This window comes from Flavobacterium sp. KS-LB2 (assembly GCF_036895565.1).
Classification (GTDB): Bacteria; Bacteroidota; Bacteroidia; order Flavobacteriales; family Flavobacteriaceae; genus Flavobacterium.
The window spans coordinates 576,714-692,056 of the sequence record NZ_CP145904.1 but is presented as its reverse complement, the minus strand read 5'-3'; the positions used below and the strand labels follow the sequence as shown (position 1 = coordinate 692,056).

General features: G+C 33.9%; 92 protein-coding genes and 3 tRNA genes (2 of these 95 cut by a window edge). 37 read left to right on the top strand and 58 right to left on the bottom strand.

Annotated features, from left to right (window positions below; genetic code table 11):
• The 7 genes from V5J73_RS03030 to V5J73_RS03000 form a co-directional block, all read right to left on the bottom strand.
• Positions 1–1,868 carry the 5' portion of a putative porin gene (locus V5J73_RS03030; protein ID WP_338647534.1) on the bottom strand. Its footprint begins 91 nt before the window's first position, so 1,868 of the gene's 1,959 nt are visible here — the first part of the coding sequence; its start codon is at positions 1,866–1,868; its stop codon lies off the left edge, out of view.
• 718 nt (positions 1,869–2,586) lie between these two features.
• On the bottom strand, positions 2,587–3,354 hold the full coding sequence (locus tag V5J73_RS03025; RefSeq protein ID WP_338647532.1) for a hypothetical protein: 768 nt from the start codon (positions 3,352–3,354) through the stop codon (positions 2,587–2,589).
• Positions 3,355–3,369: 15 nt separating this feature from the next.
• Entirely contained in the window at positions 3,370–4,854 is a 1,485-nt protein-coding gene (locus V5J73_RS03020; RefSeq protein WP_338647530.1) for a RagB/SusD family nutrient uptake outer membrane protein, read from the bottom strand.
• A 12-nt stretch (positions 4,855–4,866) separates the two neighbouring features.
• A complete protein-coding gene (locus tag V5J73_RS03015) occupies positions 4,867–7,923 on the bottom strand; it encodes a SusC/RagA family TonB-linked outer membrane protein (RefSeq protein WP_338647528.1) in 3,057 nt (1,018 codons plus the stop codon).
• A gap of 197 nt (positions 7,924–8,120) precedes the next feature.
• Entirely contained in the window at positions 8,121–10,070 is a 1,950-nt protein-coding gene (locus V5J73_RS03010) for a S8 family serine peptidase (RefSeq protein ID WP_338647526.1), read from the bottom strand.
• A 341-nt stretch (positions 10,071–10,411) separates the two neighbouring features.
• Positions 10,412–12,040 carry a RagB/SusD family nutrient uptake outer membrane protein gene (locus V5J73_RS03005; protein WP_338647524.1) on the bottom strand — a complete coding sequence of 543 codons (1,629 nt, stop codon included), beginning with the start codon at positions 12,038–12,040 and terminating at the stop codon, positions 10,412–10,414.
• Positions 12,041–12,056: 16 nt separating this feature from the next.
• Positions 12,057–15,143, bottom strand: coding sequence for a SusC/RagA family TonB-linked outer membrane protein (locus V5J73_RS03000; RefSeq protein WP_338647522.1), 3,087 nt, complete (start codon positions 15,141–15,143; stop codon positions 12,057–12,059).
• A gap of 201 nt (positions 15,144–15,344) precedes the next feature.
• On the opposite strand from V5J73_RS03000, the gene V5J73_RS02995 reads away from it, so the two are divergent.
• Positions 15,345–16,004 carry a ribonuclease HII gene (locus V5J73_RS02995; RefSeq protein ID WP_338647520.1) on the top strand — a complete coding sequence of 220 codons (660 nt, stop codon included), beginning with the start codon at positions 15,345–15,347 and terminating at the stop codon, positions 16,002–16,004.
• Between the two features lie 7 nt (positions 16,005–16,011).
• On the opposite strand, the gene lipB is transcribed toward V5J73_RS02995, so the two are convergent.
• Both lipB and V5J73_RS02985 read right to left on the bottom strand, forming a co-directional pair.
• Positions 16,012–16,731: a lipoyl(octanoyl) transferase LipB gene (lipB, locus tag V5J73_RS02990; protein ID WP_338647518.1), complete on the bottom strand. Its 720-nt coding sequence runs from the start codon at positions 16,729–16,731 to the stop codon at positions 16,012–16,014.
• A 107-nt stretch (positions 16,732–16,838) separates the two neighbouring features.
• Complete coding sequence (locus V5J73_RS02985) at positions 16,839–17,621, bottom strand: hypothetical protein (protein WP_338647516.1); 783 nt, start codon at positions 17,619–17,621, stop codon at positions 16,839–16,841.
• Between the two features lie 209 nt (positions 17,622–17,830).
• Between V5J73_RS02985 and lysS the strand changes: the two genes are divergently transcribed.
• Entirely contained in the window at positions 17,831–19,540 is a 1,710-nt protein-coding gene (lysS, locus tag V5J73_RS02980) for a lysine--tRNA ligase (protein ID WP_338647514.1), read from the top strand.
• Between the two features lie 144 nt (positions 19,541–19,684).
• Here lysS and V5J73_RS02975 read toward each other — a convergent pair whose 3' ends face one another.
• From V5J73_RS02975 to V5J73_RS02950, 6 genes are all read right to left on the bottom strand, one after another.
• On the bottom strand, positions 19,685–21,208 hold the full coding sequence (locus V5J73_RS02975; protein ID WP_338647511.1) for a DUF4394 domain-containing protein: 1,524 nt from the start codon (positions 21,206–21,208) through the stop codon (positions 19,685–19,687).
• Positions 21,209–21,409: 201 nt separating this feature from the next.
• The gene (locus V5J73_RS02970) at positions 21,410–22,369 is read right to left on the bottom strand and encodes a transporter (protein ID WP_338647509.1); all 960 of its coding nucleotides are present in this window, start codon (positions 22,367–22,369) and stop codon (positions 21,410–21,412) included.
• A 160-nt stretch (positions 22,370–22,529) separates the two neighbouring features.
• Complete coding sequence (locus V5J73_RS02965) at positions 22,530–23,570, bottom strand: cytochrome-c peroxidase (RefSeq protein WP_338647507.1); 1,041 nt, start codon at positions 23,568–23,570, stop codon at positions 22,530–22,532.
• Positions 23,571–23,632: 62 nt separating this feature from the next.
• A complete protein-coding gene (locus V5J73_RS02960; protein ID WP_338647505.1) occupies positions 23,633–24,415 on the bottom strand; it encodes an MbnP family protein in 783 nt (260 codons plus the stop codon).
• A gap of 134 nt (positions 24,416–24,549) precedes the next feature.
• A complete protein-coding gene (locus V5J73_RS02955) occupies positions 24,550–24,891 on the bottom strand; it encodes a hypothetical protein (protein WP_338647504.1) in 342 nt (113 codons plus the stop codon).
• Between the two features lie 130 nt (positions 24,892–25,021).
• Positions 25,022–26,836, bottom strand: a complete 1,815-nt coding sequence (locus V5J73_RS02950; protein WP_338647502.1) for a hypothetical protein — start codon at positions 26,834–26,836, stop codon at positions 25,022–25,024.
• Between the two features lie 233 nt (positions 26,837–27,069).
• On the opposite strand from V5J73_RS02950, the gene V5J73_RS02945 reads away from it, so the two are divergent.
• Positions 27,070–27,534 carry a hypothetical protein gene (locus tag V5J73_RS02945; protein ID WP_338647500.1) on the top strand — a complete coding sequence of 155 codons (465 nt, stop codon included), beginning with the start codon at positions 27,070–27,072 and terminating at the stop codon, positions 27,532–27,534.
• A gap of 64 nt (positions 27,535–27,598) precedes the next feature.
• Here V5J73_RS02945 and hemL read toward each other — a convergent pair whose 3' ends face one another.
• From hemL to V5J73_RS02925, 4 genes are all read right to left on the bottom strand, one after another.
• Positions 27,599–28,885, bottom strand: coding sequence for a glutamate-1-semialdehyde 2,1-aminomutase (hemL, locus tag V5J73_RS02940; protein WP_338647498.1), 1,287 nt, complete (start codon positions 28,883–28,885; stop codon positions 27,599–27,601).
• A 32-nt stretch (positions 28,886–28,917) separates the two neighbouring features.
• Complete coding sequence (locus V5J73_RS02935; protein ID WP_338647495.1) at positions 28,918–29,826, bottom strand: glucosaminidase domain-containing protein; 909 nt, start codon at positions 29,824–29,826, stop codon at positions 28,918–28,920.
• Entirely contained in the window at positions 29,819–30,715 is an 897-nt protein-coding gene (locus V5J73_RS02930) for a 1-aminocyclopropane-1-carboxylate deaminase/D-cysteine desulfhydrase (RefSeq protein WP_338647492.1), read from the bottom strand. The genes V5J73_RS02935 and V5J73_RS02930 overlap by 8 nt, the downstream gene beginning before the upstream one ends.
• A gap of 87 nt (positions 30,716–30,802) precedes the next feature.
• Positions 30,803–32,638: a T9SS type A sorting domain-containing protein gene (locus tag V5J73_RS02925; RefSeq protein WP_338647491.1), complete on the bottom strand. Its 1,836-nt coding sequence runs from the start codon at positions 32,636–32,638 to the stop codon at positions 30,803–30,805.
• Between the two features lie 915 nt (positions 32,639–33,553).
• On the opposite strand from V5J73_RS02925, the gene V5J73_RS02920 reads away from it, so the two are divergent.
• The 7 genes from V5J73_RS02920 (at position 33,554) to V5J73_RS02890 (ending at position 40,805) form a co-directional block, all read left to right on the top strand.
• Entirely contained in the window at positions 33,554–33,730 is a 177-nt protein-coding gene (locus V5J73_RS02920) for a DUF5522 domain-containing protein (protein ID WP_158634650.1), read from the top strand.
• A 175-nt stretch (positions 33,731–33,905) separates the two neighbouring features.
• Positions 33,906–35,888, top strand: a complete 1,983-nt coding sequence (locus V5J73_RS02915; protein ID WP_338647488.1) for a urocanate hydratase — start codon at positions 33,906–33,908, stop codon at positions 35,886–35,888.
• Positions 35,889–35,937: 49 nt separating this feature from the next.
• The gene (locus V5J73_RS02910; RefSeq protein WP_338647487.1) at positions 35,938–36,474 is read left to right on the top strand and encodes a DUF4136 domain-containing protein; all 537 of its coding nucleotides are present in this window, start codon (positions 35,938–35,940) and stop codon (positions 36,472–36,474) included.
• 60 nt (positions 36,475–36,534) lie between these two features.
• Positions 36,535–36,936: a group III truncated hemoglobin gene (locus V5J73_RS02905; RefSeq protein WP_338647485.1), complete on the top strand. Its 402-nt coding sequence runs from the start codon at positions 36,535–36,537 to the stop codon at positions 36,934–36,936.
• A gap of 62 nt (positions 36,937–36,998) precedes the next feature.
• Entirely contained in the window at positions 36,999–38,132 is a 1,134-nt protein-coding gene (locus V5J73_RS02900; RefSeq protein ID WP_338647484.1) for an esterase-like activity of phytase family protein, read from the top strand.
• 244 nt (positions 38,133–38,376) lie between these two features.
• Positions 38,377–38,721, top strand: coding sequence for a hypothetical protein (locus tag V5J73_RS02895; RefSeq protein ID WP_338647482.1), 345 nt, complete (start codon positions 38,377–38,379; stop codon positions 38,719–38,721).
• A gap of 326 nt (positions 38,722–39,047) precedes the next feature.
• Entirely contained in the window at positions 39,048–40,805 is a 1,758-nt protein-coding gene (locus V5J73_RS02890; RefSeq protein ID WP_338647480.1) for an aromatic amino acid hydroxylase, read from the top strand.
• A 73-nt stretch (positions 40,806–40,878) separates the two neighbouring features.
• Here the strand turns inward: V5J73_RS02890 and V5J73_RS02885 are convergent, their stop codons facing one another.
• The 4 genes from V5J73_RS02885 to alaS form a co-directional block, all read right to left on the bottom strand.
• The gene (locus V5J73_RS02885) at positions 40,879–41,499 is read right to left on the bottom strand and encodes a DUF4230 domain-containing protein (RefSeq protein WP_338647478.1); all 621 of its coding nucleotides are present in this window, start codon (positions 41,497–41,499) and stop codon (positions 40,879–40,881) included.
• Positions 41,500–41,501: 2 nt separating this feature from the next.
• The gene (locus V5J73_RS02880) at positions 41,502–42,452 is read right to left on the bottom strand and encodes a GSCFA domain-containing protein (protein ID WP_338647476.1); all 951 of its coding nucleotides are present in this window, start codon (positions 42,450–42,452) and stop codon (positions 41,502–41,504) included.
• Positions 42,453–42,599: 147 nt separating this feature from the next.
• Positions 42,600–43,379 (bottom strand): hypothetical protein, encoded by a 780-nt coding sequence (locus tag V5J73_RS02875; protein ID WP_338647474.1) that lies wholly within the window; start codon positions 43,377–43,379, stop codon positions 42,600–42,602.
• 238 nt (positions 43,380–43,617) lie between these two features.
• Entirely contained in the window at positions 43,618–46,254 is a 2,637-nt protein-coding gene (gene alaS / locus V5J73_RS02870) for an alanine--tRNA ligase (RefSeq protein ID WP_338647473.1), read from the bottom strand.
• Between the two features lie 366 nt (positions 46,255–46,620).
• On the opposite strand from alaS, the gene V5J73_RS02865 reads away from it, so the two are divergent.
• The 9 genes from V5J73_RS02865 to V5J73_RS02825 all read left to right on the top strand — a co-directional run bounded on the left by V5J73_RS02865 (position 46,621) and on the right by V5J73_RS02825 (position 54,515).
• Positions 46,621–47,598 carry a M23 family metallopeptidase gene (locus V5J73_RS02865; RefSeq protein ID WP_338647471.1) on the top strand — a complete coding sequence of 326 codons (978 nt, stop codon included), beginning with the start codon at positions 46,621–46,623 and terminating at the stop codon, positions 47,596–47,598.
• Positions 47,599–47,684: 86 nt separating this feature from the next.
• The gene (locus tag V5J73_RS02860) at positions 47,685–48,017 is read left to right on the top strand and encodes a MerR family transcriptional regulator (RefSeq protein WP_091165014.1); all 333 of its coding nucleotides are present in this window, start codon (positions 47,685–47,687) and stop codon (positions 48,015–48,017) included.
• 71 nt (positions 48,018–48,088) lie between these two features.
• Entirely contained in the window at positions 48,089–48,676 is a 588-nt protein-coding gene (locus V5J73_RS02855; protein ID WP_338647470.1) for a LemA family protein, read from the top strand.
• 11 nt (positions 48,677–48,687) lie between these two features.
• Complete coding sequence (locus tag V5J73_RS02850) at positions 48,688–49,125, top strand: TPM domain-containing protein (RefSeq protein WP_338647468.1); 438 nt, start codon at positions 48,688–48,690, stop codon at positions 49,123–49,125.
• Complete coding sequence (locus V5J73_RS02845) at positions 49,125–49,937, top strand: TPM domain-containing protein (RefSeq protein WP_338647466.1); 813 nt, start codon at positions 49,125–49,127, stop codon at positions 49,935–49,937. The genes V5J73_RS02850 and V5J73_RS02845 overlap by 1 nt, the downstream gene beginning before the upstream one ends.
• A 103-nt stretch (positions 49,938–50,040) precedes the next feature.
• Positions 50,041–50,454 (top strand): RrF2 family transcriptional regulator, encoded by a 414-nt coding sequence (locus V5J73_RS02840; protein WP_338647464.1) that lies wholly within the window; start codon positions 50,041–50,043, stop codon positions 50,452–50,454.
• A 222-nt stretch (positions 50,455–50,676) separates the two neighbouring features.
• A complete protein-coding gene (locus V5J73_RS02835) occupies positions 50,677–53,274 on the top strand; it encodes a TonB-dependent receptor (RefSeq protein ID WP_338647463.1) in 2,598 nt (865 codons plus the stop codon).
• A gap of 149 nt (positions 53,275–53,423) precedes the next feature.
• Positions 53,424–54,164 carry a DUF2490 domain-containing protein gene (locus tag V5J73_RS02830; RefSeq protein ID WP_338647462.1) on the top strand — a complete coding sequence of 247 codons (741 nt, stop codon included), beginning with the start codon at positions 53,424–53,426 and terminating at the stop codon, positions 54,162–54,164.
• Between the two features lie 114 nt (positions 54,165–54,278).
• Complete coding sequence (locus V5J73_RS02825; protein WP_338647461.1) at positions 54,279–54,515, top strand: hypothetical protein; 237 nt, start codon at positions 54,279–54,281, stop codon at positions 54,513–54,515.
• 55 nt (positions 54,516–54,570) lie between these two features.
• On the opposite strand, the gene der is transcribed toward V5J73_RS02825, so the two are convergent.
• From der to era, 4 genes are all read right to left on the bottom strand, one after another.
• The gene (gene der, locus V5J73_RS02820) at positions 54,571–55,881 is read right to left on the bottom strand and encodes a ribosome biogenesis GTPase Der (protein ID WP_338647459.1); all 1,311 of its coding nucleotides are present in this window, start codon (positions 55,879–55,881) and stop codon (positions 54,571–54,573) included.
• Positions 55,882–56,051: 170 nt separating this feature from the next.
• Complete coding sequence (locus V5J73_RS02815) at positions 56,052–56,261, bottom strand: helix-turn-helix domain-containing protein (RefSeq protein ID WP_086453359.1); 210 nt, start codon at positions 56,259–56,261, stop codon at positions 56,052–56,054.
• Positions 56,262–56,265: 4 nt separating this feature from the next.
• Positions 56,266–56,814, bottom strand: coding sequence for a DUF2975 domain-containing protein (locus V5J73_RS02810; protein ID WP_338647457.1), 549 nt, complete (start codon positions 56,812–56,814; stop codon positions 56,266–56,268).
• Between the two features lie 339 nt (positions 56,815–57,153).
• A complete protein-coding gene (gene era, locus V5J73_RS02805; protein WP_086453362.1) occupies positions 57,154–58,035 on the bottom strand; it encodes a GTPase Era in 882 nt (293 codons plus the stop codon).
• 117 nt (positions 58,036–58,152) lie between these two features.
• Between era and V5J73_RS02800 the strand changes: the two genes are divergently transcribed.
• Positions 58,153–58,225: transfer RNA gene (locus V5J73_RS02800), tRNA-Met, on the top strand.
• Positions 58,226–58,259: 34 nt separating this feature from the next.
• Positions 58,260–58,332 (top strand) — tRNA-Met (locus V5J73_RS02795).
• A 372-nt stretch (positions 58,333–58,704) separates the two neighbouring features.
• Here the strand turns inward: V5J73_RS02795 and V5J73_RS02790 are convergent.
• A complete protein-coding gene (locus V5J73_RS02790) occupies positions 58,705–59,559 on the bottom strand; it encodes a leucine-rich repeat domain-containing protein (RefSeq protein WP_338647455.1) in 855 nt (284 codons plus the stop codon).
• A gap of 182 nt (positions 59,560–59,741) precedes the next feature.
• On the opposite strand from V5J73_RS02790, the gene V5J73_RS02785 reads away from it, so the two are divergent.
• Entirely contained in the window at positions 59,742–60,224 is a 483-nt protein-coding gene (locus V5J73_RS02785) for a DUF1761 domain-containing protein (protein ID WP_338647453.1), read from the top strand.
• Positions 60,225–60,269: 45 nt separating this feature from the next.
• On the opposite strand, the gene V5J73_RS02780 is transcribed toward V5J73_RS02785, so the two are convergent.
• Positions 60,270–60,548 (bottom strand): 4a-hydroxytetrahydrobiopterin dehydratase, encoded by a 279-nt coding sequence (locus V5J73_RS02780; protein WP_338647451.1) that lies wholly within the window; start codon positions 60,546–60,548, stop codon positions 60,270–60,272.
• Between the two features lie 97 nt (positions 60,549–60,645).
• Here V5J73_RS02780 and V5J73_RS02775 point away from each other — a divergent pair, with 97 nt between their 5' ends.
• Entirely contained in the window at positions 60,646–61,794 is a 1,149-nt protein-coding gene (locus tag V5J73_RS02775; protein ID WP_338648652.1) for a GNAT family N-acetyltransferase, read from the top strand.
• Here V5J73_RS02775 and V5J73_RS02770 read toward each other — a convergent pair.
• Positions 61,787–62,677 (bottom strand): diacylglycerol/lipid kinase family protein, encoded by an 891-nt coding sequence (locus tag V5J73_RS02770; RefSeq protein ID WP_338647449.1) that lies wholly within the window; start codon positions 62,675–62,677, stop codon positions 61,787–61,789. The genes V5J73_RS02775 and V5J73_RS02770 overlap by 8 nt on opposite strands.
• A gap of 64 nt (positions 62,678–62,741) precedes the next feature.
• On the opposite strand from V5J73_RS02770, the gene V5J73_RS02765 reads away from it, so the two are divergent.
• On the top strand, positions 62,742–63,710 hold the full coding sequence (locus V5J73_RS02765; protein WP_338647447.1) for an App1 family protein: 969 nt from the start codon (positions 62,742–62,744) through the stop codon (positions 63,708–63,710).
• A gap of 32 nt (positions 63,711–63,742) precedes the next feature.
• Here the strand turns inward: V5J73_RS02765 and V5J73_RS02760 are convergent, their stop codons facing one another.
• A complete protein-coding gene (locus tag V5J73_RS02760) occupies positions 63,743–65,650 on the bottom strand; it encodes an ABC transporter ATP-binding protein (RefSeq protein ID WP_338647445.1) in 1,908 nt (635 codons plus the stop codon).
• An 86-nt stretch (positions 65,651–65,736) separates the two neighbouring features.
• Between V5J73_RS02760 and V5J73_RS02755 the strand changes: the two genes are divergently transcribed.
• Positions 65,737–66,114: a DUF983 domain-containing protein gene (locus V5J73_RS02755; protein ID WP_338647443.1), complete on the top strand. Its 378-nt coding sequence runs from the start codon at positions 65,737–65,739 to the stop codon at positions 66,112–66,114.
• 2 nt (positions 66,115–66,116) lie between these two features.
• On the opposite strand, the gene V5J73_RS02750 is transcribed toward V5J73_RS02755, so the two are convergent.
• From V5J73_RS02750 to topA, 7 genes are all read right to left on the bottom strand, one after another.
• Positions 66,117–67,169: an NAD(P)/FAD-dependent oxidoreductase gene (locus tag V5J73_RS02750; protein ID WP_338647442.1), complete on the bottom strand. Its 1,053-nt coding sequence runs from the start codon at positions 67,167–67,169 to the stop codon at positions 66,117–66,119.
• 101 nt (positions 67,170–67,270) lie between these two features.
• Complete coding sequence (gene porN / locus V5J73_RS02745; protein ID WP_338648650.1) at positions 67,271–68,161, bottom strand: type IX secretion system ring protein PorN/GldN; 891 nt, start codon at positions 68,159–68,161, stop codon at positions 67,271–67,273.
• Between the two features lie 52 nt (positions 68,162–68,213).
• Positions 68,214–69,755: a type IX secretion system motor protein PorM/GldM gene (gene porM, locus V5J73_RS02740; protein ID WP_338647440.1), complete on the bottom strand. Its 1,542-nt coding sequence runs from the start codon at positions 69,753–69,755 to the stop codon at positions 68,214–68,216.
• Between the two features lie 46 nt (positions 69,756–69,801).
• The gene (porL, locus tag V5J73_RS02735) at positions 69,802–70,449 is read right to left on the bottom strand and encodes a type IX secretion system motor protein PorL/GldL (RefSeq protein ID WP_338647438.1); all 648 of its coding nucleotides are present in this window, start codon (positions 70,447–70,449) and stop codon (positions 69,802–69,804) included.
• 54 nt (positions 70,450–70,503) lie between these two features.
• Complete coding sequence (gene porK / locus V5J73_RS02730) at positions 70,504–71,907, bottom strand: type IX secretion system lipoprotein PorK/GldK (RefSeq protein ID WP_338647437.1); 1,404 nt, start codon at positions 71,905–71,907, stop codon at positions 70,504–70,506.
• A 269-nt stretch (positions 71,908–72,176) separates the two neighbouring features.
• Positions 72,177–73,328: a formimidoylglutamase gene (locus V5J73_RS02725; protein ID WP_338647435.1), complete on the bottom strand. Its 1,152-nt coding sequence runs from the start codon at positions 73,326–73,328 to the stop codon at positions 72,177–72,179.
• A gap of 1 nt (position 73,329) precedes the next feature.
• Positions 73,330–75,846: a type I DNA topoisomerase gene (gene topA, locus V5J73_RS02720; RefSeq protein ID WP_338647434.1), complete on the bottom strand. Its 2,517-nt coding sequence runs from the start codon at positions 75,844–75,846 to the stop codon at positions 73,330–73,332.
• A 230-nt stretch (positions 75,847–76,076) separates the two neighbouring features.
• On the opposite strand from topA, the gene miaB reads away from it, so the two are divergent.
• The 7 genes from miaB (at position 76,077) to groL (ending at position 82,915) form a co-directional block, all read left to right on the top strand.
• Positions 76,077–77,522, top strand: coding sequence for a tRNA (N6-isopentenyl adenosine(37)-C2)-methylthiotransferase MiaB (miaB, locus tag V5J73_RS02715; protein ID WP_338647431.1), 1,446 nt, complete (start codon positions 76,077–76,079; stop codon positions 77,520–77,522).
• 81 nt (positions 77,523–77,603) lie between these two features.
• Positions 77,604–78,860 carry a sigma-54 interaction domain-containing protein gene (locus V5J73_RS02710; RefSeq protein WP_338647428.1) on the top strand — a complete coding sequence of 419 codons (1,257 nt, stop codon included), beginning with the start codon at positions 77,604–77,606 and terminating at the stop codon, positions 78,858–78,860.
• Between the two features lie 99 nt (positions 78,861–78,959).
• Entirely contained in the window at positions 78,960–79,463 is a 504-nt protein-coding gene (locus tag V5J73_RS02705) for an LptE family protein (protein WP_099714466.1), read from the top strand.
• A 102-nt stretch (positions 79,464–79,565) separates the two neighbouring features.
• Positions 79,566–80,417: a tetratricopeptide repeat protein gene (locus V5J73_RS02700; RefSeq protein WP_338647427.1), complete on the top strand. Its 852-nt coding sequence runs from the start codon at positions 79,566–79,568 to the stop codon at positions 80,415–80,417.
• 3 nt (positions 80,418–80,420) lie between these two features.
• Positions 80,421–80,765, top strand: a complete 345-nt coding sequence (gene secG, locus V5J73_RS02695) for a preprotein translocase subunit SecG (protein WP_099714465.1) — start codon at positions 80,421–80,423, stop codon at positions 80,763–80,765.
• Between the two features lie 139 nt (positions 80,766–80,904).
• On the top strand, positions 80,905–81,180 hold the full coding sequence (locus V5J73_RS02690) for a co-chaperone GroES (protein ID WP_007137725.1): 276 nt from the start codon (positions 80,905–80,907) through the stop codon (positions 81,178–81,180).
• Between the two features lie 106 nt (positions 81,181–81,286).
• Complete coding sequence (groL, locus tag V5J73_RS02685) at positions 81,287–82,915, top strand: chaperonin GroEL (protein WP_338647424.1); 1,629 nt, start codon at positions 81,287–81,289, stop codon at positions 82,913–82,915.
• Positions 82,916–82,987: 72 nt separating this feature from the next.
• Here the strand turns inward: groL and V5J73_RS02680 are convergent, their stop codons facing one another.
• The 8 genes from V5J73_RS02680 to xrtF form a co-directional block, all read right to left on the bottom strand.
• Positions 82,988–83,668: a DedA family protein gene (locus V5J73_RS02680; protein WP_338647422.1), complete on the bottom strand. Its 681-nt coding sequence runs from the start codon at positions 83,666–83,668 to the stop codon at positions 82,988–82,990.
• Positions 83,669–83,941: 273 nt separating this feature from the next.
• Complete coding sequence (locus tag V5J73_RS02675) at positions 83,942–84,286, bottom strand: heavy-metal-associated domain-containing protein (protein WP_338647421.1); 345 nt, start codon at positions 84,284–84,286, stop codon at positions 83,942–83,944.
• Positions 84,287–84,300: 14 nt separating this feature from the next.
• The gene (locus V5J73_RS02670; protein ID WP_338647419.1) at positions 84,301–86,313 is read right to left on the bottom strand and encodes a TonB-dependent receptor plug domain-containing protein; all 2,013 of its coding nucleotides are present in this window, start codon (positions 86,311–86,313) and stop codon (positions 84,301–84,303) included.
• A gap of 71 nt (positions 86,314–86,384) precedes the next feature.
• Positions 86,385–86,729: an HYC_CC_PP family protein gene (locus V5J73_RS02665; RefSeq protein ID WP_338647417.1), complete on the bottom strand. Its 345-nt coding sequence runs from the start codon at positions 86,727–86,729 to the stop codon at positions 86,385–86,387.
• A 108-nt stretch (positions 86,730–86,837) separates the two neighbouring features.
• Positions 86,838–88,193: an MBL fold metallo-hydrolase gene (locus tag V5J73_RS02660; RefSeq protein ID WP_338647415.1), complete on the bottom strand. Its 1,356-nt coding sequence runs from the start codon at positions 88,191–88,193 to the stop codon at positions 86,838–86,840.
• A gap of 37 nt (positions 88,194–88,230) precedes the next feature.
• Positions 88,231–89,061 carry an ATP cone domain-containing protein gene (locus V5J73_RS02655; RefSeq protein ID WP_338647413.1) on the bottom strand — a complete coding sequence of 277 codons (831 nt, stop codon included), beginning with the start codon at positions 89,059–89,061 and terminating at the stop codon, positions 88,231–88,233.
• Between the two features lie 58 nt (positions 89,062–89,119).
• Complete coding sequence (locus V5J73_RS02650) at positions 89,120–89,563, bottom strand: exosortase F system-associated membrane protein (RefSeq protein ID WP_445236408.1); 444 nt, start codon at positions 89,561–89,563, stop codon at positions 89,120–89,122.
• Positions 89,541–90,089: an exosortase family protein XrtF gene (gene xrtF / locus V5J73_RS02645; RefSeq protein WP_338647408.1), complete on the bottom strand. Its 549-nt coding sequence runs from the start codon at positions 90,087–90,089 to the stop codon at positions 89,541–89,543. The genes V5J73_RS02650 and xrtF overlap by 23 nt, the downstream gene beginning before the upstream one ends.
• Before the next feature lie 76 nt (positions 90,090–90,165).
• Between xrtF and V5J73_RS02640 the strand changes: the two genes are divergently transcribed.
• From V5J73_RS02640 to rpe, 5 genes are all read left to right on the top strand, one after another.
• On the top strand, positions 90,166–90,621 hold the full coding sequence (locus tag V5J73_RS02640) for a GAF domain-containing protein (RefSeq protein WP_338647406.1): 456 nt from the start codon (positions 90,166–90,168) through the stop codon (positions 90,619–90,621).
• Positions 90,622–90,733: 112 nt separating this feature from the next.
• Positions 90,734–91,000 carry a 30S ribosomal protein S15 gene (rpsO, locus tag V5J73_RS02635; RefSeq protein ID WP_144889279.1) on the top strand — a complete coding sequence of 89 codons (267 nt, stop codon included), beginning with the start codon at positions 90,734–90,736 and terminating at the stop codon, positions 90,998–91,000.
• 236 nt (positions 91,001–91,236) lie between these two features.
• Positions 91,237–93,378: a polyribonucleotide nucleotidyltransferase gene (locus tag V5J73_RS02630; RefSeq protein ID WP_338647404.1), complete on the top strand. Its 2,142-nt coding sequence runs from the start codon at positions 91,237–91,239 to the stop codon at positions 93,376–93,378.
• 167 nt (positions 93,379–93,545) lie between these two features.
• Entirely contained in the window at positions 93,546–94,409 is an 864-nt protein-coding gene (locus tag V5J73_RS02625) for a sigma-70 family RNA polymerase sigma factor (RefSeq protein WP_007137700.1), read from the top strand.
• 418 nt (positions 94,410–94,827) lie between these two features.
• Positions 94,828–95,490 (top strand): ribulose-phosphate 3-epimerase, encoded by a 663-nt coding sequence (gene rpe, locus V5J73_RS02620; protein WP_338647403.1) that lies wholly within the window; start codon positions 94,828–94,830, stop codon positions 95,488–95,490.
• Positions 95,491–95,549: 59 nt separating this feature from the next.
• Here the strand turns inward: rpe and V5J73_RS02615 are convergent, their stop codons facing one another.
• From V5J73_RS02615 to ftsA, 12 genes are all read right to left on the bottom strand, one after another.
• Positions 95,550–96,446, bottom strand: a complete 897-nt coding sequence (locus tag V5J73_RS02615) for a carbohydrate kinase family protein (protein ID WP_338647401.1) — start codon at positions 96,444–96,446, stop codon at positions 95,550–95,552.
• A 129-nt stretch (positions 96,447–96,575) separates the two neighbouring features.
• The gene (locus V5J73_RS02610; RefSeq protein ID WP_338647399.1) at positions 96,576–98,315 is read right to left on the bottom strand and encodes a RagB/SusD family nutrient uptake outer membrane protein; all 1,740 of its coding nucleotides are present in this window, start codon (positions 98,313–98,315) and stop codon (positions 96,576–96,578) included.
• 9 nt (positions 98,316–98,324) lie between these two features.
• Positions 98,325–101,474 (bottom strand): SusC/RagA family TonB-linked outer membrane protein, encoded by a 3,150-nt coding sequence (locus V5J73_RS02605; RefSeq protein WP_338647398.1) that lies wholly within the window; start codon positions 101,472–101,474, stop codon positions 98,325–98,327.
• A gap of 12 nt (positions 101,475–101,486) precedes the next feature.
• Positions 101,487–103,082 (bottom strand): glycoside hydrolase family 32 protein, encoded by a 1,596-nt coding sequence (locus tag V5J73_RS02600; protein ID WP_338647397.1) that lies wholly within the window; start codon positions 103,080–103,082, stop codon positions 101,487–101,489.
• A 4-nt stretch (positions 103,083–103,086) separates the two neighbouring features.
• Positions 103,087–104,406, bottom strand: a complete 1,320-nt coding sequence (locus tag V5J73_RS02595) for a sugar porter family MFS transporter (protein ID WP_338647396.1) — start codon at positions 104,404–104,406, stop codon at positions 103,087–103,089.
• A gap of 749 nt (positions 104,407–105,155) precedes the next feature.
• Positions 105,156–106,694: a glycoside hydrolase family 32 protein gene (locus tag V5J73_RS02590; RefSeq protein ID WP_338647394.1), complete on the bottom strand. Its 1,539-nt coding sequence runs from the start codon at positions 106,692–106,694 to the stop codon at positions 105,156–105,158.
• A 390-nt stretch (positions 106,695–107,084) separates the two neighbouring features.
• Positions 107,085–109,808, bottom strand: coding sequence for a hybrid sensor histidine kinase/response regulator transcription factor (locus V5J73_RS02585; protein ID WP_338647392.1), 2,724 nt, complete (start codon positions 109,806–109,808; stop codon positions 107,085–107,087).
• Positions 109,809–110,165: 357 nt separating this feature from the next.
• Positions 110,166–110,966: a zinc-dependent peptidase gene (locus V5J73_RS02580; protein ID WP_338647391.1), complete on the bottom strand. Its 801-nt coding sequence runs from the start codon at positions 110,964–110,966 to the stop codon at positions 110,166–110,168.
• A gap of 82 nt (positions 110,967–111,048) precedes the next feature.
• A tRNA-Arg gene (locus V5J73_RS02575) sits at positions 111,049–111,122 on the bottom strand.
• Between the two features lie 63 nt (positions 111,123–111,185).
• Positions 111,186–111,635, bottom strand: a complete 450-nt coding sequence (locus tag V5J73_RS02570; protein WP_338647390.1) for a GatB/YqeY domain-containing protein — start codon at positions 111,633–111,635, stop codon at positions 111,186–111,188.
• A gap of 427 nt (positions 111,636–112,062) precedes the next feature.
• Positions 112,063–113,997, bottom strand: coding sequence for a cell division protein FtsZ (gene ftsZ / locus V5J73_RS02565; protein WP_338647389.1), 1,935 nt, complete (start codon positions 113,995–113,997; stop codon positions 112,063–112,065).
• A gap of 54 nt (positions 113,998–114,051) precedes the next feature.
• Positions 114,052–115,343, bottom strand: the 3' portion of a protein-coding gene (gene ftsA / locus V5J73_RS02560) for a cell division protein FtsA (RefSeq protein ID WP_338647387.1). 88 nt of this gene lie beyond the right edge of the window; the window shows 1,292 of its 1,380 coding nt (coding positions 89–1,380); its start codon lies beyond the right edge, outside the window; it ends in the stop codon at positions 114,052–114,054.

Sequence of the window (115,343 nt, the reverse complement as noted above, 5' to 3'; positions counted from 1 at the left end):
GAGGAATTAAAATGCTCCGCCTTGAAATAAATCCGTGTTCTTTGAATTTTTGCATTTATAAAAAAATCAAAATTTGGATGGTTTCCAATTTGTTTCTCGTTTTGTACAAAAAACTCGCCAATAACTGGATTATAATCATTTGCATAGTACTTGGAAAAATAATTCAGCACTATTCCAGTTTGTAAAAACAAAGCACGTTTAAACAAATAATTGGAGTAATAGAACGTATTTCTTGTAACAATTTCTGGAACATTTAAAACTGCATCTTGCTGATCTACTTTTTGATATAAAATGGTGTTATCTAAAGCAAAATTACCAAAGGTTAATTCTCTACTAACTTTTACAGATAGGTAATTTATTGTACCATCATATTGCGAGGGAGCTACAATTTGTGTTTTGGCGCTTGTTTGTGCAAGGGTTGATACATTATTGAAATATAAATGGTCATTTAAAACTGAAAACTGCACTTCTGCATCAAACCACGGAGTTATAGCATTTGCACTAATTGAATTTATTTTTTCGTTCTTAAAATCATTAGACCAGTTGTACTGAACGTAACTACTTTGATATAGATTGTAATTACTGTTTGGCAATTTATTTATATTCTGATATTTAAAAGAGAATTGTGTGTTATCATTTAGAGCATAATCTAATTTAGCATCTAGATTTGATAATGATTGGGCCGTAACCGATCTTGAATATAAAAATGTACCATTCCATTTGTTTTTTCTGTACTCATATTGACCACCTACACTATTAATTTCTTGACTGAATGCACTCGGTATTACCTTTTGATTATCAAAAATCAATATTTGGTCATAGTAATAATTTGATCTAAAATCATCTGCAAAAAACTGAAATTTACCTAAAGTAGTATTTTCATAAACCAGTCCAACTCTATTATACATTTTGTTATAACGAGTCTGATCATTAATTCCACTACTTTTAAATGATTCTCCAAATCGATCTACAACAGTGCCTCCCACTGTTGATGGAACAGTAGCTTGTTTGTATTCGAAGAATTTATTTTCATAATTGAACTGATGGGTTAGATACAAGTTATTAGCACCTTTATCTGAATTAATCCTGAAATTATGATCCAGAAAAATTCTTTTCCCTTTTAAAAACGATTTAGCGTCATTAAAATAGACTTCAAATCGTTGTCGGTTATTATAGTTTGGGTCTTCGCTTTCAAAATTTTCAATGGTTGTAATACCGCCATTTTCTTCATTTAGAATATCTTGAAAGGTATAATGCGCCTTCGCAAAATAACGCTTGTTTTTAGTGTTATAATTGGTAGTAAATCTAAAATTACCGGTACTAGACAATTGGTTGAGATATTCCCCTTCGGAACGTAAACCTTTGTATGCAATAGAAAAATTAAGATTTTCAGAAGTATTCAAGGTTATAAATGCATCTACAGATTGTCCTTTTCTCACAGTGGTTTTAAAATACAATTCGGTTACTGGTGTAGCAACTGAACTATATCTTATTTGGTTAGCTTCTAAAAAATTGAAATGTTTTGCTTTAAAACCAAATTCTGGATACGGTGAAAAATCAGTCAAACTATACTGCAAGGTGTTGTAGGTTTGTCCATCATTTGCAAAAGGCAAAAGCCCAAAAATATCTTTTCGCAAATAATTGTGGCTGTATTCTTTTTGGATTGTTAAAGAAGTATCGATGTAAGTAGTGTCATTATCGATTGTTATAAAACGGTACATATCTATGGTAGCGGTTTTAACACTGCCCTTTTTTATGGAATCAGAACTATTGTATTTGCTACTAAAATCGAAATTTTTACTGTTTTTAACTTGAGAAAAAAAAGTTGTTGGAATTACTAAAAAAAGAAAAAAAAAGAGAATTCTCATTTGCAGGAATATATAATTAAGCAATTATTTTAAATCTTATACACGAACAAAGGTAAATCATTAACAGTTATGAATAAAAAAGAAATACATTATGAAATCAAATAATTAAATTTATTTATATATCCACCTGCTATAAAACAAATACAAGATTAAATTAAGACTATTTTCAAGATGCTGTACACAAGTATTTTGATTTATTTATTGCGAAAAAGCTTGTAACTATAATTTACTTGAATTAAGTTTTTTCATAATGCACAGAAAATATTATAATGGGACAGCCATTCACTATAAATTGTTTATTGTTGTTTTGTTTTTTTTTTGAACATAAAAAATATTACTATTTAATTTACTATCGGCTATCATAAAGACTTATTTTAATAATCTTTTTTTACATACAATCTTCACTAGAGTTAGTAAAAATCTATTTTAGCTGTCCATATATACATTATCATCTACCAAAAAGGTTATATTAAATATATGAATTGATATAAAAAAGGAACCTTCAATTTCTAAAAAAGTAAAATTGAATTAATTAAGAATTAGAGTTGATACATCTTCTATTTAAAAAACACCTTCTTTCACGAAAAAAAGCCTTTTTTATTTTGTTTAATTCTCAATTTTATAACAATAGAATCAATGATACAAAAAAAAAAATTGCAAAAAAAAGAGTGTTTTGTTAGTTACAAAACACTCTCTTAATTATTCTTTGATAACTTTTTTACGGATTAATTTCAAAATTAGTTACTTCTGTACATCCATAAGCTCCAGTACCTGACGCATGCTTAATAATAGAACAGTCTAATTTATAACTTCCTTCGTAAGCTCCATCATTTTGTCCATCACAATAAACATCTTCCATTATAAGAGAATATTTACCGTTTGGTAAATTAATATTATGAGTATACACTTTTCCTCTACTAGCTGTAGATGCTGCAGGTCCATATGTTCCTGGAGGTATAGACGCCACAACTGTTCCTGCTGCGTTTACTATTTTCCAAGAGGTTTCTTCTGCGTAAGCATCTGTTGTTACAGTTAGTACAACATTATTACAAACAACTTTTTTATTATAATTTATAGTTGCCACATTGTTAAAAGCAGAACCTCCAACAGGTGCTACTAACTTTACAAGCAATGAATATGCAACACCATCTAATAACGAGTTAGTATTTAAACTAACATCTAAAGTTCCTTCATAAGATCCAGCCGGAATATTTGCAGTACCGATTGAATAAGAAACAGCTGCACCAGTTGACTTATCATCCGCAACTGCTTGAAAAGTTCTATCTGAATTAGAAATAGTGGTAACGCTTACTGGGATAGTAACTTTTGTCCCTGCAGGGGGAACAGTAATATTATAACTTCTTGTAGAAAATTGGATGCCTTCTTGGCCATTTACATTATCAAATACTACACTTTCGCTTTCACAACCTGCAATTACCCCCATAAAAAGGGCAATTGCGGTTATTTTTAATAAATATTTTTTCATAATAAAACAATTAAATTAGTTAGTATAACCTGGATTTTGTTGATCTTTTATACCTGTATTAGCACTAAGTTCACCAACAGGAATAGGCATAGTAAATCTATAGTCTGTATTAGGAATACTACAAGCATTGAAAATACTACAATCTTCTGGAGCTCTATCAATAGTTACTCCTGCTCTAACTCCCAAACGTTTAAGATCTAAGTAGCGATGCCCTTCAAAACACAATTCTATTCTTCTTTGCTTCAAGATTTCAGCAAAAGCAGCTTGAGCACTAGTAGGAACTGGAATAACTGGAGCAGTACCAGCTACAAATCTTGCGTTAGTAACCGCTTGCAATTGCGCAGCAACACCAGCAAAATTTCCTGCATCAGCAAGCGCTTCAGCTTTTAAGAAATACATTTCTGGAGTTCTAAAGATCTTAACATCATTCAACTGAACAATACCACCAGAACCTGGGTACTTACCAATAACTAATCTATTAGTAGCTGGATCAGAACTAGGACTTAAAAAAGCACGTCTTCTAATATCATTTGTATTATTCAATAAATTGTATAAACTAGTGCTCATTTCATAAAAAGGAGATCCATTCACAGTACTGTTTACAGATGCCCAAATAGCATTTATCAATCTATTCCCTGGAACACGCTCAAGCTTAAATATAACCTCATTTTGAGTAGCAGTAGGTATTGCAACATCAGTCCAAATATTTAAATACAAAGAGGTATTTTGATCGGCAACAGTAGCTGATCTTGGTGTCAAAGGGTAAGAAGCTATTAATTGATCTGCTAAAGCAGTAACTTCAGCATATTTACCTCTGTAAGCAGCCATTCTAGCTCTAAAAGCTTTTACAAAATCCGTTGAAACGAACGTACGTGACGTATTAGCATTTGAAGTAGCAGATAAAGAAGAAGCAAAATTTAAATCCTCGTTGATTAATGCAAAAACTTCACCATTTGTATTTCTTGGTAACTGATCTGTAACAAGTGGAACAAAATCCAATTTAATTACACCAAGAGCATTATCATCAGCCATATTTGTTGTGAAATGACTCAACAATACAAAGTGTCCCCATGCTCGCAATATGTGTGCCTGAGCTAATATATCATCATATGCAGCTTTTGTAGCTGCTGTTGGTGTAATAAGAGCAGCTCCTGCAATAACTCTATTTGCTCTATTTATTAAAGCATAATTAGAAGACCATATTACTGCTGCATCACCAGAGGCTGCATTTAGATTAAAAACATACTCTCCTCCGTTTAAACCTTGTCCACCATTAGCAAAACCAATAGCAACTTCATCTGTAAAAACTGTACTAAAAGATATTGCATTCTCACCTGCAACAGCAGCATAAACACCATTTAAACCAAATTGTAAATCCTCTACGGTTTGAAAAGTAACATCTGGACCTAATTCACCAGGCTGAATAATATCAATCGCATCTTCACAAGAAGAGAAAAATGAAATTATCAATGCGAATAAAATAAAATTAATTTTTTTCATATCTTTTTTATATTAAAATTCTAATTGTAATCCTACAGAAACTATTTTTGGAGTAGGGTATTGGTATTGATCGGCAGTTCGTGGGCTTTCCGCATCCCAACCTCTCCATTTAGAGAATGTAACTAAATTTTCACCTTGAATAAATGCCTTAACTGTTTTGAAAGGTGTTTTTTCTAATAATTTTTTAGGAACATCATATCCAAAAGATGCGAATCTTAATCTTACATAAGAAGCATCTATTAAATATCGGTCTGAATTATTTTGGGCAGCATAATTAGCTGCTCTCAAAGACGGAATGTCTGTTACTCTATTATCAGGAGTCCAAGCATTTAATAAATCAGCCGAAACATTAAATACACCTACGTTATTAGTTGGATTCTGTAATCCTTGTAAATCAAAATCAATTCTATACACTTCAGCAGCATACGAAAAATTAGTAGTTAAGAAAAAACCTTTGTAAGTTGAGTCAAAACCAAATCCTCCCTGATACAACGGAACACGTGACTTGCCAGTAAGTACTCTATCAACAGTAGGATTAGGGTTTTCTGTAATTTCACCAGCTGCATTTAAGAAAAGTAAATTACCATTAGCAGGATTAACTCCTTGATATTTTGTAAGAAAAAACTCATCTATAATTTGTCCTTCTTGAATTACTGTTGTACCATTATCAATTAATCCTGTAGTACCTGCTATGTCAAGGATTGTATTTTTATTGTAAGAACCATTAAAATTTAATGTCAAATTAAAACCAGTATTACTTTTAATCAAATCATAATTCAATGTAGCTTCAACTCCTTCATTCTTTAGTGAACCAAAATTAGAGTTCACGGAACCTGTCGCATTAATAGCTGATAAAGGTACCGGAATAAATAAATCAGTTGTTCTTTTTTGATATACATCAAATGAACCACTCAATCTACTGTTAAAAACTTCAAAGTCAACACCAATATTTGCTTGAGCAGTTTTTTCCCAACGTAAATCTGGAACAGCTAACTGTGATAGTACAAAAGATTGAGTACCATTGTACCCAACAGCAGTAGTATATAACTCCCTAGTGTTGTTTAATGCCAAATAAGTTCCATTCAAAACGTCTTGATTTCCAGACGTTCCGTAAGACCCTCTTAGTTTAAGTGCATTAATTACCGAACCCTGCATGAAAGCTTCTTTATCAATATTCCAACGACCGCTAAATGAGTAGAAAGTACCCCATCTGTTATCTCCTGCGAATCTTGAAGAAGCATCTCTACGAACAGTAGCTCCAAAACCATATTTACTATCATAATCATAATCAGCAGTACCAAAATAAGAGAACAAACCTGTTTCTTGTTTAAAAGCACCTACTGTAGGTACAAATCTATCGTTAGTAGGACCATCTAAAATATAACCAGTACCAGCTCCTGGAGAAGTAGTTTTAGGATTTAAACCTCTTTGTCTAAAATTAAAACCATTTCTGTGAGATTTTATGTACTCTAGATACGCCCCAGCATTTATAGTGTGCTTTTCATTAAAAGTACGATTATAATTCAAACGTGTGTTTGAGGTGATAGCCACGTCTCTTTCAAATAACTGGTCTTCAAATTCAGGTGCAGTTGCAGCACCAGCAAAAAGTAGTGAATTAAAAGCCGTAGGACTTTGCCATGTATACAAATTTTGTTGAGTATAATCTAAAGCTATGGATGTACCAAGACTTAAATCTTTGGTAATTTTATATCCACCTTCAAGGTTAATCAAACCTTTTAACTCATCAATTCTATTTTCAAAAGTTTTTAGCTTATCAACAAGAAATAATGGAGTTAATAATAAAGTTCCACCTTGTGTTTGGTAATCTAATAAAAGCTGTTGGCTAGTACTATAATCATCTGGTGATATATAAGGAGCACTATTATTAGCACCAAGAACATAATTCTGATTTACACCTCCTGTACCAATAGCGTTAGCTTCGTTTCTTCTAGAAAAGTTGATAGATGTAGTAGTTGAATATGTTAATTTATCATTATTTGATTTACCACTTACATTACTTCTAAAACTAAATCTTTTCAAATCAGATCCTTTCAAGATACCTTGTTGATCAAAATATCCAAGAGAAGTAAACGAGCTCATATTTTTTCCACCAGCAGACAAGCTCAAAACTTGATTTTGAGTAACACCAGTTCTAAAAAAGTAGTCATTCCAGTCTGTATTTACTGCTGCTGCAATTTGAGCATCTGTCATTGGACCACCATTAGGACCATTCGTAAAACCTCTACCTCTACCAAATGCTCTTTCAGTTGTAAGCAATTCTTGAGAGTTCATCAAGTTATATTTTGTTTTCTGCAAAGTTGAAAAACCTGTAGTAGAGGAATACTTAACGTTCAATGCCGAATCAAAACTACCTTTTTTAGTTTTAACAATAATTACACCATTAGCACCTCTATTACCGTAGATAGAAGTTGCACCAGCATCTTTAAGAACCGAAACTGATTCGATATCGTCTGGATTGATACTTCTAAAGTTATCAGAGTTCAAAGGAATTCCATCAATAACGAATAATGGCTCAACTTTACCATTGATAGAACCTGTACCTCTGATAATAATTTGGCTATTCCCCCCTGGCTGCCCTGTTCCTGATGTAATATTCAAACCAGAAACTTGCGCCTGTAAGGTTTGAATAAAAGAAGCGTTAGGTCGCCCCTCAATAGTTTTAGAACTAACAGTTACTGAGGCAACGTTAGACTTTGCTTTTGTTTTTGTTACATTGTAACCTTCAACAATAACATTTTCTAATACAGTAGTATCATCTTCAAGCTGAACGTTAATTCTATTTTGAGCACCTACCACAACAGTAACAGGTTTTGACCCAACAATAGAAATTACTAATCTTTCTCCAACGGAAGCTTTAATAGAAAATGCACCATTAAAATCGGTTTGTACTCCACGACTTGTACCTTGTACAACAACATTTACCCCTGGCATAGTCATTTGATCGGATTTGGAAGTAACAACACCCGAAACAGTTTTCTCTTGCGCAAAGGAAAACTGAATAAAAAACGCTAAACATAACGTAAGAATCCAAGTAAACTTTGATTTCATAAATATTTTTTTTGAGTTAGTTAAAAAACAAAACTATTAATTAATTATTAATTAACAAACATTTAATAGTTAATATTGAAAAATTTTAAAATTATGATACATTTTCATCAAAAACATAAGTTTTAACTTGTTTATTGCTTATTCTGATTTTTTTAAATAAAAAAAATATTAAAAGAAAAATTTTAACAATATTTAGTTTAATTTTTTAATATTTTCCAAATAGATTGCTTTTTTCCTTGCATAATTTTAAAAATATAAAGCCCTTTTTTAAGAGAATTCACTTGTATTGAATTAACAAAACCGGCATTTGAATAATCTATTCTTTTAGAAAGTTGTCTAATTCCTAAAATATCATAAACCTCTAAATACATTTCATCAGAAAGATCTGATAGAACCGATATATTAACAAAATCATTCATTGGATTAGGCCATACATTTAATGCTTTAAAATCAGATTCATTAGTTGCTAAGTTACTCTCATCTATACCCGAAACTATTAACGAAAAATCCTGGCTATTACCTACTAGATTTCCCTTATGACTAACTGTTATGGTATAGAAATCATTAACAGGATTATTAATTTCAATTTTCTCAATATTATCAACAGTATTATCCGCTCTAATAGCTGGCTGACTTTTGATATCATTTAGACGCCATGGAAAAAAAACTTCTGTATTTTTTGTAATTCTTATATCCAAATCATTAATCAAGACCGGAGTTGTTAAATCAACAGTACTTGTATTAGTCAACCCGGCACGATCAGTCCAAGAAATAGTAGCTACCAATGGCTCTGTACCCTTTGCCTTTATTGTTTTAGTAAAAGAAGTCCCTTGCATCAAAGGTGTTGTTCTTGAATCAAATTCCTGAATCAAAACTTTATTGTTTGCTTGATATGCATTAGAAATCAATAACGCTGCTTTTTCAGCGTTTATCAAACCCCAACCAAATCTTGGATCTGGCCCATCAGCATCTCCTGCTTCATCTGCACTATGAATCATCAAACCTCTCAATGTAGCAGATCGCATGAACCCACTAGTAATATTTCTAAAATGCTCTTGAAGCAACAATAAGGTACCAGTCACACCGGGGGCAGCCATTGAAGTCCCTGAAATCGTTCCATAGCCTTTATTACTTGCTGCATTAGTTGTTGAAAATACATTGACTCCTTTTGTAGAAATATCTGGTTTTATACGATTATCATCTGTTGGACCCCAACTACTAAAATTAGACATAACAACACTACTTGAATTAACATACCCATTAACCCCCAAACCTTCTACAGCAGCAACAACAATAGCATTTTTTGCAGTACTAAAATCCGTCAATAAATCATATCCATCTTTTGCAGCATTAATATTAGGAACTTTATTCCTATCATTCCCAGCTGCAATAACAGGCTGATAATACGGCGCATCAAAAGCTATTTGATCTAAATCCCTTGAATCATTCCTGTAAGCACCAAAAATGTATTCTGGAAAACTTGCACTAGTTGCTAGAAGTCCATAAGAATGATTAGACAGCAACAAACCATTATTTGTAGCTAATTCCGTCATCTCTTCCAAATCCCGAGTCCAATTACTAACATAAGCAAACGCCTCATACGCAATACCTCGGCCTAGCCCATCGGTTGAGTTTGCACCAGAACTAATCATCGTTCCGGTAACATGACTTGAATGAAAAGAAGTTGGACTCGTATTATTATCAAAAACAAAAGCTCTACCTCCAAAATCCTCATGTGTGATAGTTGCATTGTCTTGATCCCATACCCCAACAAACAATCCATTACCAGTTAAACTCAAGCCTAATCCACCATTAGTGCGTAATTTATTTACCCTAGAGGTAAATGCTGACCCTTCATTTCTAGTTACACGATACAATGGAAATCCCTCATCAGTAACCTCTTTTATTTCTGCAAAATTTCCATCAGCACTAGTAAATTTAATTGGCCAACCATTTTGTTTTGCAACTGTTACCGCTTTTTCATATTTTTTTATTCGACTCTTACCTAATTCTATTTTCAATTTCTTAAGGTTTGAAACATTAGTTTGATTTAAAATAACATTTTTTTCCTTGTCATTTTGTGAATAGGAAAAAATAGAAAAAAACAGCACAAACAACATTAATATTCTAAAAGTATTTTTTTTCATGATTTGAATTTAAATGGATTTTCTTGTGTGCTAATTTAAAATAAAAAATAACTTCTTTATGTTAAAAAAAAATACTAGATACTGTCATTAATTTAATAAACTTCTTATTTAGAAACCATTTAATTAAGGAAACGAAAGAAAACAACTTCTATAGGTTTCAAATTACAATATTAAAATATCAATTATTTTTTATTTTTTTATTCTATAATAAAAAACAGCTACAAGAATAAATTCTTATAGCTGTTTATAATAATAATAATAACTCAGGATACTTTTTAATAAGGCTAACAAATGATATAAATGCTTACCCTATTAATATTAATAATGAATTATTAACATATTTAGTAACCTGGATTTTGCTGATCTCTCAATGTTGGATTAGAATCCAATTCCAATTGCGGTATAGGCCACAAAAACTTAAAGTTGTCATAAGGAATTGCATTAACACCTAAAGCGCCTGTGTAAGGAGTGCCTAATGCGTATGCAGTTAAAGCCGTTGAAGCACTAGCAAAACCTCCATTTGCAGCTTTTGCAGGAACACCAGCTATTGGAAAATTAGCATCATTTTGCAATCTATGAATATCAGCCCAACGACGACCTTCCATAAGAAACTCTATTCTTCTTTCTTTCAAAATAGCACCTAATAATTGAATATTTGACGAAAAAGTAGTTGCTGTAAATGCCTGAGTTGCTGGATCAGCTAAAGATCTATTTCTAACAGAGTTTAATCTTGCCAAACCATTAACAACATCATTATTTCTAGCATAAGCCTCAGCCATATTCAATGCTACTTCAGCATATCTGATAATAGGTGCAGCATCTGTTTTATTCACACCATCTTTATATTTTTTAGTGAATTTAGAATTTGGATAATAACTTCCAATACCAGTTATAACCATAGTCCCCTCAGTTCTTCTTTTATCATCAATCAACCAACTCGGATCTCTCCAAATAATTGGGCTAATAGCAACTAATCCACGACCATTAGAGGCTGCTGGAATTGGTGGGTGATACATATTCGCTAGAGCACCGTTAGCACCTGGATTATTAGTAGCTCCATTTGCAATAGAGAAAATAGATTCTGTATTAGAACTATTACTCGCAAAAGGAGTGTCTGGATTTGCAGTCATAGAATACAAACCGTTTAACTTTAATCCTTCAGTAATTACATTATTCCAATCACGCATGTGCAAATAAACTCTCGTTTTGTATGCTATTGCTGCTTCTTTAGTAATTCTTTCAATTTTAGCAGCACCAACTCGTGCATTTTTTGAAAAAAGTAGTGTTTCTGCATCACTTAAATCTTTAAGAATTTTAGTGTAACACTCAGCCACAGTGTTTCTACCTTGAGCTAAACCAAGTGCAATATTTGCAGGAGTATTATAAGGAATCTCTCTGTAAGGAACCCCTAAACTAGCGCCGTTATTATCTTGAAAAGGTCTTGCATAAAAAATCAACAATTCATTATGCGCAATCGCTCTGAAAAATTTTGCTTGACCTATATAATCATTTGCAATTTCTCGAGTAATAATTCCACTTGCAGCTGCTTTTTCAACACCTTCAATTACAATATTGGTTCTATTAATTAACCGATAAGCATCTGCCCAATAGTACACATTATTTGCTGTTGTAGGATCATAAGTACCTGTATAAGTTAATTGGTAAAATGCAGCTAAATTAACAACATCCTCGCCTCTATTGTCACCTTGTTGAATGTAAGCCGCTCCAAATACATATCCTCTCGCTCCAGCACCATTAAAGTTACCCAATTGAGCACCATTATACATCCCTGTAACCGAAAGATCAATTAAAGCTGGAGTTTCAAAAGCAACATTTTCTGAGATACTATTGAAAGGATCTAATTCGATCGTATTTTCTTCACTACAAGAGACTAACAAGAGTGAAACCACCATTAATGGAACTGCTATTTTAGCACTCCATAAGGATAAAAATTTATTTTTATTTTTCATTTTTTTCATTTTTAAATTAGAAACCTACATTCAGACCAATAGTGAATACTCGAGATCTTGGAGTACCATTTAAATCAATACCTGTAATTTCCATCTCTGGATCTAAACCTTTATAGTCTGTAATAATTAATAAGTTTTGACCTTGTACAAAAAGTCTAAATTTATCAACTCCAATTTTTTCTAAAACTGGTTTTGGCAAATTATAACCTAAAGTTACATTATCTAATTTGATATAATCACCATCTTCAACAAAACGAGTAGATGCTTGATTTAAATTGATAAAAGTTTCTCTATCATCTCTCAATCTTGGAGTCCATCCATCACCAGGATTAGCAGCACTTTGCCATCTTCCTAATATTTCAGTTCCATTGTTATTGAAGTTCATTGTTAATGCATCACGTCTAGTTGAATTGTGAATTTTATTACCACCACTAAAACGGAACATGAAACCTAAATCAAAATCTTTATATCTCATGTTAGAATTGAACGCTCCAAAATAAGTAGGAAGTACACTTCCTAAAATACTTTTATCAGATGTACTCAAAGAAGAAGCTACCGAAATATCTGAAGGATTGTTTGGATCAAAAACTCTATATGCTTGAGTATCGATATTTCCCTGAACTAATGAACCATCAGCTTTATAATAAACTGGATTACCATTAGCAGGATTTACTCCCCAATATTTAAAACCATACAAAGCATAAGGTGACTCACCTTCTCTTAATATATTGTTTCCAGTATTAAAATTATCTGCATCAACATAATTAATATCTTGACCATTCACTAAAGTATTTACTTTACTTTTTACTAAAGATAAATTAGCTGACAATGTCCATTCAAAATTTTCACTTCTAAAAGGAGAAGCTTCAACTGATATTTCATGTCCAGAGTTTTTCAAAGAACCAATATTTTGTGATATTGAGTTTCCAGGAACTCCTAAAGACAAAGGCTGAGGCACAGCTAAAATCAAACCGTCTTGGTTATTGATAAAATAATCATAAGTAAATTTCAAACGATTATTTAAAAAAGCTAAATCTACACCATAGTCCAACTTCTCCGAAGTCTCCCATTTTAATTGATTATTACCCGCCTGAGAATAGGCAATACCATTATATTCAGCATATTTTGAATTATTATACAAGCCTAAATAAGGATAATTACCAATATCAGTATTACCAACTTCTGCATAAGAAGCTCTTAACTTAAATTCAGAAACAACATTTTCTAAAGGTGTCATAAAAGATTCTTTGCTTACGCTCCATCCTGCAGAAACTCCTGGGAAAGTTCCCCACTTATTAGCAGAGGGCAATGACGAAAGACCATCCTTACGTAAAGATCCTTGAAGGAAATATTTTTCTTTATAATTATATGTCAATCTACCTGCATATGAAATAATTCCGTTTTCAGATATTGATCCTCCAGATACTTGTGTTGCGTATGATCCTGATATCAAACCTTGATTAAAGAAAGTATCAGATAAACCATTACCTCCACCAAAGAAAGAATTTACTTTTTGTTTTTGTGCTTCGTAAATTGCAGTAGCTCCGATATTATGAACATCTCCAAAAGTCTTATTGTATGACAAAATATTTTGAACATTCCAACGTGTTAAATTTGTAAAATTATTTCTAACTAATCCAGCTACTCCAGCACCATCTCCATTAATTGGATTTAAATACTGAAACCCTTCTGTGCCAATAGCATCAACACTTCCTTGAGTTTTAAAATTCAAACTAGGTAAAATTTTAAAATCTGCAAACAGACTAACTAAAGATCTATCAATTTTTGATCTGTAAATATTATTATCCAATACATAAACAATATTTGGTAAATTGTTACCTATTACAGATAAGTTTTCTCCTTGACCTACACTTGCTCCTGCTATATTGTAACCCGTTGGGTTCGTAGCGTCATATACAGGTGTATTTGGCAATTGACGCATTGCATTAAACATTAAACCTGATAATGAGTTAGCTCCTGTATTCAAACCATTATTCTGCGTTCTTGACAAAGCAGCATTCACACCAATATTTAACCAACTTTTAACTTTTTGATCGACATTAGCTCTTACATTATATCTAGTTTGGTTATTTGCTTTTGCAATACCTTCTTGTTCATTGTATCCAACAGAAAAATAGTAATTTGTCTTGTCAGTAGAACCAGAAAGAGATAAATTATGATCTGTTTGAAAAGCATTAGAACGAAGTACCGCTTTTTGCCAATCTGTATTAAATGCTGTTCCTGCAGCCCATGGTGAAGCAGCTCTATTTGATCTTTTTTCATTCTGGATTGTAATAAAATCCTTAGTACCTAACAAATCTAAAAAATCAATTGGCGTAGCAACTCCAGTGTACGTATTATAGTTCACTCTAAACTTACCACCTTTCCCTTTTTTGGTTGTAATTAAAATAACACCATTAGAAGCTCTTGATCCATAAATAGCCGTTGCCGAACCATCTTTTAAAATCTCTGTAGACTCAATATCTGCTGGGTTAATATCTCCTAAAGCATTAGTATTTGCATATCCCCCAACATCTCCAGTGAAAATTGGCACACCATCTACCACTACCAAAGGATAACTTCCAGAAGAAATTGAACCAATTCCTCTAATTCTAATTCTAGGCGCTTGCCCCAAAACACCTGAATTAGATGTAACCTGAACTCCAGCAGCTCTACCTGCCAATTGAGATTCAAAACTAGGAGTAGCTAAACTAGCTATTGCCTCTCCTTTAATTTGCGAAATAGAACCTGTAAGATTCTTTTTCTTTTGAGTCCCATAACCTACAACCACAACTTCTTCTAGTGTATTGTCAGCTTGCTCCATTTTAATGTTAACTGTAGAAGAAGTACCAACATTTACTGTCACATCTTTCATACCAACAAATGAGAACACTAATACCTCTCCTGAATTAGCTTTAATGGAATACTTTCCATCGAAATCAGTTTGCGCACTTCTATTTGTACCTTTAACAACAACATTTGCTCCTGGAATAGGTCCAGTAGCATCTGCAACCACACCAGTAACAGTTTTTTCTTGTGCAAAAGCAAATTGCATTGACAATGCCAATAGCAACGAAAAAATCCATTTGAATTTTGATCTCATATTAAATTTATTTTGAATTAGTTATTTCACAAAAATCATAATAAATTCTTAAAATACCAACTATTTACAAAAATTAACATATTTTATTTTTATTATAATTTTAAAACTAAAAGAGCACATAATATCGATATTTTATGCTTATATACTGTTTTTTTGCGAATAATTAAGCATAAAACTATATTTTTGCTAAAATCATTTTTTATGCTATATTCATTTTTCTTAACACCAAATTTAGAAACTGGAACTGACGAAGCAGGCCGGGGTTGCCTTGCAGGACCTGTTACTGCTGCAGCGGTAATATTACCCGCTGATTTTCAAAACCATACATTAAATGACAGCAAACAATTGTCGGAAAAAGCCAGAGAAAAAATGAGACCTATTATAGAGGAGCAATGTGTTTCATTTGCAGTAACACATCTTGAACCTTTGATAATTGACGAAATAAACATTTTGAATGCCTCCATAAAAGCAATGCAGGAAAGTATTTTAAAACTGGACCCAAGACCTGAATCCATCATTGTAGACGGAAATAGTCCATTGATTCCAAAAGGAGGAATTAAAAATCGCGGAGGAAAGATTTTTACCGATGCTGAAATTGAGTTCCTAAATTCAATCCCAAATACCAGTATTATTAGAGGAGATTCAAAATACTTGAGTATTGCGGCCGCTTCCATATTAGCAAAAACATATCGGGATGAATATATGAATCGTATTCATGAGGAATTCCCAATGTACAATTGGAAACAAAATAAAGGATATCCTACCAAAGAACATCGAGAAGCAATACGAATCTACGGAGTAACAAAATACCACCGAATGACATTTCGTTTATTACCGGAACAGTATACTTTTGATTTTTGATTGCAGATTAATGATTTTTGATTGCAGATTTCTCAAAAGTCGCTTCAAAAAGAATGGAGAAATGTTTCAGGATTTTTTCTTTGACTTCTTCTTCATTGACTTTTTCTACGCCAAGTTCTACGTTTAATGAAGTTACCGCTTTACCGCGAATACCACACGGAATGATATTATCAAAATAACCCAAATCAGCATTTACATTTAGTGCAAATCCATGCATGGTTACCCAACGGGAAGCGCGAACACCCATAGCACAAATTTTTCTTGCAAATGGAGTTCCTGCACCTAACCAAACTCCCGTTTCACCTTCGCTTCTACCACAAACAATTCCATATTCTTGCAGCGTAAGAATAATAGCTTCTTCCAGAAAACGCAAGTATTTATGGATATCAGTAAAGAAATTTTCTAAGTCTATAATTGGATATCCTACTATTTGCCCAGGCCCGTGATAGGTAATATCGCCACCACGATTGATTTTATAAAAAGTTGCTCCTTTGGCTTCCAATTGTTTTTCAGATAAAAGCAAATTACTTAAATCACCACTTTTCCCCAAAGTATAAACGTGTGGATGTTCCACAAAAAGAAAATAATTAGGCGTCTCTAATTCGAGTTCTTCTCTGCGATTTCGAATTTTCAGATCAACGATTCCTTTGAACAATTCTTCCTGGTATTCCCAAGTTGCTTTATAATCTTTAGTTCCTAAATCTTGAAGTTGGATGGTTTTATTCATTTTTCATTGCGAGGAACGAAGCAATCCTATTTCGTCCACTTATTTTTGAATTGCAAAGGTACAAAGTTTTTAAGAGAAGTTACAGCCAAGAAAAATTTCCAATTAAGTTACTCTAAAACAACTTCCAGATTCGTACTCTCAGGATTTACCAAACAATCTGCTATTAGAAATTGTAATTCCAATGATTTTCTATCTTCACTGATTTTTGCATTCGAATTGGACACCGATTTTATTTTTCTGGGAAAATGATATTTTAGAACATAAGGTTGCGTGATTTTAAATTTAGAAACTTGCGTTTTGTACCCTTCAATCTTATCCTGCTGTTTCTTTAATTCAATCGGATCAGTAATTTTCACTATCCTTTTAAAAACACTTCCGTCAAAAGCATAGTTCACACTATAATAATGTTCTTCGGCAACCAATGCATAATTATTTTCGATGTCATCAGCATATTCTTCCGTTTTATATAGATCAGCTACTTGCTCTATTTTAGTGAAATTTTGCGTGATTGTTGTTCGAAATTCTTTTTCAAACGAGCTTTTCTTGATATGTACTTTTACCGTACCAAATTTTTGAAAAATAGCTTTTTCAAATGCTGGTAATCTAGAAAAGGTTTCGGAATGTTTCGTTATAAAATCCTGAAAAACATAAGTAGTATCTCTAAAAACATCTTCTTTGGAGTAGTTTTCACCCATCAATTGCATATAACTATGTTCATCCCGCAATTCATTTATTTCAATTTTTCCAGTTCCATCTTCGTTTAAATATATGGTTTCTGTAACTTGGCAACTATTTAAAAATACTAATAAAAATAACGCAATATATTTTTTCATTGGGATGTTTGCAAAATGATTTGATTTCAAATATACATGATTTGTACTATTTTTCATGTTTTTCGAAAATAAAAGTGGTAGCATAGCCCCGATAGCAGCGGCATCCTTTTTTTCTTGTTTTTTTTCAAACAAGAAAAAAAGATAGAGTGAATAGCGGGACAAATCGTATTGAAAAAACAAAATATTCTGCTTCAAAAAACCTTGAATTTTAAACTTTACATTTTAAAACTTATATAGTATCTTTGCGCTCTTAAAATCAGCATAAAATGGCATTATCCGAACAAGAAATATTACGCAGAGAAGCACTTACAGAATTACGCAATTTAGGTATTGAGCCTTATCCAGCAGCCGAATTTATCACAACCGCTTATTCCAGCGAAATCCTAGCTGATTTCGAGAAGTACGAAGGAAAAGAAGTTGTTTTAGCAGGACGTTTGATGGGTAAACGTATCATGGGAAAGGCGTCATTTGCAGAATTGAAAGATGCTGAAGGACGTATCCAGGTGTATGTTTCGAGAGATGATATTTCGACGGATGAGGAGAAAACAATGTACAATGTGGTTTTCAAAAAACTATTGGATATTGGCGATTTTATTGGGGTTCGCGGAACGGTTTTTAAAACTCAAGTGGGTGAAATTTCGGTACATGTTTATGGTTTGACGGTTTTAGCGAAAGCTTTGAAGCCGCTACCTGTAGTAAAAACGGATGCTGACGGAAAAACACACGATGCTTTTGCTGATCCGGAACAAAGATACCGTCGTCGTTACGTAGATTTAACGGTAAACGACCATGTAAAAGAAACGTTTATCAAAAGAACTAAATTGTTTAATGCGATGCGTTCTTTTTTTAATGACAAAGGGTATCTTGAGGTAGAAACGCCTGTTTTGCAACCGATTCCCGGTGGTGCTGCAGCGCGTCCTTTTATCACGCACCACAACTCGCTTGACATGCCATTGTACATGCGTATTGCAAATGAGTTGTACTTAAAAAGATTGATTGTTGGTGGTTTTGATGGGGTGTATGAGTTTTCGAAAAACTTCCGTAATGAAGGAATGGACCGAACGCATAACCCGGAATTTACTGCCATGGAAATATATGTAGCCTACAAAGACTACAACTGGATGATGAATTTCACCGAAAACTTATTGGAACATTGCGCCATTGGTGTAAACGGGACCAGCGAAGCGACTTTTGGAGAACACACTGTGAACTTCAAAGCTCCGTATGCAAGAGTTACAATGACGGATTCTATCAAACATTTTACTGGATTTGATATTTCAGGAAAAAATGAAGCAGAATTATTTGATGCCGCAAGAGGAATGGGAATTGACGTGGATAAAACCATGGGTAAAGGAAAATTAATTGATGAGATTTTTGGCGCTAAATGCGAAGGGAATTATATTCAGCCTACTTTCATCACGGATTATCCAAAGGAAATGTCCCCGCTTTGCAAGCAACACCGAGACAATCCGGAATTGACAGAACGTTTTGAGTTGATGGTTTGTGGAAAAGAAGTGGCAAATGCCTATTCTGAATTGAATGACCCAATTGATCAAAGAGAGCGTTTTGAAGAGCAAATGCGCTTATCTGAAAAAGGAGATGATGAAGCAACCGGAATTATCGATGAGGATTTCTTGAGAGCTTTAGAATACGGAATGCCACCTACATCTGGATTGGGAATTGGAATGGACCGTTTGATGATGTTCCTGACCAATAATTCTTCTATCCAAGAAGTATTATTGTTTCCACAAATGAGACCAGAGAAAAAACAAGTGAAAATTGAATTAGAAGACGACGAGAAATTGATTGTTGTGTTATTGCAAACTAACAATAACCAAATGGAATTTGGTCTACTTAAAATTAATTCTGGATTGAGTGGTAAAAAATGGGACAAAGCCATGAAAAACTTATCTTCTTTGGGATTGACTGAAGTAGTTGTTGATGGAGATACAAAAGCGTGTAGATTGAAAGAGTAATTTATTCGGGAAATATATTTATAAAAAAGGAGCTTCAATTGAAGCTCCTTTTTTTATCTCTACAATAATATTGATGTTGTTTCGGCTCAATAAAAAAGTCGGCTCTAATCAAAGAGCCGACTTTTTTTAAAGAATATTTTAGTTTTAGAATCCTAAACCAACAGCCATTGCTGTAGCTTGAATATTTATATCGGAAACTTTAGTAGCTGCGCCAGTTGCCAAGTTAATACTGTACACTGATGTAACATTATTTACTTTCAATAAAGCAAATGCAGCAGCACTGTTTCCACCGATATCAAATCCGCTATCAGCATCAACATTTACCCCTAAACCTCCAATAGCAACTAATGTCCCGTTGTTTGGTGGGTCTTGACGATACATCATATCAGTTTGTGAGTCAATTACAAATAAAGTAGTTGTTGTAGCTCCAGCAATATTATTGGTGTAAGCAGCTCCATTCACAAATGGTGTTCCAGGATTTAAATTACCATCTACTGACACTACTGTTCCTAAATCTGGGTGTAAACGTAAGTTTTGACCTGTATTACTCACCAACCTGATTCTATCTACTGTTGGATTAAAATCAAAACCAAAAGAAGTACCTGACAATGCCGTTAATAAAGGAGAACCAATTACTGTTAATGCTCCACTAGCTGTATTCACAGAAAACAATCTGCTTTGATTTGAAATAGCATATAAACCTCCGTTTGCAGGTCTAAAATCTAAACCGACAATACTTTCGTTTGAAGCTAAACCAGTTAATGCAACAGAATTATTATTTCCGCTTGTAGGATTAAAGCGAACTAACATATTTCCGGAAGTTGTTGCATATGCAATTGGGTTAGTCTTGAACGCAATGCTTATTACTGGAGCTGTGAATTTACCAACATTAACTGCTTTTCCAGTAGTTAAATCAATTGTATATAAAGTGGATACACTAGCATTATTTGTTACAGCAAGAGCAGTTGAATTATCTGCTAAAATATCCATGTCCCCTACACCTTGAAAGTTCACGCCTAAGTCACCAACAAGTTGAAGTCCACCATCATTTGGCGGTGTTTGAACATATAGTTTGTCTTGTTCGAAATCTATATCAAACAACATCGTTGTTGCTGCACCTGCCATACTATTTGTGTAGGCTACCGCACCAATTTTAGGATTTGTACCACCATTAATAACTCCGTCAGTTGACACAACAGTTCCAAGTTCCGGGTGTAATCTTAAATTCTGACCAGATTCTGTTACCAAACGAATTCTATCTACTGTTGGATTAAAATCCAATGAAGCGTTAGCTCCCGCAACAATAGGAGAAAAAGATCCAGCACCTAATGCTGTTGCAACTCCACTTTTCTCATTTATAAAATACAAACGACTAGAAGAACCTAAGGCATATAACTGCCCTGTTGCAGGTCTGTAATCAATACTTACGATACTCTCTGATGTAGGTAAACCAACAATTGGAGTGGTTGAAGTTGGAGTAGCTAAATTTCTTGCATTGAATGTAAGAATGGTGTTGTTACTAGCTAATGCCGTAAAGTTAACGTCAGGTGCCGCAACAGGCATCATCATTCCATTATTATCGTCATCATTACATGAAATTGCAGTAAAAGATAACAGTGCTAGTCCAATTATGGACGCAAATCCTAAATTTTGTTGTTTGTTTTTCATCATTTATTTATTTAGTTATGTTAGTACATACGAAACGTACTTCATTATGGTTTTAAAATTTTAAAAAAACTTACATAACTACTAAATTGTAACATATAAAAAGAGTAAAAAATACCTTCAACTTTTACGGTACAAGAGGACTCAAGTCATCATGAGAACATAACACCAATAACTAAAAAACTTCAATAAACTTTTTTGGTTTTACAAACTATAATTCAAATTGACACTCCAGCGATAATTCGCTTCTACATTGCCGCCAGTAAGATTTTGATTGATGGGTAACATGACATTAGCTCCAAAAGAAAGTCTATCCTTCCCAACCTCAAATCCTACTTTTCCGAAAAGAATATCACCACTTGTATTTCTTAATTTTTGATTGTATTGATAATTACTTTCATAGACTTCACCGGCAAAACCAAGTTGTGGAACAATAGAAAAACTATTTTTTTCGTACAAATAGAAAAAGGTGCCTGCATAATTCAATTGATTTCCAAAACGGTAACTCTTTTGATTTTCTGTTTTTATTACATAATTCAGCATCGAGTTTAAACCAAATTGTTTTCTTTTAACCACATATTCAGTTGCCAAAAGATAATCCCAACTTCCTGTTCCTACCTGAAAACTGGGATTTATACTTCCGGAATTTGCCTCATTAAATTTTCCGGTCGGCGCTTTTATTCCACCTCCCAATTGTAATGTATGTACGAAAAACGTACTGTCTTTATGGGTTTGATACATACGATACATTGCCAAAACAGTGATATCGCCTATACCATTGATGCTTTTATTGCCAGTTGCGGTTTCTCTTTCATGAAAATGATACGGTAATAATGCCGAAACCTGAACCTTTTCGCTAACCGGGATTCGGCCCCAAACCTGAACAGTGTTGAAATTTTCTTTGTACCAAGGCGAATTGCTGTACAAACCATCCATGGATTTGTATTGTTGATTGAAATACCGAATCCCAACGAAATTAGAGTTCAACATCGAGGCGAATCCCATGCTTCCGCCACTGGCGGAGCAACCACAGGCATCGCAAAAATCCTCTTCTTCAAGGAAGGAATGGTATTTTGTGAATGGATTTACGGTATTTAAACTGTCTTTTTCGGCGGCGTTTGCCAATTGAAAAAGAAGTACTAAAAGTAATGTGTATTTTTTCATGTTTGTTGTTTTTAGCCCTGATGGAAACGGAAAGCCCGGAGCGATAAAAGCTTGTTTTTCTTGTCCTGAAAAAGCGACTGGAGGAAGCTCTTTTCAGGACATAGAAAAACGGCTTTTGCAGCGAGGACTTGCAGTGTACAGCAGGAAATAGCTTCTGAAATTAATATTCAGAAAAGCGTTTGTCCGTTAGGTATTGCGTGTCTGTCAATGTTTTTAGAAAAGCAATAATTTTTAATTTTTCTGTTGCTGTCAAAGGAATTCCGAGTGATCCGTTGTTATTCAAAATGGGATCTAAAGTAGCTGAATTAACTACACCTGAATTGTAATGATCCATAACGGCTTCTAATGTAAATAAGCGTCCATCGTGCATGTAAGGAGCTGTTTTTTCTATGTTTCTAAGACTTGGCACTTTGAATTTGTACTTATCCTGATGCAACTCCGTCACGCGAAAACGCCCGATATCATTGTACGCGGGATCAATTGACAAACCGTTGTTTCTAAAGGAATTGTCCGTAAACAAATCTGTGGCGTGACAACTAGAACATTTTTGGTTAAAAATGCCATAACCTTCCTTCTCGTCTTGCGTGAGCGTTCCGCCAGATTCATTGCGACGGTACTTGTCAAAACGGGAATTCGAGGACGTCACCATAACCATAAACTGTCCCAAGGCTTTGAGCATGTTTTCGGAATTGATTTGTCCATCCATAAAAGCAACTTTGAATAATTTCTGATACACTAGATCGCCTTTCATCATAGCAATCGCTTTCGCAAAATCGCCATTCATTTCTATAGGACTTGTGAACGGAATAATAGGCTGCAAATCCAAATGTGATGTTGCTCCATCATACATAAAAGTAGTTTGATAGGCCAAATTCTGGATTGGTGGCGTGTTTCGGGTTCCAATAGCGTCATCAACACCATGACTCAAGGTATGTCCGTGATGTGTAAATGCATCTTCCTGAATGTGACAAAATCCGCAGGAAACAATCCCATCCGAAGCCAATCGGCCGTCGTAGAAAAGCTTTTTCCCAAGTTCAAATCCTTTTTCGGTGAGTGGATTGTTCGCCAGATCGTATGCCAAAGGCGGGAAATTTGCCGGAACCTGAAAGTCCAAAGGAACGTCCTGATAATTTTCGCTTTCATCAGCAGAACAAGACCACAGCAACGGAAAAATGAGCAATATGATATATTTTGCTTTCATTTTATATTTTTTTTTAAAAAGCGGTCGGAGATTTAATTTCCAACCGCTTTTTGATTAAAAAATTAATCGTTGTGAACGTGATCTATTTTGAACATTGAAGAAACGTTGGCAGTAACCAAAGCTAGTTTAGCTCCACCCATAACGGTTGCCGCTTCCGTAAGATTGATTTTATTAGCTCCGTCAATTACTTGAGATAAATCAGTCATAATGTGTACCTGAGGCGTAATTGTGGTTCTTACCAACGCATTTTCAGGAAAACTCAAAGTAACTTCCGTGTAATTATAATCGGTTCCGGTTTGTCCGGTATGCACCATAAATTCTTTTGCCGTTGTTACCGTAGGAGCTGTAAAAGTACCTTCGAAAGCCACAAACTTATAACCTGCACTCCAAGACCACATCATTCCGGCAGTTTGGGCTGTTGCCAAGAAATCTCCTTGACCCGTTGCTCCTGCTTCCCACTGGGTTTTATCGACTCCAATTCCGTATTTTACTTTAGTGTAATTTCCAGCAGGAATGTTTGAAAGATTCAATACTAATGTTGCAGGCGTAGCTTCGTCTACAATAAAATAGCTTTGACTTTTTGGGTACGTAAAGGTAGTTCCATCCTCTTTTGTCAAGACAATATTACTCACGATGTACTTCACTTTTGAAACCGCTACAACCTCAGCATTCGAATTGGTGTAGTTCGTATTAAAAGCAAAATTAGCCGATTTATACACGTTGTCAAATTCTAATTTTAGATTTCCGTTTCCGGTAATCATTTCATTATCATCGTCATTAGAGCAAGAAAACAAGGTAACTGAGATAGCCATTACAGCTAGTATATTTTTTAATTGAAATTTCATTTCTTAAAGTTTTTATTTTGAATATAAGTACTATTTCGCATGCCATTTTTGGATTATTATTTCCAAAAAAAGCAAACAAATGTTCATCTGTTGTTTAGAACAGAAGAAATCAAGCATACTACATGCTTAAAAATTTATGAAATGAAAGTGGGTGGGTGAAAAACAGAAGCACTATTCAAATGAAAGTATAAATTAGAATAATGCGGGTTCATTTTTTCTTTGGTATCAAAAAAAACTGCTGCAATTTCGAAAGATTTAATTTCCTCAAAAATGATCACATCAAGTATAGGAGCATTTCCTTTTTTATCGGAAGAAAGTGGCTTTTCAGCCTCAGAAGCTTTGGCTAATTCTTTCATCAAATGACATTTTCCGTTACATTGCATTTTAGGTTTGTCCTTATTGATACAAAGTACTTTTGAAATGTATTCATAATTCACGACATACTCTAAAACCGGAAGAACTGGCTTTATAAGCATGATCAATACAATTATAAATATGATTTTTTTCACCGTGCAAAATTACTAAATGATTGTTTGATAAAAAATAGTTTTGAATAGAATAATCATAAATAAAATCACTCTATTCAAAACCAAATACTTGAATGCTTTACGCCAATTTTAATTCGGGGATTTCAATCTCGTTTAATTCCAGTTTATACGAATTAAACTGACTGAAAATCTCATTTTTGGTGCTTTCGAAAAAAGGAGTTGCTGCGAATAAATCCTCATAATATCCGATTCCTATAAGCAAATTATTTTTGAACGAATTCCATTTTTTGATTTGTCCCAACGTTATTTCTTCAGTAACCGCTGAAATTTCATTTTTCAGATAATCCAAATACATTTTTAACTCTTTGACAAATAGATTTGGTCGATTTGTGACCGACAATACCGACGCGTTTCCATAAATATGCTGCACCATTTTAGAGAGTGAAACTTCTTGATCAAAATATGCCATATTAGGTCCTGGACAAATGATTACGCCTTGCGCCTGTCCTTTTATCTTAATGTCATTTTCAAGATACGAAGCATTCGCTAAACCGACACAAAGGCAGGCTTTCTCCGTAATACTGTTTTTCTTTTTTTCGAAAACTTCAGCAGTTAAAATATCTTTTTGAAGCAGTAATTCTTCCAGTTTTAAATCTTGAAATTTTTTGGAAGAGGTACAAATTCCTTTCGCATCGTATTCTTTGCTTAGCGCCAAAAATCGTTTTGGACATGAACTTCCCGCTTTGCTTTCCTCAATTCGTTTCAATTTCAATTTTTCATTCGTCGTTCCTCGTAACGTATTGAAAGGAATTCCCAACGGAGAAATATGACTCAGGTATAAATCATCTTCTTTGGCTCCAGCCAATAAATCTCTGGTGTGTTTATCTACCGATGTTGCTTCAGGAACCAATAAAAACGGCGAACCCCAACCCACACAATCGACCTCATAATGGTCCAACAGAAAATCGTGTTCTTCAGCAGTTCCTACGCCGCCTTGAACCGTGATTTTTAAATCCAAAGGCTGTTCTGGAACATGCATTTCTTTTTGCCCCAATGCTTTCACCATCAACTCATGAGCGGATTGAATTAATTGCTCTTTTTTCTGTTTGAATTCTTCAAGAATTGGTCCCAACAAATAGCCTTCGGTTGCAAAAGCATGTCCCCCACAATTCAATCCGGATTCGATTCGATATTCAGAAACCCAAAGTCCTTTTTTCGCTAAAAAATTCCCTTGAATCATCGCCGAACGGAAATCGCTCACTTTCAGCGTAATTTTTTTTTTCAGTCTGTTATTCGAATCTGGAAAGAAGGCCGAAAAACTTTCGAAATAGCTGTATAACCTTGGATTCATCCCAGCCGATAAAACTACCGAAGATTCTAATGTACTATTGACAAACCCTCGCAGCGCAGCATGTGCATCATTGAAAGCACTAGGTAATTGTTCGTCTTTAATAAAATTATCCTTATCCAATTTGGTCATAATATTAACATCTATATCGCCTGGATAAAGGTTTTTCTCCAGATAATTTTTGATGTTTTCTTTGAAAGCGAAACCATCTTCCATCAAGTTTTGCAGGCCTACTTTAATGGCTGATTTGTTGGGTAGCATCCCGATGTAGTTTTCCAAAGCTGATTTGCTTTCGGATAATTCAATTTTGAAATTTTCAAATTTTTCTTTTACGATTTTGTTTACCAAATTCAAATAAGAAGTAATGCGTTCTGCACGGTAATCATGTATTTTTTGGGTAATTTCCTGATACGGCAAATCGAATTTCTTACTGTAAAAAGCATTCATTTTTTCGATAAGTTCATCATCCATAATTGAAATCACAGATGAAATTCCATACTTCGCCACTCGTATCGGACTATCAATCGTATAAGCAAGTCCCATAACCGGGATATGAAAAGTATGAAGCGGATTATTTTTTGTCATGCTAAAAATGATTTAATAAATAAACCACAAAATTCGAAAAAGTAAATCGCAAAAAAACTGATAAATATCATACTTGAAATTACCAAAATCCACTTTTTTTTGAATGCCATTTATGCCGAAAACTACAATTGAAATATTTATTACACTTGTAATCCAAACGATAAACTTTTGTTAACGATTAAACTTTTCAAACCTATCCTTGTCCTATATGCATAAAACTTAAAACAATACATATGAAAAAATTATTTATCGCTGCATTATTAGTTGTCGGAATGACAAGCTTTGCACAAGAAAGAAAAGCAAGACCAGAGAGAGCCCAAATGGAGCAAATGACTCCTGAGCAAAGAAACCAATTGCACTTGAAAAAATTGACTTTGGAATTAGATTTGAATGCTTCACAACAAAAAGAAATGAGTAAAATCATTGCGGAACAAAGCGCCAAAAGAGAAGCTAAAATGGCTGAGAGAAAAGCTAGTAAAGATTCGGCTAAAAAACAACTTACCACTGACGAACGTTTTGCTAAAAAAAGCCAAATGTTAGACGAGCAAATTGTTATGAAAGACAGAATGAAAAAAATTCTTTCAGCAGACCAATATAAAAAATGGGATGACATGAAAGGAAAAAGACACAATGGAATGAAAAAAAGAATGGCATACCATCAGAATAGAAAACCAGCAAAAATGGGTGATAAAAAATAATCTATTTACTTAAACTATTTCATCTTAGTTCATAAAAAAGCCCCAAATTTGGGGCTTTTTTTATTTAAAATGTTTTTGATACTTTGTCTATCGCTCGGATGGTAAAATCTAAATCTTCATACGTTAATGCATCGGTAATAAACCAAGTTTCATAGGCTGATGGCGCGATATAAATTCCTTCCTTTAATAATCCGTGGAAGAATTTCTTGAACGTTTCATTATCGCCGTTTGCTGCGGTTTGAAAATCAACTACTGGAGCAGCATCAAAATGAACTGAAATCATTGAGCCAATAGTATTGATTGTAAAGACAACATTATTTGCTTTCAATACTTTATCAATTCCTGCAGCCAAATACGCTGTTTTCTCCTCTAATCTTTGAAAAATAGCACGATCACTATCTAAAGCTTGTAACATAGCTAATCCTGCGGCCATTGCCAATGGATTTCCTGACAATGTTCCTGCCTGATAAACGGGACCTAACGGAGCCAGATAATTCATAATTTCTTCGCGAGCGGCAAAAGCACCAACAGGCAATCCTCCACCGATTACTTTACCAAAACAAACAATATCAGCCGTTATGTTAAGCAATTCCTGAACACCACCAGCAGCAAGCCTGAAACCGGTCATTACCTCATCAAAAATCAACAGAATTCCATTATCGGTACACAATTGGCGTAAGCCTTCCAAAAAGCCTTTATTAGGTGGAATACAACCCATATTCCCCGCAACAGGTTCTACGATTATAGCTGCAATTTCATTTTTATTCGCCTCGATTAAAGTGGCTACATTTTCTAAGTCATTGTATTTTGCTAGTAAAGTATCTTTAGCTGTTCCTGCAGTAACTCCAGGACTATTAGGTGAACCAAAAGTAATAGCTCCACTTCCCGCTTGGATTAAAAACGAATCCGAATGACCGTGGTAACAACCGGCAAATTTTATTATTTTATCTCTTTTGGTAAATCCACGAGCCAGCCGTACAGCGCTCATGCAGGCTTCAGTACCTGAGTTCACAAATCTAATTTTATCGATATTTGGAACCATGGAAACAGCCAAAGCTGCAATTTGCGTTTCTAATTCTGTTGGCATTCCAAATGAAGTTCCTAACTTTGCTTTTTCAATCACGGCTTGTACAACCGGTTCGTATGCATGTCCTAAAATCATTGGCCCCCAAGAATTGATATAATCAATCAAACGGTTTCCATCTTCATCATACAAATAAGCACCTTTGGCACTTTTGACAAAAATTGGAGTTCCACCCACTGCTTTAAAAGCTCTTACTGGCGAATTTACACCTCCTGGAATTACTTTTTCTGCTTCAGCAAAAAGCTGACTGCTTCTTTTATACAACATTTATGAATTATGAATTATAGTTATTTTTTTAATTATTTTACCATCAATCTCTGTCCAATAGAAAGTGTATTATCAGAAAGATTATTTTTTTGTTTTAAATCATCAACCTTTAAATCGAATTTTTTTGAAATAGAATACAGCGTATCTCCTTTTTGAACAACGTATGAAAATAAGTCTTGATTGATTGTATTTCTGGTCTCTATTGTTAATTCCTCAACCATTTGTTTTTCATTAGACACATAATTAACATCTAAAACTTGATTGTCATATTGATGTAAATTATAGCGCTCAATATACGAAATCAACTTATCCGGATATTTTGGATCTGTAGCATAACCTGCAGCTCTTAGCCCTTTTGCCCAAGCTTTATAATCGCCCTTTGAGAATTCAAATAGTTTAGAATACCTGCTTCTTCCTGTCAAAAACAAAGCATGATCCTTGAAGGATTCTGAAGGATTGTCATATTTTCTAAAGCATTCCTGATCAGAATCATCGTCATGTTTAACGCTATCTCCTGTCCATCCTACATGACATTTTATTCCAAAATGATTATTGGCACTTATCGCTAAATCTCCTCTTCCTGCACCCGATTCTAAAATTCCCTGAGCCAAAATAATACTTGCTGGAATCCCATAATTCTTCATGTTCCCCATCGCAATTTCCTTAAATTTAGAAATATAAGACACAATAACATCGTTAGTGACTACTGTTTTTGAAGTAGACACAATTACTTCTGTTTCTCTATTATTTGATTCCTTTTTTATAGGTTTTGATGCAGTTGGTTTTGCTGTATTAGAACTTGAAACGGTTGTCTTTTTTATTGTGCGTACCAACTCCGGTTTGGATTTCAAAGGAGGTTTCTTTGTTACAATAACAGGTTTTGTGGTATTACAACCTATCAAAGTAATTAGGGTAAAAAGTAGTATAATTTTTTTAAACATTAATATCGATTGTTGGTAATTGTTTGTTTCTTAATTTTAAATTCATTCCTTGAATTCCTTGAATTCCACCGGTATGAATTAGTAAAATTTTTGATTCAGCAGGAAAATAGTTTTTTTGAATTAAATCTATAACGCCAAAAACCATCTTTCCAGTATAAATAGGATCTAGAGGAATCTGGTTTTCAGCATAAAACGCATTAATAAACTGTACTAAGGCTTCATTTACTTTTCCGTATCCGCCAAAATGATAGTCTGTTATTAATTCCCAATTGTCCTTGTGTACAAAACTACGAATTTCCTCTTTTAAAAAGTCTCCTTTTAAAGCAGGAAATCCTAAAACTTTTTGGTGCGGTAAAACACTATTTATAATTCCTGAAATAGTTCCGCCAGTTCCTATCGCACAACAAATATAATCAAATTCAGCATCTTCCGGAGTTAGAATTTCCTGACATCCCTTGATTGCTAAGGCATTTGTTCCACCTTCAGGTATTAGATAAAAATCCCCAAATTGCTGTTTTAAGTTTTCTAAAAATGAAACCTCACTTTTTAATCGGTACTCTTCTCTTGAAATAAATTCCAGTTGCATTCCGCAGTTTTGAGCAAATGACAACGTAGGATTTCCCGAAATTTTATCCCTTAGTTCGTCTCCACGAATAATCCCGATAGTTTTAAATCCTTTTTCCTTTCCTGCAAAAGCAACTGCTGCAATATGATTTGAAAAAGCACCACCAAAAGTCAACAGCGTTTCGTTATTTTCTGTTTTAGCCTGAAGCAAATTGTATTTCAGCTTTCGGAATTTATTTCCTGAAACAAAAGGATGTATCAAATCTTCTCTTTTAATGGCTACACCAATAGAGTTTAGAAAAGGAGATGTTAGGTGTTGATTCAAGCTGAATGATTTTGGTACAAAGGTAAAATTATATATACTAAAAATGCAACCTCTAGAGATTGCATTTCGTTTAATTACTATTAGTTGTTATCTTCGGATGATTATTTTCTGGCCAACTTCTATCTTATCTTTAGTTGCAACTTTAACAATATAAACTCCGTCACTTAGTCCCGAAGTAGAGAAAGTATAAGACGAATTTACTCCCAAATCTTTTTTATTGAAAATTAATTTACCAGCTACATCATACAAATTACAAGAAATAAGATCTAGCATTAATGGATTACTAATCGTTAAGTTCTTAGCAACATTATCCTGATACACTACAAAATTTTTACGCAATGCTTCTTCAACTCCCAATGTCGTATTGGTTTTAAAAGTAATTTCAAACTGCGTATTGTTTACTCCTCCCGGCAATGTTAACTCATAGAAATCATTTTTGATGTCATGGTACAAGTCCGTTGTTTTATCGTGTAAATAAACAGCATTTGCGCTTGTAAAATTCTCGACTCCTTTCACAGTAATCTTAAAATTAGCTTGATTTGTATTTTTAAAACCAATTGGAATTTTTTTATCAATATCAAAATTTACTGCATTGATAAGGTACTCTTCATTGTCTATCACAAAATAAATATCAGCTGGACTATCATCACTAGAAGATATTGCATCCATCGCACGATCAACGCCATCAGTCGCTCCGGGAATAAATGCTAAAACAAGTTGACGGACTCCTTGATTATTCAATAAAGTATTAAATCGTATTTGTGGTGTTGGTGCGAGACTAACTTTTGTATAATCAAAACCTGAAACAGATGGAATTCTAGACAAATACTCGGTATTGGATTTTGGTTTAGTTGCGCCAGCTGTTTTATTAAATTGAGAATGACTTACAGCTGCTTCTTTAACAAAAACTCTATAACTATTTTTCATTTCTACTGTTCCATTTGCGCTTCCATCAATCATGAAACCTTGCCCAATAGGAGAAAAACGTCTTTCATAATCTCCTCCAGAAACCGAACCAGCCCCTTCATTTCCAGATCCATCGTATGAGTAAAAAGTAGCTGGAACGTAAACCCCTGTACTCCCAATAGTACCAGGAGAATAAGCGCCATAACCACCTTTATAATCGGCGATAAAATGAGAATTAACTGTTTTATCTTGCTCCCAGAAATAGGCAATTCCGGTACAATTTGTTTGTTCAATTAAAAAAGCAGACAAATCAATTGCAGATGGATACGGATTTCCTGTCAATGTAAATTGATCAAAGGCTACAGGAATAGAAATAGTCCCATCATTTGGCTTGCCCCTAAAATCATATCTTTGTTGTGCTAAGGGATTATTTTGAACTCCGTTTACAGTAGTCAAGTTAGTACCTGATGTTCCCTTCATTGTAAAACCTTCACCAGCGTTTATATTAGAATTTCCTCCTACCTGAATCCAATCTGAATAACTCGACGAAGCAGTTAACTTAAAAACCCAATAAGGCGCTATTGCTAATGGACTGGCGGTACCATTGAAATTATTCATTGCCAAAACAGTCGGATTATTACTAGTTGTCAAATCAACAACATCTTTAAGTTGTGTAATTCCAAAAGCAGAGTTTCCCTCACTAGCATTACTGCCTCCAACTGGTGAACACCAATAATTAAATTGAAAATTATTTGTAGTACCTTCTTGAAAAACAGACAAATTACCAAGACCTTTATTTGTACTTCCCGATGTTGAACCTTGAACCAATTGAGCATCCTTTCTTAGATAGAAATTACTACTAGCTGCATTTAATTCCAGTTGTTGTTTTACAAAAACCACTTCATTATTTGCAAAAACGTAGCTATTAGGACTTACATACATCTGGGCATTCACACTATTCTGCAATAATAATCCAGTAACAATAAGTAATGTTTGTTTAAGTAATTTTGAGTCCATAAGCCCGTATTTTTTTATTAATTTGTAAGAAATAAATTGTATTTTATCAGAGGTATTATGTCTAAAATAATAACTGTTTAATTGTAAAAAATAAATTTTATTTAGCATCAAAAAAGGACGAAAATCCGATTTATATCCCCTAATTTTAGCAAATAAAACCTGTTTTGATTTATTTTAATTTAAAGTTACAAAAAAAAGGAGATAGGAATTAGCATAAATGCCGATAAAAAGTATAAATAATCGATTAAATACATCTTTTTTAATTTTATATATATAATTTCTTACAATTAAAAACAAATAATAAAGACAAAATTTAAAATTGTAAAACAGCCTAAAAACCTGTAGGTTAATACTGTATGTTTATTTTAAAAATGAATTCAAGGAATAACAAAATGTCTTCAAAATTAGAAGACCAATGCAATTAGATCTAAAAAGGATTTGGATAGTAGCAATTACTTTTATAATTCCAAAAAATTAATGAAATTAAAAAAAGGTCTTTTGGTTAAGTATTCTAAATTGGATTCTTTTGAATACGCTTCTCTTTCAAAACTTATATTTCTGTAAGCGAGATTTGCGTTTTTATATTGAATAAGTCGAAAAAGATATTCTACTAAATACCAAATAAAAAAAGGGATAATTAAAAGTTCTATTTGTTGGCGAATATGAATCATTTCATGATTAACAAAAATTCTATTTTTCAGATCGCCTCGATATTTAACCAAAACAAATGGAAATACAGTTAAACCACGATATCCTTTTGGAATTAAATATTTAGCAACAATCAGAAACATTCGCTATAAAATTTATAAATTTGTAATGATAAAATGGTTCTATTTAATGAAAATCTCAATCGTTTGAGTTGACATTGCTGAATTATAAAAACTAAATGAATTTTACAATAGAACATTCCCAAATATGATTGACCAAAGTAATGAAAATAAATTGATAGAAGGGGAAGATTTCTATTACACTCCGGAAGGATACAAATGTTTTACTGAAAAACACCATTTAAAACGAGGGTATTGCTGTAAAAGTGGTTGTCGCCATTGTCCGTATGGTTTTGACAAAAAAACAGGAACCAATAAAAAGTAAGCAGTCCTAATAAACAAATCAACAAAAATGGATCTTTGTTCCCAGAAATACCGAATCAAAATTCACAAATCCTACCATAGGTCGGATATTCGTTATCCTTAGTTGTCACATTTTTTAAGCAGTAAAAGCTTCTTTCAAGAATCAACACAAAAAAATTAACGAAACAATATCAAGAATGACTTTCCAAGAACAAATCCAACAAGGAATTCCTTCGGTTTTACCAAAACCAAAACCCTACGAAACAGATATCAATCACGCACCAAAGCGCAAAGAAATCCTTTCGACAGCAGAAAAAAAACTGGCTTTACGCAATGCCTTACGTTATTTTGAACCGCAACATCACGCCGAATTAATTAAAGAATTCTCGGAAGAACTAGAAACCTACGGTCGTATTTATATGTACCGTTTGCGTCCGGATTATAAAATGTATGCGCGACCGATTACTGAATATCCTGGAAAATGCGAACAGGCGAAAGCGATTATGCTAATGATTCAGAACAATTTGGATTATGCGGTAGCACAACATCCGCATGAGCTGATTACGTACGGTGGCAATGGCGCCGTTTTCCAAAACTGGGCACAGTATTTATTGACGATGCAATATTTATCGGAAATGACCGACGAGCAAACCTTAACCATGTATTCCGGGCACCCTATGGGATTATTTCCTTCACATAAGGAAGCACCACGAGTTGTAGTAACAAACGGAATGGTAATTCCTAATTATTCTAAACCGGACGATTGGGAAAAAATGAATGCATTGGGCGTTTCTCAATACGGACAAATGACCGCAGGAAGTTACATGTACATTGGTCCACAAGGAATTGTGCATGGAACAACAATTACGGTTTTAAATGGTTTTCGTAAAATAAAACGCAGTCCAAAAGGCGGTTTATTTGTTACTTCCGGATTAGGTGGAATGTCTGGAGCACAACCAAAGGCCGGAAATATTGCTGGTTGTATCACCGTTTGTGCCGAAGTAAACCCAAAAATAACGCACATTCGTTACAGTCAGGGATGGATCAATGAAGTCATTGAAAATGTTGATGAATTAGTAAAAAGAGTAACTTTGGCGCAGGCCAATAATGAAATTGTTTCCATCGCCTATCTTGGAAACGTGGTTGATGTTTGGGAAAAATTTGACGAAGAAAACATCCACATCGATTTAGGATCCGATCAGACTTCTCTACATAATCCTTGGGCGGGCGGTTATTATCCTGCCGATATTTCTTTTGAAGAAGCTAATGAAATGATGGCTGATAATCCTGATTTATTTAAAACAAAAGTTCAGGAAACCCTACGCAGACACACAACTGCTATCAATAAACATACTACCAAAGGAACTTATTTCTTTGATTACGGAAATGCTTTTTTATTAGAGGCTTCCCGCGCTGGTGCTGATGTTATGGCAGAAAACCATATCGATTTCAGGTATCCAAGCTATGTACAGGATATTATGGGACCTATGTGTTTTGATTATGGGTTTGGCCCATTCCGTTGGGTTTGTGCTTCGGGAAAGCCAGAGGATTTAGCAAAAACTGATTTAATTGCTTGCCAAGTTCTAGAAGAAATGGCAAAAACTGCTCCCGAAGAAATTCAACAACAAATGCAGGATAACATTCACTGGATCAAAGGAGCTCAGGAAAACAAATTAGTTGTAGGTTCACAAGCCCGCATCCTTTATGCTGATGCTGAAGGTCGCGTGAAAATTGCCGAAGCGTTTAATAAGGCTATTGCCAATGGCGAAATAGGAACGGTCGTTTTAGGTCGCGATCATCATGATGTTTCCGGTACCGATTCCCCTTACAGAGAAACATCAAATATCAATGACGGCTCCCGTTTTACAGCAGATATGGCCATTCAAAACGTCATTGGAGACAGCTTTCGAGGCGCTACTTGGGTGTCTATTCACAATGGTGGTGGCGTGGGTTGGGGCGAGGTAATTAACGGTGGTTTTGGTATGGTTCTTGATGGATCTAAAGAAGCTTCAAAGCGTTTAGCATCAATGCTTTTCTGGGATGTCAACAATGGGATTTCCCGAAGAAGTTGGGCTAGAAATGACGGAGCCGTATTTGCTATAAAAAGAGCGATGGAGACGCAACCTTTATTAAAAGTAACCATCCCTAATATAGTTGCCGACAATTTGTTGAATTTTTAAAATTTCGAACGTATCTTTAGTAAACTCATAGTAATCAAATAATTAAGTCATGAAAGCAATTAAACTCCTTCCCGTACTCCTACTGCTCGTAGTTGCCTCTTGCAGTTCCGTAAGAGTCTATTCTGATTTTGATAATAAAGTAGATTTTAGCCAATATAAAACCTATGCTTTTCACAAAAAAGGAATTGATAAAGTTGAAATTTCAGAATTAGATAAGAAAAGAATACTCAATGCCATAGATCGTGAATTAAGTAATAAAGGAATGACCAAAAGTGAAAATCCAGACTTGCTAATCAACATACTAACCAAAGAAAGAGAACGAATTGACGTAAACCAATACAACGCAGGTTGGGGTTACGGATGGGGATGGGGATGGAATCCTTATTTATGGGGAGGACGCAGCAGTTATGTTTCCTCATCCACAGAGGGAACATTGTATATCGATTTAATTGATGCCAAGAAAAAAGAATTGGTTTGGCAAGGCGAGGGTGTTGGGTATTTGACAGAAAATCGCAAAGAAAAAGAAAAACAAATTAATGAATTTGTGGCTAAAATTTTAGAGCAATTTCCGCCGAAAGCAAAATAGTACATCCTTACATTTAAACAGAAAAGCCTACCTTTGTGTAGGCTTTTTTTATACCCAATCATGACACCACAAATAGACATTACTACATTCGAAGATATCAAATTACTAGTTGATACTTTTTATTCTAAAGTTCAAAAAGACGAATTCATTGGCCCCATATTCAACGAAAAAATAGGCAACCGCTGGCCGGAACATCTAGAAAAAATGTATCGCTTTTGGCAAACTATCTTACTCGAAGTACATTCGTATTCCGGAAGTCCCTTTCCGCCTCACAAACAATTACCAGTTGCCAAAGAACATTTTGACCGATGGATGGAAATTTTCACACAAACTACCGATAGTTTATTTGCAGGGCCATTAGCCGATGAAGCGAAATACCGCGCTAAAAACATGGCAGAAATGTTCAATTACAAAATTGATTATTTCCGCAATCTTGAAAAAAACCAAACGAACAATTCGTAGGTTTTAAAGTGGTTTTTTAATCCAAAATCAGTTCCTTTTTACAAACAGCAACACATTCTTTTATGCGTAAATTATTTTTTCTTGTCGTTTTACCAGCTTTTCTTCTTTCTTGTTCCAATTTAAAACAAACCGTTGAAAACAAACCAACTCCCAGTTTAAAACTAATCAGTTCGATTGAAATTCCATTTGATGAAACGTTTCAGAATACAAAAGTGGGCGGATTGTCTGGAATAGATTATGATGTAAAAAACGATTTGTATTACCTGATTTGTGATGATCGATCGGTGTTTAACGATTCCAGATTTTATACTGCAAAAATTCGTTTGTTCGAAAATAAATTAGAAAGTATCGATTTCCAAAGTGTTAGCACTTTGAAAAATGGAACTGGAACAACGTATGGAAATTGGAACACCACACCAACCACTTCATCAGATCCAGAAGATATTCGATTCAATGCAAAAACGAATACTTTGGTTTGGAGTAGCGAAGGTGCGCGAGTGATAACTGCCGAAAAAGAAGTTTTACAAGATCCTTCCTTGAATTTCATGGATTTAAAAGGTGATTTTCTAAGCAATGTCACATTACCAGAAAATTTAAAAATGCAGCAACAAGAAAAAGGGCCAAGAAATAATGGAACTCTAGAAGGAATCACTTTTGACAAAAAGTATAAAAACATTTACACCAACATTGAAGAACCTTTATTTGAAGATGGTGACCAAGCCAATACAAGAAAAGGAGGTTTAATCCGAATCTATCAATTTGATGCGAAAACTAAAAAGAATACCGCTCAATTCGGCTATAAATTAGAACCCATTGCTCTTGAACCCAATCCAAAAGGAAGTTTTGCAGTGAATGGTATTTCAGCAATTCAGTATTATGGTAAAAATCAGTTATTAGTAGTGGAACGCTCCTACTCAACCGGTACGCAAGCCTGCACAGTAAAAGTATTTTTATGTGATTTAAAAAAAGCAACTAATGTTAAAAATCACCCTTCCTTACTAAACCAAAAATACGAATTAGCTTCTAAAAAACTGATTCTAAACATGGATGATTTGGGTATTTTTATTGATAATATTGAAGGACTCACTTTTGGACCAAAATTAGCCAATGGTAATTCCTCCTTGATTTTTGTATCTGATAATAATTTCTCGGATAAACAAAAAACGCAGGTATTGGTGTTTGAGTTGGTGAAGTAGTCGATTGCTCAGATATTCATAACAGTTCGCGCAGAGTTGCATTATGTGCCCACAACTATATATAATACAAGACTTTTAAAGTAAAAAATACAATGAAAAATAGTTGGAGAATATTTGAACTTATTCTATCAGGAATTCAGATTTGTTCTGGATTTGTTATATTATTTTTTGTTTACATAACATATAATGAATATTATACTTTTTATGGAAAAACCCATTAGTGGACAATCAGAGCATTGTTCTAATGGCTCTCAGAAAAAATTTAACTTTAGTGATTGTATCACTTATTGCCATTTCATCAGCAATACTTTTAATCAAAAACCTATTGACAGGCTGGGTTATGAGTGTTATAACTTGGATTATGTTTACAATAACATTGATAATTAATTCTTATAGATTAAACCAACTCAATCCTACTGAATTAGATTTGATTTCAAAATTTATTTTAGGAGTAATTGTAATTGTTTTTATAGCTATCATAGTCACGTTAAATAATACAGAATTTATACAAAAATACAAACCATCTAAAAATTATTGGATTGTAATAGTAATTTCTACTGTTGCACTTACAGCTTTAAAATTTTTATAAACCTAAACGAGAGTCTGACGAACTGAGCGGAGTTTCTTTGTGGAATTTATTGGTGAGATTGCTTCGTTCCTCGCAATGACAAGATGCCACTGAAATTATCTTAAATCAAACCTAACCTCAAATTACACATCAACTCCCCTAGCCCCGATTGCAATGAAAAGCTTTTTGCAAAAGCCGTTTTGGTTTTTCTTGTTGCCGCAGAGCGATCGGAGGAAGCTCCTGCGGGAACATTAGAAAAATAAACGGGTTTGCAAAAACTTGCAATGAAAAGCGGGAAATCGCTCCTGAAATTCGTACTTTTGCAGTAGAACTACAACGTTTTCGATATGAACTCAACTATAGAAAGCAATCCGTTATTAGACCGATTGCCAAAGCACTTAAAACAATTCATTAAACCTCAGGATTATAACGATTATACGCCCATTAATCAAGCGGTTTGGCGTTATGTGATGCGCAAAAATGTAGCATATTTATCAAAAGTGGCGCATAGTTCGTACTTGGAAGGTTTGAAGAAAACAGGAATCGAGATTGACAAGATTCCCAGTATGTACGGTATGAATAGGATTTTAACCGAAATAGGTTGGGCAGCAGTTGCCGTGGATGGATTTATACCACCCAATGCGTTTATGGAATTTCAAGCCTATAATGTGCTTGTAATTGCATCAGACATTCGTCAGCTCGAACATATAGAATACACGCCTGCACCGGATATTATTCACGAAGGTGCTGGTCATGCGCCCATTATTGCCAATCCAGAATATGCGGAATACTTGCGTCGTTTTGGAGAGATCGGTTGCAAAGCGATTTCTTCACACAAAGACTACGAAATGTACGAAGCGATTCGACTTCTTTCGATTGTGAAAGAGGCCGAAGATACGCCACAAGCTACGATTGATGCTGCTGAAAAAGCTGTGGAAGACTTACAGAATAATATGGGTGAATTATCCGAAATGGCACAGATACGAAACCTACACTGGTGGACTGTAGAATATGGACTGATTGGAACCATAGAAAATCCAAAAATTTACGGTGCTGGCTTACTGTCTTCTATTGGTGAAAGTGCACATTGTATGACACCGGAAGTGAAGAAAATACCGTATGATATATCAGCAGCCAACCAAAGTTTTGACATTACTAAACTGCAACCACAATTGTATGTTACGCCAACATTTGCCTATCTGAATTTGGTTTTAGAAGAATTTGCCAATAAAATGGCACTTCGAACTGGCGGTTTATCTGGGATTGAAAAACTAATCGAATCGAATGCTTTAGGAACCATTGAATTGAGTACCGGTATACAAATTTCAGGTGTTTTCAGCTCTGTAATTGCACATGAGGGCAAACCTATTTACATACAAACTACAGGTAAAACAGCTTTGGCTTACAGAGAAAAAGAACTTGTAGGGCATGGAACTTTGACACACCCAGAAGGCTTTGGAAGTCCAATAGGAAAACTAGAAGGCATCAACTTAGCTATTGAGGACATGAGTCCAAAAGACTTGAATGCCTACGACATTTTAGAATCAAAAACCGTAAAACTAGAGTTTGAAGGTGGAATCACTGTTGAAGGTGAAATCATTACCGGCTCCCGAAACTTGCAAGGAGAAATTACCTTGATTCGTTTTAAAAACTGTACTGTGACGCACGGCGAAACCGTTTTGTTCCAGCCTGAATGGGGTGTTTACGATATGGCAGTGGGTAAGAAAGTGACTTCAGCTTTTTCAGGCCCTGCTGATGTGAATAGTTTTAACCTGATTTCGCACCTACCGTCCAGCAAAACGATTAAAGCAAAACATTCAGCGGAGCGCGATGATTTAGAAATTTTATACCAAACGGTTCGAAACATAAGAGAAACAAAGGATATGCAAACCTCTTTGGCTCCAATTTTTGAAAAACTACAAAACAACCACCCAAACGATTGGTTGCTAGCCGTTGAAATTGTTGAACTTTTGAACGATAGAATCGAACCACAATTGTTGCAAGAAATAATGGTTTATCTGGATCAATTAAAAAACAAAAGACCTGAAGTAGCACATTTGATTGCTGGTGGTTTAGACTTGATTTTTGACAGAGAGAAAGCTTAGATAAAAATCAACCGCAGATTCACCGACTTTTAGAATTATTAAAAATCGGTGAATCTGCGGTTAAATTTTTAAATTACAATTTGATTTGCTTCCCAAAATCCTTCTCGGTTTCAATCACTTTTCCATCGTATTTTAGAGTCCAACCCAACTGACTGGTAGTAATTAACAGTTTAGACAATTCACTTATTAGTCGATTTTGTGCATTGGTTTTCAAAGATGATTTCTCAATTTTCTTGGCCAAATTCGCTTTTACCGATTTGTTTATTTTATTATAATCATCTCCGGTAAACGGATTTAATTTACTTTGTTCGACATCATAAAACTGAATATCTGGACTAATTTTAATTTCCTCTTTTGGAATACTTACAATTGTGATTGTTTTGTTTATCGAATCAATATCGTATTTCATGAGGTGCAAATCATACGCTACAGTCACATCAGCATTGACAACAACCAACGCTTTTTTCTCGAAAGAAAGCATATCCAACAAGTATTTTTGCTGATTTTTATAGGTTATCACCTCTGAGAAATGCCCTTCGGTTACTACTAATTTCCCTACGTTGAGGATTTGTTGCTGAATAAGATTAGTATTGTAGGTGATATCTTGATCCTCGTTTTTCTTGAAATCGCAATATTTGAACAATAAAAATATTCCAACAATAACTCCTATTCCAATGAGTATTCTTTTAAGCATAATTAAAATTTCATGAATGAATATTGATTCTCCAATTTAATGATATTTTCTCTAACTTTAGTCTGAAACTTCAAATGACTTTCAGAATTGGGGTTAAAAGGTTTGTGCGAAAGGCTTTTTTGGATATTCTCAACTTCATCCATCGTCGCAAAAGCAGTTTCAGAAATAGTAGTTTCCTTAAAACGCTTCCAAATATAATCGATTGCTACTTGATTGGGATGCAACATATCCTCGGCATAAAAACGGTAATCCCGAAGTTCATCCATCATGATTTCGTAAGAAGGAAAGTAATTTATATTCGAAAGTTGAAAGTCAAAAGTCTTATGAAGTGCACTAATTATATTGGATTTACTTACCTGATTTTCGACAAAACCATCCTTGATGTGACGTACTGGAGAAACCGTGAAAATAATAGTGCAATTAGGATTTACAGCATGAATTAATTTCAGCGTATTTGCTATACTTTTTTCTATTTCTTCAACAGAAAGCAATTCTTTCTTGAACTGTTTTTGTGGCACTTTATGGCAATTGGCGACAATAGAATAGCTTTCTATATTTCTATAAATCCATGAAGTGCCATACGTTATGATGATATGCGTTGATTGGGCTAGTTGCTGGTTAGTTGATTTGATTAGTGCATTTAAAGATGCTAATAAATCTTCCTTATTTGGATTACTCAAATCAGAATGCACGTCAAAACAATGCCAGCGTTCATTGTGAAAAAAAATGTCTTTTTCGGTGAATAATGCTGCATTTATGGCTTTATGGATAATTTTCTCAATAGAAACTGGATTAAAAATTATCCCGAAAGGATTTATGGTGCTTTGAAATTTAAAATACTGGAATTTATCTCCCATATTTTCAGCAAAACAAGAACCTAAAGAGACAATCTTTGAATTGTAATCTAAAGGATGATTACTTTTAGAAATGGGAATTTGGGTTCTGAATTGCATTGCTATTTTATTTACTACAAATTTGAATAATTTTAGTGAATTAAATGGTGTTTCACTCTTTTTTCATTGGCATAAAAAAATCTAAAATCAAAAAACCCTTTCAGAGTTTAAAACTCTGAAAGGATTGTTATAAAATAAATATTTTTATTAATAGAAGTATTCTGTTTTCAAATAGCCTCCATTTCCATTAGTTGCACCATTATTTTCTGAAACCCGTTCTATTGGATAATTATCTATATCGTATTTAAAAGAATTAGTATAAAAATTAGCTGATGATGTTATTTGGTCGTCTTTAGAAACACTTGTAATGACAGTACTTATTAAACTATTATTTGCAGAGATTTCTTCATTATAATCTAACAGTTTTTTGTAGCCCAAAATATTATATAACGGATTATACTTTGTGTCATAATCAAAACTTACACTATATTTTATCAAAGTTCCTGATGCAGTATTATCTAAAATTCTTTCGTCTTTGATGAAGTTTTCATTTTGAAAATACAATGTTCCATTAGATTCTTTTATTTCTGGGTTCCCAGAAGCAATCGAAAATTTTTCATAAGAAACTGTTTTATCTGAATTATGAATATACTTAATTCTATAATTACCCAAAGATATAACCTCAACTAATTTTCCTTCAAGATAACTATAATTAATAGTCTCCAGAAGCTGATTTGTTTTATTTAACAGTGTCATTTTGGTTATTAAACCATCCGTATAGGTAAAATCCGAACGTTTCTTGACACCATCAATACTAATTAGTTTATTTCCATTATAAGCAAACAAAGTTGTTTCTGCTATACCACTTTCTGAAGTCTCAACAACCTTCTTTAGCAATTTCATACTGTCGTCATTATCATTTGAACACGAATAAAGTGTCAACACAAAAACCGATAATAACCAAAATATGTTTTTTGTTTTTTTCATTATAGTAAATAAAGCGATTCTTTTTTAACAACACACTAGCATTGAGTTCTCAAACCTAGATAAATAAACTAAAAGCTACAATATTCATCGTTACAATCCCAATAATTCGGTTAAACTACTATTTCCAAACCTTCTCTAACACTTGTAAAGAACCGATAAATAGTACGTTCCGCAAAAAATAAAACCCTTTTAGAACTTATGTCCTAAAAGGGTTTCTATGATAAAAAATAAACAAATCTTACTTCACATACTCAATTGCTTTTTCTAAAGCTTGAGGAATTCCAGCAACATTTTTCCCTCCTGCAGTAGCAAAAAAGGGCTGTCCACCACCGCCACCTTGGATAAATTTACCTAATTCACGCACTACTTGTCCGGCATTTAGATTTTTATCCGCAACTAATTCTTTAGAAACATAACAGGTTAGCATTGGTTTTTCTTCGTCGGCTGTAGCCAAAACTAAAAATAAGTTATTCCCTAAATTCCCTAATTCATACGCCAAATCTTTTGCTCCTTCCGGGTTCAAATCGACTTGTTTAGCTAAGAATTGAACACCGTTTATTCCCTGTATTTCAGCAATTAAACTCGCTTTCAAATTTTTGACTTTGTCTTTTACCAAAGCTTCTATTTGCTTAGCTAATTTGGTGTTTTCTTCTTGCATCGAATGAACGGCTTTCAGAATATCCTGAGGATTTTTCAAGGCTGTTTTAACTTCATTCAATGTATTTTCATACGAAGCAAAATGGGCTTTTACTGCATCACTTGTAATCGCTTCGATACGACGAATTCCTGCAGCAACCGCTCCTTCAGAAACGATTTTGAAATGCCAGATTTCAGCTGTGTTTTTCACGTGAATTCCACCGCATAATTCCATGCTTTCGCCAAATTTAATTGCGCGAACCTCATCGCCATATTTCTCTCCAAAAAGTGCTATGGCTCCTTCTTGAACTGCTTGCGCAAAAGGAATGTTTCTTCTTTCTATAAGCGGTAATTGTTCTTGAATTCTTGCGTTTACAAAATCCTCTACTTGTTGCAATTCAGCCTCCGTCATTTTAGCGAAATGTGAAAAGTCAAAACGCAAATAGTTTGGATTTACTAACGAACCTTTTTGTTCTACGTGAGTTCCAAGAATACTTCTCAAGGCTTGATGCATCAAGTGCGTAGCCGAGTGATTTCTGGAAGATAAACTTCTCAAATCCTGATTCACCTTAGCCACAAAACCAGCATTAACATTCTCTGGTAATTGTTTTGCAAAATGCAAAATCAGGTTATTTTCTTTTTTAGTGTCGATAATTTCAATCGTTTCATTTGCAGAAACCAACGTTCCTTTATCACCTACTTGTCCTCCACCTTCTGGATAAAAAGGCGTGTTATCTAAAACAATTTGGTATAAAACACCATCTTTTTTACTGTCCACTTTACGGATTCGAGTGATTTTTACGTCACTTTCTGATTGATCGTAGCCTACAAATGTTTCTACATTTCCGGGAATCAACACTGACCAGTCTTCGGTAGAAACTTCTGATGCAGCACGGGAACGCGCTTTTTGCTCTTGCATAGCTGCGTTAAAACCAGCTTCATCCAATTCGAATCCTTTTTCTCTCAGAATTAATGCTGTTAAGTCAATTGGAAATCCGAAAGTATCATACAATTCAAATGCTTTAGTTCCTGAAACCGTTGAACCTTTGGTTTCGGCAACTACATTTTCTAATAATTGCAATCCTTGGTCTAATGTTCTCAAAAAAGAAGCTTCTTCTTCACGAATCACGTTCGTAACCAATTGTTGTTGCGATTTGATTTCCGGGAAAAATTCTCCCATTTGATTGGCTAAAACTGCCACCAATTGATTGATGAAAGGTTCTTTGGTATTCAAGAATGTAAATCCGTAACGAATTGCACGACGCAAAATTCTACGAATCACATAACCAGCGCCCGTGTTTGATGGCAATTGTCCGTCAGCAATAGCAAAAGCTACGGCACGAACGTGATCAACTACAACACGAATAGCGATGTTGGTTTTATTTTGCTCTTCACTAATATTTAGAACTTCGTTTGAAGAATATTTTAGTCCTGTAATTTGCTTTACTTTTTCAATAAGCGGTGTAAAAACATCAGTGTCATAATTGGAAGTTTTTCCTTGCAATGCCATACACAAACGTTCAAATCCCATTCCGGTATCAACGTGTTTTGCAGGTAATTTTTCCAGAGAACCATCTGCTTTACGGTTGAATTCCATGAATACATTGTTCCAAATTTCCACTACTTGCGGATGGTCATTGTTCACCAAACTTTTTCCTGAAACTAAAGCTTTCTCTTCGGAAGAACGAATGTCAACATGAATTTCTGAACAAGGTCCACAAGGTCCTTGATCGCCCATTTCCCAAAAATTGTCTTTCTTGTTTCCAAGAATGATGCGGTCTTCGTCAATTAATTCCTTCCAAATATCCCATGCTTCTTGATCAAAAGGTACATTTTCAGCTGGATTTCCTTCAAACACGGAAACGTATAGGTTTTCTTTTGGAATTTTATAGACTTCAGTCAAAAGTTCCCAAGCCCAGTTGATGGCTTCTTTCTTGAAATAATCACCAAATGACCAGTTCCCCAACATTTCAAACATGGTGTGGTGGTAGGTATCAAAACCTACATCCTCTAAATCGTTATGTTTTCCTGAAACACGAAGACATTTTTGCGTATCGGCTATTCTGTTGTTTTTTGGCGTTCCGTTCCCTAGAAAATATTCTTTGAACTGGGCCATTCCTGAGTTGTTAAACATCAAGGTTGGATCATCCTTAAGAACAATGGGAGCTGAAGGAACGATTAAGTGTCCTTTTGATGCGAAAAATTCCAGAAATTGTTTACGTACGTCTTGTGATTTCATTATTAATTTTAGTTTAAAGTTTAAGGTTTAAAGTTAATTATCCCTGAAACTACATCTTTTACTATTCATTTTTTGCCCCAGATTATCTCACACGCTCTTATTTTCAGCGGAGTTCACTGAACACTTGGTGTTTGCAGTGAAAAGCTTCGCAGTTTTGAAATTTATTTTTTCTTGAGATGGCAGAGCGACCAAAGGAAGCTCCTGCTGGCTCATAGAAAAAAGATTTCAAGACGAGAACTTGTAACGAATAGCTGGAATAGGCACATTATTTTATTTATTCCTGAAAAAAGGATGTAACAAATGAAACATTTCTTAAATTTGTTCGTCTAACCTTTTACAGTGTGCAAAAATAGGGTATTTTAAAATATGTCGAAAGTAAAATATTATTACGATTCCGAAAATCTAGCCTATAGAAAAATAAAAACACGAAAAAGAAGAAAATTTGGTGTTATTATCTTGTTTTTATTGGCATCGGCGTTGTTTGGTTTTTTGAGTTTTATCGTTTTATTGAATACTCCTTATTTTGAAACACCAAAAGATCGTTTGCAAGCCCGTGAAATTGAAAATTTGAGATTGAATTATGCGCTGCTGAACAAGAAAATGGATCAGATAAATGGTGTTATTGAAGCGATTGAAAATCGAGACAACAATTTATATCGTGTGTATTTTAACAAATCAGCGATTCCTGATTCTATTCGGAAAGCGGGATTTCAGGGAAAAAATAGGTATCAATTATTAGCAGGTTATAACAATTCGCAGTTGGTGATTAATACTACTAAAAGAATTGATGTTTTGAGTAAGGAATTAGCCATTCAATCCAAATCATTGGACGTTATTTTGAAATTGGCAGAAGCCAAAAGCGATTTTTTGTCAGCCATTCCTGCCATTCAGCCAGTACAGAATGAAAAATTAAAACAAATGGCCTCTGGTTTTGGATACCGAACTGATCCTTTTACGAAAGCAAGGAAAATGCATGAAGGGATGGATTTTACTGCAAAAACTGGAACACCTATTTATGCTACTGGTGACGGAGTAGTTGCAAAAGCAGACAATACAGCCTCTGGGTATGGAAACCATATTGTTATTCGGCATGGATTTGGATATGAAACATTATACGCGCATTTGAGCAAATACAACACCAGAGCGGGACAACGGGTAAAACGAGGTGATATTATTGGTTATGTGGGAAGCACGGGAAGATCAGAAGCTCCGCATTTGCATTATGAAGTTCATAAGGATAAAAAAGTGGTAAATCCGCTTAATTTTTATTACGGAAATATATCGGCAGTGGAATATGTTGCCATTGCACAACTGGCAAATCAGGAGAATCAATCGCTGGATTAAAAAATAGTATTCAGGGTTGGGTTCAGATAAAGAATAAAAAATAGTATTCAGTGACAATTCAACTGGACAAAAAATAAAAAACAGATATGCATATTGAATTATCTAAAGATAAAAGATATTACAGCATTGGCGAAGTGGCCAAAGCATTTGACGTGAATGCATCGCTGATTCGTTTTTGGGACAATGAATTTGATATTCTGAAACCAAAAAAGAATGCGAAAGGCAATCGAATGTTTACTCCAGAGGACATCACTAATTTACAATTGATCTATCATTTAGTCAAAGAAAGAGGTTTTACGCTGGAAGGTGCCAAAACCCATTTAAAAGAAGGACAAAAGAAAACACTAGATAAGTTTGAAATTATTCGAAAATTAGAAACGATACGCACACAATTAACAAACATAAAAAACGAATTGTAGTTAGCACGACACGACTACTTCCTAATTAAAAATTTTAAACAATTAAATAATAAACATTAAATTAAGTAAACATGAGAAGATTTTTGCCTTGGATTATCGGAGCGGTTGTAATTTTTGTAATTTACAGCTGGGTTAAAGGAATTAACAATACAGCAGTAACGTTAAACCAAAATGTAGAACAATCTTGGGGTGATGTGCAAACCGCGTATCAAAGAAGAAATGACCTTATTGGGAATTTAGTAAACACCGTGAAAGGTGCCGCTGATTTTGAAAAAAGTACTTTGACAGCAGTTATTGAAGCACGTTCTAAAGCTACTTCTGTAAAAATTGATCCAGCAAATATTACTCCGGAACAATTAGCGGAATTCAACAAAGCACAAAGTGGGGTGAGCAGTTCATTGTCTCGATTATTAGTAACTGTTGAAGCGTATCCAGAATTGAAAGCCAACCAAAACTTCTTGAAATTACAAGACGAATTGGCCAGTACTGAGAATCAAATTCTAACAGCGAGAACACGTTTCAACGAAGCGGTAAAACCATATAACTCTCATATTAAAACGTTCCCAAATAGCTTATTTGCTGGAATGTTTGGATTCAAAGAGAAAGCGTACTTCAATGCAGTTGAAGGTGCAGACAAACCTGTTGAAGTAAAATTCTAATCTAAAAAATAATGTCAAAAGTAGAAGATTTTTTAACCAAAGAAGAAGAACAAGAAATTGTTGAAGCTATTCGTATGGCTGAAAAAAACACTTCTGGCGAGATTAGAGTTCATATAGAAAAAACAACTTCCATAGATGCTTATGATCGCGCCATGGAAGTTTTTCATGAACTAAAAATGGATGAAACTGACCTTCAAAATGGTGTTTTGATTTACTTAGCGGTAAAAGACAGACATTTTGTTATTTGCGGAGACAAAGGTATTAATGATGTTGTTCCAAATGATTTTTGGAATTGCACCCGAGATATTATGGTGACTGAGTTCAAAAAAGGAGATTTCAAAAAAGGTCTTATCGATGGAATTGCTAGAGCAGGCGAACAATTACAGCACTATTTCCCTTGGCAAGAAGGCGATACAAATGAATTATCTAACGAAATATCTAGAGGATAATGCGATTACAAAAAGAGAATACCTTATTTTTCCTAAAATTATTTGTTTGTTTGTTTGTCACACAGATTGGCTTTGCTCAATTTACCATTCCTGAAAAACCAACTTTACAAACTTCTGTATATGATTATGCTAATGTTTTAAGCGCAACAGAAAAAGCACAATTAGAAGAAAAACTGATTAAATACTCTGATTCTACCACTACTCAAATTGTAGTTATAACGATTGAAAGTCTTCAGAACGAAGATGTTAGTCAATTAGCAACTAAATGGGGTCAAACATGGGGAATTGGTGGGACTGAGAAAGACGACAATGGTGTTATCATTTTATTGGCTAAAGCCGAAAAAAAAATAGCAATCAATCCCGGTTATGGATTAGAAGATCGACTAACCGCTGGAATTGGTGGAGAAATAATCCGAAATATTATTATTCCAGAATTTAAAGCCGGAAGTTATTACAACGGTTTAGACAAAGGAACAGATGCTCTTATTGATGTTTTCAAAGGAAAATACAAAGGTGAACGTGTTAAAAAAACCAAAGATAAAGGGTTTCCTATTTTACCCTTAATCGTTATTGTCATCATAATACTTGTATTGATTTCAAGAAACAAAGGCGGTGGTGGAAATTCTGGTAATAGAGGCGGCGGTATAGGTCCAAGTCTACTAGATGTCATTATTCTAAGCAGTCTTGGAAGAAATAGTGGCGGAGGTGGTTTTGGCGGAGGTTCCTCTGGTGGTGGATTTGGTGGAGGCGGTTTCGGCGGTGGATTTGGCGGCGGAGGTTTCTCTGGTGGTGGATCTAGCGGAGGTTGGTAAAACAATATCGTACAAAATTTTTCAATAACATTATCACATACAACTATAACACTCTTACTTTGGGCGCTACTGAAATAAGAGTGTTCTTATAAAAACAATTTTCATGCTTTCACAAAAAGCCAAATACGCTTTAAAAGCCCTTTTGTATTTAGCACAACAAGAGGATACACACGTGTCTAGAACTCTTGAAATTGCAGATGCTGCATCAATTCCGAAAAAGTTTTTGGAACAAATTCTGTTGGATCTCAAACGAGGCCATTTTGTAGGCAGCAAGCAAGGAAAATTAGGAGGTTATTACCTTTTAAAATCTAAAAATGAAATCACACTAGCAGATATTCATCGCCTTTTTGACGGTGCAATTGCTTTACTTCCCTGCGCTTCCTTAAATTTTTATGAACGTTGCTCTGATTGTAAAGACGAGGCCACTTGTACTTTACGTCACGGTTTGATAGTAATTCGTGAGGAAACGCTCAAAGCAATGCAAGGCATCACTATTGCTTCGTTAATACATCGATAAAAAAAATATTTTTAAACTCTACTAATTTTATAGAATTTATATACATTTGCATCAAATTAGTAAAACTAACCTCTATTTAAAACATGATGAAAAAGATGCAATTAAAAAAATCCTTAGACGTTTTCAAAAAATCAAAACCTAATCCAATTTCTTGTTTGATGTGTATGTGTCAGAAATAAAAAAAATATTTTTAAACTCGACTAATTCCATATACATAATACAATGAAAAATATTTATCTAAAAACAAGCAGTACTTTATTATTATTTTTAGTTTTCTCCACTTCTTTTGCACAAGTACTACTTGAAGGAAAAGTAAAAGACCAACAAGATACCCCAATTGTAGGAGTTAATATTGTACTCAAAGGAACTACAAACACAACTACAACGCTAGCTGATGGAACTTTCAGTATCGAAGCAAAGTCCCTTCCCTTCACGCTTATTGTACAATATGCGGGCTATAATACCAAAGAAATTAAAATTACCGAATTGCCTACCAACGTAAAACCGCTGGAGATTATCATTTCATACGGGGAAGAAAAAGTACTCTCTGAAGTCGTGGTTACCTCTCGTAGAAGAATAGAAAAAGCGCAAGATATCCCAATTGCTGTATCTGTCGTGACTGGAAAACAAGCGGAACAAGCAGGTGCTTTCAACGTAAATCGAGTGAAAGAATTGATTCCTTCAGTACAATTGTATTCCTCCAATCCGAGAAATACGGGTATTAACATTAGAGGACTCGGTTCGCCTTACGGACTCACTAATGACGGGATTGATCCTGGTGTTGGTTTTTATGTTGACGGAGTATATTATTCGCGCCCAGCAGCCACCACTTTAGACTTTGTCGATATTGACCGCATTGAAGTATTGCGTGGACCGCAAGGATCGCTTTTTGGTAAAAATACAACCTCAGGTGCTTTTAACATTACCACCAGAAAACCAAGTTTTACATCTGGTGCTGATTTTGAAGTAAGCTACGGAAATTACGGTTTCCTTCAAGCTAAAACATCTATAACTGGTGCGTTAAGTAAAAAACTAGCTGGTCGAATCTCATTTTCAGGAACACAAAGAGACGGTTTAATTGATAACGTAGCTACTGGAAGACCTACAAATACCTTAAACAATCAAGGAATTAGAGGCCAATTATTGTACAATGCTTCTGAAAATACAAACATTTTATTCGCAGCTGATATCACTACACAACGTCCTGATGGATATGCGCAAGTAATTGCTGGTGTAGCGCCAACGCAAAGGGCTGCTTACCGCCAATTTGACGCCATCATTGCTGATTTGAATTACCAACTCCCGAGCAGAAATGCTTTTGACCGTAAAATTGATCACGATACACCATGGCGTTCGGGACAAGATTTAGGTGGAGCATCGCTTAACGTAGATACTAAAATTGGTAAAGGAACCTTAACCTCAACTACCGCATGGCGTTTTTGGAACTGGGATCCTTCAAACGATAGGGATTTTACAGGACTACAAGTTTTGGCTAAATCACAAAATCCAGCCAGACATACGCAGTTGACACAAGAAATTCGTTATGCAGGACAAGTATCTTCTAAATTAAGCGGAGTAGTTGGTGCCTTTTTTATCGATCAAATGGTTAAAATTAGGGGGACTGAAGAATCCGGAAATGCACAATGGCGTTTTTCTCAATCGTCAGTAAACTATAATAATAATGGAGTTTCAACACCTGTACCGCTTGCTAGATGGGCTGAACCAGGATTGCTTGAAGGCTACGGAATACGTACCATTGCTGATATTCATGCTGTAAGTGCGGCTTTATTTGGACAATTAGATTGGCAAGTTACCGATAGATTGCATATTCTACCGGGATTACGATACAATTATGACAAAAAAGAATCGAACTACGACCGTCAAACGTATGGTGGTTTACAAACCAATGATCCACAATTATTGGCAATAAAAAGAGCAGTATACACCAACCAAACCTTCTCTGCAAACAAAGATAAGTTTGACTTTTCAGGAAATATTACGGTGAATTATAAAGCAACTGATAAAATTAATGGCTACGCTACTTACGCTAAAAGTTACAAACCAGTGGGTGTAAACGTAGCCGGTTTGCCTACTCCTGCTGCAGGACAAACTTTAGCTGATCTTGCTGTCATTAGACCCGAAGATGTAAATCATTATGAAATTGGAATAAAAACCTCTCCGTTCAAAAGAGCTATTTTAAACTTGACTTTGTACAATACGGATATCAAAGATTTCCAAACCAATGTACAAGCAGCTGAATTAGGGGTAAATCGTGGTTACCTAGCCAATGCAGACAAAGTACGTGTAAGAGGTGTCGAAGTTGATGCCAGTTTTGTAATCAATGAACATTTTTCTTTCAACGGGGCATTGAGCTTCACCGATGGAAAATATGTTAAATTTACCAATGCTCCGCTACCGCTTGAAGAAACGGGCTCTCCTGTATCTTTCAAAGATGTGTCTGGAAGTACTTTGCCTGGTGTTTCAAAATGGGCCGGAAGTTTAGGTGGAGAATATACCAAATCCGCTAAATTTTTTAGCAACCTAGGTAAATTCTTTATAGCGATTGACTCTTATGCTCGTTCTGAATTTTCATCAAGTCCATCGGCTTCAAAATTCTTGGTGGTGCAAGGATATGCTATCTTTAACGGTCGTTTCGGATTTAGAGCAACCGAAGGATTATCTGTAAACTTTTGGGGTCGTAACTTATTGAACAAAGATTACTTTGAACAATTATTACCGGCTGGCGGAAATTCTGGGCATTATGCTGGTGTTTTAGGCGACCAAAGAACTTATGGAATCACCTTGAGGTATTCACTATAAACAATAATTTCATCCTTTTATAGTACAGCACCGCTATCACATGAGTTAGCAGTGCTGCATTTTTTTATGTGTAAAGAATTAAATCAACAAATAATTAACTGCTTTAGAATGGTTGACTTTGTTTACATTTGGAACGATTTTTAAAACTAATGACTCATAAATTCCTTTTCTTTTGTACACTACTCTGTTTGGGGCTACACGCACAAGCGGTAAAAAAAGTAGATCATCAAAGCATTCTTTGGACGCGTTATTACAATCAATTGTTAATAAGCGAGAAATGGTCTTTGCATTCTGAATTTGACAACCGACTTTTTCTAAAACCAACACAAGAAAACTTATATGTCATCCGAATTCAAGGCCGTTATAAAATAAATGAACATTTAGAGGCTGGCTCTGGTTTTGCCTATTTTTCAGTTGACACTCAAGTCCCTGAAATCAATCCTGATTACAACACACCTGAATATAGAGGGCAACAGGATCTTACGTGGAAATTAAATGCTAATAAAGTAAAGGTGACACAACGTTTCCAGGTAGAAGAGCGATTTATTCAGAATGCTAATAAAGATGAGTTGCTTTCTGGCACTACATTTTTTTGGAGATTCAGATACCGACTTCAAGCAGACTGCATTTTTTGGAAAAAAGAAAAACAGTTATTAAAAGCAGTAGCATCTGATGAAATAATGTTCAATTTTGGAAAAAATATAATTAAAAACACGTTTGATCAAAATCGGATTTATGCTGCCATACATTATGGACTCAATAGCAATTTAGCATTTGAACTCGGTTATCTTAACAGTTTTCAAAGCAGAAGCAATGGAATTGATTATTTCAATAGAGACATAATCCGAATCAGTATCTTTCATAAAATTAAAATCTCAAAAAAAGTATAAAGAGCATTTATAATTCTTACCCGACAAAGTATTATTTTTTTTTAAATATTGATTATCAACATTTTAACTAATTTTTTAGAGTTTATGGCGTAACTTTAATAAAAAGATATAGCCATGAAAAATTTTGCAATTAAACTCGTTTGGTTCACTACCATTTATGTTTTTGTTTTTGCCGGTTTATGTCAAACTAATATTGCTTTACCAGTAATAATGACATTATATTGCATTGGCATACCGCTAATCCTCTTTATGGTCTACACTGTGCTAACTGATGATTATAAAACCACAAAAACATTCAAAGATTGGTACGGTGATTATCCAATGGAGACTTTGGAAGAAGATGAGAATTAAGAATCTTATTTTTTTATTAAACAACAAAAAATCCCGATTGCTCGGGATTTGATTTTTATTTCTCTCTAATATAAATATCGATTGGTACTCCTGAAAAGTCCCAATTTTCTCTAATTTTATTCTCAAGGTAACGCTTGTATGGTTCCTTAACATACTGTGGCATGTTTGCAAAAAACACAAACTGCGGTGTAGCTGTTGGCAACTGCATACAATATTTAATCTTCACATACTTCCCTTTAGTTGCTGGTGGTGGATATGCTTCAATTACTTTCAACATAAATTCGTTGAATTTTGAAGTTGCAATACGCTGTTGTCTATTTTCATACACTTTTACGGTTGCTTCTAATGCTTTCAACAATCGTTGTTTTGTTAATGCTGAAACAAAAAGAATAGGCACATCGGTAAACGGCATTAATTCTTTTTTAATTTTCTCCTCATAATCTCTGGTAGACATGGTTTCCTTTTCAACCAAATCCCATTTATTTACAAGAATTACAACTCCTTTTCTATTCTTTTCCGCTAACCAAAATATACTTTGATCCTGACCTTCAAAACCACGAGTGGCATCAATAATCAAAATACAAATATCAGCATGTTCAATCGCACGAACGGAACGCATTACCGAGTAAAATTCTAAATCCTCTTTTACTTTAGCTTTACGACGGATTCCCGCAGTATCGACCAAGTTGAATTCAAATCCAAAACGATCAAATTTTGTATCAATAGCATCACGCGTAGTACCCGCAATGTCAGTTACCATAAAACGATCTTTACCAATTAAGGCATTGATAAAACTTGATTTTCCAGCATTTGGTCGTCCTACTACCGCAAAACGTGGCAATACTACTTCTTCTTGAACCGGTTCTGGCTTAACAGGAAAAGCATCTATTAATGCATCCAATAAATCACCTGTTCCACTTCCTGAAATACTGGCAAATGTAAAATAGTCACCCAAACCTAGGTTGTAAAATTCCAGAGCATCTTTTTCACGCATGGCATTATCTACCTTATTTACCGCCAAAAGCACTGGCTTAGTCACTTTACGCAACAAGCGCGCCACAACATCATCCATTGGAGTAATCCCCTCTTCTACATCCACCACAAAAATAATGACATCCGCCTCATCAATCGCTAGCTCAACTTGCTTGCGAATCTCTCCTTCAAAAACGTCATCAGATCCGCGAACATATCCACCGGTATCAATTACAGAAAACTCTTTTCCGTTCCACTCGCTTTTACCATAGTTTCTATCACGGGTCACCCCAGATACTGAATCTACAATAGCTTCTCTTCTTTGTATCAGCCTATTAAAAAGGGTCGATTTCCCTACATTAGGTCTTCCTACTATCGCAACAATGTTATTCATAATATAATTTGAAAATTCGTTTTTCCGAAACCTTATTTTTCCGTTTCGGGTGGCAAAGGTAGTGTTTAAAAGCATGATTATCAATTTTTTTCGAATATTAGCCCGATTAGCGCAACCTAACAACCTCATCTTCACAACAAAACTTACCACACAACCACTACCCTTTGTATTTATTCATTCTTAGAATATTCTAAAATATCGCCTGGCTGACAGTCAAGCGCTTTACAGATTGCTTCTAAAGTACTAAAACGAACCGCCTTGGCCTTACCCGTTTTCAAGATTGATAAATTTGACAAAGTCAAATCAACCTTCTCTGATAGCTCATTTAATGACATCTTTCGTTTGGCCATCATCACATCTAAGTTCACAATTATTGCCATACTTTTAAATTGTTAGTTCGTTTTCTTGCTGCATAGCAATACCTTTTTTAATGATTTGCGCAATTATCAATAAAATTACAGCCATAAACCACCACACATCGCCACCGCCAAAACTTAAATCGGCAGCATCAGGCATTTTTATATCTTGCTCCAACAGAAATTTTGTAAAGCCCTTTCCCCAATAAGCAAACAATCCTATTCCAAAAGCAAACGAAGCAATAGTGAGAATGAATTTTGCTAAAAATTGATTAAACGGACGCTCTAAATTAATTTTATTATGATGTAAAACTTGAACAATATTGAAAAAAAGGAGCGATTTTAGCACTGCTACAATGCACATTAAAACAGTCGGAGTCACATAATGCGACTGATTAAATTGATACAAAGCTGCCAAATCAACTTCCGTCCAAAACTTACTTGCGCCTGCAGGACTAAGCAACAGCGTAAAAACAGTATTAAAAATAAAGCCACCCGCCTGGATGCAAAGCCCCACAAAAATAATCCAAGATACCACTTGCAATACTTTAAAAACAAAATTGGTTTTTCTAGACATGATACAAAGTATTTAAAATTAAAACACAAATATATCAGTATTTATTGAAAAACAATAAAAATACATCATTTATCAAAATATATTTATTGCTTTTAAAATCATCAGGAGCTATTCCAGCGCTTCAACACAACTCCTCACGCCTCAAGGAGCTGTTACAAAGCCTGTGCAGGACCTTCCTTTAGTCGCTCTACACGTGTAGCAACAGCATCCTTTTTTCGCTGTGGGGTTTCCTTTTCGCTCTAGGCTATAAAAAAAATCAGTACAAGAGACTAACTCTAGTACTGATTTTAACTATTGTACGTGAAAGAAAATTAAACAACTCTCACTATTCACTTCTCCCTATTGATTATACCCAAAACGCTTCAACATATTTGCGTTACTTCTCCAGTTTTTGTTCACTTTTACGTAAAGCTCAATGTGAATTTGTTTTCCAAAGAATTTCTCTAAATCTTCACGCGCCTCAGTTCCTACCTTTTTTAAAGCGGCACCTTTATGACCAATCACAATTCCTTTTTGAGTTTCGCGTTCCACCATAATTAAAGAACGAATGCGAATGATATTGTCATCTTCAAAAAATTCTTCGGTAACAATTTCAACTGCGTACGGAATTTCTTTACTGTAATTCAGTAAGATTTTCTCACGAATAGTTTCATTCACAAAAAAACGTTCTGGTTTATCCGTCAATTGATCCTTTGGGTAATAGGCTGGCGACTCTGGCAAAAGTGTAATGATTCTTTGAAAAACCTCAGGAACATTAAAATTTTGCAAGGCTGATATTGGATAGATTTCAGCATTCGGCACTTTCTCTGTCCAAAACGCCACTTGTTGCTCTAATTGTTCTTGATTCGAATTGTCAATTTTGTTAAGCAGCAGCAAAACCGGAATTTTCGAGTGGATGATTTTATTAAAAAACGCTTCATCCTTAAGTTCCTGCTCTCCAATTTCGACCATGTAAATCAAAACATCAGCATCTTCAAAAGCCGACTTCACAAAGTTCATCATCGATTCCTGCATTTCGTAAGCTGGCTTGATGATTCCTGGCGTATCCGATAGGATTAATTGAAAATCTTCTCCGTTTACAATTCCTAGAATTCTATGACGCGTTGTTTGTGCTTTTGATGTGATGATAGACAATCGTTCTCCAACGAAGGCGTTCATTAAGGTTGATTTACCCACATTTGGATTCCCGATAATGTTTACAAAACCTGCTTTATGTGACATTTGTAGTATAATTTATGGCACAAAGGTAGTCATATCAAGTCAATAGATGAAATAAAACATTTTTAAAAAAAATTGTTGGAAATACGATAATTCGTTGTACATTTGCACCCGAAACAACGCGGGATAGAGCAGTAGGCAGCTCGTCGGGCTCATAACCCGAAGGTCACAGGTTCGAGTCCTGTTCCCGCTACTAAGTAGCTTTAATGAGATTACAAAACGCACATCGCGGGATAGAGCAGTAGGCAGCTCGTCGGGCTCATAACCCGAAGGTCACAGGTTCGAGTCCTGTTCCCGCTACTAAGAAGCTTCAGAGAAATCTGGAGCTTTTTTTGTACCAATCACTTTAATCATAATCATAAAAGTAGAATTTGGTGAAAATATTTTCCTCTTTTTTATTCTCAATACCAACCACTAATTTTTTAGTATTGATCAACGATACTACTTTTCAACTGTATAATCTAACAAAATTATTCGTTTTACTTTTTGACTGTCTTAAAACTCATCAAACTTTAACCGACCATCACTATTTAAAACATATTAACTAGCAACATCAACCACTTAAAATTAAAAAAACCTGCAAAGCAAGCTATACAGGTTTTGACAAACTAAGTTCATTAAAACAACTAAATATGTAATATTAAAGAGTAGTGCAAACTCTTTATTTCTAAATTAATCTTCAGAAGCTATAGCAGTATTTTTAACATTATTTACTTCTAATAAAACCGCAACTCCTTTATCATTTATCATAGTCATATTTAACGTATCTAAAACTGCTAAATTCTTAGATATTAAACCATTAAACATGTTGTAAGAAATATTCATTTCCTTCAATTTATCTAATTTCTCAAGCTCCAAAGGTACTTGACCATTCATTTTATTATCAAATAAACTAAGATTTTCAAGTGATGTCATGTTTACTACTTCATTACTCAATGTTCCTGAAAGTTTATTACTATTTAAAAGTAATGTTTTTAGCGTTTTCATATCATACAATGAAGTTGGAATTTGTCCTACTATTTCATTGTTGAATAACGAAAGTATTTCTAATTGATTCAAAGCTCCAATTTGCATTGGTAATTCTCCTGAAATTGCATTCATATACAATTCTAAATTCTTCAAATTAGTCATTTCACAAACAGAAGATGGAATTATCCCTGATAGTCTGTTAAAAGAAAGATTCAATACTTTCATTTCTTTTAATTTCCCGATTGAAGAGGGAATTGAACCTGTTAATTGGTTTTTGTGCAAATCTAATTCTTGTAAACTCACTAGATTCAAAATCTCTTCTGGAATTTCACCAACCAGATTGTTATTTTCTAAATTAATAGCAATCACTTTATCATCTTGCAACTTTACTCCATGCCATGAAGAAACTGGTGCCGTTAGATCCCATTTTACTTTCCACTGATTTCCATTAGTAAAGTGATACAACTTCAACAACGCATCTTTCTCTGTATGAGACACATCTGCAAACATTGAAAAAGAAAACAAAATGATTAAAAATAAAGTAGTTATATTTCTCATAGCGTTAGATTTATTTCTTAATTACACATAAAAATACACACCATGAAGCTAATCAACAAATAAAATCGACAAACGACACTGTTTTATGATTTTTATAGAGTTATATCTTACATTTTTATTCAAATTCTTTACTTAACTAATAAATTCTTAAATTTGATGTACTAACCTTAAAAACTAATTTCATGGAAATCAATTTTTTAGCACTTTTTGTAGCAGCGTTATCTACACTAGTAGTAGGATTTGTGTGGTATAATCCAAAAGTTTTTGGCACTATTTGGATGAAGGAGTCTGGAATGACCGAAGAAAAAATGCAAGGCGGAAATATGCTCTTGACATTTGGAGTTTCATTACTATATGCTTTTTTCATTAGCCTTATACTACAGATGTTAACAATACATCAATTTGGGGCTTTAGGAATGGTTGGTGGTGATCCAAGCATCGCAAAACCTTCATACGAAGCTTTCATGGCAGATTACGGAATGGCTTTTAGATCTTTCAAGCATGGTGCACTACATGGCTTTATGACCGGCCTATTTTTAGCCTTGCCAATCATAGGAACTAATGCATTATATGAAAGACGAAGTTTCAAATATACCCTTGTAACAGGCGGTTTTTGGATTGTATGCTTTATGATTATGGGAGGTATTATTTGCGCCTGGAAATAATTTCTAATAAAAAAATTTCGTCTTGATCAATACAAGACGAAATTTTTATTGGATTTCATCAATTGCTTTGGCTAAATCTAAATCCTTATCCGTAACACCGCCAGCATCATGTGTAGTTAACCTTATAGTCACTTTATTATAGACATTGAATAATTCTGGATGGTGGTTTCTTTTCTCAGCCATCACACCTACTTGCACTATAAAACCTAATGCTTGAGTAAAATCTGAGAAAACAAACTTTTTCAAAATCGTATTTGTATCAAACTGCCACTCCTTTAGCATTTTTAACTCAGTTTTAATTGTCTCTTCTGAATAGGTTTTCATAATCTAAAGTTTAATTGATATAAAGTTACTTAATTTCGAGACATTGAGAAATACTTTAACTTTATTAACTAATTTTGAAAAAAAATTACTCTTCGGTTTGAACACAGCTTATTCTTTTAAAATTTATAGCACTACAACGCAACTTCCCTCAAACTGGGATGATTTAGCTGTTTCAACTATTTTTTTATCCAAAAAATACCTAGAGATTTTAGAAAAATCAGCTCCTGAAAACATGGCGTGTCATTTTATTGGGCTATTCAAAAATGAAACTTTAATTGGTATTGCTCTTTCTCAATTTTTAGATTTAAACCAACTGGAATCTTTTGGAGATCGGGATAAATGTATTAAAACTACTATTCGAAATTTAGTTTTCAGGAATTTCGGTTCTCATGTTCTCGTGATTGGAAACAATATGTTGACTGGACAAAATTCTTTTGCATTATCTGAATCTATTGATAAAAAAAAAGCACTGCAAACCTTGAGATCAGCAACAACAGCATTGAAAAAAATGTTCCAATCTAAAGGAAAAAAGATTCATATTACCACCTATAAAGATTTTCACAAAGAAGACCTTACGAACTTTGGCATTCCGGAATTCAAGAATGATTATCAGTTTTCGACACAACCAAATATGATTTTCTACATTAACGAAAACTGGAGGTCAGAACAAGATTACATCGACTCGCTTTCAAAAAAATATAGAGATCAATATAAAAGAGCCCGAAAAAAAGCAGTCGTTATTGAGAAAAGAAAAATGCATTTAGAAGATATAATAGCCCATGAAGATACTATTTATGACTTGTATCTTCATGTGGCTAAAAACGCTCCTTTCAACACTTTTTTTCTACCTAAAACCCACTTCAGAATTTTTAAAGAAACCTTTAGAGATAAATTTCTTTTTTACGGCTATTTTATTGGCGAAAAATTAATTGGATTTAATACGTTAATAAAAAACGGTCCCGTAATGGAAACCTATTTTCTTGGATATGACGAAAGCATTCAACGCGAAAAAATGTTGTATTTAAACATGCTATATGACATGATAGCATATTCTATTAACAAAGGTTTTAAGGAAATTATATTTGCAAGAACGGCATTGGAAATAAAAAGTTCTGTTGGGGCAAAACCTATAAAAATGTATGGATTTATAGCTCATAGCAATCAAATTGTCAATTCGTATATGTCAAAAATATTTAGATACCTAGAGCCCGAAACGAATTGGCAGGAACGAAACCCATTTAAATAACACTATTATTTAAATTCGGAATAGCCACTTTTAATTGTTTGGGTAAAATTTCAATATTTAGTTTTGTTTCCGTTCCACAATATTCGCCATCAATTTGAAAACTAACAGGAACATTTGTAGTTACAACTGCTTTATCCGTAGAAATTATTTCAACATCCTCTAGTTCGACAGGCATATTTCCAGAAATAATTTTCCCGAGCACTATTAAATCTAAATTTTTCAAAATAACTAACTCAAACTTTCCATCATCCATAACTCCATTTGGATTAATAGAAACTCCAGTGCCGTATTTTTGAGAATTCGCAATGACAATCATCCTTGCTGTACATTCAATAGTATCAAAGTCTCCTGTTATTTTTGCAGTAAAAGGGGCGTCTAAGTCAATTAAAGTTGTAAATGTTTGGATTGCATATCCCCATTTTCCGCGAATACTACTATTTTCATAGTTCTTAATCATTTCTGCATTTACACCCAAGTCGCTTAAATGAATACTTTTTTTTCCATTGATTGCAATCATATCCATTTCTATGTAATCGTTATGAAATGCAATTTCTAAGTTTTCTTCGATTGTGGAAGGCAAATTTAAATCTACCGCCAGCCCATTAGCCGAACCAGCTGGCAAAATTCCAATAATAACATCATGAGCTTCCATTGCCTCAGCAACCATTTTTATGGTTCCATCGCCTCCAGCCACAATAATTCGTTCTGGTTTATAGGTTTTATAGAGCACTTTTATATTCTCAATATCTGACACTCCGGAAGTATTATAAATAATGAGATTTAAATTCTCTTTTGCTGCAAAAACTGTTGCTGCATCAATCAATTCTGCTTTATCAACATCTCCAGAGATTGGATTTACAACCAGTATACTATTATTTTTCAAACTTTTTCTTCTTTTATTAATTAAAAACAATTAATTTCAACAACACTCAAAAGTACTACAATAAATGAAACCAATTTTAAAATTATATCGTGGCTATGCCAATGAACAGGAATTGATTGTTATGGGTCATGTTTTTAAACCTACAACAATTCAAGAATATAATTTTCAAAAAAAGAATCTAAAAAATGCTACTTCGGTAATTAAAATGTTTCAAATAAAAACACAAGCAAACGCCGATGTATACTTGGAACACAACAATTCCAAAATCCATACCAAAACATTAATCGACGGTTATTTTAAATTTTGCGTTCCATTAGACCAAAACACTACATATGGCTGGATTGATTATGAAGTAAGTATTGTCTACAAAAAGGAGCTCATCACCACTCGAGACAGCTATATTAGACCTCACAAAGGGAATTTAGGAATCATATCTGATATTGATGATACTTTTTTAGTTTCGCACACATTGAATCCTCTGAAGAAATTATATGTTTTATTATTTAAAAACGTAAATAAAAGAAAAATATACGATGATGTTGTTACTCATTATCAAGCTTTAAGCACCGCAGGAAGAGAGAACAAGGGAGAATTCAATGCTTTTTTCTATGTCTCTAGCAGCGAATGGAACTTGTATCGTTTTATTACAAAATTCACCGAAATTCATAAACTTCCAAAAGCAGTTTTATTATTGAAGGATATAAAAACAAGCCTCACTGATTTTTTCTTTACCGGCAGAGGCAATCACAATCATAAATTTGACAAAATAAAACACATTTTAGAATTTTATCCCAATTTAGAATATGTACTTCTTGGAGATGATTCACAACATGATCCCTATTTATACGAGGCAATTTGCAAAATTTTTCCCGTTACCGTAAAAGCCGTTTATATAAGACAAACTGGAACAAGAAAAAAAGAAAAAGTCACAGCCGTTTTGAAAAATTTAGAAACCCTAAACGTTTCTGTTTGTTATTTCAAAAATAGTAGTGAAGCCATTGAGCACTCAAAAATGATTGGGATTATCGCATAAAAAAAGAGCTCCTACTTGGAACTCTCCCTTCTTTATAAATTATCTATCTCTTCTTGAACTATTTCCCAATCTAAAAGAAGTTTGTCTAATTCTGTTTTTTTCTTGTTGTATGCTGTAAAAAACTTTGCATCTTCAATATGTTTGTCATAATTAGAAGCTAGCATTTTATCGTCTTGCTGAATGTCTTTTTCCAATTGCTTGATTTGACTTTCTACTTTGCTCAATTTATTTTGCAAAGCTTTTCCTTTTTTCTGATCTTCGTAAGAAGCTTTATTACTCTCTTTAGGTGCTGCTGCTTTTTGAGCATCTTTTTTCTCTACTTCACGCATATTTTCCATATTGCGTTGTTCCAAGAAGTAGTTGATATCGCCTAAATATTCTTTTATTTTTTGGTCTTTGAACTCGTAAACCAGATTTGACATGCCTTGCAAGAAATCCCTATCGTGAGAAACCAATAATAAAGTACCTCCAAATTTTTGAAGTGCAGCTTTCAAAACATTTTTGGATTTGATGTCCAAGTGATTCGTAGGCTCATCCATCAATAAAACATTAATAGGTTGCAATAACAATTTACAAAGCGCTAAACGGTTTCTTTCGCCCCCAGAAAGGACTTTTACCTTTTTCTCTACATCGTCACCACGAAACAAGAAAGAACCCAGCATATCGCGTACTTTCATTCGATTCGTATCTGCTGCTGCATCTTCCATGGTTTGCAACAAAGTGATTTCTCCATCCAGATATTCTGCTTGATTCTGTGCAAAATACCCTAACTGTACATTATGACCTAATTTGATATTTCCTTTATATTCAAATTCATCAACAATTGCTTTAATGAAAGTCGATTTTCCTTGTCCGTTTTGTCCAACAAAAGCAATTTTGCTTCCACGCTCCACTAATAAATTAATATCTTTTAGAATCGTTTTGTCTCCGTAGCTTTTAGTCACATTTTCGGCTTCAATTACTACTCTTCCTGGTTCTTTAGAAACTGGAAAAGTAATGTTCATCACCGAGTTATCATCCTCATCTACTTCGATGAGTTCTACTTTATCTAATTTTTTAATTAAAGACTGCGCCATCGAAGCTTTGGAAGCTTTGGCTCGGAATTTTTCGATTAATTTCTCCGTTTCTTCAATTTTTTTGGCTTGGTTTTTTTGTGTAGCCAATTGTTTCTCCCGAATTTCATGACGTAATTCTAAATATTGAGAATAAGGTTTATTGAAATCGTAGGCTTTTCCTAGGGAAATTTCGATAGTTCTATTAGTCACATTATCCAAGAACATTTTATCGTGCGAAACAATTACCACAACTCCCGGATAATTACGAAGGAAACTTTCTAACCAAATGATACTTTCTATATCCAGGTGATTTGTAGGCTCATCCAGTAACAAAACATCATTTGCTTGTAATAATAATTTGGCTAATTCGATACGCATTCTCCATCCACCAGAAAAAGTTTCCGTTTGATTGTCGAAAACATCTCTTTTAAAACCTAATCCCAATAAAATTTTCTCCGTATCACCTACATAATTATAACCGCCTAATAATTCAAAACGATGGGTATAATCTGATAGGTCTTCAATAATTTGGCTGTATTCATCACTTTCATAATCCGTTCTTGTCACTAACAAGTGATTAATCTCTTCAAGCTTTTTCTCTACAATCTTGATTTCGGTAAACGCTTCATACGCTTCTTCCAGAACTGTTCTTCCTTGCTCAAAATCAATATCCTGACGCAAGAATCCCATACGAAGATCTTTTTCTTGAGAAATCACACCTGAATCGGGAGCAAAATCTTTTGCTAACATTTTAAGCATGGTAGATTTTCCCGCTCCATTCTTCCCAACAAGACCTACACGGTCTCCGGCACCCAATCGAAAGGTAACTTCTTCAAATAAATAAGTACCACCAAACGAAACAGATAAATTGTGTATATTAAGCATGTATTGTTATTTTATTCCTTTTCGAATTCGTAAATTTGTATCCCGAATTGTCGGGACTAAAAAAGGAAAAATTAAATTTTTTGCAAATGTTAAAAAAAGGATCCAAATTATATAGCATTTTAACAGGAACTTGTCCTAAATGTCAGAATGAGAGTATGTATTTAGATAAAAATCCGTTACATTTCAATAAAATCTTGAAAATGCATGAAAATTGCAGCCATTGTGGTTTGAAATATCAAATTGAGCCTTCCTTTTTTTATGGTGCAATGTATGTAAGTTATGGCTTAAATGTCGCAGTTGGAATAGCTGCCTTTATAGTTTCGTTTATCCTATTTGGCTCAAGCCTTAAAGTTGCCTTTATTGCTATAATTGTGTCACTTATTCTCTTATTTCCATTTGTGCTTCGCTGGTCTAGAAATATATACATCAATATGTTTGTTTCCTATGACCCAAAAACAAAATAATACTATTTGTTTCCTTTAGACAAAAATCTATTACTATCAATTTCTTTACTTAAAGGAATTTGATGTTCAATACTATCAAATAAAGCTTTTGCCATTGCTGGTCCAAGCATTACTCCTCTTGTTCCTAAACCATTCAAAATATGTATGGATTCATGATTTTGGTGCGTTCCCACTAACGGCCTTCTATCTTTAACAGTTGGGCGAACGCCAGCAAAATGAGCTACAATTTCAAAATCACAAGTAATGATTTCTTTTATTCTATCTACTAATTCGGTTTTTCCTTCTTCTGTAGGCAAATCTGTTTTGTCTTTCCAATTATATGTTGCGCCAACTTTGAACAAATCATTTCCAAGAGGTAGAATAAACACACTCGTATTCACAATTATATCTAGATTCAACTCAGGTGCTTTTATGATAAAAAGCTCACCTTTAGTCCCATCTAAAGGCAATTGATTAAAATAAGGATTAGCATGCATCCCAAAACCTTCCGCAAAAATAATATGTTTGGCATAAATATCTTTATAACGAATACCGTCTGAAGTAATATGTAAAGCATCATAATCAAAAGATTCTTCCTGAAACCAATTATTATACTTTAGATAATCTCTGTATTTATTTAAAAGTAGTGCTGTATCCACATAGCCCGTTTGTAAAACTTCACCATAGCCGTAAGGAGAATCAATCCCAGCGTACTTTTTAGAAATTAACGTTGTTGACAAAAAAGGAGCAAGTGCTATTTTATCTGAAGCAGCAAACCAATTATTCTGCTCTTCAACGGAAAAGAATTTCCTTAAAATTGGTCTTTTAAAATCAAATTTATATTTTAGTTTTTCCTCTAAGGAAGTATAAAACTCATTCATTAAAACCAATTGTTCTTGCGCCTGCCAGACTTCACTAAAACGCTTTAAAATAACAGGATTATACAAACCGCCTGCAATTTTGGAGGAGTTTTGAGAATTATTATCCAAAACAAAAACAGTCTTTTCATTGCGAAGCGCAATTTCGGTAAAAGATATACCTGCTAAACCAGAACCTACAATTAAATAATCAATCATTGAAAAATGTCATTTGAAACTACCTGCAAAGAAAGCACTTTAAAACAAAAAAACTCTTACCATTATAGTAAGAGTTTTTTAATAATTCTATAAAATGGATATTAATAATTCCACATATCTTGTTCGAAATTGCGTATTTTTTCTTTTACTCTTTCAGATTCTAACAATTGATTTTGAGCATTATCTTTCATGTATTCATCAATTTTTCTATCCCCGTATACATTTTCTTCTTTATAGATAACACTATTAAAACGCCTCGAATTTAATATTTGATCAAATGAAATTGGCATCGCTGAATTTTTATCATTAAACGCTTTTGCTTCATGTAAAACATCTCTTGCTGCTGGGAAAAACACCCAAAACAATTCGATATAATCTTTTTCATCACTATTCATCGTGTAAACATCAGGAGTCACAGGACAAATTCCTAACAAACGATACTTCAATTCACTTTGACGTTTGTCAAAATACCAATACCCTTTTATTTTGTATTGAGTTACGTCTTGAGCTGCTAAATCTTGTCTTAAAATATACTCATCAGATATTTGATTTCCTGCATTAATTTGCTCCCTACCTGCATCAGTAGTATCAATTCGAGTTAATGAAGTTTGAATATCTTGCATTGATTTTTTGGTATTAAAATAACTATCGGTATACACCTCAGTAATTTTACCATTTTTCAAAGCTTTCGTAAGCACATCATACAAAGATCTTCTATCCGATCCAATATTTGCGGTATCAATAGGAAAATACAAAGCAAAATTAATTTTTTCACTTAAGTCAATAATTTCCCATGTAGTCTTACCCATTAAGACATCCCTATCATGAACATAACCATACACTAATGGTTTATCGTTATCTGAAATGAGTTGTGCTGCAGTTTTTAGCCCTATTTGATCAGGAGTTTTTGCATTAAGCAAATTAGACTGTCCAAAAGATGCAAAACTTCCCGTAATAGAGACAATAGCGATTAAAAAATTTCTTATATTCATCATGGTATCGTAATAAGATATTGAAGTAGGTCAAATATAAACGTACTTATTTTTATTGTATTTCAAAAATTACTGGAGCAGTTCTTGGCAATAAATAGTTACCTGCACCAACTAGTTTTGTTTTTATTTCAGAAATAGTAACTTGATCACCTCTTCCTGCTTTAGAAAGTACGGCTTTACATTGTGCACTCAATTTATTTCCAGTAACAACTACAGTAGGTTGACCAGTTACTTTTAAGTTGAAACCAACAACATTCAAGCCAACTTCAAAATCAAAATCTTCTAATTTTGCTCCAATAGTAGCGATTTCAAGATTTGATTTAGGTCCTTTAACTACACCTGTTTCTCCTCTAATAGTTCCTGTAGGTCCTGGAATACCTTTAATTCTAAATACTTTTTTGTCAGAAGCAACTTTACCGTCTGCCATTTTTCCACTAACATTGATTACAACTTCATTTCCTCCTTGCGGACTCATATTGTATTTTCCGTTTCCAACTTTAGTCAAACCTGCAGCAGAAGCATTCACGTCCTTATCAGCAATCCCTGCAAATGAAATAGAAATAGGGTTTACAACACCTCTATAGACTACATTCATTTTATCAGCTGAAATTGTAGCCGAATTAGGTCTTGGCACGACAACATATTTGCCTGAAAATGTCAATGGAATCGTTTTTCCATCTTCAACAAATGTAAATTGACCACCAATAGTTTGTTCTCCTACACCTCCAGCAGTTAAAGCAATTTTTGCTTGCCCCGTTGCTGGATCAAGTCTTGCTCCTGTTACACTCTTAGGTTTTGTATTTTCATCATAACGTCCTAAAACAACTTTACCCGTAACAGCTTCCCCTTGAAAATAAGCATTTTTATCTAATACTACAATTGCTTGATAGTTACTATAAGAAGCAGCAGCAACAGCCGCTTTTCCTAAGGCTGCACTATACACATCTGATTCTGCTTTATTGATATCATTTTGCCAAGTAGACAATTTTGCGACAGATGCTATAGCAGGAAAACCTTTGAAATGGTAAGACAAAAACTTGTCTTTTAAACCTTCTTTATTTTTAACATCCGAAACATCAAATTTACTTTCAATCTCACTAATAATTGACTTATATTTTTTATCAGTCCCTAGAGCAGCTTTCATATCTGCTTTATATTGATTGATAGTCGCGATAATTTCATTTCCTTTTTTACCGTAACCTTCGCCTGTGAACCAATCATCAATATTGTCACCCTTATCCATTTCTTCATAAGGTAGCTTTCCCGTTTCTGGATCAACCTCATAACCTTTAGTCGCTTGTTCTTTCAAAGAAGCAATGTAGTTATAAAAATTATCCGTTATTGTTTTTACTTTATGAGCGGTTATAGCTGCTACAGCAAATTCACCTTTAGCTTCTGCAGCCTTGGTATCTAAAGCAACTAACATCTGATCATTGGTCTGTTTTGAATTTACATTTGTACTTTCAAATTTTTCGTTCATTAATCCGAAACCTGAGATCACTTCTTTTGAAACATTCATTGCCAACATAGCGATAAAAACCAAGTACATTAGGTTAATCATCTTCTGTCTAGGGGTTAGTTTTCCTCCTGCCATATTTTCTACTAATTAGTTTGTTGTTTTTTTTATAGTCTGAAACTAATTATCCTTTATTACCCATTGCAGAAAGCATACCGCCATAAACATTGTTTAATGAAGCAATATTTGCAGTCATAGATTGCATTTGTTCTTTCAATTTTCCAGCATTTTCAGCAATTTCTTTGTTTGCTTCAGCATTTCTAGAAGCACTTTCTAATTGCACTTTGTATAAACTATTTAAAGATTCCATCTGAGCCGCAGCCATAGATAATTCTTCGCTGTATTTCTTTGTTGCAGAAATAGAATCTACAGTTGGAGCAATTCCTTTTGCAGCAGATTCAAAATTTTTGATACTATTCCCTAAACTCGCCATTAATTCCCCATCAATTTTTGCATCTTTTAACATCGCATCTAATTTTTGAGATAATAATCCTTGCGTATCAGCAGGTGCTTCAACTTTTTTCTTTGGTTCTGCTTTAACTCCATTTGCTAATTCCGGGTAAACCAATGTCCAATCTAATTCATCATCAACTGGTTCAAATGCTGAAAGCGCAAAAATAAAAGCCTCAGTTAACAATCCAATAGAAAGCATCAAAGTACCTGTTAATGGCCCTAATTCAAAGTGAGTGATTTTAAAAAGGGCACCAACAATAACAACTGCTGCTCCCATACCGTATGCAAAATTCATTGCTTTTTTTCCTAATAATGCCATAATCTTAATTTTTTTTGTTAGTGTAGGTTTTTTTTATTTAAAGGGGTTTAGTAATTATTTCTTTTTACCGTTTCCAGTGGTTTGAAGTCCCATATAATCTTGAACAGTTCTAAAACCAATATAACTTCTTGCTGAATCTGCATATTCATGATCGCGAGTACTTACTTGTAAAAAATAAGCAACGTCTTTCCATGATCCGCCTCGAACAACTTTTCTTTGATTTTTATAATCCTGAACATTAGGATTCATTGAAGAAACATATTCATATGCATTTGGATCATACGATGAATCTGTCCATTCCGAAACGTTTCCAGCCATATTATAAAGATTATAACCGTTTGGCTCATATGACTTTGCTTCTACAGTATATAAAGCCTCATCTGCTGCATAATCCCCTCTATTAGGTTTAAAATTAGCAAGAAAACAACCTCTATCATTTTTGGTATACGGGCCACCCCAAGGATAAGTAGCTGATTCTAAACCACCTCTAGCTGAATATTCCCATTCAGCCTCCGTAGGCAATCTAAAAGAATTTATCAAATCGTGACCTTTCTTTTTAGATTTTATGTAAGTATTTTTATTTAAAGTTCTCCAAGCACAAAAAGCTTTTGCCTGTGTCCATTTAACCCCTACAACTGGATAATCTCCATAAGCTTTGTGCCAGAAATAATCGTTGTGCATAGGCTCGTTATAAGAATAAGCATAATCCTTGATCCAAACTGTAGTATCAGGATATACTTTTACTTCTTCTGTTCTAATAAAGTTTTTTCTATTTCCAACTTTAGCTTTTGCTGCAGCCTGAATATCCATCCAAGAGTAACGGAATTTTAATTTATTTACATCGATAGTTCTTAATCCATTGTAGGAAGCCTCAATTGGCAAGTACATGGAATCCATAACTTCCGCATAATACGCATCAGGATACAACTTAGTATCTTTTATTAATTTTACTTTTTTGTTTAATTTTCTTCCCGCATACGGATCATCAGCAGTACCTACACTATAATAGTTATCATACATGTATTTATCATAGGCCGTCATTTTTTCAGGATCTGAATCATTAAAAGCAAAATCCCCTATACTTCCGGCATTTTTACCTTTCCCATTAGCAGTTCCTGCTGTTTGTCCACTTTCATCAGCTAGAATAGCTAATCGAACTCTCATAGTAGAATCTTTTACCCATTCTACAAATTGACGGTATTCACTATTGGTAATTTCTGTTTCGTCCATATAAAAAGAGCGGACAGTAACTGTTTTAGTAGGAGCATCTTCTACATTAGCTAAATCCCCGTCTGATTTACCCATAATGAAAGCTCCACCAGGGATTAAAGTCATTCCATAAGGCTTTTCAGGATGCCACTTACCTCCATTTATACCAACTAATTCTCCTTTATCACTTGATTTACCACAGCCAATTAAAAGGGCCAAAATTGACGTATATGCAATGAACTTCTTCATATAAATTTGGTTATCTATTCATTATTTTATAAGTGTGTAAACCTATTTATTATTTATTAATAAAACAATATTTTTGTCGTGAAAATAATTTGAGCTCAAAAATAATGTTAAATAAAATACAAAAAAAATATTTTATCGATAAAACGCAAAAATAATCGATAAAATACATATAAATTGATTTTTTAATCTTTTTTACACTATTACGACTATAAAAGACTTTGATTTTTAAACAATTTTTAACAATCAAAGTCTAAATCACTACTAATTAATTACAAAATATTCTTACGCTGTGCCTTCCACCATCTTTCAGGCAATTCTTGATTACATGCCAATAAATATTCTTCATAAGAACAAGGTAATAACGTATTTCTTTTTAATTTATTATTAACATTTGAAATAAATGGGATTTCAATCCACCATCGATCCGTTTTATCACTTTTATAGAAAACAAGTTCCTCTTCCTCTAATGGAACAATATATTTTAAATAATTTTCCTTACTTCCAAAAGGATACTCATTAGAGCGATAATGAAAGCCTTCGATGAAATACCAAATCACTTGTGCAATCAATACTGATTCTTGTGCTGCATTATTATGGTTGAATATCCCAAACGAAGATACTTTATCACTTATTCCAGCATATCGAGACAACGAACAAATTTCTTTTCCATTAAAACCATTTGGTGCAAACGAAATGAAATTTCCAGAATCTGATGATTTAACTGAATTTAAATCAATACTTACTACATCGGCATCTCTAAAAACGGGCTCCGAAATAGAGATATTATTCGAAACTTCTCCTAATCGATACGCATCAAAAAACAATTTTTCTATCAAATCTATTTCTTCCTGCGAGTTAAAATACGTTTGATATCCAATATTGCAATAATTGAAAAGATTATTCGGTTCGTCTACAATTATTTTTGTCAAATAAGACGAAGCCGAAACTTCCTCTTCATCCTTACCAAAATCAAATTTATTATCAATGGAAACTAAATTGACCATTTGTTCTAAATCATCATAAGCTCTGTAAAGTGCATACGTCAAATCTTGTGAACCGCCAATCACTATAGGAGTAATTTTTTTCTTGACTAGACTTGCAACTACTTTTTTTAAGGCAAAATAAGTGTCTTCAGCAGTATTTCCAGCTAGAATATCCCCTAAATCAGCAATAGAGGCATCCCAATTTCCAGGAAACAAGCCATACAATTCTTTTCGAACAGGTATTAAATCAACATCCGAAACAGCTTTTTTATCTCCTCTATTCTCCAAAACGCCTATTACAGCAATTTGAATCTTATTTAAATCTGGAAACTGTTTTTCTGTATGTAATACTATTTTACTTCCTAATTGCTGGGAAGTGAGTCCGTTTATATACATCAGAACTTCATCATCTACGGGCTTCAGAAAATCAAATTCCATTTTATTTCTTTTTTACTGCTGGTTTCTTTGCTGGTGCTTTTTTGGCTGCTACTTTTTTAGCGGGTGTTTTTTTAGCAGGTGTTTTCTTGGCAATCATCTCCTGAACTTCTGCTAATGTCAATTTAGTAGCATCAACATCTTTACTTAGTTCAATTTTAATTTTGCCTTTCGTAATAACAGAACGTCCCCAACGGGCTTTTTCGACCAAAATCCCCTCTTCTTCCCAATTATGAAGAACCTTGTCAATATTTTTTTGCAGTTTATCTTCAATCAATGCTTCGATATCTCCTTGAGATAAATTATCAAAATTGTACTTCTTACTTACATTTATAAAAATACCATTCCATTTGATAAAAGGACCAAAACGACCAGTTCCCTTTTGAACACCTTCTCCTTTATAAACCGCAATTGGCGCATCAGCAAGTGCTTTTTCGTCTATTAATTCTTTTGCTCTCTCAAAATCTACATCCAATGGATTTTCTCCTTTTGGCAAGGATACAAAAGCAGCTCCATGGCGAATATAAGGTCCAAAACGACCATTACTAACTTCTACTTCTTCGTCTTTATAGTTTCCAAGATTTTTAGGTAATAAGAATAAATTTAAGGTTTCTTCTAAAGTGATGTTCCCAATATTTTGATCATTCATCAAACTAGCAAACTTTTTCTCTTCGTCATCTGCAGCTCCAATTTGAGCCATAGGTCCAAATTTACCTAAACGCACCGATACTGGTTTTCCAGTTTTTGGGTCTGTTCCTAAAATTCTTTCTCCACTTTCTCTATCAGCATTCGCTTCTACATCTTTCACATTTGGGTGAAATTGATCGTAGAATTCTTGCATCATTTTTGTCCAGACGATATTTCCTTCAGCAATTTCATCAAAATCCTGTTCTACTTTTGCTGTAAAATTATAGTCCAAAATATTTCCGAAATTTTTCACCAAGAAATCCGTAACAATAGTTCCAATATCTGTAGGTACTAATTTCCCTTTGTCAGAACCCGTATTCTCTTTCAGTAACTTCTCTCCTACTTTACCGGATTGTAAAGTCAGTTGTGTATAATTTCTTTCCTGACCATCAAGATTTCCTTTCTCCACATAATTTCTGTTGATGATCGTAGAAATCGTTGGCGCATAAGTAGAAGGACGACCAATTCCCAGTTCCTCTAATTTTTTTACCAAAGATGCCTCAGTAAATCTTGCAGGCGCCCTTGAATACCTTTCGGTTGCTGAGATATAATTGTTTTGTAATTTTTCGTTAACTTTCATTGCAGGCAGCATCCCTTCTTGCTCTTCTTCATCGTCATCATGACCTTCTAAATATACTTTCAAGAAACCTTCAAAAAGCAATACTTCTCCAGATGCCGTGAATATTTCACCGTGATTATTTGCTTCAATTTTCACGTTTGTACGCTCTAATTGTGCGTCACTCATTTGCGAAGCCAACGTTCTTTTCCAAATCAAATCATACAACCGCGCTTGATCTCTATCGATATCTACCGTATGACGAGACATATCCGTAGGACGAATCGCCTCGTGTGCTTCTTGTGCGCCTTTACTTTTATTGACAAATGTTCGCGGTTTTGAGAATTCTTTTCCGTAGGATTTGATAATTTCAGCCTGAGCAGCTTCCATCGCATCTTTTGATAAGTTCACACTATCCGTTCTCATATAAGTAATAAGTCCGGCTTCGTACAAACGTTGTGCGAGTTGCATGGTAATCCCAACAGGCAAATACAATTTACGAGCTGCTTCTTGTTGCAAAGTCGAAGTTGTAAATGGACCAGTTGGTGATTTTTTGGTAGGTTTAGTTTCTAAATCTGCTACCTTATATGTAGAACCAATATTTTTATTTAAAAAATCTTCGGCTTCTTTTTTAGTATTGAAATTTTTAGGTAGTTTGGCTTTGAATGTTTTTCCGGATTCATTCGTAAATTCAGCTACTACAGAATACGTTGCAATTGCATTAAAATTTTGAATTTCACGCTCCCGTTCCACAATCAAACGTACGGAAACCGATTGAACACGACCTGCAGAAAGTCCACCTTTTATTTTTCTCCAAAGTACAGGCGACAATTCATAACCAACTAATCTGTCCAAAACACGACGGGCTTGTTGTGCATTGACTAAATTATAATCGATTTCTCGTGGATTATCAATTGCTTTTAGAATCGCAGTTTTAGTGATTTCATGAAAAACAATACGCTTAGTCTTCTTCTTATCTAATTTTAATTCTTCGGCTAAATGCCAAGAAATAGCCTCACCCTCACGATCCTCATCACTTGCTAACCAAACCATTTCAGCTTTTTTAGCTAGTCCTTTTAATTTGGTGACCAATGCTTTTTTATCGGCAGAAACTTCATATTTAGGCTTGAAACCATTTTCGACATCTACTCCAATTTCTTTGGATGGTAAATCGGCAATATGTCCGTAACTGGACTCTACCTGAAAATCACTACCTAGAAATTTTTCGATTGTTTTTGCCTTTGCAGGTGATTCCACTATAACTAAATTCTTTGCCATATTCCGATTGTTTATGTCGGCAAAAGTATATGATTTTTTTAAATTTTAAGTTTTTTAAATTTTAAAAGTCAATTTAATCGTTGAATTGCGGGTTTTAACACATTTAAATTTAATAAATTTTGGACCAATTTATCCGTTCTTTTAAACACCTTAAAATAGTGTTAATTCTTAATCTGACATCTTGTCATATTTATTTGAATTACGTTATCTTTGCACTTTGAAAACATAGGATGGAAAAGATTATTGAAGAAAGTAAACAAGGGGAAAGTCTTGTTTTAGAACACAAATTAGGGAATACTAAAAAACTTTTTATAGAGAGTTACGGCTGTGCGATGAATTTTTCGGATAGTGAAATCGTAGCTTCTATTTTATCAGAAGGTGGATATAATACGACTCAAATACTAGAAGAAGCTGATTTGGTTTTGGTGAATACCTGTTCTATTCGAGACAAGGCAGAGCAAACTATTCGTAAACGTCTAGAAAAATACAATGCTGTAAAACGCATTAATCCAAAGATGAAAGTCGGGGTTTTGGGCTGTATGGCTGAACGACTGAAAGACAAATTCCTAGAAGAAGAAAAAATTGTTGATCTTGTTGTAGGTCCTGATGCGTATAAAGATTTACCTAATCTTTTAATGGAAGTAGAGGAAGGACGCGATGCTATAAATGTAATTTTGTCGAAAGATGAAACCTACGGTGACATTTCGCCTGTTCGATTGATGAGCAACGGAATTACGGCTTTGGTTTCTATCACGCGTGGTTGTGATAATATGTGCACTTTTTGTGTGGTGCCTTTTACCCGCGGACGTGAACGCAGCCGAGAACCGCAAAGTATTATGACTGAAATTCAGGATTTATGGGACAAAGGTTTTAAGGAGATTACGCTTTTGGGACAAAACGTGGATAGTTATTTATGGTATGGCGGCGGTTTGAAAAAAGATTTTGAGAATGCTACCGAAATGCAGAAAGCAACAGCAGTAGATTTTGACCAATTACTCGAAATGGTGGCTGTTGGTTTTCCTAAAATGCGCATTCGATTTTCGACATCCAATCCACAGGATATGCACGAAAGTGTCTTGCATGTGATTGCCAAACATCCTAATATTTGCAAGCACATTCACTTACCGGTACAATCAGGAAGTAACAGAATTCTAAAGGAAATGAATCGTTTGCACACGCGTGAAGAATACATGACTTTGATTGACAAAATCAGAACTATTATTCCAAACAGTTCGATTTCACAGGATATGATTGCTGGTTTCCCTACAGAAACTGAAGAAGATCATCAAGACACGATAAGCTTGATGGAATATGTGAAGTATAATTTTGGTTATATGTATTCGTACTCCGAACGTCCGGGAACATTAGCCGGAAGAAAAATGGAAGACGATGTGCCAGAGGAAACGAAAGCGCGAAGATTACAAGAAATTGTAGATTTACAACAAAAACACGCTTGGTTCCGCAGTGAAGAATTCATTGGACAAACGGTAGAAGTTTTGGTAGAAAAAGTTTCAAAAAAATCGACAGAAGAATTTTCTGGAAGAAATTCGCAAAGTATTACGGTAGTTTTTCCAAAGGAGAATTACAAGATTGGAGATTTTGTGAATGTGAGAATTACTTCTTGTACCAGCGGAACTTTGAAAGGAGAAGCAGTTGGTTTGAGTGAAATGAATTAAGAAAAGTTTAAAATTTAAGGTTTAAAGTTGTCTCAATAACTTGAAACTTTAAACAAAAATAACTTTAAACAAAAATAAAATATGGAATCAGTTCAAGCTATAAAACAACGATTTGAGATTATCGGGAATGACCCGAAGCTCAACCGTGCGATAGAAAAAGCCATTCAGGTAGCTCCAACTGATATTACCGTTTTAGTAGCGGGAGAAAGCGGTGTGGGAAAAGAGAATATTCCTAGAATTATTCATTCCCTTTCTCATAGAAAACACGGCAAATATATTGCAGTAAACTGCGGTGCTATTCCTGAAGGAACGATTGACAGTGAACTTTTCGGGCATGAGAAAGGTGCTTTTACTGGCGCAACTAATACGCGTGAAGGCTATTTCGAAGTGGCTGACGGAGGAACTATTTTTCTGGATGAAGTAGGTGAATTGCCTTTGACGACTCAAGTGCGTTTGTTACGTGTTCTTGAAAATGGCGAATTTATAAAAGTAGGTTCTTCCCAGGTTCAAAAAACTGATGTACGAATTGTAGCCGCTACAAATGTGAATTTATTTGATGCTATCGAAAAAGGGAAATTTCGTGAAGATTTATATTATCGTTTGAGTACAGTGGATATTACCTTGCCCCCTTTACGCGATCGAAAAGATGACATTCATTTGTTATTCAGGAAATTCGTTGCTGATTTTGCCCATAAATACAAAATGCCACCTTTAAAACTGGATGAAAATGCTGTCCAATTATTGCAGAAATTCCGTTGGAGCGGTAATATCCGACAATTGCGAAATGTAGCCGAACAAATTTCCGTTTTAGAAACGAATCGAGATATATCAGCAGTGACTTTGCAATCATATCTACCGGTTTTGGGAAACAATTTGCCATCTGTTATAAAGGATAAGAAAAGCGAAAGTGATTTTAGTACCGAAAGAGAAATTTTGTACAAAGTCCTTTTTGACATGAAAAGTGATTTGAATGATTTGAAAAAATTAACGTTGGAATTGATTCAAAATGGAAGTTCAAAAGTGCAAGAAACCAATCAGCATTTGATTAAAAAAATATACGGTTCCAAAGAAAACGATAGTGAAATTGATTTTGAAGAAGAACCGAGAGCATCTTTAATTGCTTCTCAAAACACTGATGATTTATACCAAGAGCATCATGACAATTATCTTTTTGCCGAAACAATCGAAGAAGAAGAAACGTTACGATTAGAACAAAAAGAAATTGAAATGATTAAGAAATCATTAGAAAAAAATAAAGGAAAACGAAAAGCCGCGGCAGATGAATTGGGTATTTCAGAACGGACTTTATATAGAAAAATTAAACAATTTGACTTGTAGTTTTTACCACAAAAACACTAAGACACAAATGATTTAATTCAAAAAGAATATCTTTGACCCAATCGTTAGCAATCAGACGAAGCAATTTTAAAATAGAAAATGAAATATATAAAACTTATTCTTCTTTCAATAATTATAGTAAGCATCAACAGTTGCTCGGTTTATAACTTTACCGGGACTGGTAAAATTGATGCCGAAACATTTCAAGTTGGCTTTTTTCAGAATAACGCTGAATTAATTGAACCTGGTATTGACAGAACATTTACATTAGAACTTCAAGATTTAATCCAGAATCAAACCAATTTAAACTTGGTCAAAAGTAGCGCTGATTTGACTTACGAAGGAGAAATTGTAGATTACAGGATAAGTCCAATGACTGCTACTGCAGATCAGCGAGCAGCTCAGAACCGATTAACCATTCGAGTGAATGTTCGTTTTACTAATAAGAAAAAAGAAACAGATGATTTTGAAAAACCATTCACTTTTTTCTACGATTATCCTGCGGAACAACAATTGACAGGAGCAACTTTAAACAGTGCTTTAAAGGAAATTTTTGAAAGAATTACACAAGACATCTTTAATGAGTCACTTGCAAAATGGTAATAAAAAAGTATTTAGTTGGCAGTTTTTAGTATTCAGTTAGCTACACCAAAAACTGAACACTGATTATAAAACACTGATTACTGAACATTGAACACTCAAAAAATGAACGTAACCGATTATACTTATTTGATTAATAAACCTGATGCTATCCACGAGAAGCAAACGGAAGCTTTGGAAAAAGTACTCATTGAGTTTCCTTATTTTCAAAGTGCCAGAGCGATTCAATTAAAAGGTCTTTACAATCAAAATAGCTTTAAATACAATACTGCTTTAAAAGTTACTGCAGCACATTCAACGGACCGATCTATTTTATTTGACTTCATTACTTCGGATACGTTCACTTCGATTCAAAAAGGTCTTTACGATAAAAAAGTACTAGAAATTCTTGATATAAATGTAGTTGACAGTGAAACCATTGTTACTGAAGAAAAAACGGAATCTAAAATAAATTCTTTAGAAAGATCCATACTTACTTCAATAAAAGAAGCTTCTGCTGTCGATGTTGATGATGCTTCAAAAACTACCGAAGAGAAACTGGCAATTGGAAAACCTTTAGATTTTTCTAAAAGTGAGCAACATTCCTTTCAAGAATGGCTTCAACTTTCCCGCACTGAACCTATCCAAAGAGAAAAAGAAAGTGCTATTAATTTACCACTTCCTGTAATAGATGAAGATAAAAGAAAGAAATTAGAATTAATCGATAAGTTTATTGAAGCCAGTCCAAAGATTTCTCCGGTAAAACATGGAGTTGCTTCTACTGTTACTTTTGACTTAAATGCAGCCGACAATTCTTTCTTGATGACAGAGACTTTGGCCAGAGTATATTTAGAACAAAAAAAATATCAAAAAGCGATTCAAGCTTATGAAATATTAATTTTGAAATATCCAGAAAAAAGTAGTTTCTTTGCAGACCGCATATCGGATATTAAGATTTTACAACATAATAATAATTAAACAATGAGCACATTTTCAATTTTTTTAGTTTTAATAACTATAGTTTGTTTTCTATTAATCGTAGTTATCATGGTTCAAAACCCTAAAGGTGGAGGATTATCATCTACAATAGGTGGTTCTCAAATGTTAGGTGGAGTACAAAAAACAACTGATTTTTTAGACAAAAGCACTTGGACATTAGCAACTATACTAATTGCACTTATACTACTTTCTAGCTTAAGCTTTACAGGAACATTAAGTGATACTGATTCTAAAATCATTGAAAACACAGGAAGTGCAGCACCAGCTACAAACACGCCAGCTGCTCCTGCTCAAAACACTCCTGCTGCAACAAATCCAGCAGAATAAATTATTACAACATATTCTAAATGCCAGCCTGTCAAAGCTGGCATTTTTTATAAGAAATTATGTCAGTTTCATTAGGATGGCACAATTTCTGAAATCTCCATAACCGTAATAAAAATAAATAATATAAAAATATACAATCATGGCTTTAAACATTAAACCTCTTTCAGACAGAGTTCTTATCGAACCCGTTGCAGCTGAAACAAAAACTGCTTCAGGAATTTTTATTCCAGATACAGCAAAAGAAAAACCACAAAAAGGAACTGTTGTTGCTGTTGGAAACGGAACAAAAGAACACACAATGACTGTAAAAATTGGTGATTCTGTGCTTTACGGAAAATACGCTGGTACGGAATTAAAACTGGAAGGAAAAGATTATTTGATCATGCGTGAAGACGATATTTTAGCAATTATCTAAATAGTATTAAGTCCTAAGAATTAAGTATCAAGACAACTTGAAACTTTAAACAAATTAAACTAATAATGAGGATGCGATTGCTTCGTACCTCGCAATGACAACAAAAATGGCAAAAGATATAAAATTTGATATTGAAGCACGTGACGGATTAAAACGCGGTGTTGATGCATTGGCAAATGCAGTAAAAGTAACTCTTGGACCAAAAGGTCGTAATGTAATTATTGGAAAAGCTTTTGGTGGACCAAACGTTACTAAAGATGGTGTTACCGTTGCAAAAGAAATTGAATTGAAAGATCCCTTGGAAAACATGGGTGCTCAAATGGTAAAAGAAGTAGCGTCAAAAACTAATGATTTAGCCGGAGACGGAACTACAACTGCAACTGTTTTGGCGCAAGCTATCGTAAAAGAAGGTTTGAAAAACGTTGCTGCAGGAGCAAATCCAATGGATTTGAAACGCGGAATTGACAAAGCGGTTGAGGCTATTGTAGCTGACTTAGCGAAACAAGCAAAAGTAGTAGGAAGTGATTCTGAAAAAATCAAACAAATTGCTTCAATTTCTGCTAACAATGACGAAGTAATTGGTGAGTTAATCGCTACTGCTTTCGCAAAAGTTGGAAAAGAAGGTGTTATCACTGTTGAAGAGGCTAAAGGAACTGATACGTATGTTGATGTTGTAGAAGGTATGCAATTTGACAGAGGATATCTTTCTCCATATTTTGTTACTAATTCAGAAAAAATGGAAGTAGAATTGGAAAATCCTTACATCCTTTTGTACGACAAAAAAGTTTCTTCATTAAAAGAATTATTGCCAGTTCTTGAGCCAGTTGCTCAATCTGGAAAACCATTATTGATTATTGCTGAAGATGTTGATGGTGAAGCATTATCTACATTGGTTGTAAATAAATTACGTGGAGCCTTGAAAATCGCTGCAGTAAAAGCTCCTGGTTTTGGAGACAGAAGAAAAGCTATGTTAGAAGATATTGCTATCTTAACTGGTGGAACTGTAATTTCCGAAGAAAGAGGATATACTTTAGAGAACACAACTATCGAAATGTTAGGAACTGCTAAAAAAGTGACTATCGATAAAGACAATACAACAATTGTTAGTGGTGCTGGCGACGCAGATATCATCAAAAATCGTGTCAACCAAATAAAAGGTCAAATGGAAGCTACAACTTCTGATTATGACAAAGAAAAATTACAAGAACGTTTGGCTAAATTAGCTGGTGGAGTTGCTGTACTTTATGTTGGTGCTGCTTCTGAAGTAGAAATGAAAGAGAAAAAAGACAGAGTTGATGATGCACTTCACGCAACTCGTGCTGCTGTTGAAGAAGGAATTGTTGCTGGTGGTGGTGTTGCTTTATTGAGAGCTAAAAATGCTTTAAGCACTCTAAAAGCTGACAACGCTGATGAAGCAACAGGAATTCAAATTGTATCTCGTGCCGTAGAGTCTCCATTGAGAACTATTGTTGAAAATGCAGGTCTTGAAGGTTCAGTTGTTGTTGCAAAAGTTGCTGAAGGAAAAGGTGATTTTGGATACAACGCAAAAACGGATGAATATGTTGACATGCTTAAAGCAGGTATTATTGATCCTAAAAAAGTAACTCGTGTAGCATTAGAAAACGCAGCTTCGGTTGCTGGAATGATCTTGACTACTGAATGTGCTTTGATTGATATCAAAGAAGATAACGGTGGCGGAAACCCAATGGGTGGTGGCATGCCAGGAATGATGTAATATCAATCTTATATAAATAAAAAACCGTCCCGATAATTTATCGAGACGGTTTTTTTATGAGTTGTAAATTGTTTATTCTTGAACTTTGGCTTTTTTACTAAACTTATATATTACAGGCAAAACGGTAATTCCAACTAATGCAATAACAATTATTTCGATGTGCTCTTTCAAATCAATTTGATAATTCTCAAGTAAAAAACCATATAAATAATGTCCAGCGAAAATCAAAGTGAATGACCAAATAAACGAACTTAGGATGTTGTAAAACATAAATTTCTTTTTATCCATCGAGACGATTCCAGCAACTATGGGCGCAAAAGTTCTAAATATTGGTAGGAATCGAGCGAAGATTATTGCCTTTCCACCATATTTTTCGAAGAAATCTTTTGACTGAACTAAGTATTTTCTTTTGAACCAAAAGCTATCTTGCTTGTTGTATAAATAATACCCACTTTTTGAACCAAACCAATAGCCAACTATATTACCCAAGATACCAGCTAAAGCAACAAGTGTTGACAAAAGAACAACATTTGCAAAATCATTTTCAATGAATAAAATGTTTTCTATTAAATCACGGCTGTAAATCCCTGCCAAAAACAACAAACTATCTCCTGGTAAAAAGAACCCCGCAAAAAGACCTGTTTCAGCAAAAACAATAAATAAAACTATATAAATTCCCAATTTAATTCCATTAATATCAAAATGAATATAAAAAAGCGGGTCAATCAAATTCTTCCAATCAAAATCGTTCATTCTAAGGTGTTTTATGCTACAATTATTTGTGCGTGAAAGTACGGATAATATATCTTAACCACAATTTATGCTACTATTTTAAAGTTTTATTAACTATTTAAATTAGCCGAATTAACTTTCCATTGCCAACAAGCAAATATTGTTTTTTTTATTCGGGATTCTAGCGCTTTAAAAACATGGCTTTTTATAGTTAACCCCCATAATTTCATTCAAAAAAACATTAAAAATTTGGCATTAAAAAAACCAAAGCTTTCACTTTGGTTTTCTTTAAAATTATTTTCGTTCATATCGGCAACAAGTATGAAGCTTTTCATAATCTTCCTTTAATGCCTTGACTTCATCTGTATCGTGACCAACTTTCGCAATCGCTTTTTGAATTGTAAGAACATCCGTTTTCTGTTCGTTTGTAATCAAATATAAAGTCCCACAATCCATATGCCAATCGGCAGATTTCACTCCCGAAACACTTAATGCCGCTTTTTCAATTCTCTTTTTACACATTTCACAATTCCCGCTCACATGAAATTCAACTTTAGCATTTTTATTTTTCACCTCTTGAGCCTGAGCTGTAAATCCAACAAATGTCAGTAACAATACTACTATTATATTTTTCATCATTTAATTTTTTAAGATTATTTAATTTTAAACCGTAAACCCGCATAATACATTTGCCCAAAAACTGGACCATAAACTATTGATGCATCAAAAGTAGGCCCAAATGGATTTTCATTACCTAAGATAACATTATCTTGTTTGTAATTTCCAATATTTTCTCCGCCAATATATATTTCAAAAGTAGAAGAAAAAGTTCTAGTAACTTGAATATTCATCACAGAAAATGAAGGTGAAAATTCAGGTAGCCTGTCTTCTACAGGATTTGTTGATGTATTAGGTAATTGCTGTTTTCCGAGCCAATTGAAAGTATAATCAAACTTCCATTGTTTTCCTTTATCCAAAATATGGGTTTCATATCCTAAATTTCCAAAGAAACGATGTTTTGCCTGCAATGGCCTTTGATACGTTCCTGACAAATAATCAGTTTGAATATCATAGAATTTGTAGGCTGTTCTCAAATTAAAATGCTTTTTCAGTTCATAATTAAACTCTACTTGCAAACTATTCGCATACGACTTCCCGTCTAAGTTATAAAACAAAACTTGTTGTGGACTTTGCATTACATCAACAACGGCCTGGTTTTGAAAATCGGTTCTGTAGAAATCAAACCCAACATCAGCACTTTTACCAAAAAGTAAAAAGCCCTGGATAAAACTCAGCCCGTAATTCCATGCAATTTCAGGATTTAAACCGTAAATTTTTCCATTAGTATTTAAAAAGTCAAAGGTTTTTGAACTTGCTAAAAGCTGTTGATTTTCGGCAAAAACATTAGCGCTTCGTTTCCCTCTTCCTGCTGAAAATCGCAAAACACCTTTCTCCCAAGGATTGTATCGCACATGCAATCTTGGCGTAGCAAAAGTTCCCAAACGATTATGATTGTCTATTCTACCGCCAAAAACTACGCTAAAATTATCCGTATTATCATACGTATATTCGAAAAAAGCGCCAACCGAATTATCAATCCTGCTGTAATCATTAGCATTGACAAACTCACCGTATTTGTCATAGGTGAAGTTCAGACCTGTTGAAAATTTATGTTTTGTGTTATTGATAATCGAATTAAAAATCAGGTTCGAATAATAACTTTTTTGTTTGATATTATATAGGTTTAAACCAAAATAAGAATTTTGATCATGGCTATTGAAAGCATTTTGAAAACCAATGCTCTGATAAGGCATATCGGGGAAAACATACCCTAATTTAGTAGAAACATCAAACCGCTCTGTATTGATTTCGGAACCCCAATAATTAGTTGTTCCCTTATCTCTATTAGGATCAAAATTTAATTCTCCCGTTTGTTTTTTATCATTCATATACCGGAAATTGATGAAACTCACCCATCCTTTTTCGGCATTGGTATATTGCCACCGATTTAAAACATTGATTTGTTTTGCTAATGGATTGTCCAGAAAACCATCGTCATTCATATCGTTTTTTGAAACTCTGGTGTTTCCATGAGCAAATAAACTACTACTCCATTTATCCGAAATTTTCTTGTTGAAATGGGCATTTAATTCGAATCGGGAATCTGTTGAACCATACGCATTAAGAAAAAATGGAATATCGCTGATGGGCTTTATCAATTCGGTATTAATTTGTCCCGAAATACTTTCGAAACCATTGACTACACTTCCGGCTCCTTTGGTAATTTGAATGCTTTCTACCCAAGTTCCCGGAGTGAATGACAATCCGTAAGCTTGAGAAGCACCACGTACCGAAGGAATGTTTTCCTCTGTAATCATCAAATAAGGACTCGTTAATCCCAGCATTTTTATTTGTTTCGTTCCCGTCAAAGCATCCGAAAAATTAACGTCGATTGAAGGATTGGTTTCAAAACTTTCTGCCAAATTACAACAAGCAGCTTTGAGTAGTTCTTTGCTTGTCAGTACTGTAGTATTAGCCGTTACGCTATATGATTTTTTTAAACTTTTACTGTTGCCTCTTACTTTTATCTCCTGCAAAGTATCTTGAGCAAAAGAATTAAAAGCGCAAAAGAAGAACAATAAAAGTATTGAAATTTGTTTTTGCATGATTGATTTTTAATGTTTGAAAAATGTAAAATCACAAAGCTGTGATTCAAGTTTTTATAGAAACATTAAAATTACGCGTAGAAAATATATTGGTGGTATAATTTAAAAAAAGGAGGCGCATTTGCATCGCAGTAATACGAAAGAAATGGACTGTTTTTAAAATTTGAAACAAATGAAAATGCAGAAGGATTCCATTCATTCATTTGAAATATAAAATCGGGATGAAAAGAGACTGTTTTTTGAATTAAATCATCTGTTTTCTTTTGAAATTCAACCTCTTTGTCTTTGCAACAATGTGATTCTTTTTCAACAACCCCACAACAATCTTTTTCTAATTTTTGGTCCTGAACTGGCGTTTTAAGAGTTACCGAGGTAATCTCACTTCCACAATAACGAACATTAAATGCTAATCCCATATTGGAAACCAATACGAAAAAAGCCAGAAGTATACTTATATGTTTGTTAAATTTCACCTTGTAAAATTAGTGATTTTATCACATCAAAAAATTAAATTTATAAAGAATTCACAACTCAAATTCTTGTCCCATTAGAGGAATTTTACAGTCAAAACCATATTTTTCATGAATTTTTATACGAAGCTCATCCATAGGCTCATTTTCTCCATGCACAAGAAAAACTCGGGTAGGTTTATTTTCCAATTCTGACAGCCAGTTAAGCAAATCTTTTTGATCTCCATGTGCAGACAAACCTTGTATTTCCAGAATATTAGCTTTTATAGGATAATAGCGTCCATGAATTTTAATTTCTTTTGCTCCTTCCAGTAATTTTCTCCCACGTGTTCCTTCGGCTTGATATCCCACAATAATTACGGTAGTTTCCGGAAGATTAATATAATGTTCGAGATAACCCAGTACTCTTCCTCCAGTTACCATTCCGCTGGCAGCAATAACCACTTTAGGCTGTTCGTCAAAAATGACCTGCATGGTTTCTTGATAATCAGAAACCAATGAAAACATTTTACTCATTTCGGCACATTCCTCCAGCGATAGCTTGTGCCATTTTTTATTATTCGAAAAAATATTCAGTGCATTAATCCCCATTGGAGTATCGATAATATAAGGAATATTGGGAATTCTATCTTCTTCCCTTAGCTGCCACAGCAAATACATGATGGTTTGAGCACGCTCTACGGCAAAACTCGGAATAATAATCGTTCCTCCTTTTTGAATAGTATTGTTGATATACGTTTCCAGCTCTAACTTTGCATCCGTATGAGGATGCAATCGATTACCATAGGTACTTTCGAGAAAAATATAATCGGCTTTTTTGGGCTTGGTTGGCGGATACATCAACACATCATCATCACGTCCAATGTCTCCAGAAAAAACTAATGTTTTATTTTCAAGTGTCAATGCAATGCTACAAGCGCCTAAAATATGACCTGCATTTGTAAAAACGGCTTCAATTTGGGCATCTAAAGGAACTGACTCATTGGTTTTAATTACTCTAAAAAACGGAAAAACTTTTTCAACCTGTTCTACCGTATAAAGTGGTTCGGCGATTTCATGTTTGGAATATTTTCCTTCATTTGCATTTTTAGCTTCTTCTTCTTGAATTTTAGCACTATCCAAAAGTATGAGTTTAGTAATATCTTTTGTGGGACTCGTGCAATAAATTTTGCCTTCAAAACCTTGATTTACCAACCTTGGCAACCAACCGCAATGATCTAAATGACCATGCGTAAGCAAAACAAAGTCTATCGTGGACGGCAAAATAGGTAAAGGTTCCCAATTGAGTTCTCTCAAAGGCTTAATACCTTGAAACAACCCACAATCTATCAAAATCCGAATCCCATTACTTTCAATTAATGTTTTAGAACCAGTCACAGTACCTGCTCCACCAATAAATTTAACTTTCATATGATTTCAATTTAAAATTAAACAATCTTGCATTATTTTAAATATAACGGCATAATTCCGATGCTTCTTTTAATACATGTTTTATTCGGTTTGGACTCAATCCTATTTTTTCTAAACTATCCGAATTATTTATAATTTCTTTTACCAAGATAACATCCAATATCAACAATTTATCCTTTTCAGCTATCGATAAAGTAGTTAAACAAGTTACTGGATAAAGATAATAAGTGTCATTTTTCGTTTTTAGATTATTGCCCTCTGGATAATTCCAACTTAATAAACTCAATCCTGAACAATTCGAAAAATCAACAGCATCTGTTGTAAACCTATTATTGGTAACAATCCAACACTTTGAAATGCTATCTCTTTTATCAAAAATGGTATGGTGCCTTTCCTTTAAGTCATTGAAACGTGACAAAATATACATAGGAACTTTTACATCAGAAGCTGCGTCCCTACCCAAGTGATATTTGCACTCCACCATAGAAATACACTCATTTTTTTTTATTAAAACATCTATTTCATGCAATACGCATTTACCCTGCAAAGTCATGTTAGTTATCGTTTGATACTGTTCTGAAGCAAAAAGACGGGCTATATATTTTTCGAAAAAGAAACCTGCAGGTCCTAACAATCGTATCGCTTCTCTTAAATTATAACGTGCTGCATGGGAGTTAGCCGTTTTTTTTAATAATGAAAAAGCCATTTTGTAAATATGCTTAGTAGCAATTCCCTCATACATTTGTTTTTTTATCTCATGAAGGATATTATCGACCACAATAGCACTTGCTCCAGATTTCAAAAGTGAGTTTTTAAGTTTATCCGGATTAAATTCGACAATATCACCTGAATGTTTTGTTATTTTCATACCCTTATTTATTTGAAAAACAAAGACTTAAACCAACATTAAAGATACAGAAAAAAGACTACTTATTCTGTTTTTGATAATAAAATCCAGGAACAAATAACAAGACAAAAATAGGCTGAATCAAGAACCTGCGAACATAAAACAAAACCCAATTACTGTGCTCAGAAGCGAAATAGATTATGAAGAAAAAAGTAACAATTAAAATCATGAAGAAAAAGTAATACACGACAAAGGCAAATTTAACCATGGCAACATCTTTGAAAAGGACATAAATTATTCCCAATGAGATAGCGGTATTTAAAGTATAACGAAACAACAGACCAAAAAACAATTGGGTCGAATTGAAACTTGGCAATCTTAACTTAGTAAAATCTTTTTTGAAGAAATCTAAAAAAGGATCATAAAATAATTGATTTTCAAAAGCGCGAATAAGGACTAATAATACAACCAAAAAAAGGAATTGTATTAATCTCAGCTTATTATTTAGTATTTTTTGAAGCATATCTCGAAAATTTACGAACCCAAATTAACCACAAAATAAAAACTACACCATAAATATACAAAGGAAAAAGGACTCCATGTAAAAATGATTCTTGTTTTGGAAAATAAAAAATTAATGCACTTAGAGCCGCTATCCTCAAAACATTTAGTACGTAAATAAGTAGGCTTCCGCCAAAAATAAAAAGCAGGGTTGTTTTTAGTTTCCCCGAAAAAGCTACTACAAATGAAATGAACAAAATAATTACACTAATCGCATTGCAACCTTCAACAATTCTAGCTACATATTGCTGATTAAAAAACAACTTCATATAAGGATGCGCAGCACTTTCCTCAATTATAGATCCATTATTAAAAAGCTGCATCACATATTCTGTATGTTCACTCACCATTCTAGTAATAGAATCTACTCTATTTTCCTCAAATCCGTTAAGATAGCGCTGATACAAAAAAGTCAGTACTATGTAACTCAAAAAAAAGGTAGCTAGAAAAAGTAAAAATGGCTTGTAGAGGATAAAATATTTTTTCAAAATCTATTTTTTAACAAATTTATGCAATTTTTGAAACGGGCTTTAAATACTTTTGTATAAATAAAAAATTAAAAACATGACATTTCAAGAATTACAACCAAAAGTAACCGAAATCACATTAAATACAACGCTTTCAAGAGATGAAAAACTGTTGTCTGTTTGTCAATTGCTTAGCGACTCTATTTCCTACTACAATTGGGTAGGATTCTATTTTGCTAACCACGATACAAAAACCTTACACTTAGGTCCTTATGTTGGAGCTGAGACGGATCATACTGTAATCCCTTTTGGAAAAGGTATTTGCGGACAAGTGGCGGTTTCTAATGAGAATTTTGTAGTCCCAGATGTTTCGGCACAAGACAATTACATCGCTTGTAGTTTTACCGTAAAATCAGAAATTGTAGTACCACTTTTCGTAAACGGAGAAAATATAGGACAAATTGATATTGATAGCCATGTCTTAGATCCTTTCACTGAAGAGGATGAAAAGTTCTTAGAGTTTGTGAATGAGGAAATTGCGAAATTATATTAAGTTTTAAAATAATTCATAATTCATAATTCATAATTCATAATTATTTTTTACTTTTGCACCCGTCCTATAATAGATATACGACATACATAAAAATCATTAAACAAATATTGGAATGTATTTAACTAAAGAGATTAAAGAAGAAATCTTCGCACAACACGGAGAAAAAACAAACACTGGAAAAGCAGAAGCACAAATCGCTTTGTTCACTTTCAGAATTAGCCACTTAACTGAGCATTTGAAAAAAAATCGTCACGATTATAACACAGAGCGTTCATTAGTATTGCTAGTAGGTAAAAGAAGATCTTTGTTGGATTACTTGAAAAAGAAAGAAATCAACAGATACCGTGAAATTATCAAAGTATTGAATATCAGAAAATAATCAATATAAAAGAGGTGCGAAAGTGCCTCTTTTTTTATTTTACAATTTAAAGTCTAAAGATTCTATTTTGGTCCTGACACAAAAGGGATTAGAATCAAGACAAAACAATAAAGTTTGTACTAATTAGTATAGATGAATAAAAAAAGTTTGGTTTTTCATTGGGTTTTAGGCATTAACTACGCAAAACAACAACTACAACACAACTAGAACCCATGTTTAACTAATAAATTAAATTTATGATTCCACAATTATTTGTAGAAAGTATCGATTTAGGTGATGGCAGAAACATCACAATCGAGACAGGTCGTTTAGCCAAACAAGCAGACGGATCTGTAGTAGTAAGAATTGGAAAAACTGTTATTTTAGGAACAGTAGTATCCTCAAGAAAAGCAAGTCCAGGTATCGATTTTTTACCACTTACGGTAGATTATCGTGAAAAATTTGCTGCAGCAGGCCGTTTTCCTGGTGGTTTCTTCAAAAGAGAAGCGCGTCCAAGTGATAACGAAGTATTGACTATGCGTTTAGTAGACCGTGTATTGCGTCCACTTTTCCCAGATGATTACCACGCCGAAGTTCAAGTGATGATTCAATTAATGTCTTATGACGAAGATGTAATGCCAGATGCATTAGCAGGTTTAGCAGCATCGGCAGCATTAGCATTGTCTGACATTCCTTTCGAAACTTTGATTTCTGAAGCTAGAGTTGGAAGAATTGATGGTAAATTCATCATCAATCCAAGTCGTGCTCAATTAGCATTATCTGATATTGATATGATGATTGGAGCTTCTATGGATTCTATCGCAATGGTAGAAGGTGAAATGAAAGAGATTTCAGAAGCTGAAATGTTAGAGGCAATTAAATTTGCTCACGAACACATCAAAAACCAAATTTCAGCTCAATTGCGTTTGCAAGCTGCTTTTGGAAAAAAAGAAGTTCGTACTTACGAAACTGAAAAAACAGATGAGACTATTTACGCAAAAGTAAAAGCAGCATCTTACGATAAAATCTATGCTATTGCAAGCAAAGGTTCTTCTAAACAAGAACGTACAGCTGCATTTGCAGAAGTAAAAGAAGAAGTAAAAGCGTTATTTACAGAAGAAGAATTGGCAGAAAATGGCGATTTAGTTTCTAAATATTTTTACAAAACAAACAAAGAAGCGGTTCGTAACGTAACCTTAGATTTAGGAACACGTCTAGACGGAAGAAAAACTACCGAAATCAGACCAATCTGGTGCGAAGTAGATTATTTACCATCAGTTCACGGATCAGCATTGTTTACTCGTGGAGAAACGCAAGCATTGGCAACAGCCACTTTAGGAACTTCTAGAGAAGCAAACCAAATTGACTCTCCATCTGAACAAGGTGAAGAAAAATTCTACTTGCACTATAACTTCCCTCCTTTCTCAACTGGTGAAGCTCGTCCGTTAAGAGGAACTTCTAGAAGAGAAGTAGGTCACGGAAACTTGGCGCAAAGAGCATTAAAAAACATGATTCCTGCTGATTGTCCTTATACAATTCGTGTGGTATCTGAAGTATTAGAATCAAATGGTTCTTCTTCTATGGCTACCGTTTGTGCTGGAACATTATCATTAATGGATGCTGGTATCCAAATGATTCGTCCCGTTTCTGGAATCGCTATGGGATTGATTACTGATGGAGATCGTTTTGCTGTATTGTCAGATATTCTTGGTGACGAAGATCACTTAGGTGATATGGACTTTAAAGTAACTGGAACTTCTGTAGGAATTACAGCTTGTCAAATGGACATCAAAATTGACGGATTGAAATACGAGATTATGGAAGCAGCATTGGCGCAAGCTCGTGATGGTCGTTTGCATATCCTTGGAAAATTAATCGAAACTTTGGCAGCTCCTAAAGAAGATGTTAAAGCATACGCTCCAAAAATCATTACAAGAAGAATTCCAAATGCATTCATTGGTGCCTTAATTGGTCCTGGTGGAAAAGTGATTCAAGAATTACAAAAAGCTACTGGAACAACTATTGTAATCAATGAAGATCCAATTACTGAAGAAGGAGTTATCGAAATTTTAGGAACAGATCCTGCTGGAATCGAAGCGGTATTGGCTAAAATTAAGTCGATTACTTTCAAACCTCAAATGAACGAGACTTACGAAGTAAAAGTAATCAAAATGTTAGATTTTGGTGCCGTTGTAGAATATACAGCAGCTCCAGGAAACGAAGTTTTATTACACGTATCGGAACTAGCTTGGGAACGTACTGAAAATGTTTCTGATGTAGTAAAAATGGGTGATGTATTCGAAGTAAAATACTTAGGATTAGATCCAAAAACTAGAAAAGAAAAAGTGTCAAGAAAAGCACTTATGCCAAGACCTCCACGTGAGGAAAGAAAAGAGTAATCAGATCTTAAGTTTACTAAAGGTTTATTTATAGGAAATCCCGTTTCATGAATTTGAAACGGGATTTTTGTTTTAATTTAAATTATTTTCAAAACTATTGTAACTTTTTTGAAACTCCATACGTATAATCATTTGTACACTTAAAAATTGAGGAGACAAAAAAAAACATGAGACAACTAAAAATCACCAAGCAGGTAACCAATCGTGAAACTGCTTCATTAGACAAGTATTTACAAGAAATTGGTAAAGTTGACCTTATTACCGCTGACGAAGAGGTAGAATTAGCACAAAAGATTAAAGCCGGTGACCAGAAAGCATTAGAGAAATTGACAAAAGCCAATTTACGTTTCGTGGTTTCGGTAGCAAAACAATATCAAAATCAAGGATTAACACTTCCCGATTTGATTAACGAAGGGAATTTAGGATTGATAAAAGCAGCACAACGTTTTGATGAAACACGTGGTTTCAAATTCATTTCGTATGCTGTATGGTGGATTCGTCAATCTATATTGCAAGCATTGGCTGAACAATCCCGTATCGTTCGTTTGCCTTTGAACAAAATTGGTTCTATCAATAAAATCAACAAAATGTACGCTTTATTAGAGCAATCTAACGAACGTCCACCATCTGCTGAGGAAATTGCAAAAGAGCTTGACATGACCGTAAATGACGTAAAAGAGAGCATGAAAAACTCTGGTCGTCACTTATCAATGGATGCGCCGCTTGTAGAAGGTGAAGATTCTAACCTTTACGATGTATTGCGTTCTGGTGAATCACCAAATCCAGACAGAGAATTAATCCACGAATCATTGCGTACCGAAATCGAGCGTTCATTAGAAACATTGACTCCAAGAGAGGCTGATGTAGTTCGTTTATATTTTGGTCTTGGTGATCAACACCCAATGACATTAGAGGAAATAGGAGAAACTTTCGACTTAACTCGTGAGCGTGTACGTCAAATCAAGGAAAAAGCAATACGCAGATTAAAACACACTTCAAGAAGTAAAATATTAAAAACCTATTTAGGTTAAAAATAGTCTAAAGTCATAAAGTCTAAAGTTATAAAGTCATTGTACTTTGTGACTTTAGACTTTTAAACTTTAAGACTTGTAAAAGTAACGACGGTCTGATTAACTGTTCGTTTTTTGATTGATGATTGAAACTCCGGCTGATTACCGGAGTTTTATTTTTTACAATTGCGAGGTACAAAGCAAATCAATTAAATCATTATTATTTTTGGCGTAACCCTCCGTAAAAACTTCGGGTCAGGCTTTCGGCTTTATCTCTCCGTTACACTTCGAGGATACCGCCTCTATCCTTTACGCAAATCGCAGGAACAACTCACGAATTGAATCTATAAAAACTTTCTCCAATTGCTGCAAAAAAACTACTTTTGCACAATACAACAACTTAAGAATCTGAAATTAATTCAGATTAAACAACTACACAATGAAGAATACACTTATTGCACCATCTGTGCTTGCTGCCGATTTTGGAAACCTGCAACGCGACATCGAAATGATTAACAACAGTGAAGCTGATTGGTTTCATATTGATATCATGGATGGCGTTTTTGTACCAAACATTTCTTATGGAATGCCAGTTCTGGAAGCAATAAACCGCCACGCCAAAAAAACAATTGACGTTCACTTGATGATTGTAGATCCAGACCGTTACATTAAAACTTTTGCTGCTTTAGGAGCAAATGTTCTAAGTGTACATTATGAAGCTTGCACCCACCTCCATAGAACATTACAAGCCATCAAAGCCGAAGGAATGAAAGCTGGAGTTGCTATTAATCCACATACTAATATTGACCTACTAGAAGACGTCATAAATAACATCGATTTAGTTTGTATCATGAGTGTGAATCCAGGTTTTGGAGGACAATCGTTTATAGAAAATACGTACTCTAAAATTGAAAAACTAAAAGCTTTAATCACTAAAAAAGGAGCTTCTACCATCATTGAAGTTGATGGTGGTGTAACCAATAAAAACGCAAAACAATTAGTGGAAGCTGGTGCCGATGTTTTGGTAGCCGGAAGTTTTGTTTTTAAAGCTGAAAATCCAACAGCAACTATTGCTGACTTGAAGAAATTAACAACTCTATAAAAGTAAAAAAGTCCCTTAATTGGGACTTTTTCATCTAGTTTTCTATGAATTTGATTTTATCAAATCATCATGAATTTTTTAATTTCCTTTTCATTAATCTTAGGATTAGCCCCCTCTTCACCAGCAACTAGAGCACCTACTGCACAGGCATAATTTAATGCTTTTTGTGGCGATTTTCCTCTAAGCAATCGGATAATAAGCGAGGCTAAAAAAGAATCTCCAGCACCTACTGTATCAACTACTTTTACAAAATAACCACTATTGTAATAAAATTTATCATTATAATATAAAACAGCTCCAAATTCTCCCTTAGTTACACAAACCTGTTTTGTATTTGTTTTCTCAGCAATGAATTTAATATTTTGTTCAAATGAGTTATATGGGGATCCCAACTCTCTACTTATTTCACGTAATTCTTCATCATTCAACTTAATAAAATCAGCTTTTTGCATCAGCTTATTCAAAACCTCTATTCTATAGTATGGAGCTCTTAGATTGGCATCAAAAACTTTATATTTTGCTTTATCCAAAATAGAATTCAAAGTTTCTCTAGAAACCTCATCTCTAGACGCTAAACTTCCAAACACAAATACATCTGCTTCAGAAATCACCTTATCCATTGTTTCAGTTTCTACAATTTTATCCCAAGCAGAAGGATACAATATATCATAGGAAGCATTTCCTTTTTCGTTTATCATTACATGTACCGCGCCAGTTTTGTATTCTTTAGTTACTTGAATTAAATCAGTAGTGATTTCTTGACTGCTTAAAAAAGATAAAATATCTTCTCCATTTTCATCTACACCAACACGACTTATCATAGATGTTTCTACTCCAAAAGTATTCATTCGTAAAGCCACATTTAATGGAGCTCCTCCAATTTTTTTATGTGTTGGAAAAATATCCCATAAAACTTCCCCAAAACATACAGCACTTAAAGTGTATTTTGCATTCATAATAAAACTTATTAAAAAATTAAGAATAAGCAAAAAACCGACCTATTCAATAAAACATTTAAAAGTTAAAGGTAAGAACATATCTTACCTTTAACACAATTTAAACAAACATCAAAACAAATTTAATCCTTAATATCCAGGATTTTGCTTGTACAAACCTCCAGTAAAATCAATTTCTCTTTGAGGTATTGGATAATATTCATCTCTACCTGCTGTAAACTTAGCATTTGAAAGAAAATCTCTTTTAGTTTTCTCAACAGTAAGGTAAGCATTCAAAACAGGCTCAGCTATACCCCATCTTACAAGGTCAAAGAATCTTGGTCCTTCCATACCAAATTCTAAACGTCTTTCAAACATTAATGCTTTCATTGCATAATCTTTTGAAGCAAAAGAAGTATACGGTTGAACTTTATAAACACTTGAAGCTCCAGCCGCTAAAGTCATTGCAGTACTAGCCGCAGCTCTAGCTCTAATTTGATTAATTATTGGCAATGCTTCGGCATATCTATTTAATTGGATTAATGCTTCTGCTTTAAATAATAACACATCTGCATATCTGATAAAATCAACGTTTTTAGAAGTCCCAATGAATGGCCCGTTCTTCACATAACAAGAGCAGTCGGGAGATTGTTGCTCTTTCATATTTCCAAAGTATCCATAAACACCTGGATCTCTAGCCCAACTCAATTTATAGACCATATCACCTGAATTTTTTAGCGTGTTTTTATATTTAAATGGTCTTCCCGGAACACCAACAGTATGATCAATTCTTGGGTCTAAAGTAACTCCAGCTGATAGTGGAGCATCACCATTAGTTATTGTATTAAAAATATCTGAATTATTGAAAGTGTCTAATAATGGTAAGCCATTAGCATCAGTTCTAAATGCATTCACCATATTTTGGCTTGCCATATGAAAGCCACAACATCCATACAGAGGCGTTCCATGAGGAGAGTTTAATCCTGTAACAAAACTTACTCTTCCTGTATTGGTTCCGTCATTTATAGAGAATTGTACAGCCCAAATAGATTCTGAACCATTATCATGACCATCTAAAAAATTATTTGCAAAGTCAGGCTCTAAACTTCCTGTCACTTTATCAGCATAATCTATTACTTTTTGTAATTTTGTTGCATCTATACTAGTTACTTGATGTGCATCATTTTGCTTATATGACTGATATAAATTTAATTTAGCAAGATAAGCAGCAGCAGCATTTTTATCTGCTCTACCCACTTGATCTTGACTTTGTTGTAAATTATCAAATGCAAATTGAAAATCTTCTGCAATTTTGTCCCATAAAGCATCACTTGTTAAGTCATTTGACGTTTTTAATATATCTTCCTGAGACAGTTCTTCTGTAATATAAGGAACTTTATTAAACAATAACTTTAGCATAAAATGAGAATGTGCTCTTAAAAAACGTAATTCTGCTTGTCTTACTTTTTTTAATGGGTAATCCGCATCAGGAATGACATTGATAACAGACAAGGCAAAATTAGCTCTAGAAATTGCTTTATAATGATTTGTCCAAGTTCTAGGCAACATCCAGTCACCGTAATCTGCAATAGTTGTATTGTATTGTTCATAACGGTCAATCACATCTACATCGCCACGACCTCCTCCTCCTTTATAGGCATCATCAGATCGTACACTTCCATATACCCATTGATTTGTTATTGGGCCTACCATTTCGTCATTTCCAATTGCAGCATAAGCCGCATTTACAAGTGCTTCTGCATTTGCAGCTGTCGCCACATTTGAAGAAGACAATACGCCTGTTGGTTCATAATCTAAAAATTCTTCGCTACATGATGCCAGAAGTAAAACCGACAAGAAGCTGATAACTATTTTATTATATTTTTTCATGAGAATTAATTAAAAATTAAAGTTTACACCTAATGAGAAGGTAGTTGGTACTGGTATTCTATTCACATCTGTTCGCTCTGGATCGGAACCAATATATCCTTTTGGAGTAAACCAAAATAAATTTTCTCCTTGAGCATAGATTCTACAACTTGTGATGAATCCCGATTTTTGAACTAACTCATCTGAGAATGAATACCCAATTTGCATGTTTCTAACTTTGAAATAAGAATTATTTCTTAAGATATAATCTGACATCTGTGTGTCATTGTTTGCTAATGAAAGAGATGGTACCTCAGTATTAGTATTTGTTGGTGTCCAAGCATTCAATGTTCCTGGCCCTGCATTATCTCTTCCTTGAACAAAATTATTCCAAAAAACATACGGATCAACCCCAACTCTTCCAGCCACACCAGAACCAAAAATGGAGAAATCAATATTTTTATACGCTAAACTAATATTAATACCGTATTCTAATTTTGGAAGTGTTGTACCAATAAAAGTTCTATCATCTGAATTAATCACACTATCTCCATTGATATCAACAAATTTGATACCTCCCAATCGAGAACCTACTTGAGTAGCATGTGCATCTATTTCAGCTTGACTTTGGAATAATCCATCGGTTTTATATCCAAAAACTTCAAACTGTGAATGACCAATTATCGAATTAGCTGCAGTTCCAGGATATGCTGCTCTTACTACTTCAGGCAAATCTGTGATTTTATTTTGAGTTGCACCAAAATTTGTAGTAACATTAAAAGACAATCCATTATCTAATTTATCTGCATATCCTACTGTAAGTTCCCAACCTTTATTTGCAGTCGAAGCACCATTTACAAAACGTTGCTGTCCTTCTCCAACAGCTGATGCAACTGGTGGTTTAATCAAAATTCCCACTGTCTTTCTTGAGAAATAATCAAATGAACCTGATAATTTATCTCCGAAAAAACCAAAATCCAAACCTACGTTCACCTCTTTGGTAGTTTCCCATTTCAATCCTGAATTCGCTGCCTGTATAGACACAAATCCTGAAGGCAAGTTTCCTGTATTAGTTCCATTTAAATCATATGCAGTACCTACATTATAATAAATGTTGAAAAAATCCGGATTATAAACATTTTGATTTGGGCCATATCTCGCTTCATATAAACCAAAACGAGCATTATCTCCAATAGATTGATTTCCTACTTCTCCATAACCAGCACGTAGTTTCAAGTTTGAAACTGCTGTTACATTTTTAAAGAATTCTTCATTATTTATCCTCCATCCTGCAGTAACAGCTGGAAAAATACCATATCTATTGTCTTGACCAAATCTTGATGAACCATCTCTACGAATAGTAAATGAAGCTAAATATCGGTCAGAAAACGAATAATTAAATTTACCAAACTGAGAAAGTAGTCTACTACCCGTTGAAATTCCATTATTTGTTCTAGCTCCAGTAGCCGCAGAAAGTGTAAAATAAGATTCTGATTCAACCGCGAATCCTTCAGCACTAGCAAACAACGTATTCAAATCCGTTTTGGTTGATTCCGTTCCTACTAGGATTCCAAATTTATGATCTGAAACGTTGAAATTATAATTTAAAGTATTTGAAATTGTTAAACTAGAATATTTATTGGTATCAAAAGCTAAACTATTGTTATTTCGGTTGACAAATCCATTTCTCACGATCGGTTCAATGTCTTTTCTGCTGAAATCATTAAAATCCATACCAATACTATTTCTTAAAGTTAACCCTTTCAAAATATCAATTTCAGTAAAAACATTACCGTACAAAGCCATTTTTTTGCTATTATCCCATCTGTTCAAATATTGCATTAATAGTGGATTATTTCTATCTGAATAACCGGATCCCAATGGGCCAGCATATTCACCAGAAGCAGTGTAAACTGGAATCGTTGGGGCAAGAGTTATTGCTAAACCTGGTGTTGGAGCGCCTCCAACGTCGTTAGCAGCATTTCTTTCGCTTGATTGTGTAAATTGAGAATTCACACCAAATCTTACTTTATCGTTAAACAACTTGAAATTGGCATTAAGTCTTGCAGAATATCGGTCATAATTAGTATATCTTAGCATACCAGAATTATCTAAATATCCTAAGTTCAATACTGCATTCGCTTTATCAGATCCTCCAGAGACAGATAAATCATTATTAATAAGAAGCCCTGTTTTGTATACAGTATCTTGCCAATCAGTATCTCCTGACGGAACATTAGTATCTCCTCCTACATACGGTTTTACGCTTACACTATTCAATATTGGATTACTGAAATCATTATTCCAATCAAAATCATAGATTTCTCCATATCCACCAGACGGACTTGCTCCATCGTTAACAGAGGCTTGCCATAACACTTTTCCTCTATCCAAAGCGTTTAGCATTTTATATCGTTGCTTTTTCTCTGAAAGAATAGAAACGTTTGTACTGTAAGATACTTTAGTCAAGCCGCCTTTTGCTGCATTTTTAGTAGTAACAATGATTACTCCATTCGCTGCTCTAGACCCATAAATAGAGGAAGCCGAAGCATCTTTTAAAACTTGAATAGATGCAATAGCACTTGGACTCAAACTAGCAAAAACCTCTGGTCTTGTTGTAGGAACACCATCGATAACATATAATGGGTCTGTATTACCAAGTGTACTTACCCCTCTAATTAATATTCTACTATTTGCCCCACTTGGATCTCCTGATTTTTCTATATTCAAACCAGCAACTCTTCCTTGCAAAGCTTGCATAGCATTTCCAGAGCTCATGGTTTGACCTGTAATAGGTTTTAATTCTACTACGGTAACTGCACCAGTTAAATCGGCTTTTTTCTCTTTAGAATAACCAGTTACAACAACCTCTTGCAGTTTCAAAGACTCTGCTTTTAATACAATTTTTAAAGTGGTTTGTCCATTAAGTTTAACAGACTGAGATTCATATCCAGTAAAACTAAATATTAAAGTTGCATTTTTGTCTACATTGTTTATCGAAAACTGACCGTCGAGATCCGTAGTTGTTCCGACTTTAGTTCCAGAAACCAGTACTGATGCACCAGGAAGAGACATTCCGTCTTCGGAAGAAGTTACCACTCCTTTGATTTCTATATTTTGGGCCGATACCGAAAAAAACGAACCCATAAGGATTAAGTAAAGAATAATTTTGTGTTTCATAATTTAGTTGGTTTAGTTAAAATTTAGTTGGTTAATAATTAAGTTTTCAATGGTATACTCCGTATTAGCTTTAGAAACTGAAAAATATTCCATTGGTTTATCTGGAAAAAATATTTCAGTCATAACTGTTTTTCCATTGTTATAAAAAATTTCAATTGAGGTTTTATCAACGATTATTCTTACATCCATTTTATCAAAACTCCCCTTAAAAGGAGCCTTTGAAATGTTTTTTGCGAAAAGATTAGAAAAAGCTAATTTCCCAGATTTTGATCTATCAATAAAAAAGTAATTCTCCTTATTATTGATTCCAAATTGAATTGTATTCTTAGCATCATTTGATAAGGAAAAAGTGTAAACATCCTTTTTTAGGTTCTTTAAAGAAAAATGAATATCAAGTTTTGATAAATCGACTACTGACTTATCTACCAAGACAGTTTCCTTATCTATTTTAAGAGATTCTTTTTTAATCGTTTTTGCAATATAATTTTGTAATTCCTTTGCGGGTTTAGAAGAAACTATATAATGATCGTTATCTTTAACAAGTACTAACTCTCTAGGTATAGTCATACTGCTTCTCCATTTTTCGGTAGGTACTTTTTCAGCATATTGCCAATTTGACATCCATCCTATAAATAATTTTCTTCCATCGACTTCAGAAATATTTGCCCAAGTAACTCCTGCATAATTGTCTCTACCATAGTCAATCCAAAGCCCTTTTTGTTGCTTTACATCTTTTGAAAAAGTTTCATCAATAGTGAATTTTTTTCCATCAAAATCACCTACAAAATATTGTGTAGCTGAGCCACCATTAGGTCCTCCAGGATTAATACTTGATAACATGACCCATTTGTAATCATCTGTACCATCAACTAGCATAGGGAAAAAATCAGGGCATTCCCAAACACCCTCATGAGCTCCAATCTCTTTACCAAAATCTGAAAGCAGTGCCCATTCTTTTAAATTTTTAGAACCGTAAAGCATTGTTTTATCTCCTGCAGCAAGTATCATTAACCATTGTTGATGAATCGCATCCCAAGTCATTTTAGGGTCTCTAAAATCTTTAATGTTTGGATTTTTAATAATTGGATTCGCTTCATATTTCGTCCAAGTCAACCCTTCATTTAAGGAATACGCTATACCTTGCGACTGATAATTTGTCTCCCCAGCCTTTTCTTTCTTCATATCATGATAGGTAAACATGGCTACCATTGGAGGATTTTTTACGCTCCCAAATCCTGAAGTATTTTTTACATCAACCACTGCACTTCCTGAAAAAATATATCCTTTTTCATCTGGATAAAGTGCGATGGGTTTTTCAACCCATGTTATAAGATCAGTACTGATGGCGTGACCCCAGTGCATGGGCCCCCAAACATTTGAATCCGGATAATATTGATAAAAAAGATGGTAATACCCGTTGTAGTAAAACATCCCGTTAGGATCATTCATCCAGCCCTTTTTAGGAGTGAAATGAAAATTAGGCCGATACAATTCTTCTTCAGTATATTTCTTGTCTGTTAAAGAACCCTCTTTACAACTAAATATGGTTGTAAAAATCATTATGCAACTTAACATTCCAACATATTTAATAATTTTTAATTTGCTCATAATTTTATTCGTTTATTAAATTTTTACTTAACTCCTCTAAAGAAATTCCTTTGGTTTCTGGCATCATAAATCGAACAAACAAGAGTTGAAAAACCATCATCACTGCGAAAAATATAAATACTACTCCAGGCCCTACTGTAGAAAATAGATACGGAATTAATGATGGAATAATAGCTGCCAGAACCCAATGCGTAGTACTCCCAAAGGATTGCCCTGATGCTCTTAGATGATTTGGAAAAATTTCTGATATAAAAACCCAAATTACAGCACCTTGACCTATCGCATGTGCAGCAATAAACAAGAATAAGAAAACGGGAACAGCCATTCCTTCCCAGTGAAAAAAGAAAGCCATTGCAACAAGTGAAAGTGATATAATATACCCCACAGAACCAATGTACATTAATATTTTTCGCCCTAATCTGTCGATTAAAAAAACGCCCAATAGTGTGAAAAGTAAATTCACCACTCCTATTCCAATACTACTTAGTAAAGCGGTACTTTCACCAAGACCCGCCTCTTGAAATATTCTGCTGGAATAATATAAAAAAGCATTAATTCCAGATAATTGATTGAAAAAAGCCATTAAAAAAGCCAATACTAGAGGTGTTCTGTATTTCTTTAAAAATATAGTATCATCAGCCTTAGAAGCATCGTTATTATCTTTTTCTATTTCTTCTTTTATATTTTCATAATCCGCTTCTTGCCCCATTAATTGCAACACTCTTCTAGCCTCGTCATTCTTGAGTTTAGACAATAACCATCTTGGGCTTTCAGGAATTGAAATAATTAATAAAATATAGATTACTGATGGAATTGCTTGTACTCCCATCATCCATCTCCACGAATTTTCACCTACATCATTTAAAAGATAATTAGACAAAAAAGCCATCAGAATCCCTAAAACAATATTGAATTGATAAAAAGCAACCAGCTTACCTCTGTCTTTTGCAGGAGCTATTTCTGAAATATATGCAGGTGCTGCAATGGTCGATGCCCCAACACCAAGACCACCAACAAACCTAAATGCGGCAAACACAAATGGATTATTTGCAAAAGCAGATCCAATTGCAGAAAACAAAAATAAAATCCCTATCCACAATAAGGTGTTTTTTCTCCCAATCTTATTAGTAGGAATCCCTCCAAATATTGCCCCAAGTACAGTTCCCCATAATGCCATTCCCATAACAACTGTCCCGTGAAATGCATCCGAAGAATTCCAAAGAACTTGAAGCTTTTTATCTGCTCCAGAAATAACAACAGTATCAAAACCAAACAGGAAACCTGCTAATGAAGCAATTAAAGCCCAAACAACAATTTTTTTCATTATCAAAAAATATTAAATTAGATTGCTAAGATATCCGCATAAATTTCACTTTTATTTTGAGGATGTTACAATTTCATTTAATACTGTTTCCCAATAGCGATTAAACAACAAAATACTTATTATCAGATAGTTACAATTTAAAATAAACAAATAACTACTTCGTTGTAGTTCGATTATGTTACACGTGTTACAATCATGTTACACGTATTTTTTAAAAAAAATAGATATTCAGGAATAAAAAAAAGTCACTTGATGGATTTTATTCAATTAGTAAAATTTTAAATTTATTTTTAGAGGAAGTTTAAAAATAATCGATAAAAAAAATGAATTTATTAAGCAATTCTATATTATGAAGTATTCTCAAGCTTTTAAGAAAAATTACACAGATGCAAATGCAGTTTAATCTCAAGATTCAAGGATATTTTTATAATTGAGTATAGGAATTGCAACAAGAATAAGACAACTTATATTAAAACTATTACTAATGTATGTTCTACTCCGTTTTATTAAGGAAAAGGCACTCGAACCCAGATTCCCAATAGTTACATCCAGTGTGGAAAACACCAGAATCATTACATTGAAATAAAGCCATAAAAAAACCATCAAAATTAGATTTTGATGGTTTTTATTTTAACATTACGCAGGTTATAAAGTGATAAATGAACAGAATTAATTTTAATCAATAACCTGAATCTTTATAAAAACTAGCGTTATAATAAAGATTAAAGTCATCCTTTTCTATACTCCTTTTATTTAAATAATTTTAAGTCTGAAAAAGTGACTTCACCATTATCAGCAAAAATAGCCCAAGGATTCTGATTCATTTTATAGATACGGTTTGTAAAAGCGATTTCGTCATTAATATATATCACACATACCGAATTTTCAGAAATGATTGTAACATCAAACTCTTTATTAGCCGGAACGTTTAGCGGAAGCTGCGTTAGATTTAAGGAGGACGCATTTTTTATAACCTTATCTAATCGTAATTGATTTTTGGCTAAATCGAATACAATGGCAAATACTTCATTTCGTGTTCCACAGGCTCCAAATTCAAAACCAAATTGAGTGGATGATATCGCTTTTATATGTGCTTTAATTTTAAATGCTCCAGTTTCTCTGTCAAACACTGAAAATGCTTTTTCAGCCGAATTACCTTTCAATGTATAGGCATCTCCTTGCTTTGAAGTTCCAAAGTCTATTTTCGAATTTAAAGCTCTATTAATAATAAACTTGTTGTCTACACCATTAGGTATCGCAATACCTAATGTTCCATTTGGATGCTGAACAAGTCGATGCGTTACAAGCGATCCAGCCCAATCAAAAACAGCGGCATCACTATTTTTATTTTTAGTAGGACACCATCCAGTTATATATCGGTTTACACCATCGGTAACTGTTTTTCCAGCATAGAAAGCAATTCCATCTAAGGCAGTATTTACAGGAGTAATCCAAGTATTGGCTGTCAGTAAACGGTATTTATAGTGTACCATTCGATCATCAATATTGGAGTAAATCAAATACTGATAATCACCCATCGTGAACACATCAGGACATTCTGTTATAAAGGTAGTTGCATCCTCATAAAATGGCTTTTCCAAAATCCAATCTCTCAAATTCGCAGAACTGTATTGCGCGATAACCGCCCGCCATGGCACAGTGCTGTTAGAAACTAAACTAACCTCAGAACGTGTCGCAATCAACATTTTATACATTCCTGTACTTTTATTTTCTATGACGATTGGATCTCTAAATTCATTGCGATCATATCCCCAAGAAGCCTGCAATAAAAATGAAGAATCTTTGGTCCAATTTTTTAAATCCGTAGACGTTGCCAGCATAATTTTTTCTTTAGGATCAAGAATTCCGTTATGTCCTGTGTAGAAAGCGTAATAAATTCCATTCCTTTTAAAAACGGATCCGGTTCCCAATGCTCCGTCCTGCTGATTCGAAATCCCTGTGGCAATCATTTCACTAGTGTCAGTGAACGTTGCAAAATCAGACGTAGTTACTTTATACCATGGGTGAAAGGTGGGCATTGTATTTCTTGCATCGTACAAATAGAAAAGATGGAAGATACCATTTTCATAAAATGGGATGGGATCACCAACCCAACCAATAGAAGGCTTAAAAAATGTTCGATACGTATTATCCGATTCATTAGGAGTTTGACACTCAGGAGCGTTTGTTTCTACAATAGGGGTTTCAGTTGGTTTATCCTCTTTAGTGCAATTATTAAATAATGCTAAACAAAGTGGAAGGCATAAAAACGTGCGATTTATTTTCATATTGAATGGTTTACGAGAATTATAAGTGCGCAAAAAGATTTGATACTCTCAGATAAAATATTTATGTGAGAAAAAGGAAACGATCAAAAAGAATTTAGAAACTTTCAAGATCTTTCGCAGCTGCAATTTAAAATCAAAAAAAATAATTATGTTTAGACCTTAAATTCAATTACTAAGATATTTTTAAAAAATCGGCTTTTATATCAAGAATGGTATGATTTCATACAATGCTTTACAAAACCATTAAAAATCACTCAAAACTATAATTATCAACACATTAGATACAAACAAAAAGAGTAACTACTTCGTTGTAGTTACTCTTATGTTACCTAAAATACAATTATGTTACGCTATTTTTCTTAGGAAGAAACCCGTTCAATAGAAAACCATCTATTTTTTACTTTTATATTCTTTAGGTGTAACACCAAATTTATTTTTAAAAGAAGTTGAAAAATAATTTGGTGAGGAGAAACCCACTGCATAGGCAATTTCTGAAATGTTTAATTCTGACTTTTTCAACAGCTCCTTTGATTTATCTAATCGCATATTATTTATATAGTCACTGACACTAATTCCTAATATAGCTTTCACTTTTCGATACAATTGTACCCGAGAAATAGTTAAACTTCGTGCGAGATCTTCAACGGTGTAAGCAGAATTATCCAAATTTTTTTCAATAAGATCATTCAACTTTCTTAGAAAATCTTGTTCAGAAACACCAAAATCACCATCCTCGATTTTTAAAATATTATTGGTATAATAAAATCGAAGTTTCTCTCTATTAAAAAGCAACCCTTTTATAGATTGGGATAAGACTTTTAAATTAAAAGGTTTTGTCAAAAATAAATCAGCACCACTCTCTAATGCTTTTAAATAAGAATCCGGATCATCTGAGGCGGTCAGTATCAAAACTGGAATATGTGAAGTTCTAAGATCTTTCTTTAAAATTTGACATATTTCAAAACCGTTTTTTCCAGGTAAGTTCAAATCACAAATAATAACATCTGGTATTATTTCCAAAGATTGTTCAATAGCATCAAATCCATTAGAGGCATAAACATTATACTCTACAGACAATTTATTTGAAATAAAATCAGACAAATCCTTATTATCTTCGATATACAAAACAGAATATTTATCCTCATTAGTTTTGGACTCTGAACTTTGAATCACTTCTTCATCTAAATAATCTGTTTGATTAATTATTTCTAAAACCGGATTCATTAGAATATTTTTTTCGTCAAGATGTGCTTTTCCTAACTGCAATGTTATTATAAATTCGGTCCCATTTTTAGAAATAATTTCTATAGTTCCCTTATGCAAATCAATAAAACTTTTTGATAAATGCAACCCAACCCCTGAGCTATTTCTATAATTATTCGACCCTTGATAAAAGGCATTAAAAACTTGTTTTAATTCGTTTTCCGGGATTCCTATTCCCGAATCTTTAAAAGATATTTTAACTACATTGTTAGTCTTATCTTCTCTTATTTTTATTGCTATTTTACCATTTTCAGGAGTGAATTTAAATGCATTTGACAATAAATTAAAATAGACTTTATCCATTAAATTACGATCTATATATACCTCAAGTTCAGGATTATTTGACACCAAGGAGAAATCAATATTAAGTTTCTTTGCTTCTCTTTCAAAATCTATAATGATACTTTTTGAAAAATCTAATAAATTAGTACTTGAAGCCCTTAGTATAAATTTTTTGTCTTCTACTTTTCTGTAATCCAATAATTGATTGATTAGCCGGAGCAACCTTCTGGAATTATTATACATCAAATGAATTTCTTTATTTACTGAACTCCCTTTGGTTTTGAGTTCACTACCCAAAGATTCGACAGAACTTAAAATTAAAGTCAAAGGCGTTTTAAATTCATGAGATAATCCCATAAAAAAATTTAAACGAGCTTCGTTACTTTGTTTTAATTCTTCTGAATACTTTTTAATTTCATTTCTTTGGCTTTTAATTTTCTTATTTCTCTCTTCTAATTCAATCTTTTTACGACTTATTGTAATACGGGAATAAATACTAAAAAAAGCTAAACCTAGTGCCAATATAAATAATAAAAATAAAAGTTTTAAAAGATTGCTCTGACTGGAGTATTTCTCTTCTTGACTTTTGATAATGCTCTGTTGTTGCTCTATATCAGATTGATGAATTGTGATCTTATCAAATTGATTGCTCATAATATCCGCATTAACTGAGTCAATTAATATAGTATTGAGTTTATTATTTTTCGGTACAATCTCGTTATTAGCTATTTTCAATGCTAATTTAATAGCTTCACTGCCTCCTGTAGGATATAAGACAGTGGATTCTAAAACTCCGTCTTTGACAAGCTGAATACCTCCATTTGGTCCATTAACTCCATCAACTCCTATAAATTTAATTTTATTTTTTGCCTTTTCCCCTCTGGTCGCTTTCCAAGCCTGATAAGCAATTACATCATTATAAGCATAAACAAAATTTATTTCGGGAGAGTTCTTCAAACTTTTTATAAACAAATCCTTAGGCAGTTCATCATTTTGTGCATCTATAGAAATTACTTTAATATTAGGGTATTGATTTACAATTTGGCTAAAACCCATACTCCTTTCTAGACCAGGTGATGTATAAGAAGCTCCTTTAATTTCGATTACATTTGCAATCCCTCTAGATAACGAAACAATATGTCGCCCGACAATTCGCCCTACTTCAACATTATCTGCCCCTAAATATGATGTATAATTTGAAGTGTTAACTTTTCTATCTACTATAATAACAGGAATCCCTATAGCATTTGCTTTTTCAATTACAGGAATTATAGAATCTGATTCAAAAGGAGATACAATAATAACATCCACTTTATCTGCTATAAATTTTTCAATATCATTAATTTGCTTTTTAGCTTTACGATTCGCATTATAAATGGTCAGGTTGACCTCTGGATGAAGTGAGGCTTCTACTTGCATACTATGGTCCATTGATTTTCTCCAAATATCATGATCTATACTTTGTGAAAATCCTATAGAAATTTTCTTTCTATCCCCATCTGATGAATTACAGGAATTCAGAAAACATACAAAACTTGCCAGTACTATAAAACAGCCTCTTCTTGACATACGATTTATGGTTATAAAAATTTTAGAGTAATTTCAGTTATTCTTGTAATTGATTTTCTAAAATCATGTCTATATAATATCCCTGATTACAGACTTCTTACCCTTACAAAAAATAATTTTTGATTATGACAATTCAAATAGTATAGTAACTGTTCTTTTTTCTAGAACTAATATCATTTCTTTTTGAGTATAAAATGATTTTTACAAATATATAAAAATAGGGTATTACTATTTCATTTTATAAACCAATTTCTTTTAGGAACTTACCACCTATTTTCATCAAAAAGAACTTATTGTAAAATATAAAACCGAATTAAGCTGATAAAAATGATACTTGTATTATTCCTTATATTTTAACTATTCTTCTTGAAAATTAATCATTCTTGAAATATGAGCATATAATTCTGGATGCCTACTTTTAAAAACATGAGGAGTCTCATAGAAATGTTCTAAGAGAACCGATAAAAATTCGAATTTATTTTCATAAGCATACAATCTAAAATAGTCTTTTTTATTTAACTCGTTATTTAAAACTGGATCACTATAATATTTTACGACTTCATTAAACTCATCAAAAAAGATAATTGCACTTGGATCATTACTACGTAAACAATGAAAATGTAAAGCATGAGCAAACTCGTGCAAACCCAAATTAACATTATCACTTGATATTGAATGCCCCAATAAAAAATCTTCCCACGAAAAAACTACCGCTTTCATTCTTGGATTAAATTCCCCTTTATGTGTCGTTTGATTCACCGTGGAAAAGTAATTAGATGGATAAATTATTATTTTATTGAATAAACTCACCAAATAATTCCTCATCCCAAAAGTTAACATCACATAGGTTCCAGCAATCAGTATTCGCATTTGTTCAGTAACAATCATTTCCTTACCTATAAACTCATACTTAACAATAAACTCATTTATTCTATGTTCAAAATACGTTTTCCTTTTAGAAGAAAGTCTATTGTAAAAAGGAAAATCGTTTACTAATATTTGGCGTTGACTTGCTTTTAGTTTTTTAGCAAAAGGATACCAATGTATATAAAGAGGTTTATTAAACAGTAAGACATACGCTGGTTCAACCACCCTAAAAATTAGAAGCGCAAGGAATAACACTCCAAAAAGTACTGAGAAAAAAATTTGTAACAACATATTTCATTACCGGTTTAAAGCAAAAATACTCCAAAATAATCTCAAGAAAACTTGATATTTTGAAGCATTTGTATTGTATTTGTGGCCGCGACAGGGTTCGAACCTGCAACCCTCAGAGTCGAAATCTGATATTCTATCCAGTTGAACTACGCAGCCATTATTTTAAGTACGAATTTAAAATTACGAATTATACAAACGTAATTTAAAATTCATAATTTATTATACTAATAGTTTCTTAACTAGTGTAGAAATAGTTTTTCCTTCGGCAGTTCCGCCTAATTGTGCTGCTGCCAATCCCATTACTTTTCCCATCGATGCAATTCCTGATGCACCAGTTTCTGCAATAATTTTAGCTATTACAGCTTCAACTTCTGCTTCGCTTAATTGTGCTGGTAAGAATTTTTCAATTACTGCAATTTGAGCCAATTCTGGTTCAGCTAAATCCAAACGATTTTGCTCTGTAAAAATCCTAGCGCTTTCCTTACGGGTTTTTACTAATCTTTGAAGCAATTTCACTTCATCGTCTTCGGTAATTTCCTCCTTAGATCCTGATGCAGTTTGTGCTAATAGTATTTCAGATTTAATAGCTCTTAAGGCTTCTAATGCAACGGTATCTTTGGCTCTCATGGCGGTTTTCATTTCGTCCATGATTTGTACTGATAAACTCATATTAATTTTAGATATTAGATTCTTGATATTAGATTTAAGGTATTATCTGATTTTTATTAAAAACTTAATTTATAAATTAAAAACCAGAACCTCCTTATTTTATTTTGAAAAGTTATTGAGAATACAAATCTAAAATTTGCAATATTAAATCTACAATCTCAAATCACCTGCCCCAGATGGAAGTGAAAAGCCTTTTTGGGAGAAAATGTGTTTTTTCTTGAACTTAAAAAGCGACCAGCGGAAGCTATTTTAGGGGATTAGAAAAAAGCATTTTCGAGAAAAAGCTTGAAACGACAGCTGGATTAAGGCCCTACAAAACTAAAGAAATTTACTGGAATTAACAACAGATTGCTTTTAACTCATAATACAAAAAAATAACCCGAAAATTATATGAATTTTCGGGCTACCTCATTTTGGTTTGAGTTAGTTAATCTACGTTGTCATGTAAATACGAGTTATTTGAACGCAACTGTAAATCGTTGTTGCTATCTGTTCCCACAGAGATTCTCGAATTTGTATTATTAGCTTGATTGTTTGAAATGTCTATTCCCAATCTTTTGTAAGCCGGTTCTTTTTCATATTCATCAATTTTAGAAACATTATTATGAAACTTATAATTGAATTCTTTTAATTTTTTTCTTCTTTCATCAGCTCTCATTCTCAATGATTCTTCAATAGTCATTTCCATTGGAGAAATAGCATCAAAGTCCACAGGTGTATTTACTGATGTATCAACTTGCTTCATTGTAATGTTTAATTCTGCAGGAACTACAACTTCTGGAGTTTTAGCTACTGGTTTTGCCATGAAATCAGGCTCTGGATCCATGTATTCTTCTAGAGAATATTTGATAATTCCATTTTCAGCTAATTCTGTTACGGGAACAAATTGTACTGCTTCATTTACTTTTATATCACGAGTCTCATTCGTCAATTCAAACATTACTTTGCTTTCTTCTACTTGTGCTACTGGTTCTGTTTTGAAAAGTGGCAAATCAAAAGAGAACGTTGTTTGTTCTTGTCTTTCGATAACTTTTTGTTGTACTGGTTTTACTTCTGCTACTGGAGATGAAATTGTAAAATCAATGTCAGTAATAGGAGAAACAATTTCAAAAGTCACGTCTAAATTTTTAATAAATTCAGACATTACCATCAATTCTTCTTTATTGATAGCTGGCGCCGCTACAACTGGCTCAGGAGCAACAACAGTATCTTCCAATAAATCAAAAACTATTCTTTCGTTTGAAGTAGAAGCTGGAGATTCTGTATTTAAATCAAAAGCTGCAACCGTCTTATTACTTAGATTATGAACACTTCTTTGTTCATCTTCTAATGTGTGTATAATTTTTTTTGGCTCTGTATTTACAATTTCGTTTTGTTGTTCAATGTCAAAACCTGTAGCAATAATGGTAACTGCAATAGCATCTCCAAGTGATTCGTCTTCACCAACCCCCATGATAATATTTGCATTATGACCTGCCTCAGCTTGAATATGATCATTGATTTCTCCAATTTCGTCAATTGTAATTTCATTAGTTCCAGAAACGATAAGCAACAATACGTTTTTGGCACCTGTAATTTTATTATCATTTAACAACGGAGAATCTAAAGCAGCAACAATAGCTTCCTTAGCTCTATTCTCACCCGAAGAAACAGAAGATCCCATAATAGCCGTTCCGCTGTTATACAATACTGTTTTAGCATCTCTTAAATCGATATTTTGAGTATAGTGATGCGTAATTACTTCAGCAATACCTCTTGAGGCTGTTGCCAAAACTTCATCCGCTTTTGAAAATCCAGCTTTGAAACCAAGATTCCCATATACTTCTCTTAATTTATTGTTATTGATAACAATTAAAGAGTCAACTTGTTTACGTAATTTTTCAATACCTATTAATGCTTGTTCCTGACGCACTTTCCCTTCGAATAAGAAAGGTAACGTCACGATCCCAACCGTAAGAATATCTCTTTCTTTAGCCAATTGTGCAATAACCGGTGCAGCTCCAGTTCCAGTTCCACCACCCATTCCGGCAGTAATGAATACCATTTTAGTATTTCTATCCAGCATTTTTTCAATCTCGGAAATACTTTCAATAGCAGATTGTTGTCCTACATCTGGGTTAGCTCCAGCACCAAGTCCTTCAGTCAAATGTACTCCTAACTGAATTTTATTAGGCACAGCACTACTTTGCAAGGCTTGAGAATCCGTATTACATACGATAAAATCTACGCCTTTAATTCCTTGTTTAAACATGTGATTTATAGCGTTACTTCCGCCTCCACCGACCCCTATAACTTTTATTACATTTGATTGGTTTTTAGGTAAATCAAATGAAATACTTCCAAATTCTGTGTTGCTTGGCATAATTTTGGGTTTTTGATATTTATTATTAATTCTTATATTTTCAGGCTGTGCCTTTTATTCTGCATTATCTAAGAAATCCTTAATCTTATCCACATAACGGTCAAAGAAATTTCTTTGTATTCTATTTACCGTAGAATTATGTTTCTCATTTGAACTTTGATCTTCTTCTTCTTTGTCTGGTATTTCATCCACAACTGGAGTTTGAACAACAACTTGTCTATAAACCGGAGCTTTAGGTTGTTCAACTGCATCTATGCGTATTGCACTATGTGTTTTATTCTCGATACTTTTCATTACTAATCCAACTGCAGTTGCATACAATGGACTTGAGATCTCCTCATCTGAATTTCCAGCCAAATGTTCGTTTGGATATCCTATTCTGGTATCCATACCGGTAATGTATTCCACTAACTGTTTGATGTGTTTCAATTGCGCACCACCACCAGTAAGCACAATTCCTGCAATTAATTTTTTGCGAGGATCTTCGTGTCCGTATGCTTTCACTTCGGTGAATACCTGATCTACAATTTCCACAACACGAGCATGGATAATTTTAGAAAGATTTTTTAAAGAAATCTCTTTTGGCTCTCTCCCTCTTAATCCCGGAATAGAAACAATTTCGTTGTCTTTATTTTCACCTGGCCAAGCTGATCCAAATTTAACTTTTAATAACTCCGCTTGCTTTTCAATGATCGAGCATCCTTCTTTGATATCATCTGTGATTACATTTCCTCCAAATGGAATTACTGCTGTGTGACGAATAATACCATCTTTGAATATAGCCAAATCTGTTGTTCCACCGCCAATGTCTATTAATGCAACACCTGCTTCTTTTTCTTCCTGACTCAAAACAGCATCCGCTGAAGCTAATGGTTCTAATGTCAAACCTGACAATTCGATTCCAGAACTTTGAATGCATCTGCCTACATTGCGAATCGATGAAGCTTGTCCTACTACAACATGAAAACTAGACTCTAATCTTCCGCCATACATTCCTATAGGCTCTTTGATTTCAGATTGTCCATCGATTTTAAATTCTTGTGGCAAAACATGGATTATTTCTTCTCCAGGTAACATGGCCAATTTATTTACTTGGTCAATCAAAAGCTGAATGTCATTCCCTCCAATTACTTCTTCGGGATTGTGTCTGCTTATGTAATCTGTATGCTGAATGCTACGAATGTGTTGTCCCGCAATTCCTACTACTACATCTTTTATTTTATAGCCTGAATTATTTTCGGCCTCAAGAATCGCTTGTTGTATTGATTGTATAGTTTGAGTGATGTTATTTACAACGCCTCTAGCCACACCTAAACTTTTAGATTTACCTACACCTAAAATTTCTA

Bases quoted from the DNA above. Each gene is read 5' to 3' on its own strand.
- V5J73_RS02570 (WP_338647390.1), bottom strand. From the start codon at position 111,635: ATGAGTTTATCAGTACAAATCATGGACGAAATGAAAACCGCCATGAGA.
- V5J73_RS02755 (WP_338647443.1), top strand. From the start codon at position 65,737: ATGTTAAAAAAAGGATCCAAATTATATAGCATTTTAACAGGAACTTGT.
- V5J73_RS03020 (WP_338647530.1), bottom strand. From the start codon at position 4,854: ATGAAAAAAATTAATTTTATTTTATTCGCATTGATAATTTCATTTTTC.
- porN (WP_338648650.1), bottom strand. From the start codon at position 68,161: ATGAATATAAGAAATTTTTTAATCGCTATTGTCTCTATTACGGGAAGT.
- V5J73_RS02825 (WP_338647461.1), top strand. From the start codon at position 54,279: ATGAAAAATTTTGCAATTAAACTCGTTTGGTTCACTACCATTTATGTT.
- V5J73_RS02750 (WP_338647442.1), bottom strand. From the start codon at position 67,169: ATGATTGATTATTTAATTGTAGGTTCTGGTTTAGCAGGTATATCTTTT.
- era (WP_086453362.1), bottom strand. From the start codon at position 58,035: ATGTCACATAAAGCAGGTTTTGTAAACATTATCGGGAATCCAAATGTG.
- V5J73_RS02780 (WP_338647451.1), bottom strand. From the start codon at position 60,548: ATGAAAACCTATTCAGAAGAGACAATTAAAACTGAGTTAAAAATGCTA.
- V5J73_RS02955 (WP_338647504.1), bottom strand. From the start codon at position 24,891: ATGCTTATAAAGCCAGTTCTTCCGGTTTTAGAGTATGTCGTGAATTAT.
- V5J73_RS02895 (WP_338647482.1), top strand. From the start codon at position 38,377: ATGGCTCTCAGAAAAAATTTAACTTTAGTGATTGTATCACTTATTGCC.
- V5J73_RS02885 (WP_338647478.1), bottom strand. From the start codon at position 41,499: ATGCTTAAAAGAATACTCATTGGAATAGGAGTTATTGTTGGAATATTT.
- V5J73_RS03015 (WP_338647528.1), bottom strand. From the start codon at position 7,923: ATGAAATCAAAGTTTACTTGGATTCTTACGTTATGTTTAGCGTTTTTT.
- V5J73_RS02655 (WP_338647413.1), bottom strand. From the start codon at position 89,061: ATGAAAATAACAAAACATTCAGGTGATATTGTCGAATTTAATCCGGAT.
- V5J73_RS02890 (WP_338647480.1), top strand. From the start codon at position 39,048: ATGAACTCAACTATAGAAAGCAATCCGTTATTAGACCGATTGCCAAAG.
- hemL (WP_338647498.1), bottom strand. From the start codon at position 28,885: ATGTTGTATAAAAGAAGCAGTCAGCTTTTTGCTGAAGCAGAAAAAGTA.
- lysS (WP_338647514.1), top strand. From the start codon at position 17,831: ATGGCATTATCCGAACAAGAAATATTACGCAGAGAAGCACTTACAGAA.
- rpe (WP_338647403.1), top strand. From the start codon at position 94,828: ATGAAGAATACACTTATTGCACCATCTGTGCTTGCTGCCGATTTTGGA.
- V5J73_RS02915 (WP_338647488.1), top strand. From the start codon at position 33,906: ATGACTTTCCAAGAACAAATCCAACAAGGAATTCCTTCGGTTTTACCA.
- V5J73_RS02910 (WP_338647487.1), top strand. From the start codon at position 35,938: ATGAAAGCAATTAAACTCCTTCCCGTACTCCTACTGCTCGTAGTTGCC.
- V5J73_RS02855 (WP_338647470.1), top strand. From the start codon at position 48,089: ATGAGAAGATTTTTGCCTTGGATTATCGGAGCGGTTGTAATTTTTGTA.
- porM (WP_338647440.1), bottom strand. From the start codon at position 69,755: ATGGCAGGAGGAAAACTAACCCCTAGACAGAAGATGATTAACCTAATG.
- V5J73_RS02830 (WP_338647462.1), top strand. From the start codon at position 53,424: ATGACTCATAAATTCCTTTTCTTTTGTACACTACTCTGTTTGGGGCTA.
- V5J73_RS02605 (WP_338647398.1), bottom strand. From the start codon at position 101,474: ATGAAACACAAAATTATTCTTTACTTAATCCTTATGGGTTCGTTTTTT.
- V5J73_RS02615 (WP_338647401.1), bottom strand. From the start codon at position 96,446: ATGAATGCAAAATACACTTTAAGTGCTGTATGTTTTGGGGAAGTTTTA.
- alaS (WP_338647473.1), bottom strand. From the start codon at position 46,254: ATGAAATCACAAGACGTACGTAAACAATTTCTGGAATTTTTCGCATCA.
- V5J73_RS02585 (WP_338647392.1), bottom strand. From the start codon at position 109,808: ATGTCAAGAAGAGGCTGTTTTATAGTACTGGCAAGTTTTGTATGTTTT.
- groL (WP_338647424.1), top strand. From the start codon at position 81,287: ATGGCAAAAGATATAAAATTTGATATTGAAGCACGTGACGGATTAAAA.
- V5J73_RS02815 (WP_086453359.1), bottom strand. From the start codon at position 56,261: ATGGCAATAATTGTGAACTTAGATGTGATGATGGCCAAACGAAAGATG.
- V5J73_RS02625 (WP_007137700.1), top strand. From the start codon at position 93,546: ATGAGACAACTAAAAATCACCAAGCAGGTAACCAATCGTGAAACTGCT.
- V5J73_RS02680 (WP_338647422.1), bottom strand. From the start codon at position 83,668: ATGAACGATTTTGATTGGAAGAATTTGATTGACCCGCTTTTTTATATT.
- V5J73_RS02700 (WP_338647427.1), top strand. From the start codon at position 79,566: ATGAACGTAACCGATTATACTTATTTGATTAATAAACCTGATGCTATC.
- V5J73_RS02920 (WP_158634650.1), top strand. From the start codon at position 33,554: ATGATTGACCAAAGTAATGAAAATAAATTGATAGAAGGGGAAGATTTC.
- V5J73_RS02975 (WP_338647511.1), bottom strand. From the start codon at position 21,208: ATGAAAAACAAACAACAAAATTTAGGATTTGCGTCCATAATTGGACTA.
- V5J73_RS03005 (WP_338647524.1), bottom strand. From the start codon at position 12,040: ATGAAAAATAAAAATAAATTTTTATCCTTATGGAGTGCTAAAATAGCA.
- V5J73_RS02725 (WP_338647435.1), bottom strand. From the start codon at position 73,328: ATGGAATTTGATTTTCTGAAGCCCGTAGATGATGAAGTTCTGATGTAT.
- V5J73_RS02970 (WP_338647509.1), bottom strand. From the start codon at position 22,369: ATGAAAAAATACACATTACTTTTAGTACTTCTTTTTCAATTGGCAAAC.
- topA (WP_338647434.1), bottom strand. From the start codon at position 75,846: ATGGCAAAGAATTTAGTTATAGTGGAATCACCTGCAAAGGCAAAAACA.
- V5J73_RS02650 (WP_445236408.1), bottom strand. From the start codon at position 89,563: ATGCTTCAAAAAATACTAAATAATAAGCTGAGATTAATACAATTCCTT.
- V5J73_RS02705 (WP_099714466.1), top strand. From the start codon at position 78,960: ATGAAATATATAAAACTTATTCTTCTTTCAATAATTATAGTAAGCATC.
- V5J73_RS02710 (WP_338647428.1), top strand. From the start codon at position 77,604: ATGGAATCAGTTCAAGCTATAAAACAACGATTTGAGATTATCGGGAAT.
- V5J73_RS02590 (WP_338647394.1), bottom strand. From the start codon at position 106,694: ATGAAAATAAATCGCACGTTTTTATGCCTTCCACTTTGTTTAGCATTA.
- V5J73_RS02660 (WP_338647415.1), bottom strand. From the start codon at position 88,193: ATGAAAGTTAAATTTATTGGTGGAGCAGGTACTGTGACTGGTTCTAAA.
- V5J73_RS02880 (WP_338647476.1), bottom strand. From the start codon at position 42,452: ATGCAATTCAGAACCCAAATTCCCATTTCTAAAAGTAATCATCCTTTA.
- V5J73_RS02925 (WP_338647491.1), bottom strand. From the start codon at position 32,638: ATGGACTCAAAATTACTTAAACAAACATTACTTATTGTTACTGGATTA.
- V5J73_RS03000 (WP_338647522.1), bottom strand. From the start codon at position 15,143: ATGAGATCAAAATTCAAATGGATTTTTTCGTTGCTATTGGCATTGTCA.
- V5J73_RS02950 (WP_338647502.1), bottom strand. From the start codon at position 26,836: ATGACAAAAAATAATCCGCTTCATACTTTTCATATCCCGGTTATGGGA.
- V5J73_RS02610 (WP_338647399.1), bottom strand. From the start codon at position 98,315: ATGAAAAAATATAATAAAATAGTTATCAGCTTCTTGTCGGTTTTACTT.
- V5J73_RS02790 (WP_338647455.1), bottom strand. From the start codon at position 59,559: ATGAGAAATATAACTACTTTATTTTTAATCATTTTGTTTTCTTTTTCA.
- V5J73_RS02845 (WP_338647466.1), top strand. From the start codon at position 49,125: ATGCGATTACAAAAAGAGAATACCTTATTTTTCCTAAAATTATTTGTT.
- V5J73_RS02785 (WP_338647453.1), top strand. From the start codon at position 59,742: ATGGAAATCAATTTTTTAGCACTTTTTGTAGCAGCGTTATCTACACTA.
- V5J73_RS02835 (WP_338647463.1), top strand. From the start codon at position 50,677: ATGAAAAATATTTATCTAAAAACAAGCAGTACTTTATTATTATTTTTA.
- V5J73_RS02985 (WP_338647516.1), bottom strand. From the start codon at position 17,621: ATGAAAAATAGTACAAATCATGTATATTTGAAATCAAATCATTTTGCA.
- porK (WP_338647437.1), bottom strand. From the start codon at position 71,907: ATGAAGAAGTTCATTGCATATACGTCAATTTTGGCCCTTTTAATTGGC.
- V5J73_RS02630 (WP_338647404.1), top strand. From the start codon at position 91,237: ATGATTCCACAATTATTTGTAGAAAGTATCGATTTAGGTGATGGCAGA.
- V5J73_RS02900 (WP_338647484.1), top strand. From the start codon at position 36,999: ATGCGTAAATTATTTTTTCTTGTCGTTTTACCAGCTTTTCTTCTTTCT.
- V5J73_RS02875 (WP_338647474.1), bottom strand. From the start codon at position 43,379: ATGAAAAAAACAAAAAACATATTTTGGTTATTATCGGTTTTTGTGTTG.
- V5J73_RS03010 (WP_338647526.1), bottom strand. From the start codon at position 10,070: ATGAAAAAAAATACTTTTAGAATATTAATGTTGTTTGTGCTGTTTTTT.
- V5J73_RS02760 (WP_338647445.1), bottom strand. From the start codon at position 65,650: ATGCTTAATATACACAATTTATCTGTTTCGTTTGGTGGTACTTATTTA.
- V5J73_RS02670 (WP_338647419.1), bottom strand. From the start codon at position 86,313: ATGCAAAAACAAATTTCAATACTTTTATTGTTCTTCTTTTGCGCTTTT.
- V5J73_RS02995 (WP_338647520.1), top strand. From the start codon at position 15,345: ATGCTATATTCATTTTTCTTAACACCAAATTTAGAAACTGGAACTGAC.
- lipB (WP_338647518.1), bottom strand. From the start codon at position 16,731: ATGAATAAAACCATCCAACTTCAAGATTTAGGAACTAAAGATTATAAA.
- V5J73_RS03025 (WP_338647532.1), bottom strand. From the start codon at position 3,354: ATGAAAAAATATTTATTAAAAATAACCGCAATTGCCCTTTTTATGGGG.
- miaB (WP_338647431.1), top strand. From the start codon at position 76,077: ATGGAAAAGATTATTGAAGAAAGTAAACAAGGGGAAAGTCTTGTTTTA.
- V5J73_RS02960 (WP_338647505.1), bottom strand. From the start codon at position 24,415: ATGAAATTTCAATTAAAAAATATACTAGCTGTAATGGCTATCTCAGTT.
- V5J73_RS02850 (WP_338647468.1), top strand. From the start codon at position 48,688: ATGTCAAAAGTAGAAGATTTTTTAACCAAAGAAGAAGAACAAGAAATT.
- V5J73_RS02945 (WP_338647500.1), top strand. From the start codon at position 27,070: ATGAAAAAATTATTTATCGCTGCATTATTAGTTGTCGGAATGACAAGC.
- V5J73_RS02765 (WP_338647447.1), top strand. From the start codon at position 62,742: ATGAAACCAATTTTAAAATTATATCGTGGCTATGCCAATGAACAGGAA.
- V5J73_RS02675 (WP_338647421.1), bottom strand. From the start codon at position 84,286: ATGATGAAAAATATAATAGTAGTATTGTTACTGACATTTGTTGGATTT.
- rpsO (WP_144889279.1), top strand. From the start codon at position 90,734: ATGTATTTAACTAAAGAGATTAAAGAAGAAATCTTCGCACAACACGGA.
- V5J73_RS02640 (WP_338647406.1), top strand. From the start codon at position 90,166: ATGACATTTCAAGAATTACAACCAAAAGTAACCGAAATCACATTAAAT.
- ftsZ (WP_338647389.1), bottom strand. From the start codon at position 113,997: ATGCCAAGCAACACAGAATTTGGAAGTATTTCATTTGATTTACCTAAA.
- V5J73_RS02580 (WP_338647391.1), bottom strand. From the start codon at position 110,966: ATGTTGTTACAAATTTTTTTCTCAGTACTTTTTGGAGTGTTATTCCTT.
- V5J73_RS02965 (WP_338647507.1), bottom strand. From the start codon at position 23,570: ATGAAAGCAAAATATATCATATTGCTCATTTTTCCGTTGCTGTGGTCT.
- V5J73_RS02810 (WP_338647457.1), bottom strand. From the start codon at position 56,814: ATGTCTAGAAAAACCAATTTTGTTTTTAAAGTATTGCAAGTGGTATCT.
- V5J73_RS02665 (WP_338647417.1), bottom strand. From the start codon at position 86,729: ATGGGATTAGCATTTAATGTTCGTTATTGTGGAAGTGAGATTACCTCG.
- V5J73_RS02595 (WP_338647396.1), bottom strand. From the start codon at position 104,406: ATGAAAAAAATTGTTGTTTGGGCTTTAATTGCTTCATTAGCAGGTTTC.
- V5J73_RS02905 (WP_338647485.1), top strand. From the start codon at position 36,535: ATGACACCACAAATAGACATTACTACATTCGAAGATATCAAATTACTA.
- V5J73_RS02690 (WP_007137725.1), top strand. From the start codon at position 80,905: ATGGCTTTAAACATTAAACCTCTTTCAGACAGAGTTCTTATCGAACCC.
- V5J73_RS02600 (WP_338647397.1), bottom strand. From the start codon at position 103,082: ATGAGCAAATTAAAAATTATTAAATATGTTGGAATGTTAAGTTGCATA.
- V5J73_RS02865 (WP_338647471.1), top strand. From the start codon at position 46,621: ATGTCGAAAGTAAAATATTATTACGATTCCGAAAATCTAGCCTATAGA.
- V5J73_RS02935 (WP_338647495.1), bottom strand. From the start codon at position 29,826: ATGTTTAAAAAAATTATACTACTTTTTACCCTAATTACTTTGATAGGT.
- der (WP_338647459.1), bottom strand. From the start codon at position 55,881: ATGAATAACATTGTTGCGATAGTAGGAAGACCTAATGTAGGGAAATCG.
- porL (WP_338647438.1), bottom strand. From the start codon at position 70,449: ATGGCATTATTAGGAAAAAAAGCAATGAATTTTGCATACGGTATGGGA.
- secG (WP_099714465.1), top strand. From the start codon at position 80,421: ATGAGCACATTTTCAATTTTTTTAGTTTTAATAACTATAGTTTGTTTT.
- V5J73_RS02860 (WP_091165014.1), top strand. From the start codon at position 47,685: ATGCATATTGAATTATCTAAAGATAAAAGATATTACAGCATTGGCGAA.
- V5J73_RS02840 (WP_338647464.1), top strand. From the start codon at position 50,041: ATGCTTTCACAAAAAGCCAAATACGCTTTAAAAGCCCTTTTGTATTTA.